Below are 115,343 nucleotides of genomic sequence, written 5' to 3' on the forward strand. Positions count from 1 at the left end.
GGAAGGTTCACAGCGTCCTCGCTGATGTTTTCTTCAAAGGAACCTCGTCCCAGCTGATGCTGGAGACGGGGTATCAACATATCTGGCGTTGATTTCTGGCACGCTGTTGAGTTCTCAAGGAACGGACGCTTCCTTTGTACTCACCCTCTCGGGCTTTCCTCCGGGCGCTTCCCTTCGGTCTTGCGTTCCAAACTCTACCAGTGATTTTCCGTCTCCCTGACCGCCGGACCCCGGACATGGGGAACGCATCCCGAGATAGGATCTGACGAGTTTGGATGCTGCCGGGCAAGGACACGCGTTCGCATCGCTCAGCCCCAAGCAGGAGTACGACTCTACCTCCGCCCCCCGAGTGGGTGCAAATCCGTTGGAGAGGTGGTCTAGACCTCTACTCGGGAGCTATCGTGCGGAAGCGGCAGTTCATATGACATACGCTGCTGAACAGTGCGCCGTCCGATACAGGGAGTGACGGCCCATTTGAATCTCCACCCCTGGGAGGCTTCCCATGACCACCGTGACGTCCCCTCTTGCAGGACGCGCCATCGGGCTCGCCGCAGTGCCGGACCCCGTCTTCTCCGGAGCCATGGTCGGCCCGGGTACGGCGATCGACCCCGTGCGTGAGGCCTCCGAGGCGGTGGCCCCCGTTGACGGAGTCATCGTCTCGCTCCACCCGCACGCCTTCGTCGTGGTCGACGACCAGGGCCACGGCGTGCTCACCCATCTCGGCATCGACACCGTGCAGCTCAACGGGGAGGGCTTCGAGCTCCTCGTGAACAAGGGCGACACCGTGGCCCGCGGCCAGTCCGTGATCCGCTGGAATCCGGCCGACGTGGAGGCCGCGGGCAAGTCCCCGGTGTGCCCGGTGGTGGCGCTCGAGGCCACCGCGGAGTCTCTCTCCGAAGTCCGCGAAGACGGCGACGTGAAGGCCGGCGACAGCCTCTTCGGCTGGCAGTGACGGCGGTGCCGTCACGGGACGGCACCGGGACAACCACCGCGGCGGCGGGACCCGCCGCACTATCGGAGACGGGTGAGATGGAGACAACGCTGCGAGGCGTCGGCGTGAGCCACGGTGTGGCGATCGGCGAGGTTCGGCACATGGGAACGGCGGTTCTCGAACCGCCGGCCAAGCAGATTCCCGCGGAGGACGCGGAGCGCGAACAGGGGCGCGCCCGCAAGGCCGTGGAAGCTGTGGCGGCCGATCTGACGGCACGCGGCAACCTGGCCGGTGGCGAGGCGCAGGCGGTGCTCGAGGCCCAGGCCATGATGGCCCAGGACCCCGAGCTGATGGCCGACGTCGAGCGGCGTATCGCCGTCGGCAGCACGGCGGAGCGAGCGGTCTACGACGCGTTCGCCGCGTACCGGGCGCTGCTGGCGGGTGCCGGTGAGTATCTGGCCGGACGCGTGGCCGACCTCGACGACGTACGGAACCGGATCGTGGCCCGGCTGCTCGGCGTGCCCATGCCGGGTGTGCCGGACAGCGACGAGCCGTACGTCCTCATCGCGCGTGATCTCGCCCCGGCGGACACCGCGCTGCTCGACCCGACTCTCGTCCTCGGTTTCGTCACCGAGGAGGGTGGCCCCACCAGCCACAGCGCGATCCTCGCGCGGGCGCTGGGTGTTCCCGCCGTGGTCGCGCTTCCCGGCGCGGGCGAGCTCGCCGAGGGCACGATGATCGCGGTGGACGGCAGCACCGGTGAGATCTTCGTCGAGCCGAGCGCCGAGAAGAAGGCTCAGCTGGAGGCCGCGGCAGCCGCGCGCAGGGCCGCGCTGTCGGCCTCGACCGGTCCCGGCGCCACCTCCGACGGGCACAAGATGCCGCTGCTCGCCAACGTGGGCGGTCCTTCGGACGTGCCGGCCGCTGTCGAGGCGGGTGCCGAGGGCGTAGGACTGTTCCGTACCGAGTTCCTCTTCCTGGACGACAGCAAGAACGCGCCGTCCGAGGAGAAGCAGGTGGAGGCGTACCGCCAGGTGCTCGAGGCGTTCCCCGAGGGCCGTGTCGTCGTGCGGGTGCTCGACGCCGGTGCGGACAAGCCGCTCGACTTCCTGACTCCGGCGGACGAGCCCAACCCCGCCCTGGGTGTGCGCGGGCTGCGCTCACTGCTCGATCACCCGGACGTGCTGCGTACCCAGCTGACCGCTCTGGCGAAGGCCGCGGAGGGACTGCCGGTCCATCTCGAGGTCATGGCGCCGATGGTGGCGGACCGCACCGACGCGAAGGCGTTCGCCGACGCGTGCCGGGAGGCCGGGCTGCGGGCGAAGTTCGGCGCGATGGTGGAGATCCCGTCGGCCGCGCTGCGGGCGCGCTCGATCCTTCAGGAGGTCGAGTTCCTGTCGCTGGGGACGAACGACCTCGCGCAGTACACGTTCGCCGCGGACCGGCAGGTGGGTGCGGTTTCCCGGTTGCAGGATCCCTGGCAGCCCGCGCTGCTGGACCTGGTGGCGCTGTCCGCCGAGGCGGCGAAGGCCGAGGGCAAGAGCTGTGGTGTCTGCGGTGAGGCCGCGTCGGACCCGCTGCTCGCCTGTGTGCTGACGGGTCTCGGGGTCACCTCCCTGTCGATGGGCGCCGCGTCGATTCCGTATGTGCGGTCGACGCTGGCGAAGTACACGCTGGCGCAGTGCGAGCGTGCCGCCGCCGCCGCGCGTGCCGCGGACACCGCCGAGGAGGCGCGGAGCGCGGCTCAGGCGGTGTTGTCCGGCGAGTAGGCGGGACACGTCGCCGGGCGACCGGCTGTGGTGAGGGGCGCTCCGCCTGCGGGTGGGGCGCCCCTCCTGTGTTCAGTGCCTGTGCCCTCCGTCCCGTCCGTCCTCTCCCAGGTCGGGTGGCGCGCAGTAGTCGACACCGGACTCCGGGGAGACGAGGTCTCCGGAGTCGAGGTCGGTGCAGTACGCGTCGAAGACCTCGGCCGCGGTGAGGGGCTGGAGGTTCTCGCCGCGCAGGCGCCAGCCGTGGACCCGGTCGGTCGTGCCGGGGGCGCTGGTGCGCATGACCAGTCCGGCCGGTGTCCCGGTGGCGATGCCGAGGGCGAGGACCGTGGCGAATTCGAGGGCCTCGGTCTCGTCCGGGCTCGTGGAGTCCTCGGCGGCTTCGGTGTGGAGTACGGCCATGAGCGCTTCGGGCGTTGTGGAGACGCTCAGTACGAGGTGGTGTTCGCCGGGGCCGGCGGTGTCGAGGATGCGGGTGAGCAGGTGTGTGGCCCGGGTGAACGCGGCGCGTCCGATGTCCTCCCCGCAGGACGCGCAGTCGCCGATGCGGGCCAGGAGTGTGGTCGCGTACTCCCAGGTGGCCTGTCGGACGGCTTCGTCCACGAGGTCCGGGACGAGTTCGGTGAGGGGCTGTCCCTCGTACGGGAGGGTGGGGCCCGTCGCGGCCAGCTCGGCCGTGAAGCGGGTGCGGCTGGACGGGGCGTCGGGGTCCAGGCCGCTGTGGGTGCAGAACTCGGCATACTCCTCGGGGTCGAAGAGGGCCACGGTGGTGTGGCTGCCCTCCGCGGCGAGGGTCGTGAGGAGGGCTTCCACCTGTCGGAGGTAGGTGCGGTGGTCGTCGAAGGTGAAGGTCCGGTAGCGCCGCATCGCCGCGAAGTCCTCTTCGTCGGTGAGCAGGCCGATGGTGCCGGCGATCTCGCGGCGCACAACGCGCCGCATGGTCCGGTCCTGGGTGTGCGCCATGTTTCCCCCTGTGCGCGGTCGATCAATGGTCACTCACAGTAATCGACGGCACTGACAATGCCTCCCCGTGGATGCGGTCACGGACGAGGCGGTGCTGGATTCCGCAGGTCAGCGCGATGACACCGCCGAAGACCGGTCCAGCCGAGGGGGCCGGCGGCGATGGCCGCGGTGACGGCCAGTGGTCCCACGCTGCGCTGGTCGGACGGGGCGAGCGCGTGGACGCCGAGGCCGCCACCCTCTCCGGGGGCTGATCAGGAGCGCTCGCGGGCCAGGTCCTCGTAGAAGCGGAGCAGTTCGACGTTGTCCACGGAGCCGACGTTGACCGCCTTTTCGAGGGAGGCGCCCTGGAGAAGGCGTTTCACGGGGACCTCGATGCGCTTGCCCGTGAGGGTGTGCGGGATGCCGGGCACCTCGATGACCTCGTCGGGGACGTGGCGCGGCGAGAGGTGTTCGCGGATGGTCCGCCTGATGCGGTCCAGGAGGGCGTCGTCGAGTTCGGCTCCGGGGGCGAGATGCACGAAGAGGGGCATCCAGTAGCCGCCGTCGGGTTGTTCGACACCGATGACCAGGGATTCCCTGATCTCGGGGAGCCGCTCGACGGCCTCGTAGATGTCGGCGGATCCCATCCGTACGCCCTGGCGGTTCAGGGTGGAGTCGGAGCGGCCGTGGATGACGACGGAGCCGCGCGAGGTCACGGTGATCCAGTCTCCGTGCCGCCACACTCCGGGGTACGTGTCGAAGTAACTGCCGTGGTAGCGGCTGCCGTCGGGGTCGTTCCAGAAGCTGACGGGCATGGACGGCATCGGGTTGGTGACCACGAGTTCGCCGACCTCGTCGACGACGGGCTTCCCGCCCGGGTCCCAGGACTGGAGATCGGTGCCGAGGCCCGGGGCCTGGAGTTCGCCGATGTACACCGGGAGCGTCGGTACGGCGCCCGCGAAGCAGGAGCACACGTCCGTGCCGCCGCTGACCGAGGCGATCCACAGGTCGTCGCGGACCTCGTCGTGCAGCCAGCGGAATCCGTCGGGCGGCAGGGGCGAGCCGGTGGTGGCCACGCACTGGACACGTGAGAGGTCGAAGTCCCGCGAGGGGTGCACGCCTGCTTTGCGGCACGCCATGACGTAGGCGGCGGAGGTGCCGTAGAGGGTGGCTCCGGTGCGCTCGGCGATACGCCACTGCGCTCCGGTGTCCGGGTAGCCGGGGCTGCCGTCGTACAGGACGATCGTGGTGCCGGTGAGCAGGCCGGAGACGAGGAAGTTCCACATCATCCAGCCGGTGGACGTGTACCAGAAGAACCGGTCCCGCGGGCCGAGGTCGCAGTGCAGGCCGAGCTGCTTGAGGTGTTCGACGAGGATGCCGCCCTGGGACTGGACGATCGCCTTCGGCAGGCCCGTCGTGCCCGAGGAGTACAGCACCCACAGGGGATGGCCGAAGGGCACCGGCTCGAAGACGGGCTCCACGTCGCCGGCCGTCAGCTCGGACCACTCCAGGGCGCCCTCGGGGGCGGCGGTGCCGAGCAGCGGGATGTGCACGACGGCGCGCAGGGTGGGCAGTTCGCGGCGCAGCTCGGCGACGGTGTCGCGGCGGTCGTGCTCCTTGCCGCCGTAGCGGTAGCCGTCGACGGTGAACAGGACGACGGGTTCGACCTGCTGGAAGCGGTCCAGGACGCTGCGGGCGCCGAAGTCGGGGGCGCAGGACGTCCACACGCCGCCGACGGCGGCCGTGGCGAGCAGGGCCACCACGGCCTGCGGGATGTTGGGGAGGTAGCCGCTGACCCGGTCTCCGGGGCGCACTCCGAGGGCGCGCAGCTCGGCGGTCAGGGAGCCGACCTGGCGGCGCAGCTCGGACCAGCTCACGGGGCTCGGCTCGTGGGTCTCGTCGACGTACAGCAGGGCGGGCTCGTCCGCGCGGGTGTCCGCGGCGCGCAGGGCGTGCTCCGCGTAGTTCAGCGTGGCCCCGGGGAACCACTCGGCGCCCGGCATCGAGCGGTCGCCCAGCACGCGCGCGAAGGGAGCGGAGAACCGTACGTCGAACCATTCGGTGACGGCTTTCCAGAACGTGTCCAGCTCGTCGACGGACCAGCGGTGCAGCGCCGCGTAGCCGCCCGAGGCCGGGGCTCCGTGGTGCTCGGCCGCCCAGGCCTGGAACCTGGTGACCTGGGCGCGGTCGATACGTGCCTGGTCGGGCTGCCAGAGCGGCGAGGCGTTCGCTGAGGACATGGGGCGGCTCCCGGACTGTGCGCGTCGTGTGCGTCTGGCGCGCACGGGCAGGGGTGTGCGCGTCACGCGGCTGACACGGACGATGCCATGTGATCGACTTCTACACCAGGGCGCGCCGCACATAGTCCGTGTCGTGAAGATGTGCCCTCGCCATGGGTGAACGGCAGTTGAACGGCTCACCCCCGAGGCACCGTGAATGGCAGGCTGCACAGCATGGACGGTCGTGACCTGGTGCGTTCGGTGAAGGCGATCGGTTCGGGGGGTGCCGCCCGGGGGCTGCGCACCGTGCGAGCCGCATGGCGCAGGAGGCGGCTGGACGCCGCCGGTCTGCCGCAGCGGGACGGCGAGCGGGCGCGGGTGCCGGGACCGGTGCTGGGGGCGGAGCCGGGACCCGGTGGCGGGGTCGTCACGTTCACGCGGTCACAGCTGCGGATCAGCGTGGCGGTGAACGGATCGGTGTTCTGGGGCTGGGACGGTGCGGGACCGGTGCCGTCCCACGCGCTGTCCGGCCGCTGCCCCGAACCGGATCCGCGGGCCGTTCTGGAACCCGACAAGGACGGCGGCTGGCGGATCGTCGCGGAGCGCGTCACGGTCGCCGTGTCGCGGCACGGAGCGGTCGAGGTGCGTACGCCCGGCGGGGTGACCCTGCGGCGCGATCTGCCGCCCCGGTGGTGGGAGACGCCGGAGGGCGGCGCGGCGCGCTGGATGCAGCGTTCCGAAGTGGCGGCGGACGCGCGCTTCTTCGGTCTGGGGGGACGGGCCGCCGGGGTACGGCTGCGCGACGGCACCTACCGGCTGTGGAACACGGATCCCGGCCGCGCGGCCGGGCCCGGCGACGACCCGCTGCACATCACCATGCCGGTGCAGCTGGTGGTGGCCGAAGCGGCGACGCATCTGGTGTTCCACGACACCTCGTGGGACGGCACGGTGACGCTGCGGGAGGGCGAGGAGGGGGCCGGCTCCGGACACGACCGGGTGGGCACGTGCCGGCTGAGGATGGACGGCGGTCCGCTGCGCTGCTGGGTGCTGGTGGGCACCCCCGCGCGCGTGCTGCACGCCTGGGCGGCGCTCACCGGGGCGCCCGCGCTGCCGCCCGCCTGGGCGCTCGGGCACCATCACGTGCGCTCGGAGCTCGACGGCGAGGACGAGGTGCGGCGGATGGTGGCGGGCTATCAGGAACGCGACCTCCCGCTCGACGCGGTCCATCTGGACGCCGGCCACCATGAAGCGCACCAGGCATTCACGGTGGACCGGGAACGCTTCCCCAAGCTGCCGGTGCTCGCCGACGAACTGCGGCGGGACGGGATCCGGCTGGTGTCGGTCGTGGAACCCGCGGTCGGGTCCGTGCCGGGCAACGCCGTCCGCGACAGCGGGACGGCCGAGGACGTCTTCGTGCGCGACGCCGGGGGCCGGCTCGTGGAGGCGGTGGGCCGCCCCGGGGAGTCGCTCTTCCCCGACTTCACCGACGCGCGGGTGCGGCGCTGGTGGGGACGGCTCTACGAGGAACGGATCGGCCAGGGCTTCGCGGGGTTCTGGCACGACATGGACGAGCCGACGTCGTTCACGGCGTTCGGTGAGAACACGTTGCCGCGTTCGGCCCGGCACTTCCTGGAGGGCGCCGGCGGGGACCACCGCGAGGCGCACAACGTCTACGCCCTGTGCATGGCCCGGGCGGGGTACGAGGGGCTGCGCGAGATATCACCCCGGGAGCGGCCGTTCGTCCTCTCGCGATCCGGGTGGGCCGGGATGCAGCGTTACGGCGGGGCCTGGTCGGGCGGCGTGTCGGCGGGGTGGCCCGGGCTGCGGGCCTCGCTGTCGCTGGTGCTGGGGCTCGGCCTGAGCGGGGTGCCGTACTCGGGGCCCGACGTGGGCGGTCGCGACGGGCGCCTGTCTCCCGAGCTGTATCTGCGGTGGCTGCAGCTGGGGGCGTACCTGCCGCTGTTCCGTACGCACGCCGGCCCGCGGGCGGGGCGTGGGGAGCCCTGGGAGTTCGGCGACGACGTGCTGGCGCACGCGCGGGTGGCGCTCGTCGAGCGGCGCCGCCTGCTGCCGTACTTCATGACTCTGGCGCATCTCGCGCGGCGCACCGGAGCGCCGTACGTACGTCCCCTGTGGTGGGGCGCGACCGAGGACCGGGCGTTGCGTGACTGCGAGGACGCCTTCCTGCTCGGTGACTGTCTTCTGGTGGCGCCCGTGCTGCATCCGGGAGCGGACCGGCGCGCGGTGCGGCTGCCGCGCGGACGCTGGTACGACACCGCGACCGGGAGGGCGTACGAGGGTCCTGCCCAGGTGCTGATCGACGCCCCCCTGTCCCGGATTCCGGTCCTCGCGCGGGCGGGTGCCGTGGTGCCCGTGCGGGGTGACGACGGCAGCCTGGAGCTGGACGTGTGGGCGCCCGCGCGTGGCCGCACCGGAGGCGGTCTGGTGGTGCAGGACGCGGGTGACGGGTGGAGTGAGGCGCGGATCGAACGCTATGTGACGCGTTGGGAGGGCCGGCGGCTGGTGGTCGAGCGGCACGGCGAGGACGGTCCCGGCGAGCCGCCGCACCGGGTGCGGCGGCGGGGGCCCGGAGCGGACTGAGTGAGCGCCGGGCGGACCCGCGCCGCCGGGAGGTGCTCAGATGTAGCGTCCCTCGAACCAGGCCCGGACGGCCAGCGTGTGCAGCGGGAAGGCGAGTTCCGTCGGCCTGCGGAGCAGGTGCCAGCCGTCCGTCTCGTCCGTGGCGGCGGATTCCGGAAGGTCGGCGGCGGGGCGTTCGGGGAGCAGACCGAAGAGCAGGAGGTGCCCGTCGGGGGAGCTCATCGCGTCGGCGAGCCGCACCTCGCGGCCCGCCGCGTCGATGCCCGTCTCCTCCTGGAGTTCCCGCACCACGGCGTGACGCCAGTCCTCCCGGTGGTCGACGAACCCGCCGGGCAGGGCGAGGCCGCCGAGCGCGGGGGCGATGGTCCGGGTGATGACCACCAGTGCGGTGCCCCGGGTGTCGTACACGGGTTGCAGGGCCACCGCGACCGGCAGGGGATTGCGGTAGGTGACCGTGCCGCACGCGGCGCAGGTGCGGGGCCAGCCGGAGACGCTCTCTCCGTAGGGCGCCCCGCAGCTGGAGCAGTGCGAGCCGGGTGCGGCGCCGGCGGTCGGCGTGTGGTGGGTTGCGGACACGCGGCGGACTGTATCCGATCATGCGGGGGGCGTCTGCGGGGAGGCCGACAGGACGCCGCGGAGCCGTCCGGCGCCGGCCCCCACGGCGGCGCTCAGTGCGCCGGTGTCAGCGACCTCCTGCTCACCGGGAAGTCGAAGTAGGTGTCCGGGTAGGGCTCCGGCTTGTACGTGTAGTGCCACCACTCCTCGGCGAGGTTGACGAAACCGAGTCCTTCGAGGGTCCCCTTCAGGAGCAGCCGGTGCGCGCGCTGTTCGCCCTGGACGCGCGGGTCCAGGGTGTGCGCGAGCGGGTCGAAGCAGTCGTAACCCGTCCCCATGTCCACGGAGTTGTCGGGGAAGCGCTCGCTCCGAGGGGCGTAGCAGGGCACGAGCGGCTGCCCGGGGACGTACGGCCGCGTCGGCCGGGCCGGCAGCTCGACGATCGTCAGGTCCAGGGTGGAGCCGCGGCTGTGTCCGGACTTCTCGGCGATGTAACCGTCCTCGAACAGGCGGGACTTGTCGACCTGCGGATAGAACTCGGGCTTCATCCGCTGGTCGTCGAGATCCTTGGCCCAGCGCACGAAGTGGTCCACCGCGCGCTGCGGCCGGTAGCAGTCGTAGACCTTGAGGCTGTAGCCCTTGCGCAGCAGTTCCGTCTGGGCCTTGTGCAGGGCCTCGGCGGCGGGCCTGGTCAGGATGCAGAGCGGCTGCCGGTAGCCGTCGATGCGCTCGCCCACGAAGTTGTGCGGGGTGAAGTAGCGCATGTCCTGGCGGATCGTGTGGTCGACGGATCTCAGGGCCACGAAGTCGTCGGGGGCCCTCGGCCCGGGCTCGGCGCGGGCGGTGGCGGAGGCTGCGGCCACGGACAGCAGGGCCGCGAGCGTGGTCACCAGGCCCCGGACGGCGGCGGAGAGTCGTGTCATGCCCCTGCGTCTACCAGGCCGGGGTCGCGTCTGGGAAGGGTGCGCGGGCGCGCCGCGTCTCCACGCCGAGTGACGGGATCATGTACGGACGGCGCGCCGCGTCCCGCCGGCTGACGGGGATCACGTACGGACTCCGGTGCCCTGCCCAGTTCCCGTCACCCGTGACACACTTCTGACGTACCGTCAGATCTGGGGCTCTGGAGGGACCGTGGCGCGCACACGCACACCGGTGGTGGCCGGATGGTTCGCCGGGGACGGGGACGGTTTCCGTCTGCTCGGCACGCGCTGCTCGGCGTGCGCCTCGGTCTTCTTTCCCCGCGAGGACGTCTTCTGCCGCAACCCCGGGTGTGCCGGGGGCGCGTTGACGGAGGTGCCCCTGTCCCGGCGCGGACACGTCTGGTCGTACACGGACAGCCGGTACCGGCCCCCGTCACCGTACGTGTCCGACCCGGAACTCGCCTGGCGCCCGTACACGTTGATCGCGGTGGAGCTGGCCGCCGAGCGCGTCGTCGTGCTCGGACAGGCCGTTCCCGGGGTCACCGTCGCCGACCTGGCGGTGGGCATGGAGGTGGAGCTCGTCCCCGGGGTGCTGAACGAGGACGCGGAGACGACGTGGACGACCTGGCACTGGCGGCCCGTGGGGGCGTCCGGCGACGGAGGGTGACGGCATGACGGGTGACGTGGCAGTGATCGGCGCGGGCATGCACCCCTGGGGCAAGTGGGGGCGCGGCTTCGTGGAGTACGGGACGGTGGCCGCCCGGGCCGCGCTCGCCGACGCGGGGCTCGACTGGCGCGACGTCGGCTCGATCGTGGGCGCGGTCACCGTGCGGGGCGGCTATCCGGGGTATGTGGCGGGCGCGACGTTCGCCGGGGCGCTGGGCTGGCAGGGGGCCCGGGTGACGAGTGTCTACGCGGCCTGCGCCTCCGGGGCCCAGGCCGTCGACGCGGCCCGGGCGCAGATCCTCTCGGGACTCGCGGACGTGGTGCTCGTGGTCGGCGCGGACGCGGCGCCCAAGGGATTCTTCCGGCCGGCGGGCGGGGACCGGCCCGAGGACCCGGACTGGCTGCGTTTCCGGGTCCTCGGGGCGACCAATCCGGCCTACTTCGGGCTCTACGCGCGGCGGCGAATGGCCGTGCACGGGGACACCCCCGAGGATTTCGCGCTGGTCAAGGTGAAGAACGCGGCGGCCGGCGCGCTGAATCCGCACGCGCGCTACCGCAGACGGGTCACCGCCGAGGAGGTGGCCGCCTCGGCGGTCGTCGCGGATCCGCTGCGGCTGCTCGACATCTGCGCGACCTCGGACGGCGGCGCGGCGCTCGTGCTGTCCAGCCTGGAGTTCGCGCGGCGGCACGGCGCGGCCGACGCCGTGCGCATCCGGGCCGTGTCCACGGTGACGCCGCGCTACCCCAGGACCTTGCTGGATCTGCCGGACATCGCCACGGACTCCGCGGTGACGGTGACCGCCGCCGACGGGACGTTCCGTTCGTCCATCGTCCGCGCCGCGTACGAGGAAGCGGGGGTCGGCCCCGGGGATCTCTCCCTCGCCGAGGTGTACGACCTGTCCACGGCAATGGAGTTGCAGTGGTACGAGGATCTGGGGCTGTGCGGCGAGGGCGAGGCGGCGAAGCTCCTCCGGGAAGGTGCGACGGCGCTGGGCGGGCGCATACCGGTGAACGTCAGTGGCGGGCTCGCCTCGTTCGGGGAGGCGGTCCCGGCACAGGCCATCGCGCAGGTGTGCGAACTGACCTGGCAGTTGCGGGGGGACGCGGGCGACCGGCAGGTGACGGGCGCGCGGGTGGGGATCACCGCCAATCAGGGCCTGTTCGGGCACGGTTCGTCCGTGGTCGCCGTGCGGTGACACCGACGGACCCGGGAGACGCCCCGGAAGAGGGACACCGGTACGCGGACGAACGAACAGGAGTACACGGACGGGGTGTACGGACGGCCGCGTCCGGACAGGTGTGCGCACGGAGTGTGACCACCCGGGAATCCTGCATGAACAGCGCGTGAATCGCGCCCGGTCGCGCGTGAGCGGCGCCATCATGCTTCCGTGCACTCCTGGACGGAAACTCTGCGCTTCGCCTTCCAGCCGGTGGTCAACCTGGCGACCGGAGGGGTCGCCGCGCTGGAGATACTCGCGCGTCCGGAGGCCGGCGACATCCTCGCGGAGGCCCGTCGCGACCCGGAACTCGACGGGAGGGTGGCCGCGTTGGCCATCCGTGCGGCGGCTCGCAAGGAGACGCTGCTGCCGCTGCACGTCAACGTCTTCGCCGGGACACTGGCCGACCTCGGAGGCCTGGCCGCACTGCGCGACGCGGTACGGGACGCGGGGCGGATGACGTGGGAGGTGACCGTCGACGTCGGGCCGCCGTACACGCACGTGCCCCGGCAGGTGCTGCTGGAGGCGGTCGCCGGGCTGCGGGCGGACGGCTTCCGGATCTGTGCGGACGGTGTCGGGGACGGCGACGTACCCCTGCGGCTGCTCACCGACCTCGCTCCTGAGCTGATCAAACTCGACGCGTCCCTGCTGTGCCGTCCGGCGGCGGTGCGGGCGATGCGGACGCTGTGCGAGCAGTCGGGCGCCCTGCTGTCCGTCGAGGGCGTGGAGACGGAGGCGCAGTGCGCGGCGGCGGTGGCCGCGGGTGCGCAACTGGCACAGGGTCAGCTGTTCGCACCGCCGGCGCGACTGCCCGCCGCGGACGTGTACGTCCCGGCGGTGGCACCCGCCGTGACGGCCGTGCCCCGTTCGGGGCCCTCGGTGCGGCAGTTCGTGCGGCCCGCCGCGCTGCTGCCCGCGACGGCATCCGCGGGGCGGGTGCGTGCGCTGCTCACGGGGGCCGCCGACGTGTCGGGAGTACTGCTCGTGGACGCCTTCGGTGTGCCCGTGCGTTCGGTGCACCGGTCCCGCTTCCTGCTGTCGATGTCGGGGCGGTACGGGCATGCCCTGTACGCCGACCGGCCGGCCGTCAGGCTCGGGGACCCACCGCGCACGGTCGGCGTCGACGCGACGGCGTGGGAGGTGCTCGACGTGGTCGCGGGCGGAGACCGGGACCGTACGTCCGACGACGTCGCCGTGGTCGACGGGCGCGGGCGGTGCGTGGGCGTCGTGCGGCTCGCCGACCTCGTACGGGCATTGGCGGAGACCCGGGTCGAGGAGGCGGCGGGGCTCAACCCGCTGACCCGGCTGCCCGGTTCGGACGCCATCACCGAGGAGGTGGACCGGCGGATCGCGGACGGCCGGACGTTCGCGCTGAGCTGGCTGGACGTGGACCACTTCAAGCGGGTGAACGACGGGGCCGGGTTCGCGGCCGGGGACGAGCTGATCCGGGCGGTGGGGCGGGCGTTGCAGCTCGCCGCGTCCGAGGACGTGCGTGTGGGGCACATCGGCGGCGACGACTTCCTGGTCCTCGCGGACCCGGACGGGCTCGACCGGGTGGCCGCCTCGGTGCTCGACACGCCGTGGTCGGCGGGCGGGCTCGCCGTGACGCTCTCCCTCGCCACCGTCCTGTGCCCACCCGGAAGTGTGAGCGGTCACCGGCAGGCCGCCGCCTGTCTCGCACCGCTCAAGCAGGCGGCGAAGGCCCTGCCGGGGGCGAGCTGGATCCTCGGGCGGGCGGGGCTGCCGGGCCACGAGGTGCGCCGGGGGCCCCTGGCCGGGCCGACGCCTCACGCTGCCTGCGCCGCCGGCACTCACCCCAGGTGAGCCGGGGGCCGCGGTGGCGAGCGACTGCCCTCTGTGGACGGCGCGTCAGCCTTCGTAGCTGCAACAAGCGGTCTGCATTGGGGCGTTGACGACGTAGGGCGGACCGACCGTCCTTCACCGGACGAGGCGTCAGCCTTTACGGCATCAACGGGCGTCCCTCGCACGAATGTTGCCGACGCACGGTGGCGGGGACGACCGCCCTCCCCCGGGCGGCGCGTCCACTCGCGTGCGGCGTCAACGGGGCGCCCTTGCAAGGGCGTTGACAGCGCGGGACGGCAGGACCGCCGGTGTCGGGGCTCTCTCCGCTCCCCGGACGCCGCACCCGCGTGGTGCGCGGCCCGTGGTCGCGAACCGTTCCGGTCGGCGACCTTGACGCCCCCTGAGTGCCGGTGAACACTTCCCGGTGTCAGTCGGCATCGCCGCATTCGGGCGTCTTCAGGCGCTGTACCGCAAGGGTTCCCGCCTGCACGAAGGGCCATCCCCCACGGGCGATTCCGCTGCTACGGCACGCTCGTCACGGACGCCGGGCGGGGCGCGGGACTCTCCCTGCCCTCGGCTGAAGTAGCCATGGGAAACGCACCCTGCACGGTGGACCGGGGCCCCCGCCCCGGGCGAGGGCCTAGGAGCCGCCATGAGCAACGGAGACATATTCGTCGGTGAGGTCATCGGTACCGCGATCCTCATCCTGTTCGGTGCCGGAGTGTGCGCCGCCGTCACCCTCAGATTCTCGAAGGCGCGGGCCTCCGGCTGGATCGTCATCGCGTTCGGCTGGGGCTTCGCCGTACTGGCCGGCGCCTACACCGCCGCGCCCCTGTCCGGCGGTCACCTCAACCCCGCCGTCACCATCGGCGTCGCCGTCGACACCGGCGTGTGGGACAAGGTCTGGGTCTATGTGCTGGGCCAGATGGTGGGCGCCATGCTCGGCGCCGTCCTCGCGTACCTGGTCTACCTCGCGCAGTTCCAGGCCAACGTCCGCAAGACGGGAACCACGGAGGGGACGGTGGACGAGCCGACGCCGACCCTGGGCATCTTCTCCACCATCCCCGAGATCCGGAACCCGGTCGCCAACCTGATCACCGAGGTCATCGCGACGATCGGCCTGGTGCTTCCGATCCTCGCCTTCGGCAAGAACGTCGGCATCGGCATCGGCCCGGTCCCCGGCGAACAGGGCATCTACGGTTCCGGCATCTCCGTCCTGCTGGTGTCCCTGCTCGTCGTCGGCATCGGACTCTCCCTCGGCGGACCCACCGGGTACGCCATCAACCCGGCGCGGGACCTGGGCCCGCGCATCGTGCACACGTTCCTGCCCATTCCGAACAAGGGCACCTCCGACTGGGGCTACTCCTGGGTCCCGGTCGTCGGCCCGCTGATCGGCGGGGCGCTCGCCGGCCTCATCTACAACGCAGCCTTCTGACCCGAGCTGACCCGAGCTGACCCGAGCGACCAAGGGGTATCCATGCCGGACAACGCCGAGAAGTACGTCGCCGCAATCGACCAGGGCACCACCTCCAGCCGCTGCATCGTCTTCGACCGGGCCGGCGCGATCGTCGCCGTCGACCAGCGCGAGCACCGGCAGATCTTTCCCAAGCCCGGCTGGGTGGAGCACGACGCGACCGAGATCTGGTCCAAGGTGCAGGCGGTGGTCGCGGGAGCGGTCGCCAAGGCCGGGCTGCGCGCCGACCAGCTCAGCGCGCTGGGCATCACCAACCAGCGTGAGACGACGGTCCTGTGGGACCGCGCCACCGGCAAGCCCGTGCACAACGCCATCGTCTGGCAGGACACCCGGACCTCCGCCCTCTGCGGCGAACTGGGCGGCACGGACGGGCAGGACCGCTTCCGCGAGCAGACCGGACTGCCGCTGGCCAGCTACTTCTCCGGGCCCAAGGCGGCCTGGCTGCTGGACAACGTACCGGGCCTGCGCGCCCGGGCCGAGCGCGGCGAGATCGCCTTCGGCACGATCGACTCCTGGCTGATCTGGAACCTCACCGGCGGCACGGCGGGCGGGCGGCACGTCACCGACGTGACGAACGCCGGGCGCACCATGCTGATGAACCTGGAGACACTCCAGTGGGACCCGTCCATCCTCTCCGCGATGAACATCCCCGAGGTGATGCTGCCCGAGATCAGGTCCTCCTCCGAGGTGTACGGGACGGCCGTGGGCCAACTCGGGGGCGTCCCGGTCGCGTCGGCGCTCGGCGACCAGCAGGCGGCCGTGTTCGGGCAGGCCTGCTACGACGTGGGCACGGCCAAGAACACCTACGGCACCGGCAGCTTCCTGCTGCTCAACACCGGCAGCCGGCCCGTTCCCTCGAAGAACGGCCTGCTGACCACGATGGGCTACAAGATCGGGGACGAGGCGCCCGTCTACTGCCTGGAGGGCTCGATCGCGATCACGGGGGCCCTGGTCCAGTGGTTCCGCGACCAACTCGGGATCATCCGCAACGCCGACGAGATCGAGACGCTGGCCGCGAGCGTCGAGGACAACGGCGGGGCGTACATCGTGCCGGCCTTCTCCGGCCTGTACGCGCCCTACTGGCGCTCCGACGCCCGCGGTGTCGTCACCGGCCTCACCCGTTACGTCACGAAGGCACACCTGGCCCGGGCGGTTCTGGAGGCCACGAGCTGGCAGACCCGCGAGGTCGTGGACGCCATGTACCAGGACTCCGGGGTCCGAATCACCACCCTGAAGGTCGACGGCGGCATGACCGGGAACAACCTCCTGATGCAGCACCAGGCGGACGTCCTCGGGGTGCCCGTCATCCGTCCGAAGGTGTCCGAGACGACGTGTCTGGGCGCCGCGTACGCGGCCGGGCTCGCGACGGGTGTCTGGAGCGGCCTCGACGAACTGAAGACGCACTGGCGGAAGGACGTCGAGTGGACGCCGGCCATGGAGGCCGCCGAGCGGGACCGCGAGTACCACAACTGGCGCAAGGCGGTCGAGAAGAGCTTCGGCTGGCACGAGGAGGACGTGTGAGCCGACCTGGGTCCACGCGCGCGTGAGCGTCCCGTGAACCACGCGCGCGTGCGAAGTGCGGCTCGTACCCCGGTCGGCGGGGGTACGGGCCGTACGCACGGGCCCGGCCCGCGGTCAGGTGGTGACGGACTCGCGGCGCCCTGCGGCCTGTTGCATCGCGTGCTGGACGACCCGGATGAGGACTTCCTTGGCCGATCCCCGGTCCCGCGCGTCGCAGAGCACCACGGGGACACCGTCGTCCAGGTCGAGCGCCCTGCGGACGTCCTCGGCGGGGTGCCGGGCGGCGCCCTCGAAGCAGTTGACGGCCATCACGAAGGGGATGGAACGCCGCTCGAAGTAGTCGACCGCGGCGAAGCAGTCCTCCAGGCGGCGGGTGTCCGCCAGGACGATCGCGCCCAGGGCCCCGGTGGCGAGTTCGTCCCACAGGAACCAGAAGCGATCCTGTCCGGGCGTCCCGAAGAGGTACAGCACCAGGTCCTCGCGGAGGGTGATGCGCCCGAAGTCCATCGCGACGGTCGTCGTCCTCTTGCCCTCCACGCCGCTGACGTCGTCGACCGGGCGCCCCGCCTCGGTGAGCATCTCCTCCGTCCGCAGCGGCCTGATCTCGCTGACCGCGCCGACGAGGGTCGTCTTCCCCACGCCGAAACCGCCGGCCACGAGGATCTTGAGCGTGACGGGCTCGACCGGAGGCTTGCCGCGCTCAGTACGCCCGAAGATCATCGATCTCTTCTCCTGCTTCGCTGGTGTCGGACGGGGCGGACCGTGGCCGCCACCGCCGGGGTTCGCTGACGGGTACGTCTGGGGAGCGGGCTTCTGCCGTAGCACTTCCGCCACATCGCGTGCCGGTCCCGCCGGCGTACCGACCCGGCCCGCGCCGAGCTCTCCCGGCTCATCCCGTGCCGTACGCCGCCGTCGCCGCGCCGGACCGCGAACCCGTGGGGCAGGCACGTCGTCACCGTGATCCCGTGCCGCTCAGAGCGCCCGGAGGCCGCTGATCACGTCGCGGAGGATGCTCTCGTCCGGCAGCTCCGCGGGCGGTACGGGACGGGTCACGTGGACCAGTTCCTCGTCCACGAGGTCGCCGATCAGGACGCGTACCACCCCGATGGGAAGGTCGAGCTCCGCGGCGAGTTCGGCGACCGACTGCGGTGCGTCGCGGCAGAGTTCGACGATGTCCACGTGCTCCGGGGACAGCGCCTGGTCCGCCTCGGGATCGTCCGCGTGGGTCTCCGTGACGACCACCGCGATCAGGTCCAGCCGGTGCTGGCCCGGGCTGGTGGTGCGGCCCCGCGTCATGGCGTACGGACGAACCACCGGTCCGGCGTCGTCGTCGAACCAGTGGCGTGTTGCGTGACCGTCTCCGCTCATGCCATCCCACTACCCGTCGGCGGGCAGGTCGGTGCGCGGAGCGGCGCCCAGATGTACACCGACCCGCTTGACCAGGAGCGTCATCTCGTAGGCGACCTGTCCGATGTCCGACTCGGCCTCGGAGAGGACGGCGAGGCAGCTGCCGTCGCCCGCGGCCGTGACGAACAGGAAGGCGTCGTCGAGTTCCACGATCGTCTGCCGGACACTGCCCGCCTCGAAGTGCCGGCCCACCCCCTTGGCGAGGCTGTGGAATCCCGAGGCGACGGCGGCCAGGTGCTCGCTGTCCTCCCGGGTCAGGTCCTTGGAGACTCCCGTGGGCAGTCCGTCGCCGGAGAGCACGATCGCCTTGCGGATACTGGCGACCCGGTCCACCAGGTCGTCGAGGAGCCAGTTCAGCTCCCCCGACGTCGCGCTGCTCACGGGGTGCCCTGCGGCCTTCGGTGCGGTCATCGACCGTCTCCCTCTGTCGTTCCTTGTGCTGAGCCGTCATGGGCATCGTCGCCCCCGGCGTTCTCCTCGCGGCCGCGCTGCCAGCCCCGCTGGAGCGAGGCCATCCGGCTGCGCACGTCGTCGGCGTCGCGCTCGGCGGGTTCCGCGCCGCCGCTCCCCGATCCGTCGCGCTCGGTGCGCCGCGCGGGTCCGTCCTTCAGCTGCGGCGCGAGGCTGGCCTGCCGTACGCGGCGGGGCAGCGGGCCCGCGTCCGGTGAAGCGGTCGCGGGACCGGGGTGCGCGCCCGTCTCCTCCGTACCGGCCGGGCGGCCCGGGCGGCGTGCGCCCGACGGCCGGGCGGGAGCCCCGGGGGCCGTGCCGTCGAGGCGTCCGGGGGTGTCGGGGTGTTCGGCGGGGGCCGGCGGGACGGGGTCGCCGCCGGAGCGGCCCGGCGCCTCGCCGCGTCCGGCGCCGGACCGGCTCGCCGAACCGGCCGGCTCGGTGCCGGAGTGTGCGGGTGCCGCGCCACGGGAGCCGCGGCGCGCCGCGGACGGCCGGGTGTCCTCGAACTCCGCGCGTCCCGGGGCCGGGGGTTGCAGGCCCAGCGGTTTTGTCCCGTCGGGATCCCCGCGCCGGGTCCGGACGTCCGACACCGGGCGTCCGTGGGAGCTGACGAGCTTGGGTGCCCTGCGACGCTGCGGCAGCGGGACGGGGGCGTCCGGACGGTCGGGCCCAGCGGGGCGCGCGGTCTCCCCCTGGCCCTCGCGGGCCTGCTGGTGCTGTTCGCCGAGGACACCGGTGAGGGAGCGGCGCGGCCAGAAGAGGCCGTCGCGTTCGCCGTCGTCCTCGCCGAGGGTTCCCGGAAGGCCGTCCAGGCCGTCGAGACCGACCGGAGCCTCCAGCTCGACGGGACCGTCCAGGATCGAGGCGGGCAGTCCGGGCAGGCGCACCGGGACCTCGGACAGGGCCGCGGTGCGGTCCTGCCCGGTCTCGGCCTCCTTCGTGGCCGCCGCGCGGTCGAGGCGGAAGCCGATGCCGTTCGTGTCCGGGACGTCGTCCGTGAGCAGCGCGTCGGGGATGAAGACGACCGCGGTGGTGCCGCCGTACGGGGACGGCTGCAGGGAGACCCGGACGTTCTGCCGCTGCGCGAGCCGGCTGACCACGAAGAGGCCGAGCCGGTCGGTGTCGGACAGTTCGAACTCGGGGGTCTCGGCGAGCCGGAGGTTGGCGTCGAGCAGGGCCTCGGCCGCCATGCCGAGACCGCGGTCGTGGATCTCCAGCGTGAAGCCGTTGGCGACGCGTTCGCCGAGGACCTGGACGGCCGTGTGCGGGGGTGAGAACACCGTGGCGTTCTCCAGGAGTTCGGCCACGAGATGGGTGAGGTCGGCGACCGCGGGGCCGGTGACCGCGACGCGCGGCAGACGGCGTACCTCGATGCGCTCGTAGTCCTCGACCTCGGCGACGGCGGCGCGGACGATGTCCATGAGCTGGATGGGCTTGCGCCACTGCCGGGAGGGGGCGGCTCCGGAGAGGATGACCAGGCCCTCGGCGTGGCGGCGCATGCGCGTCGTGAGGTGGTCCAGGCGGAACAGGTCGGCGAGTTCGTCGGTGTCCTCGGTCCTGCGTTCCATGGTGTCGAGCAGGGTGAGCTGCTTGTGCAGCAGGACCTGGCTGCGGCGGGCGAGGTTGACGAAGACATCGGAGACGCCTTCGCGCAGCTCGGACTGCTTGACGGCGGCCTCGACGGCGGCCCGCTGCAGGGTGTTGAGCGCCTGGCCGACCTCGCCGATCTCGTTCCTGTCGTACTCAAGGCGCGGCACTTCCGTCTCCACGTCGACCTGTTCACCCGCGGAGAGGCGGCGCATGACGCTGGGCAGCCGGACGCCGGACGCCTCGTGGGCCTCCAGGCGCAGCCTGCGCAGGTCACGGATCAGGCTGCTGCCGATGCGTACGGACATGAACAGGGAGACGAGCAGGGCGGCCAGGCCGAGGACGCCGGCGATGGCCGCCTTGACGATGACGTTGACGGCCAGGGGGTGGACCCGGTCCTGGTAGCGGTCCCCCGCCTCGTCACCGAGCCGGTCCAGTTCGGCGAGTGCCCGTCCGGCCGTCTCGTCCCAGCTCTTCGCGGTGACTCCGCGGGGGGCGCCGGGGGCGGAGCCGATGACGGACTGTTCGGCGTTGCGGAGCGGGGCGGTGACGGCGTTCTTCCAGTAGCGCTCGAAGCGGACGCGCTCGGCGGCGGGCAGCAGCGGCAGGCTGGTGTCGTACAGGAGGCCGCGCTGGGCCACGAGGTCGGAGACGTCGCGGATCTCGTCGTCGGTGAGCCGGCCCGCCACGAGCGCGGATCCGAGGAGCGCGTCCTCACGGGAGAGCAGTTCCCGGGCGCGGGCGACGTTGGCGAGGGCGCGCCCCTGCTTGTCCATCTCGACGTCGTCGAGCACGTGGAGGTTGGCCAGGAGGACGTAGCAGGGGTCGACGAGTTGGTTGTAGAGGCCGAGGGCCTGGGTCCGGTCGACGGTGCCCTCGTCGATGCCGCCCCGCAGCGAGTCGAGTCCGCCGAGGGCGTCGAGGATCGAGGTGACACGTTCGCCGGTGCCCTCGCTCATCTCCGCCCGTACGTCGTGGTCCTGGGCGTTCCGGCGGACCTTCGCGACGGCCTTGTCGGTGGCGGCCCGGCTGCGTCCGAGTGCCGCCCGGGCGTCCGAGGCGCGGGGGTCGGCGAGGTACACGAGGCTCTGACGGCGTTCCTGCTGGAGGACGGCGATGGTGTCCTCGGTGGGGAAGGCGACCTTCTCCACGACGTCCGACACGTCGAACAGGTGGAGCGCCTCGCGTCCGGTGAGCACCGTGGCGAAGCCCCAGATCGCGGTCAGGGACACCAGCGGCACGAGCAGCAGCGCCACGATCTTCCGGCGGATGGACTTCCCGCGAAAGCGCATGGCCTCCCCCAGCTCGACCCCCGCTGGTCCGGGGGCACACATGTGCGTCAACAAACGGCGTGAGCCTACTACCGACGCACAGGTATCTCGAAGGGCTGTCCGAACCCGCATCTGCCGTGAACTGAACGGGACATCAGTAGTTGTCGGTGCATTGCGGGAGATTGCCTCCCCCGTTCCGGCACCCGTGCCCACCTCGCAAGCCGCCGGCGCGGGTTGCTGGTTGGCCGGAATTCTTCGGTGGTCGGGAATCTTCGCGGGAGGTCGTTCGTCTTTCTGTACGGGAATGAGTGGCGGAATCGGCCACAAGGCGTCGCATGCCGCGCCCGGGCCGCGTAGAACAGCGCAAACCGGGCAGCCACTGGGAAGCGGGAGTCTTCGGAGGTCTCGGGGGTACCAGGGCAAGCGGTCTGCTGGGGATGGGGAGTGACGTGTTGATGGGCACGGTGGAGCGCGAGGCGCTCAGGAGCGGCGTCGCGGCGCCGGTGACGGCACGGCGGGGTCCGCAGACACCCGAGCCCGGCGCCCCGGTGAGCGAACGCCGTGCGACGACGGCCGGGGGGCAGGCTCCGCACGCCGCGGTCGAGTTCACGGACCCGCGCGGGTCGACCTCGCGGGGAGACGCCGCCGCCGCCGGCCGGGTCACCTCGGAGGACGGCTCCCCGGCCGGGCGCCGGTCCGCCCCGGCGACGGACCGCTCGGGCGCGCGTCGAGTCGCCGCGGACGGCGGGACCGCCACCCGGGAGGATGAAGAGCGTTACTACCGGCCGTTGTGGGTCGAGGAGCCCGCGCGCAGGCGGCGGTTGCCGGATCCCGTGCGTACGGCGGCGGTGCGCGCGGTGATCATCATCGCGGTGACGCTCACGCAGGCCGTGATCGCCTTCCTGTGCACTCTGGCCGGCTCCTGGCTGGCGTTCCCGATGGTGCTCAGCAGCGTGGCCTGCACGGTGGTCGCCACCTGGGCCGCCCTCGACGTCTGGGTGACCCGCCAGGTGTGGAATCAGCGCCATGGAGTGGTGTCCGTACCGAGCAGCACGGCACGCGCGCTCAGGCGCGAGCGCCGCGTGGCCCGGCGGCACGCCCGGGCCACGGAGCGGCCCGAGGGGCGGATACGCCGCCGGGGCGGAGCACGCCGGCTGTCGCACTCGTAGGACGAGACGGGCGACGGACGAGACGGGCGACGCGGACGGCGAGGCTCCCGGACCGGCCCGCGGCGAAGCCGGCGCCGGACACTACGACGCGCTGGGCGCCGGACGCCTGTACATGCGAGTCGCGGTGATCTCGCTGTGCCCCGGCTCCCCGGCGGCGGCCTCCCGCGGCAGTCCCGGCCGCAGGTGCTCCTCCACGCTGATGTACTTCAGCCCCGCGCGCAGGTCGGCGTCGTTGCGCAGCCGGATGACGAGCGGGAACTCGGCGAGCGCGGTCGTGTCGAACAGGCCGGTGGTGTACAGCAGTTGCACGCCCAGCGCGTCGGACACGGCGCGCTGGAGCTCCAGCAGATACGTCGCGTTGGCACGCCCGATGGGGTTGTCGAGGAAGAGCGTGCCGGCGTGCCGGTGCTTGTCGCGGCCCCGGTCGTTGCTGCGCAGCGCCGCCATCGTGCAGTACAGGGCAATGGCGGCGGTGAGCAGCTGACCACCGGAGAAGACGTCGCCCATCTGTCCGACGGGGACGCGCTCGGCACGCAGCACGGCGTCCGGCTTGAGGATCTCGACGGCGACGCCCTTCGGCTGGAGGGCGGCGCTGACGCCCCGCAGCAGCAGGGACATGCCGTCGCGGCGCATGTCCGAGTTCTTCTTGACGGCGGCGCGGGTGGCCTCGTCGACGACCTCGCCGAGCCGCTCGGTGAGCGTGGCCTGGTCGGGCTCCTCGAAGCGGATCCGCAGGAACTCCTGCCCGGACCACTCGCCGAGCCCTTCGGGCAGCCGGGAGAGCCGCTGCGCGGACCGCAGCGTGGCCAGCGAGGACTCCACGAGTCCCCGCAGCCGGTCGACGATCGAGTCCCGGTTCCGCTCCAGCTGTGCCAACTCGTCGGTGAGCACCCGCAGTCGGGGGGCGAACGCGTCCGCCCACTTCTGCGCGTGCTCGGGCAGCGCGGCGGCGGGCAGCTCGCGGATCTGCTGCCGGGCCGGGGTGCGCACCTGCTCGTAGCGCGTGGAATTGGCGTGCCGTACGAGAATGTCGCTCGCCTCGCGCACGGCGGCCTCGGCCGCGGACAGGTCGGCGCCGCAGCCGCGCAGCGAGCGGCGGGTCTCGGTGGCTGCGTGCCGGGCCTCCTCCAGCGTGCCGGGGTACGGCTCGGTCTCCTCCTGCTCCTCCTCGGAGGTCTCGCGCAGCAGGTCCCGGAGCAGGGCCGCCGTCTCCTCGAAGCCGCCGGCGGCGTCCTCCGCCGCGCGGTGCGCGTCGAGCAGCTCGGCGTGAGTCTCGCGCGCCCGGCTCACCGCCTCGGTGCGCGCGGCGAGTTCACCGGTCGCGGTGCGCAGCAGCGCCTGGGCGTGCTCGGCGTCCCGGGGGGTCAGCTCCTCGGGCAGTGCGGTGTGGGCCTCGCCCTCCTGGGGGGCGTGCCGCTCGGTCTCGCCGCGCAGCCGGCCGAGCTGTTCGCTCGCGGTCGACATCCGGGTCTCCAGGAGCTGGACGAGCTCCTCGGCGCGGGCCGCGGCGGCCTGCCGGGACGGGCCGTCGGAGCCGTCCGGCGACTCCAGGAGCTGTGCGGCGCGGGTCCGCACCTTGTTGCTGAGCCGTTCGAACTCGGCGATCGCCGCGCTCTCGTCGCTCTCGGCGCGTGCCTGCTCGGCGCGCAGATCGGCGCCGACACCGACCTTCTCGTAGAGCTGGGAGGCGGCCCGGTAGGCCTCCCGGAGGGCGGGCAGGGAGGACTTGGGCGTGCTGTCGCCGGCTCCGGGCGCCCTGTCGTCCTCGTCCTTGTCCTTCACGTCGTCGGGTACGCCCGCGATCTCGGCGCGCTCGGCGCGCAGCGCCCGGGCCGTGCGGCGGGCGTCGTCGGCGGCGCGCTGGGCGGCGCGGCGGTCCTCGTCGGCGGCGCGTGCGCGCTCCAGGCAGACCTGGGCGCGGGTCTGCGACTCCGCCGCCTCGTCGGCGAGTTCACGGAGTTTGACCTGCCAGCCGGCGCGCTCGCGCAGCCGGAAGGCGAGCCCCGCGAGGGCGTCGGCGGCACGGCGGGCCCGCTGGGCGGTCTCCTGCCGCTCGTCCCGGACGAGGGCCGCCTCGGCGGCCTCTTCGTCGGCCTCGGCGCGGACGGCGCGCGCCTCGGTGAGTTCGGCCTCCGTCTCCTCGGCGAACGCGCGTGCGTCACGGGCCGCGGCGGCGAGCTCGACGAGCCGCCCCGCCGGGCACCCGGCGCGCCAGGACGCCAGCCGGGCGGCCAGTTCCCGGTCCTTGCCGAGCCGGGCCGCGAGCGTGCGGATCTCCTCGTCCCGGCGGGTCGCGCGGCCGCGCAGTGCCTGCCGCTCCTCGTCGGCGGCGTGCTCGTCGTGCATGGCCGGGTTCGGCGGTACGAGGAAGACGTCTCCGCTGTCGTCTCCCGGGGCCGGGGTGGGGGCGAGCAGCGCGGCGGCGGTGCCCACGGCGACGGCGGAGCGCGGCAGCAGCGCGGCCTCGCCGAGCGCCTGACGGGCCCGGGCGTGGGTGTCGGGATCGGTGATGATCACACCGTCGACCAGCTCGGGGCGGGCGGTCAGCACGCGCGCGTGGTCGGCGGGGTCGACGGCCTGCGCGAGGTAGCGCCAGCCGGGCAGCGCCGGGATGCCGTGCTCGCCGAGGAACTCGACGGTGGCCAGCACGTCCGGGCCGGGCGGCAGCAGGCCGCCGTCGCCGAGCGCGCCGAGGATGCGCGCGTCGTCGGCGGCGGCCGTCCGCAGTTCGAAGAGCTGGCGCTCCGCGGAGGCGACGCCCTCGTCGAGCAGTTCCCGCAGTTCGTCGGCGTACCGGTCCAGTTGTTCAGGGGTGAGCGGGGTTCCGCCCGCGGGGCCCGCTTCGCCGGCGCTCTCGTCGCGCCGGGGCTGCGGAACGCCCGTCCGTGCGGGAGCGCCCGGCAGGCCGAGCAGTTCCGTGAGCCGTTCCTCGCCCGCCAGCGCCTGTGCCGTGCGCCGCTCCGCGTCGTGGGCGCGCTCCGCCGCCGTGGCCGCGTCCGCCGCGCGCGCCGCCGTCAGCTCGGCGCGGGACTCGGCGGAGGCCGCCTCCCGGGCATGCTCCGCGGCACGGCGCGCGGCGTCCCGGGCGGTGTCCCAGGCCGCCACGGCGGACTTCTCGGCGTCGCTGGCGGCCAGCGCGGCCCGCGCCGGATCGGCGTCCGGGGCGCTGTCGTCCAGCCAGCCCGCGCGCACCGCCTCGGCGGTCTCCTGCTCGACCTCGGCCAGCCGCTGGCGCAGGTGCCCGACCTCGCTGCGGGCGCGCTGGGCCTCGGTCGCGGCGGCCGTCGCGTCGCGGTGCGCGGCCTCGCCGACCTCCTGGAGGGCGGCGGACCGCTCCTCCTCCTCGTTGGCAAGCGCCTCGGCTCCTTCGGCGGCGCCGTGCAGAGCGCGTACGAGGTCGACGGCGGCCTTCGCCCGGGCGGCGAGCGCCGGCGCCGCGTCCCGCTCGGCCTCCCGGATCGCCGCGGCGACGCGGGCGGAGCGGTCGGCGGCGGAGCGGTGCCGCAGGACGAGTTCGGCGGCCTGCCAGGCGGCGTGCAGCGTCCGTGCGTCGGCCAGTTCCCGCTTCTGGGCGGCGGCGGACCTCTCGGCTCCGGCGAGCGCCAACGAGGCGTGCCGGTAGGCCAGTTCGGCGGAGATCAGCGCACTGTGGGAGCGGGCGTCCTCGGCTTCGGTGACCGTGTGCGCGGCGGCCGTGACCCCCCGGGCGAGGTCGCCCACGCGGTGCCGCTCCCGGACCGACCGGGCGGACAGGCGCCGGGCCAGGGTCCGGGTGCGCCGCTCGGCCGCCGTGTGGATGTCCCGTGCCCGGCCGCGGGCCTCGGCCGCGTCGACGATCCGTGTGAGGAGGTCCACCGACCCCGCCGTGAAGTCCCGTTCGGCGATCAGTTCGGCGCGCCGCCCCAGCTTGTTGCCGAAGCCGCTGACCAGGTCGGCAAGCCCGTCCGTGTCCCGGGTGTCGGTGACGGCACGCAGCAGCAGGTCGGTGAAGTCGGAGTCCTTCTTGACCGCGAAGAGACCGGCGGCCTCGCCCTCGTCGGCGTTCATCTCGCGCTGGTAGCGGAAGAGTTCGGGGTCGAGTCCCAGGTCGCCGAGGTGCTCGATCCAGCGGTCGTGGATCTCCTCCCAGTGCACTTCGAGGTGCGGGTAGGCCTTGCCGGCCTCGGTGATCGCGTCCCGGAAGCCCTTCATGGTGCGCCGCCGCCCCTGCGCACCGGAGACGCCCTCGACGGACGGGCGGACGGCGGTGGCCTCGGCGACGGGCAGGTTGTCCAGGCTCAGCCCGGGGCCGGGGCGGAAGGAGTACCAGGCCTCGGCGAACTTGCGCGGGTCGTTGGAGACCTGCCGGCCCCGCCACTCGCTCACCTTGCCGACGACGACGCACTCCCCGGTCAGCGTGTGCTGCCACTCCAGCGCGACGTGCCCGCAGTCGTCCGCGAGCAGGAACTTGCGCAGGACGCCGGAGCTGGCGCCGCCCAGCGTGTTCCGGTGGCCCGGCAGCATCACCGAGAAGATCAGCTTGAGCAGGACCGACTTCCCGCCGCCGTTCTCCAGGAAGAGCACGCCCGCGGGTGCGGGGCGGCGCGGCGGGCCGACCGGCTCCTCCTGGAAGAACTCCGCCTGGGTGGGCGCGGGGTCGGGCACGGGCTCGCCCACGCCCCTCAGGTCCAGGACGGTGTCGGCGTAGCGCGCACCGGCGGGCCCGATGGAGTAGAGGCGGACCCGGGACAGCTCGTACATGGCGGCGGACTCTCGTGATCGTGTGGGGGGGAGCGGTCAGGAATGGAACGGCAGTCCGGCGTCTGCGACGAGTTCCAGGTCGTCGGTGTCCTCGGCGGGCAGCAGGGTCGCCGTGCCGTCGGTCACGGGGACCACGCCCAGCTCGAGGAGTTCGGCCATGGCTGCGCTGCCCGCCATGTCACGGACCTGGAGCTGGTAGCGGGCGGTGGTCCGGTACGTCCCTCCGGAGTCGTCGCCGGTGCGCTGGAGGAAGCCGGAGTCGGTGAGGAACGCGACGGCCTTGCCGACGATGCCCGTGGTGGAACCGGCCAGTCTGCGCGCGTCCTTGGTGGCGCCGGCCGCGCTGCGCCGCGCCCAGATCCGCCAGGCGGCTTCGAGTCCCGGCGCGTCGGTCGCCGGGTCGGTGTTCTGCCCCTGCTCGTCGGCCCGCTCCTCCAGGCGGCGGCAGGCCTGCCGGACGAAGGCGTCGACGCCGTTGACCGTGACGCGTCCGATGTAGCCGTCGTCGGCGAGGTCCTCGGGGCGCGGGAACGCCATGGCGGCGACGGCGAGATGTGCGAGGCCGTGCAGGAACCGGTCGCCGGAGTCCGCGGACGTCCGGCGCGCGTAGTCGCCCATGCGGACGGCGAACACCGAGTCCTCGGCGGCGGTCACGGCCATGCCCGCGCGCGGGGACACCTCCAGGACGATCAGCCCCAGCCCCGTCGCCACGGCGTCGGCGAGCCGGGCGAACGGCGGGTCCTCGCGGTAGCGGCGCAGCAGTTCCGCGTATTCCTGGTCACGGGCGGGCTGCAGCTTCGGCTGGAGCCCGAAGGCGACGAGGCGCGCCGCGTCGGCGGCGTCGGCGGGGGTGACGGCGGCGCTCGCCGGAGTGGCGGCGGCCTCCGGTTCACTCCACTCGACGTGCTCGGTCACGGCTCAGGCTCCTTGATTCGGCGTTACGGGGGTGACGGCGCCCCGGCGAGGGGCGCGCGGTACGGCATCGGACGGACTCGGACACGGACCCGGCACACGGGCCGACAGACCGCGTTCACGGGGCCCCCGGGTCATGACCACTGCCACGGTGGACAGGCCCTGGCGGGGGTGGAACCCCGGTGAGGGACGGGCGGTGCGCCGTCGGGCGGCCACGTCACACGGGCGCGTGCCACCGTGACGGGGTCCCGGCCGGACCGGTCTCCCCCACAGCCCGGCCCGGACTCACGGTGGAAGGCAGCGGACGGGCCGTCGGACAGGCGGGCGGGGCGACCGCGGACGGACGGCACGCGACCGGCCGACGTGCGCGCCACCGCCGTACGAACGGCCGATGTGCAGCCCACCGGCGCGCGGACGCCCGACATGCAGCCCACCGGCGGGCGGACGGCCGCCGGTTCGGGCATGGCGTTCACGCCGCCTCCGTACGGCCGGCCGCCATCCCGGCGGCGTCCAGCAGGGCCGTCCCGACGATGAGGTCCGCGCCACCGAACTCGGGATCGTCCAGCTCGGTCCCGTCGTCCACCGCGAACAGCAGCTTCTCCTCGCCCTGCCGGTAGGCGGTGCCGACCGGCGGGCTGGCCGCGTGCACGGCCAGCAGGGCGACCAGATACGGCAGTTCGGGGTCCTTGTCGCGGGCCTCGGCGAGCAGCCCGGACAGCCGTCGGGGTGCGTCGGCGGGGAGTTCGAGCAGTTGCATGGCGGCGGTCAGCTGCTCCTCGCTGAAGCGGCTGTCGTCCGGAGTGGCGATCAGGTCGGGTTCGGGCATCTCGGCGCCGAGGTGCTCGCGCTCCACGGGCGGCGTCAGCAGTATGTCGACGAGGTCCCCGACCCGCACCGAGACGGGCGTGCGCAGCCCCGTCCCGTGCGCGAAGAAGGCGTCCGTCACGCGCGTCGCCTGCTCCACGGGCAGCGGCAGAACCGGGGCGACCAGGTGACCGTAGAGGTCGATTCCCGCGGTGGTCATCGGGGTGGCGAAGGCCTGCCTGTCCTGCTCGGCGCGGAACAGCGGCCCCGCCTCCAGCAGCCGGGACTGCAACTGCGTGTGCCGCCGGATGCAGTCCTTGACGATGTCCACGAGTTCCGCGGCGCGCCGCTTCTGCTCGGGGTCCTCGGACTCGTCGCGGGCCTTGCGGATGTTGGTGAGGATCGCGTTCTCGTGGCGGTAGCGGTCGGCGACGTGGTCCAGGGCCTCCGCGATCATGTCGGGGACGGCCTGGAGCCAGTCGACCGCGCGCACGTTGCGCCGGGTCGCGTCGAGGGCCCTGCGCAGCGTCTCCGAGTACTGCACGGTGCGGTACCGGGCCTGCTCGGCGGCCAGCTGGGCGTCGGCGAGCCTGCCCCGGCTGATCAGCACCTCCAGCTTGACCTCGGCGGCGATCTGCGCGCTGGTGACGTCCGTGTCGAGGGCACCGACGAGGACGTTGACCGCCTCGTCCGTCGTACGGAGGTAGACACTTCCCCCGTAGCCGGGCACCTCCTCGATCAGCTTGAAGTCGTAGTCACGCCGGACGTACGAACCGTCGGACGCGAACGTGCCGTACACGGCCCGGAAGCCGCGGTCGACACTGCCGACGTTGATCAGGTTCTCCAGGACCCAGCGGGCCACGCGCTCGTGCTCGGCGACGGGCCGCTGCGGGGCCTGCGCCGCGATGCGGGGGACGAGGCGGGCCACTATCTGGTCGTGGTCGGCGCCCGTGTCGAAGTCCATGTTCAGCGTGATGAGATCGATGGCGGCGAGGGCCACTTCCGCCATCCCGTACACCGAGTACTCGCCCGCGAGGTTGGCCTTGCGTGCGTCGAGGTCGTGCAGCGGCGCGGTGCAGGCGAGCGCGCGCAGCCGCCGCGCCAGGCCCTCGTCGGCGGCCGGACCCGGTGCGGGGCGCGGCCCCGCGCTGAGCTGGGGCGGAACACGGTCCGTCGATGCAGGCGAAGTCACGGTGCACAGACTAGGTCCTCGGTCTGACAACGGTCGAAACGGCGCAGAAGCGCCCACGCGGCCGGACGGCCGAACCCGCCCCGTCGGGGCCCGCGGCCCTCTCCGGGACCTGGACCGCCGCCCGCTCAGCCGACGCCCCCGCCCCCGTCAGACACCCGGCGCCCGTACACCTCGACCAACCCCGCGAGGGAGTCGTCGAGGTAGTCGGCGAGCAGCTTCTCCGCCTCCTCGCGCCGGCCCGCGCGGAGGGTCTGGAGGATCTCGCCGTTGCGGGCCAGATAGGGCTCGTGGAGCCGGCGCGGGTCGTCCACGACGTGGAAGGCGAGCCGCAGTTCGGCGAAGACACTGCGCATGACCTCGTCCGTGCGGGCGCTCCCGGCGAGCGCCACGAGTTCCCGGTGGAAGTGGATGTTGGCCGTGGAGACGCTCTTCCAGTCACCTTCGCCCGCCGCCCGCCGCCCCTCCGCGACGGCTGCCGCGAGTCCCTCCACGGCGTACGGAGGCTCACCGAGGCTCCTGACGACGGCGCACTCGACGAGGCCGCGGGTGCGGTAGATGTCCGTCACGTCGTCGACGGTCAGCACCCGCACGAAGACACCGCGGTTGAGCTCGTGCACGAGCAGCCGTTCGTGGGTGAGCAGCCGGAACGCCTCGCGCAGGGTGTTTCGGGAGACGCCGAGCGCGCCGCCGATGCTGTCCTCGGACAGCCGCGTCCCGGGCGGGAAGAAGCCGTCGGCGATGCGGCTCCTGAGGATGTCCGAGACCCGCTCGGCGGTGCTGGTACGCCCCAGCAGGGCGCGGTCGTCGGCCAGTCCGGTCAGCTCTGCCATGCCCGGAATTGAATCGTAGATACGAGGACGGAACAACGCGGGTATTGAAGGATCGTTCAACGATCCTCTACGTTGACCGGACGACGCCGACCGCATCAGCCCGACGCTTCGGCGCGGCACGGCGCGGCACGGCACGGCACGGCACGGCACGGCACGGCACGGAGCTTCGGCATGGCACGGAACCACTACGGAACAGCACGGAACGGCGCAACACGGCACGGAACGGCTCAGCCCCTCAAGCACCCTTCGTCCCGCACTGCGAGGTGCCCATGAGCACGACTCCTCCCCCGCACGCCCTGAAGCCCGACCCCGGGGCCGCCGCGAGTGAACTCCCTTCCGGCGACGGCCCGTTCGGCTGGCTGCACGCGCTCGGACCACGCGGCCGCCGCGCCTTCGCCGGCGCGTTCGGCGGCTATGCCCTGGACTCGTACGACTACTTCACGCTGCCGTTGAGCATGGTGGCGCTGGCCGCCCACTTCGGCCTGGACAGCGGCCGGACCGGGCTGTTCACCACGGTCACGCTGGTCGTCTCGGCGGTCGGCGGCGCGGTCGCCGGTGTGGTCGCCGACCGGATCGGCCGCGTCAAGGCACTGATGATCACCGTGATCACGTACGCGGTCTTCACGGTGGCCTGCGGCTTCGCACCCAACTACGAGACCCTGCTGGTGTTCCGGGCGTTGCAGGGCCTCGGTTTCGGCGGGGAGTGGGCGGTCGGCGCGATCCTCGTCGCCGAGTACGCGGGCTCCCGGCACCGCGGGCGCACCCTCGGCGCGGTCCAGAGTTCCTGGGCGGTGGGCTGGGGGCTGGCCGTCGTCGTCTACACGCTGGTCTTCCAGTTCGTCGGCGACGACCTCGCGTGGCGGGTGATGTTCTGGACGGGCGCGCTGCCCGCGCTGCTCGTCGTGTGGGTGCGCCGCCGGGTGCAGGACGCCCCGGAGGCCGCCGCCGAACGGAGGAGGAACCCACAGAAGGGCTCCTTCGCGGCCATCTTCCGGCCCGGGACCGCCGACGGCCCCGGCCTGCTGCGCACGACCGTCTTCGCGGGGCTGCTCTCCACCGGCGTCCAGGGCGGCTACTACACGCTGGCCACCTGGGTGCCCACCTACCTGAAGACCGAACGCGGTCTGTCCGTCGTCGGTACGGGCGGCTACCTCACGCTGCTGATCTCCGGAGCCTTCCTCGGCTACCTCACCGGCGGCCATCTGACGGACCGGCTGGGCCGCAAGCGCAACATCCTGCTCTTCGCGGTCCTGTCCGCCCTCGGCATCCTCGTCTACGCGAACATCCCCCGCGGCGCCGACACCCTTCTGCTGGTGCTCGGTTTCCCGCTCGGCTTCTGCATGTCGGCGATCTTCAGCGGCTTCGGCTCGTTCCTCAGCGAGCTGTACCCGACGGCGGTCCGGGGCACCGGGCAGGGCTTCACCTACAACACGGGCCGCGCGGTGGGTGCCGTCTTTCCCACCCTGGTCGGCTTCCTGGCCGGAAGCTGGGGCGTCGGCGGTGCGCTGGTCTTCGGCGCGATCGGCTACGGCCTGGCGGCGCTGGCACTCCTCGGACTTCCCGAGACCCGCGGGAGGGAACTCCGGTGAACCCGCACCGCTCGGAAAGCGGTACCGCGTAGCCTGAACAGGAGAACGGAAGAGCCATGACCCTGATCGATCTGAACGCCGACCTCGGCGAGGGCTTCGGCCGCTGGCGGCTGACCGACGACGAGCAGCTGCTGTCCGTCGTCACCAGCGCCAATGTGGCCTGCGGCTTCCACGCCGGGGACCCGATCACCATGCGGCGGGTGTGCGAACTCGCGGCCGGTCGCGGCGTGCGGATCGGCGCGCAGGTCTCCTACCGGGACCTGGCGGGGTTCGGGCGGCGCGCGATGGACGTTCCGTCCGACGAACTCGCGGCCGAAGTGGCGTATCAGATCGGCGCCCTGGAAGTCTTCGCCCGGGCGGCCGGCACGCGCGTGTCGTACGTGAAACCGCACGGGGCGCTCTACAACCGCGTGGTGCACGACGAGGAGCAGGCGGGCGCGGTCGTCGCCGGCGTCCTGCTCGCGGACCCCGCCCTCCCCGTCCTCGGCCTGCCGTCCTCCCGCCTGCTCGATCTGGCGCGGAAGGCGGGGCTGCCCGCCGTCACCGAGGCGTTCGCCGACCGCGCGTACACGTCGGAGGGCACCCTGGTCCCCCGTACCGAGGACGGCGCCGTGATCACGGACCGGGACGCGGTCGTCGCACGGTCGGTGGAGCTGGCCCGCTCCGGTGCGGTCGTGTCCCGTTCCGGGGAGCGGATCGCGGTCCGGGCCCGCTCCCTGTGCCTGCACGGCGACACCCCGGGCGCGGTGGACCTCGCCCGCCGGGTCCGCGCCCGCCTGGAGGCGTCCGGTGTCCGTGTGGAGGCGTTCACGTGAGGGCGCTCGCGGTGGGCGGCCACGCCCTGCTCGTCGAGGTCTCCTCGGGCGAGGCGGTCCAGGCCCTGCACGCCGAACTGCTGCGCCGCCGCGCGGACGGTGATCTGAGCGCGGAGGAGATCGTGCCCGCGGCTCGCACGGTCCTCCTGGACGGCGTGCCGGACCCCGTCCGGCTCGCGGAGCGGCTCGCCGCCTGGAAGATCCCGCCGCTGCCCGCCCGCACGGAGCAGGCCGTGGAGATCCCCGTACGGTACGACGGTCCCGACCTGGCCGAGGTCGCGGCCCGGTGGGGGGTGCCGCCCCGGGAGGTCGCGGAGATCCACGCGGCCACCGAGTTCCGCGTCGCCTTCTGCGGATTCGCGCCCGGCTTCGGCTATCTCACGGGGCTCCCCTCCCGGTACGACGTCCCCCGGCGCGCGACCCCGCGGACGGCGGTCCCCGCGGGATCCGTGGGCCTCGCGGGTCACTACACGGGCGTGTACCCGCGCTCGTCGCCCGGGGGCTGGCAGCTGATCGGCACCACGGACGCGGTCCTGTGGGACCACCGCAGGGAGCCGGCGGCGCTGTTGGCCCCGGGCACACGCGTCCGCTTCGTACCCGCGGGGCGCTCATGACGGACCGCGCCCTCGCCGTCGTCCGCGCCGGCGCCCTGACCACGGTGCAGGACCGGGGGCGCCCCGGCCACGCCCATCTCGGCGTACCGCGCTCCGGAGCGCTCGACGCGCCTGCCGCCGCCCTGGTGAACCGGCTCGTCGGGAACCCGCCCGGCGCGGCCGTCCTGGAGACCACGCTCGACGGCTGTGCCGTGCGGCCGCGCTGCGCGGTCACCGTGGCGGTGGGCGGCGCGCCCTGTCCGGTCACGGTGGACGGCCGGCCGGTCCCCTGGGGCGCGCCCGTCAGGGTCCCCGGCGGGGCGCTGCTGGCCATCGGCTCCGCGCGCGCGGGCGTCCGCGCCTACCTGGCCGTGTCCGGCGGAGTGGCCGTCGAGCCGGTGCTCGGCAGCCGGTCCACCGACCTGCTCTCGGGACTCGGCCCTCCTCCCCTCACGGACGGCACGGTGCTTCCGCTCGGGCCCGTCAGCGGTCTCCCCGCGCGCGTGGACGTCGTCCCCCAGCCGGCGCCGCCCCGCGAACTGGTGCTGCGCGTGACGCCGGGGCCGCGCGACGACTGGTTCGCCGCGGCGGCCCTGCGCACGCTCACGGCGGGGTCCTACCGGGTGTCCTCCGCGAGCAACCGCATCGGACTGCGTACGGAGGGACCCGCCCTGGAGCGGGCCGTGTCCGGGGAACTGCCCAGCGAGGGCATGGTCCTCGGCGCGGTCCAGGTCCCGCCGGACGGCAGGCCGGTGGTGTTCCTCGCGGACCACCCGACCACCGGCGGCTACCCGGTGATCGCGGTCGTCCACCCGCCCGACCTCCCCGCGGCAGCCCAGGCCACGCCCGGAACACCAGTCCGATTCCTGACGAGCCGCCACCACCCCTGACGCGCCGAAACCCCGGCCGATACCACCGGCAACCGTCGAACGGGCGCACCCGGCACGATCACCGTCGAACGCGCGCACCCGGCACGATCACCGGTGGACGGGCGCACCCGGCTCCGTTCCGGTCGCCGTCACAGCCGGTCCCGCCGCCGGGGCGCCCGCGCCGTCCTCCACCGAGCCGAGCACCCGGGGCGCCGCGTCGTGCGCGGCGAGAAACGCCTCCACCGCGGCGCCCCATCCGAAGCACTCGGCACGCGCGCGTGCGCCGTTCCTCCGCTCGGCCTCGGGCCGCGCGAGGAGCGAGTCCACCGCGTCCGCGAAGGACTCCCCGTCGTCCGCGGCGGTCGCACCGGCGGACCCGACGACCTCGGGGAGCGCGGACGACGCGCTGGCCACCACGGGCGTACCACAGGCCAGCGCCTCCAGGGCGGCGGGCCCGAAGGTCTCCGCGGGCCCCGGCGCGAGACACACGTCGGCGGACGCCTGGAGCGCGCCTAGAGCCGCCCGGTCGGCGACGTGTCCGAGAAACGTCACGGGCAGCCCCCGCTCCCTGGCCCGCAGTGCGAGCCGACCGCGCAGGGGTCCGTCCCCGGCCACGACGAGCACCGTCTGCCGTCCGCGCCGCAGCAGCGCCTCCAGGGTGTCGAGCGCGGTGCCGGGCCGCTTCTCGACCGAGAGCCGCGAGCACATCACCAGCAGAATCTGCCCCGCACGCGCGTGCCGTGCCCGCACCCCCGGATCCCGCAGCGCGGGGTGCCGCCCGGCCAGGTCGACGCCCAGGGGAGCCCGTACGACGTTGCGGGCGCCGATCCGCACGAACTCCCGCTCGGCGAACTCCGTGGTGCACACCACGCGCGCGTAGGTGTGTGCCGTACGGGTGTTGAGGGAGTCGGCGGTACGCCGGGCCAGCCCCTCGGGCAGCCCCCAGGTCCGCAGCATGCCGTCGGCGCTCTCGTGGGAGACCATCACGGCCGGCACCCGGGCCCGCCGCGCCCACACCCCGGTCCAGCGCAGCGTGGTCCGGTCGGAGACCTCCAGCCGGTCGGGCGCGAGCGACTCCAGCAGGGCGGCCACCCGCCGCCGGTCCGTGAGCACCCGGTAGCCGCCGGTGCCGGGCAGCAGCGGCCCGGGAAGGGTGATCACCCGGCCCTGGCCGGTCTCCCGGTCGGTGGCGCGCTCGCCGGGGACGATCAGAACGGGCTCGTGCCCGGCCGCCCGGTACCCGGCGCCCAGCTCCCGCAGCGCGGTCCGCAGACCGCCCGAGGCGGGGGTGACGAAGTTCGCCAGCCGTACGATCCGCAAGCCGGTCCGCCCGCCCGTACGGCCCGTGACGGTGCGCGCGGTCATGCCGCCACCGCCGTCCGTGCCGCGAGCACGTCCGCGTAGTGCCCGATCAGCTCGTCGCCGACGGCGGCCCAGGTGCGGCCCTCCACGGCGGCCCGCCCGGTGCTCCCGTAGGCCGTGCGCAGCGCGGGGTCGGCGGCGAGCGACCACACCGCGTCCCGCACCGCGGCCGGGTCGCGCGGCGGGACGAGGAGGCCCGTGCGTCCGTGCTCCACCAGGTCGAGCGGCCCGCCCGCCGCGGGCGCGACGACCGGTACTCCGCTCGCCATCGCCTCCTGCACGGTCTGGCAGAACGTCTCGAAGGGCCCGGTGTGCACGAAGAGGTCCAGCGAGGCGAAGATCCGGGCGAGGTCGTCGCCGGTGCGGCGGCCGAGGAAGACGGCGCCGGGGAGCGCCTCGTCGAGCGCCGGCCGGCTCGGCCCGTCACCCACGACCACGACCCGCACGCCCGCGATCCCGCAGACCCCGGCCAGCAGTTCGACCTGCTTCTCCGGGGCGAGGCGGCCGACGTATCCGACGATCAGCTCGCCGTCGGGCGCCAGCTCCCGGCGGAGTGCCTCGTCGCGCCGCCCGGGGTGGAAGCGGTCCGTGTCGACTCCGCGCGGCCACAGCCGCACCCGGGGCACCCCGTGCGTCCGCAGGTCGTGCAGGGCCGCGGTGGAGGGGGCCAGCGTGCGGTGGGCGGCCGCGTGGACGGAGCGGATGCGCCGCCAGGCGGCGGCCTCCCCGGCCCCCATGTACGTACGGGCGTAGCCGGCGAGGTCGGTCTGATAGACGGCCACGGCGGGGACGCCGAGCCGGGTGGCGGCGGCCATGCCGCGCACGCCCAGCACGAAGGGGCCCGCCAGGTGGACGAGGTCGGCACGGTGTTCGGTGATCGCCGCGGCGACGCGTCGGCTGGGGAGGGCGACCCGGACCTGGGCGTAGCCGGGCAGCGGCAGGGAGGGGACCCGGACGACGGGGCACGGCGCGAGCGCGTCGGGCCCGCTCCCGGCCGCGGTGGCCGGGGCTACGACGAGGGGGGTGTGCCCGCGGTCGGCGAGATGCCGGGCGGTCTGCAGGGCGCAGTGGGCCACGCCGTTGACGTCGGGGGAAAAGGATTCGGTCACGATGACGACACGCACACCGGTGTTGTCGTCGCGCCGGACGTGGTCACGTCAACGTCGATCTTTCCTGGCGAGAAACGTCCCGTGAGCGTTGCGCTGCGCACCCGGGCGGTCGGCCGACGGCCACGAACGCCCGGCCGCCGGGTCATCCGGTGTTCACACGGCGGGCATGTCGGGCCCGATCCGACTGCGTACGGCCGTCTGCACCTCGGCCTCCTCGGCCGGGTCCGCGGCGAGCCGGCGCAACTGGTCGACGACCCGGGTGTCGCCGGTCTCGGCGTGCCGTGCGGCGACCTCGCGGGTGGATTCCTCGCAGTCCCAGAGGCATTCGACGGCGAAGCCGGCGGGGAAGGAGGGGTCGGTGGCGGCCAGGGCGCGGGCGGCCCGTCCGCGCAGCTGGGAGGAGGCGGTCTCGCGGTAGACGTGGCGCAGGACGGGGCCGGCGGAGGCGATGCCGAGGCGTCCGGCGCCGTCGACGAGCGTCCACAGGGTCGGTGCGTCGGGCCCCTCACCCCGTACCGCTTCCCGCAGCGCCCCGAGGACCAGGTCGCTGTCCTGTGCGCCGCCCCGGCAGGCGAGCATCCGTCCGGCGGCGGCTCCCAGGGCGTCGGGGCGGTGCGCCCAACTTCGTGCCCGGTCGACGGCGGCGGCACTGCGCATCCGCTCGAAGGCGTCCACGGCGGCGTCCACGACGAGTGCCGTGCCGGCGGCCGCGGCACCTTCGATCAGATCGAGGGCGCCGGGATCATCGCTGTCGGCGAGGTAGCGCAGGGCGGTGCAGCGGGCGCCGTCGCCGCCGGTGCGGGCGGCCTCGACGATCCCGGGACGGTCCTCCGGTCCCGCGACGGCGGACAGGCAGCGGGCGGCGGGCACGTGAAGCGCGGCTCCGCGTTCGAGGCCCTCCTGGGCCCAGTGGAAGACGGCCTGCACGCTCCAGCCGGGCCGTGGCCCGGCCGGTCGCATCTGGCGTTGCCAGCGGTCGAAGGAGCCCTGTTCCTGAGCGGCACGCACGCGTGCGCCGATCGAGGCGCGCGGATCCTCGGCCCACAGCCGCCAGGGCCGGGGCTCGAAGGCGTCGCGCACATGCGCGGCGAGTTCGGCCTCGCCGGCCGCGTCGGCGGGGAAACGGGCCAGTACGGGGGCGGCGAGGCCGCGCAGGCCCGAGTCGTCGTCGCGCAGGGCCAGCTCGTCGAGGGCCCAGGCCCAGTTGGCGCCTACGGCCGCGTACCTGCGGAGCAGCTCCAGCGCGTCGCGCCTGCCGTACGAGGCGAGGTGGCCGAGGACCGCGAGGGCGAGCCCCGTGCGTGACTCGCAGGGGTCGAGGACGTCCTCGGTGTCGAAGAGGTGCCGCTCGATCGTGTCGAGCTCACCGCTCAGGTCGAGGTAGAGCCGGGCGTAGTAGAGGGAGCGGTTTTCCACCTGCCAGTCGTGGCGGGGGTCGCGCAGCACACAGTGGTCGAGCGCCGCGAGCGCTTCGGCGCGCGGTGCGGTGAGCGCGTGCAGCGTGCCGTCGCCGCGGCCCCTCTGGAGCAGGCCGAGCAGCGTACCGCTGGGCGCTATGACCGGATCGAACATGGGAAACAGCCTCACATCAAGCGTCGACGCAACCGGGGATCGTGCTTTACCTGGCCGCGTGACAACACGTCGGGGCGCCCGCCGTTTCGTGCTTGCTGTAGACCATCTTCCTCTGCCTCTCGTCGGTGGCCCGTGCGGGCCGCGTCACGGCCCGCGCGGTGCGGCAACACCTGCCCGGCCATCGCGTCCGTGAATCACGACGTCATGATGACCCAGCGGTTCTTCCTGCCGCGACCGCATTTCCGGCGGCCCCGTACCGCCTCCCCCGTTTTTTGTTTTCTGCCTGGTCAGAGCGTAGAGATCAGTGCGCGCCGAACAACTGGAGCAGTTCAGTCCGGGCGAACATCCGGGCGGTGTCGACCGCCGACGGCGTGCCCGCGGCGGGATCGGCGCCGGCGTCGAGGAGCACCCGGATCACGGCTTCCTCGCCCTTGAAGACGGCTCCGGCGAGGGGGGTCTGTCCCCGGTCGTTGATCCGGTCGGCCTCCGCCCCGCGCTCAAGCAGGGCGCGCACCGCGTCCGCGTGGCCGTGATAGGCGGCGAGCATCACGAGGGTGTCGCCGCGGTCGTTGGTGAGGTCGGCGGGGACGCCCGCGTCGACGTACGACACGAGCGCCTCGGTCTCGCCGCGGCGCGCCAGATCGAAGATCTTGGTCGCCAGCTCCACGACCTCGGGGTCGGGGGCTTCACTCATCGGCCGGACCGCCTCTCACTACGACTGTTTCGGGACTGCGGGAGCTTACGGCAGCGCGCGCCGCCGTCGTGCCGGGAGGGTACGACGGCGGGCGGCGCGGCCGTACGGGTGAATCGCCAGCGTACTGGCTCCGGCAGCACATGAGCGGTGCCGTCCGAGGCAAAGATCACCCCGGACACCGCCGGACGCGTCAGCGCACCTCGGGTGGCTCCGGCGGCTCGGCCGTCCGGGGGAAATCTGGGGAATTTCACTCAGTTGCACCTTTTATCGTATGGATACATGCTGTGAGCCTGGAAGAACTCATGGTGACTGTCCCCACAACCAGGAGCCAAAAATGATTTTGTCCATCTCCGGTGTCGTCCTCCTCGGGATCATCGTCTTCCTCTTCTTCCGCAAGGACGGCCTCAAGGCGTCGCACGCCATGGTCTCCGCGCTCTTCGGCTTCTACCTCGCCAGCACGGCCCTCGCGCCGAGCATCAAGGCGGGCGGCGAGAGCCTGGCGGGCCTCCTCGGCGGCATCAGGTTCTGACGCCCCTCCCCTACGCACGCACGATCAGGAGACAGCAGTGGCGCGGCGCCCTCTTCCCCGCATTCTGAGCAACGGCAGCGCACAGATCGCCCGGAGCCGGGAGCTGGCCCGGACGGCGGCCGACAGCGCCACCGACGTCCTCCACCCGCTGATCACGATCACTCGTGGACTGCGCCGGCTGGCGGGAGCCGGGCGGCGCAGGTGGGCCGAGACACCGAAGGACCGGCGCGGGCCGCTCCTGTTCCTGGTCGCCTCGGTGGTCCTGGTCGTGGCTCTCGTGCCGTACGGGCCGCTGCTGGCCGTCGCCACGGTGATGGCGGCAGCGGCCTGGAAGGGCCGCGAACCGCGGTCGTCGGAGCCCGACGGCCCCGACGAACCGCAGACCAAGCGCCTTCAGTCGCTGTACGAGGCGCTCGTCCCGTACTTCTCCGCGGCGGAGGACCCCGCTCCCCTGTACGCCCACGGCGGCGAGTGGGAGCAGGCCTTCCCGTCGTACGAGTTCGACGGCACCGGCCGCGTCTCGCGGCTGCTCGTCCGCTATCCGGCGTACTTCACCGACGGTGAGGCGGAGTCCCGCGCCCGCATCGAGCAGCTGCTGCACACCAAGTCGGGCCGCGGCCGCGAGTACCACTTCGTCTGGGACGAGGAGGGCAACGAACTGTCGGTCTCGGTACTGTCCCCGCTGCCCACCGACATCGCCGCCCAGCGCTTCGTCACGGCACCCGGCGAGACCGTCCTCGGTTTCACCGACCCGGGCGACGTCCCCCGTACGCTCCCCCTCACCCACGGCGAGGAGCAGCGCGACGTTCCCCCCGTCGTGTGGCGCACGGGCGTCCGCTCGACGGAGCCGCACCTGCTGGTCGTGGGCGAGCCGGGGAGCGGCACGACCACGCTGCTGCGTTCGATCGCGCTGCAGGCGCTCCAGCACGGCGACGTCCTGATCGTCGAGGGCGGCGGGACCGGCGAGTTCGCCTGCCTGGCCGGCCGCAACGGCGTGCTGGCCGTCGAGTGCGGCCTGACCGGCGCGTGCACCAGCCTGGAATGGGCGGCGCACGAGACGGAGCGCCGGCTCGCCGCCGCGAACCGTGCGCGGCAGGCCGGCCGTCCCGCGCCGGACGACATCAGGCGTCCGCTCTGGATCCTCGTGGACCGTCCCAGCACGCTCGGTCCGCCGGCCGCCGCCGACGGCCGCGAGGATCCCCAGTCGCTGCTCCAGGTTCCGCTCCGGCACGGGCGCGCGGCCAATGTCACGGTCGTGGTGGCCGACCAGTTCGACAGCCTCGACGCCCTCTCCGACGCGGTGCGCCGGCACACCCGGGCGCGCGTGGTCCTCGGCCCGGCGTCCGCCTCGCAGCTCCAGGCGGTCCTGGGGGTGCCCCCGCACACCACGCCCACTCCGGACACGCCGGCCGGGCGGGGTTACGCCCGGCTGGGTTCTGGACCGGTCCACCGCCTCCAGGTCCCGGCCACCCCGGACCCGTACGACGACGCGACGAGCGAGGCCCATCGCCGCGCGGTGCTCGACCTGCTCCCGGAACACACGTCTCCGGTCGGTCCCGAGCACGTGGTTCCGGTGGAGGCGGAGGTGGAGATGGACAAGGAGCTGCAGAAGGACCTGGAGAAGAAGCCCGTGGGGAAGGCGGAGCCCCGCTCCGTCCCGGTGCGGGAGCCCATGACGACCGAGGTCGCCGCCGCGGAGAGCTGAAGGTCCCGGACCGGAGCACACGTCCGGGGCGCACTCCGGAGCACACGCCGGAGTCGGCCGTGCGCCGGCCGGCCCGGGACGGACGTCCCGGGCCGGGACTACGCCACGAAGGTGCGCGGTGCGTCCGACCCGGTGCTCGCGCCCGTCTCCACCAGCCGGGCCGCCGCGGCCAGCCGCGCCGCCGCCTCTTCGGCGACCGCGCCCGCCACCGTGAACGGCAGCCGCACATACCCCTCGAAGGCACCGTCCACCCCGAAGCGCGGCCCCGAGGGGACCCGCACCCCGACCCGCTCCCCCGCCTCGGCGATCCGCGAGCCCGACAGGCCTCCGGTGCGCACCCACAGTGTGAGTCCCCCGCGGGGGACGGAGAACTCCCATTCGGGCAGCTCCCGGCGGACGGCGGAGACCAGCGCGTCGCGGTTCTCCCTGGCCTGCTGCCGGCGCACCTCCACGGCCTGCTCCCAGCCGCCGGTGCTGAGCAGCCAGTTCACCGCGAGCTGCTCCACGACGGGTGTCCCCAGATCGGCGTACGCGCGCGCGGAGACCAGGCTGCGGATGACGTCGGGGGCCGCCCGCACCCAGCCGATGCGCATGCCGGCCCAGAACGCCTTGCTGGCCGATCCGACCGTGATCACCGTCGACCCGGCCGGGTCGAACCCGCAGACGGGGCGCGGCATGTCGACGTCCGCGTCCAGGTGCAGTTCGTTCATCGTCTCGTCGACGACGAGCACGGTCCCCGCGGAACGCGCCGCGTCCACCAGCCGGCGCCGCTGGTCCTCGTCGGCCAGGGCACCGGTCGGATTGTGGAAGTCGGCGACCACGTACGCCAGCCGGGGCGCGGCCTCCCGCAGCACCTGCCGCCAGCGGTCCAGGTCCCACCCCGCGAGCCCCTCGGCCATGGCGACCGGCACCAGCCGGGCGCCGGCCTCCCGCATCAGCTGCAGGATGTTGGCGTACGAGGGCGACTCGACGGCGATACGTTCACCGCGTCCCGCGAACAGATGGCAGATCGCGTCGATGGCACCCATCGCGCCGGTGGTCACCATGATCTGTTCGGGCATGGTGGGGATGCCGCGCGCCGTGTACCGCTCGGCGAGCATCGAGCGCAGCGCGGGCAGCCCCGCCGGATAGTCGCCGTGGGTGTGCGCGTACGGCGGCAACTCCTCCAGGGCGCCCTGCACGGCGCGGGTCAGCCACGGTTCGGGCGCGGGCAGTGCCGCCGTGCCGAGGTCGATCATGGAGCCCAGCGCCTCGGGCGGCAGCGGCTCGAGGCCGCGGGCGGGCAGCGGGTTCCCCGCCGGCACCGAGGTCCAGCTGCCCGCGCCCCGCCGGGACTCCAGGAACCCTTCGCCGCGCAGCGCCTCGTACGCGGCGGCGACCGTGGTACGGCTGACCGACAGGGCCAGCGCGAGCTCGCGCTCGGCGGGCAGCCGGGCGGCGACCGGCACCCGGCCCTCTAGCACGAGCAGCCGGATGCCGTCGGCGAGCGCGCGGTAGGCCGGGGGGCGGCGGGTGCCGGGTCCGGCGGGGCGCTCCTGCTGGGAGGTGAGCAGCCGGGCGAGCTGTGCCGCCCCCACCGCCGAAGTCCACTGCGCCATGATTCCAGTCCACCTTCCCCGAATTGGCCATGGATGACGTCTGTTACCAAGCCACAGAGTGTCATGCGTCAGGCCACTGCGACCACACGGGAGTTCCGTTGTCCATGCGTTCCGAGGCGGGGCGACGGCTCCCGGGCCGACTCGTCCGGCTGTACGCCGGCCTCGCGCTGTACGGCGCCAGCTCCGCGCTGCTCGTGAAGTCGGGTCTCGGGCTGGAGCCGTGGAACGTGCTGCACCAGGGCCTGGCCGAGCTGACCGGGCTGACCATCGGGGTGGTGTCGATCGTCGTCGGGGCGGGCGTCCTGCTGCTGTGGATACCGCTGCGCCAGCGGCCCGGGCTCGGCACGGTCTCCAACGTCTTCGTGGTCGGCATCGCCATGGACGGCACCCTCGCCCTGGTACCCGACGCGCACGGTACGGCCGTCCGGATCGCGCTCCTCGGCGCGGGCATCGTGCTCAACGGGACGGCGACGGGCCTGTACATCACGGCGGGCTTCGGCGCCGGTCCGCGGGACGGCCTGATGACGGGCCTGCACCGGCGCACCGGCCGCTCGATCCGCCTGATGCGCACCGGCGTCGAGGTGACCGTTGTCGCCACCGGCTTCGCCCTCGGGGGAACCGTCGGCGTCGGCACCGTCCTGTACGCGCTGGCCATCGGCCCGCTCGCCCAGCTCTTCCTGCGCGTCTTCGCCGCCGCGCCCACGCCGCCCGCCGGCACGGTCGTTGCCGCGGGTGGACCGGAGGGCGCGGCACTGCCCCGGTGAGCACGCGCCCACGTCACCCCTGCCGCCACTGAGGACGAGGCCGACCAGGGACGGTGCGCGATCCGGCCCGGCCCGTCGGTCAGCGCCGACCCTGGCGCCTTCTTCGTCGTCGGGTTCGTGCTGCTCGCACGGGTCGCGTTACGACGGGCCGTACGCGACGCGGGCAACCCCGAACCCCCAGGATTTAGCGCGCAACGCCAAAGGCCGGTAGTGTACGCCTTTGGCCTGCCTGGCGTACCGTTACTGCGCGTCAAAGACGACGAAACGCGGGGTCACATCTGTTGATAGATGTGACAAACCGGGTGCTGGTGGGTACAACAAGGGGCGGCTACGACGGCGACGCATGACCCCCAACGGGAATCTTTACCGCCGACCGGACGTTGACCGGATGACGACGACAGCGACACCTGTCCTGTGGGCGACAAGCCCGGGAGGCACGATTCATGAGTGAGCGAGCTCTTCGCGGCACGCGCCTCGTGGTGACCAGCTACGAGACGGACCGCGGCATCGACCTGGCCCCGCGCCAGGCCGTGGAGTACGCATGCGAGAAGGGGCACCGGTTTGAGATGCCCTTCTCGGTCGAGGCGGAGATCCCGCCCGAGTGGGAGTGCAAGGTCTGCGGGGCCCAGGCACTCCTGGTGGACGGCGACGGCCCTGAGGAAAAGAAGGCCAAGCCCGCGCGTACGCACTGGGACATGCTGATGGAGCGGCGTACCCGAGAGGAACTCGAAGAGGTCCTCGAGGAGCGCCTGGCCGTTCTGCGCTCAGGCGCGATGAACATCGCGGTACATCCGCGGGACAGCCGCAAGTCCGCGTAATCCCTCCGGGGTTGGGCGGCATACCGACACACACGCACGACGACCGCGGGCACCGTACGTTCTGTACGGTGCCCGCGGTCGTCGCGCGCTCCGCACTCGCCCGTGCGCTCCGGCCGGGCAGCGAGGCCCGGCCGGAGCGTACGGGGCGCTGCTCAGCGGCCGAGCGGCGGCGTCGGTCCCTGTTCCCGCGGGCCCTCGTCCCTGATGACCTCGCCCTGGACGACTTTTCCGTCGGGGCGGTGCATCCGGGACTGCTGGAAGGCGTCCTGGAAATTACCCGGGACGGTCGCGCGGATCCTGCGGTCGACGGCGCGCTCGGTGTGGGCGCTGACGGCCTTCTGGACCGGAGGGAGCAGCAGGAGGAGTCCCAGGACGTCGGAGACCAGGCCCGGGAGCATCAGCAGCAGACCGCCGAGCATCATCGGGCCGTTGCCCCGGGTGCTGCCGCCGGTGGGCGGCACACCACTCTGCTGCTGTTGCAGCGTCTCGCTGAGATTACGGAAGGCCCGGCGCCCGGCCCGCTTGATCACCACACCACCGAGCACGAACCCGGCGACGACCAGCAGCAGGACCGCGCCGCCGCCCGCCACGCCCGCGACCACGGTCAGCAGCCAGATCTCCAGCACCAGCCAGGCGGCGAGGCCGAGCGGCAGGAACGTACGCAGCCGGGAGCGCCGGGGCCGGACGGGGTGCGCGGGGGTCGGAACGCCAGTCGTCATGCACCCAGTGTGCCCGGGCCCGGCTCAGCACGGGATAAGGGAAGGATCAGCCGAACCTGTGCGCCGGTGCCGCTCAGAGGGCCTTGCGGCCCAGGACCTTGCCGACGCGCTCCCGCACGCCCCAGCTGGTGACCCGCCACAGGGCCTCCACGAGGATGTCGCGGCTCATCTTGGAGTCGCCCAGTTCCCGCTCGACGAAGGTGATGGGCACCTCGACGACGTGATAGCCGGCCTTCACGGCGCGACGGGCGAGGTCGACCTGGAAGCAGTAACCCTGCGAGGCCACTTCGCCCAGACCGAGGCCCTTCAGGGTCCCGGCCCGGAAGGCGCGGTAGCCACCGGTGACGTCCCGGATCGGCACGTCGAGCAGGACCCGGGAGTAGAGGCTGCCGCCGCGCGAGATGAACTCACGGGACTTGGGCCAGTTCACGACCCGGCCGCCCGGCACCCAGCGGGAGCCGAGCACGAGGTCGGCCCCCTTGAGGGCGGTCAGCAGCCGGGGCAGTTCCTCGGGCTGGTGAGAGCCGTCGGCGTCCATCTCGATGAGTACGTCGTAGCCGTGCTCCATGCCCCAGCGAAAGCCCGCGAGGTAGGCGGCGCCGAGGCCCTCCTTGCCCTTGCGGTGCAGCACCTGGACGCGCTCGTCGCCCACGGCCAGCTCGTCGGCGAGTTTGCCCGTGCCGTCGGGGCTGTTGTCGTCGGCCACGAGAACGTGCGCATCGGGCACGGCGGTCCGCACCCGGTCGACGATCTTCTTGATGTTCTCCGCCTCGTTGTAGGTCGGAATGATCACCAAGGCCTTCCCGAGGGGGCCGAACTGTCTCCCCTGGGCTCCTGCCGCGAGGGTCCCGTCGCCGTCGTTCACCACTGCCCCTTCATGTCCGTACGCAGGGGACCACCATAGTGGCCGCGGCCTGCGTTGCCGTGTCGGCACGTACGCGTACGGGGTGTCCGTCCCCGCCCGAGCCGTGCGGGCGCGGCGCCGGCCCGCTGCCGGACGGCGAACCCTGCGGATCGGGGCCCGGCGCCCTTCGGGCCGACCAGGGACCCGCTGGCTGCGGGTCGACCGAAAGCCGTTGTCTACTGAACGTCCGGGCCCCACCCGGGTCGCACCTTCCCCCGCGCTCCTGCGGAGCGGGGAGGGACCCATCCGGCCGGAACGTTCCCCCGCCCCGTGGCGCGGGCGCTGGACCTGGCACCCGGTGGTGGTGTGCCGGTGCGGCACACCATCCCTGACCCAGCGGCGCTGCGGCGACTGAGTGAAGTTCCCCGGTCGGACGTCCGGTGGTGGACCCGGCCGAACCTACCCGCCCTTCGCCGCCGACTGTCAACACCCCTCTGACCTGCGACTATTCGGCCAACGGCCTGTTCAGTGCCGAGGATGCGCAGGTCGCGCCGCGCGGCGGCCCGCACCGGCCGGGGCGGCGCCGTCCCGGGACATCACTCGTCCGGCCGTACGAATACCGTCCGGCCGCCGACCACCGTGCGCAGGCAGACCGGGAGGTCCGCGCCGGGGGTCAGGTCCGGCAGCCCCGGCGTGCCGGAGCGGGGGTCGGTGGACCAGCGCGCGACGCGGTCGTCGGGGGCCTGGACGATCAGGTCCTCGGTGCGCCACACGGCGTAGTCCGCGGGAGCCCCGGGGACCAGGACACCCGCGTCGTCCCGTCCGACGGCCCGCCACCCGCCGCGTGTGTGCGCCGTGAACGCGGCGCGTACCGAGATCCGGTGCGCGGGGGTCCGGTGGAAGGCGGCGGCACGGACGGTGCCCCACGGGTCGAGGGGGGTCACCGGGCTGTCGGACCCGAAGGCGAGCGGGACGCCGGCCCGCAGCAGGGCCGCGTACGGATTGAGCGTGCGGGCCCGTTCGGCGCCGAGGCGCCGGGCGTACATGCCGTCCTCGCCGCCCCACAGCGCGTCGAAGGCCGGCTGCACCGAGGCGGTGAGCCCGAGCTCGGCGAAGGCGGCGATGGTGTGCGGAGTGAGCATCTCGGCGTGTTCGACCCGGTGGCGGGCTGCGCGCACGCGGGAGAGGCCGACCTTCTCGGCGGCGGCGCGCACCCCGTCGACGACGGCGGTCACGGCGGCGTCCCCGATGGCGTGGAAACCGGCCTGGAGGCCCGCCTCGGTGCACGCGATCACGTGGGCGGCGACGGCACCGGCATCGAGGTAGGCCGTGCCGGTGTGCCCGGCGTCGGCGTACGGCCGGTGCAGACAGGCGGTGTGCGAGCCGAGCGCCCCGTCGACGAAGAGGTCGCCGGCGGCGCCGACCGCGCCCAGGGCACGCGCCCTGGCGATGCCCTCCTCGCCCGCCTCGGCCCAGTAGCCCACGACGCGGGGGCCCGCCTCCGCGCCGGCGAGACGCAGCAGCCCGGTGAGGTCTTCCTCGGAGGAGATCTCGGGTCCCGCGCACTCGTGCACGGAGCCGATGCCGAGGGAGGCGGCGTGGGCGAGCGCGGCGCGCTGCGCCTCGGTGCGCTGGGCGGCGGTCACGGCAGCGAACGCGGCGGCGCGCACGGCGTGATGGGCGTCGCGGGTGAGCGGGCCGTCCGCGTACCCGGCGCGTCCGGTGATGCCCGGCACGAGGTCGAGGAGGGCGGTGCTGACGACGGCGGAGTGGACGTCGATGCGGGAGAGGTAGAGCGGGCGTCCGCCGCTCGCCTCGTCGAGTTCGGCGCGGGCCGGGGGCCGTCCGTCGGGCCAGCGGGCCGCGTCCCAGCCGTGGCCGAGCAGGACCCGGTCGGCGGGTCGGGCGGCTGCGAACTCGCGGACGAGGGCGAGGGCCGCGTCCAGGGAGGGGGCGCCGGACAGGTCGAGGCCGGTGAGGGCGAGCCCGGTGGCGGTGGTGTGGACGTGCGCGTCGGTGAACGCGGGCGTCACGAGGGCACCTTGGAGGTCCACGACCTCGTCGACCCCGCTCGCGAAGGCGTCGGCCGCGCCCTCGGAGCCGACCCAGGCGATCTGCCCGCGTTCGACGACCATCGCGGTGGCGAAGGGATCGGCGGGGCTGTGGACTTCGCCACCGCGCAGCAGCACGGTGTCCGTCGGGGCGGTGCTCTCACTCATGAGGGACAGTCTCGCTGCTTCGGGCAGCCGGTCCGCGCGCGGGGGCGGGGACAAGGAGCGGGCGCCGTCAGATCCGGGGCGGCCTTGCCTCGTACGGCGTCGAGAGCACCACCGTGGTGCGGGTGGAGACGCCCGCGAGGGAGCGCACGCGGGCGAGCAGCTCCTCCAGCTCGTGCGGGGTCGGGACGCGCACCTTGAGGATGTAGTTCTCGTCGCCGGCGACGCTGTGGCAGGCCTCGATCTCGGGGACGTCGGCGAGCCGTTCCGCGATGTCGTCCGGGGCGCTGGGGTCGAACGGTTTCACCGAGATGAAGGCGGTGATGGGCAGCCCGACGGCTTCGGGGTCGACGACGGCCGCGTAGCCGCGGATCACACCGCGCTGCTCCAGCCGGCGCACCCTCTGGTGCACGGCCGACGTGGACAGGCCCGTGGCCTTGCCCAGGTCGGTGTAGCTCATCCGCCCGTCCTCGACGAGCAGCTGCACGATCCGTCGATCCAGGTCCTCCATGCCGCAGAACCTACAGGGCCCTTGATCCCGGCGGATACCTCAGCGGCCCAGGTCATTCCCGGTTCGTGATGTGACCGGTGCGGCCGGTGCGCCGCCCGAAAGGAACCCGCCGGGCCGGGCATCCGTGAAGGGCGTGTGACGAACGCCACAGATCCGCGGCAGGGTCCGTGATGTTCTCGTGATTACCTCGCAGGCCTGGCGGGAAGTGCTTGCTGTGGTCGAGGTCGCAGCGCCTTGTCGGCCCACCCGAGGGGGAGAAACCCATGCAGAGTCTCAAGCGCCCTGGACGTACCACGCCCAAGAGGCAGCAGCAGGTCCTGGAACCCGAGCCGGAGGGCGTCGAACCGGACGTCCTGGACGGCGAGGAGTTCGACGCGTACGACACCTTCGAGATGTACCGGGTGATCTGCCCGGACTGCGCACAGCCCATCGCGCTCCTGGCGGACGAGGAGATCCTGCCGGAGCACGCGCTGTGCGCCTCTCCGTGGAACCCCTTCGGGCTCACGGCCTGTGCCGGTACGGGCCGGGCGGCTGCCGACGCGCGGCCCGCCGACGAGTCGACGGAGCCCCAGGAGCAGGACACCGCACTGCTGCTGACGCTCCCCCAGGGACTCGACTGGCGCAAGCAGCCGTTCTCGCACGTCGGCGGACCGGGCTCGCGCCCCATGAGGGTCCCCGGCATGCGGCGTCACGCCGCCTGAGCCGCTTCTCGTAGTCGTCCCGCACCACGGCCCGCGGGGTCGGGCCGTGGTGCGGGTTCGGTGTGTCCGGTGCCCGGTGCCGCCTGAGGCGGGACCCGCCGGCACCCCCGTACGGGCTCAGCGCGAACTCAAGCCCGAATTCCCGTGCCGGTTACCTGTGCGCCCGTGCGCGCGTTGCCCTGGTATGACCCCTACTTTCCCGGCCACCGGGCGTCGGCGCCGCATCTACGTCCCGCCGCCGGCGGCACCGGTGCCCCCGGGGCCTTCCCAGTACCAGGACCCGCCCATCTACCGTGCGCTGATCCGGACCTGGGCCGACCGCGGCCGTACGCTGCCGGGGCAGCACGACCCGGAGTGGGCGCGGCTGGCGGCGCCCCCGGCGGGCCTGAGCCAGTTCGGTACGGGCCGGGATCCGTTCAGCGTGACTCCGGACCCGCGAGGTGACGGGCGATGACCATGCGCTGGATCTGATTGGTGCCCTCGACGATCTGGAGCACCTTGGCCTCGCGCATGTAGCGCTCGGCCGGGAAGTCGGCGGTGTAGCCGTACCCGCCGAGGACCTGCACGGCGTCCGTGGTGACCTTCATCGCGGCGTCCGTGCAGAGCAGTTTGGCCATGGCCGCCTGCTTGGCGAACGGCCGACCGGCGTCGCGCAGGCGGGCGGCGGCCAGGTAGAGCGCCCGGCCCGCCTCGATCTGGGTCGCCATGTCGGCGAGCATGAAGCGCAGCCCCTGGAAGTCCGAGACCGGCCGTCCGAACTGCTGCCGCCCGGTGGCGTACGCGACGGCCTCGTCCAGTGCCGCCTGGGCCACGCCGACGGCGCAGGCCGCGATGCCGAGCCGACCGGAGTCGAGCGCGGAGAGGGCGATCGCGAAGCCCTGTCCCTCGTCGCCGATGCGCCGGTCGTCGCCGACCCGGACGCCGTCGAAGTGGACCTGGGCGGTGGGCGAGCCCTTCATGCCCATCTTCTTCTCGGGCAGCGCGGCACTCAGCCCCTCGGCGTCGCCGGGCACGAGGAACGCGGAGATGCCCCGGGCGCCCTCGCCGCCGGTGCGCGCCAGCACGGTGTAGAAGTCGGCGATCCCGCCGTGCGTGATCCAGGCCTTGGTGCCCGTGATCACCCAGTCGTCGCCGTCCCGGACGGCCTTGGTCCGCAGGGAAGCGGCGTCGGACCCGGAGGAGGGTTCGGAGAGGCAGTAGGCGCCGAGGAGGCCGCCGCCGAGCATGGCGGGCAGATGCTCGGTCCGCTGCTCCTTGGTGCCGTAGTTCGCGAGCGCGTGGCAGGCGAGGGTGTGGACGCTGACGCCGAGGCCGACGGTGAGGCGGGCCGCGGCGAGCTCCTCGAGGATCTGGAGGTAGACCTCGTACGGCTGGTCGCCCCCGCCGTGCTCGGCGTCGTAGGGCAGTCCGAGCAGGCCCGATTCCGAGAGGAGTCCGAACACGTGGCGCGGGAACCGGCCGGCGTCCTCCTCCTCGGCCGCCCCGGGCGCGATCTCACGGTGCGCGATGTCGCGGACGAGCGAGATCAGATCCCGGGCCTCGTCCGTGGGCAGTTGCCGGTCCACCGGCTGCGGGGCGCGGTCGGGCATGTCGACGCTCTCCTCCCTGTCGGGCACAGCGGCGGACGCACGCCTGGGATGGGGCGGATCCACCGGGTCTCACAGTGCCCAGCCGATGCTGCCCGTCCGGGTCGCGGAAGGTGCTGATCAGCGGCTGTGGCGCTGTGAGTATGCCCGATCGGAGGCACCGAGTCACCAGTTAACGACCGCTTACTAAAAGACAGGGGAATTGGTCCGAACCATTGACGCACTGGTCTAGTCCTCCTACTGTTCCCGCAACGCGTTACCGCGTTCATGCCAAACGGTACGAGGAGGTCGGCGACCGGACGTCCCCGCGGCGGCCCAGGCCCGCCCGCAGGTCCGGCAGCACGGCCCCCACACGTTCCCCTCCCCCACGAGGAGCAACGATGTTCAGACCGCACCGCACCCGCGCCCGCTTCCGGGCGCTTCTGTCCGCCGCGTGTTGCGCCGCCCTCGGCGCCGGACTGCTCGCCGGCGCGGGCGCCGCGGCCGCCGGCGAGTCCGCTACCGCCACGACCGCCGGGCAGAGCACCGCCGCGGCGGCCGGCTCCAAGGTCGTCGGCTACTTCACCGAATGGGGCGTGTACGACCGGAACTACCACGTCAAGAACATCGAGACGTCCGGCTCGGCCGCCAAGCTGACCCACATCAACTACGCGTTCGGCAACGTCACCGGCGGCAAGTGCGCCATGGGCGACGCGTACGCGGCGACGGACAAGGCGTACACCGCCGCCCAGTCCGTCGACGGCGTCGCCGACACCTGGGACCAGCCGCTGCGCGGCAACTTCAACCAGCTGCGCAAGCTCAAGAAGCTGCACCCGAACCTCAAGGTCCTGTGGTCCTTCGGCGGCTGGACCTGGTCGGGCGGCTTCACCGAGGCCGCCAGGAACCCGGCCGCCTTCGCGCAGTCCTGCTACGACCTGGTCGAGAACTCCAAGTGGGCCGATGTCTTCGACGGCATCGACATCGACTGGGAGTACCCCAACGCCTGCGGCCTCAGCTGCGACACCAGCGGCAGGGCGGCCTACAAGAACCTGATGGCGGCGCTGCGCGCGAAGTTCGGCAGCGGCAGCCTCCTCACCTCGGCGATCCCGGCCGACGCCACCAGCGGCGGCAAGATCGACGCGGCCGACTACGCGGGCGCCGCCCAGTACGTCGACTGGTACAACCCGATGACGTACGACTTCTTCGGCGCCTGGGACGCGACCGGTCCCACGGCTCCGCACTCCCCGCTCACCTCCTACCCCGGGATCCCGAAGGCGGGCTATCACACCTCCGCGACGATCGCGAAGCTCAAGGGCCTCGGCGTCCCGGCCGCCAAGCTGCTGCTCGGCATCGGCTTCTACGGACGCGGCTGGACCGGAGTCACCCAGTCGGCCCCGGGCGGCTCGGCCACCGGCCCGGCGGCGGGGACGTACGAGCAGGGCATCGACGACTACAAGGTGCTCAAGGCGAAGTGCCCGGCGACCGGCACGGTCGGCGGCACGGCGTACGCGAAGTGCGGCAGCAACTGGTGGAGTTACGACACCCCGTCGACCATCGCCGGGAAGATGAACTACAAGAACGCGCAGGGACTCGGAGGCACCTTCTTCTGGGAGCTGAGCGGAGACACCTCGAACGGTGAGCTGATCAGGGCGATCAACTGACCGGTCGGGCACAGAACTCGGGGCGGGGGTCCGGCGGCTCCCGCCCCTTGGTCAGCCGTCCCGGCGGGCGGCGGCGGGTGCCACGTACGAGGGGTCGAGTTCCTCGACGGCCCGCAACGCCCCGCCCAGCATCTTCACCAGCAGTTCGCGCATGGTGTCGCGGGTCAGGTCCTGCCGGTCGATCCAGTCCAGGGTGGCCCCCTCGACGCTGCACAGCCAGGCGAGCAGCGCCGCCCGGGGCAGGGGCCGGACCCGCTGCCGGCCTGCACCGCTCCCGGCCCGGTCCGTGCGGGCGGGGCCCCAGGCTCCCTCGGCGATCGTCGTGATGATCGCCTCGCGGACACCGTCCCGGATGGCCTGCACCTCGGAGTCGAAACCGACCCCGCCGCTGATGATCGTGCGGTACGCGGCCTGGTGGTGCTCGGCGAAGCGGAGGTAGCCGTCGACCGTGCGGTGCACGCGTTGCTCGGGTGGCAGGCCGAGACCGTCGGCCGCGCGCGCTGTCAGATCGGCCACCGCGTCCTCGACGATCGCCAGGTAGTAGCCGCGCTTGGACTGGAAGTAGTAGTAGATCAGCCCTTTCGCGACCTGCGCCTGCTTGGCGATGTCGTCCATCGACAGCGCGTCGTAGGACCGGTCGGCGAACAACTTCCGGCCGACGGCGATGAGTTCGGCGCGACGTGCCACGGAACGGTCGGTGCCGCGCGTGCGTGGGCGGTCGAGGCCGCGCTGTCCGCTGCTGTTCAATGTCGGCCCCTGGTCTCCAACTGCCGGCGGGACATCGGCAGTATGGCAGACCCCTGTCACCTGCCTGTTCGACTCGGATCGACAACTCCATCGCCCTGCGCGGGCGTTGGGCTCAGCGCTGCACGACAGGCGTGGACCGGCTCGGCTCAGCGCCGGCCGGCCCGGGTCACAGCAGGCCGAGCTGGGCGACCAGCATGGCCAGGACCACGACGAGGGTCCAGCCGAGGGCGTGCTCGAGGATCTTCGGCCCGTCTTCCCCGGGGCCGCCGGTGCGGGCGCGGACAGGGGCCGTGGTGGCGGAGGTCGCGGTCATGGCTTCTCGCTCACGTAGTGCTGAGTGGATCCCCGCCCCGCCGGCTCCCCGCCGACCCGACCACCTTGCCACCGGACCGGCTCCTCGCGGTAGAGAGCTTGGTCACGCGAACGCACCGGCGAGGTCCGAAAGGCCCGGGATTCCACCACGGCGCGCGGGGCTGTGCTTCTCCTCACACCACCACGGCCGACCCGTCCGGGCAGCAACGACGGCGGGGGGCCGCCGTCGAGCGGGCGGCCCCCACGGTGGTCAAGGGGGCCGCCGCAGGCGCTAGCGGACGCCCACCGCCGCCAGTGCCTTGCGCTGACGCGCGGAGGGGTGCGCCGGGAAGTACAGGTAGCAGACGCCGCCGGTGCCGGAAACCACCTTCCCGGACGCGTTGTAGCGCTTCGTACGGAGCCAGATGTTCTCGAACTCCCTCCGGTCGTAGACGCGGCGCACCGCGTCGTCGCTCGGCGAGGCGGGATCGTTGGCGATCACGTCGCCGTCGGCGGTGAAGCCGATGACCGTCATCAGATGGCCCGAGGTTCCGTAGCCCGCGCCGGTCAGCTCCGTCTTGAGGAACGACTGGGACGTTATGGCCGGGATGCCGGCGGCGATCAGCGTCTCCAGGTCGGTGAGGGAGCCGAGGCGGGTCACCACACCCTGGAGGTCCTTGTACGTCGCCGCGTAGGCGGCGTTGAAGGGCCAGTTGCCGCAACCGTCGTACTGGTAGTCGAACGTGAAGCGGGCCGCGTGGCACACCTGCGGGTCCGCGTAGGACGGGTCCACCCAGGCGAGCTGCTCCGCCGTGGGCCCGCGTCCCCAGTACTCGATGATCATCTGCGAGGACGTGGGGCTGCACCAGGCCTCGCCGCCGTTGTCGTACTGCGGGTACTGGCCCGCGTGGATCTCCTGCGAGTACCGCGGGACCCGCAGCTCCCGGGCGACGCCGGGCGTGGAGGCCGGGACGGTGAAGCGGTCGGGGACGTCGGAGCCCATCGCGCCGGCCCGCCAGACGGTGGGCGTGTGCTGCGTGCCGGGGGTCCGGTACAGCGTCAGCCGCAGCCGGTAGGAGACCAGGCGCAGGCCGGAGGCGGTGTCGTCGACGGCGAACGTGTCCGTCCAGATGCTGCTCCTGCCGTCGCTCTGGCCGTCGACCGAGGTCCGCCTGATGTCCTGGTCGCCGGCGGCCCAGCGGCCCATCACGTACCAGGGGGTGTCCGTGCCGTCGGAGTACGTCCCCGTCAGCTCGATCTGGAGCCAGGTGCCGGCCGGGGTGTGCGCGTTCCAGGACGCGATGACCTCGGTGGCCGGGACGGTGAGCCGGTGGACCGGGGAGGTCCAGGTCGCGTACTCCCAGGCGGCGGTCCTCCCGGTGTGCGGGTCGGTGTAGTCGGTGGTGCCGGCCGGGGTGGCGATCACCAGCCCCGGACGGGCGCCGGCGACCGCACGGGTGCCCCGGGCGGCGCCCGAGCGCCAGTCGGGGTACGAGGTCCAGGCGTGGAGGTCCACGAGGCTGTTCGGGGCTTTCGCTGAGCGCGGCGGAGCGGCGGCGGCCGCCGGTCCCGCTGCCCCGGCGGCCGCCGCTGCGACGGCTGCGGCGAGGACGGTTCTGCGGGACGGTTCGGAAGCTCTGGTCATGGGTGGGTGACCCCCAGTTGTCCGGAACGGGCGGTTCAACAGCACGGCTGTGGCCCAACTATGGATGCCGGGGGCCGGCTTCTGCCAGCACTTCGGGCCTCGCCGCGCCCACCAATATTGGTCGGGACCACTGGCACGACCTGCGCGTCCCCGAGCCGGTGACCCCGGACGTGCCGAACGTGCCGAACGGGCCGGACGGGCCGGGCTTGCCGGACGGGCCGGACGGGCCGGGGCCCCGGCGCACAGGAGTGCTGTGCAGCGGGGCCCCGGACGGGTGGGTCAGATGAGGTCCATGGCTGCGACCTCGTCGGGGCGGCCGTAGCTGACCGGCCCCTGGAAGCGGCGGCGCGCGGTGGCGAACCACCACACCGTGGCGATCGCCAGCACCACGGCCAGGGCGATCGAGGCGTAGTTGAAGGTGTCGACGGTGATCGGGGAGGCCTGGGGCAGCATGAACAGCACGCTGCTGAGCAGGATCCAGACCACGGCGAGGATGCCGACGGGCCTGCTCCAGCGGCCGAGGTTCCAGGGGCCGGGCCGGAACTCGTCGCCGAGCCGCAGCCGCAGGAAGATCGGCACGGCGTAGGCGAGGTACAGCCCCACCACGTTGACACTGACGATCGCGGTGAACGCGGTGTGGGACCACCAGCCGGGCAGCACCAGGGCGAGCGAGCAGCCGACCGCCAGCCAGACGGCCTTCACGGGGGTACGGGTGCGCGGCGAGACCGAGTGCCACCAGCGCGAGCCGGGCATCGCGCCGTCCCGGGAGAAGGCGAAGATCTGCCGGGTGTTGCTGGTCAGATTGGCCAGACCGCAGAAGAGCATGGCACCGATCACGATCAGCAGGATCACCTTCGCGGCACCCGCACCGAGGCCGTCCAGGAGGATCTGCACGGGCGGCGCCGAGGAGCCGGCGACCCGGTCGTAATCCTGGACGCTGTACACGAGCGCGAGCATGAGGACGAGACCGGTGATCGCCGAATAGCCGATCGCCCGCATGATCCCCTTTGGCGCGTTGACCGTGGCCCGGACCGTTTCCTCGGACATGTGGAAGCTGCCGTCGAAGCCGGTGAAGGTCCAACTGGTGACCAGCAGACCGAGCATGCCCCCGTAAAACCCGTTGGTGAAACCGGTGTTGTTCGCGAAATGAGTGACGAAAGACGCCGACTGATGATCGTCGGGCATCACGACGAGTGTGCTCACGATCACCACGAGTCCGATCAGCAGCCACCACACGGAGATGCGGTTGAGCAGCGCGACGACCTGGACCGTGTAGGTGTTGGCCAGCCCCTGGAGCACGATGATCAGCGCCGTGATCAGGACCGTCTGGTGGGCGGTCGGCTCGTACGAGGACCACTGCAGTGCGATGAACGCCTGGATGAAGGTGGCGGCCGCGTATCCGGTGGCGGCCGTTCCGCCGACCTGGCCGACGAAGTTCAGCCAGCCCGTGTACCAGGACCAGGCGCCCTTGTGCCGTTTGGCGAGTTTACCCGCGGAGAAATACAGGGCACCGCTCGTGGGATAGGCGGAGGCGACCTCGGCCATGGCGGCGCCGATGAAGAGCACCATGACGGACACCCCGATCCAGCCGAATACGAGAATGCGCGGGCCGCCCGCGTTCATTCCGAATCCGAAAGCCGAGAAAATACCCGAGATGATGTTGATGATGGTGAACGAGATAGCGAAATTGTCGAACGCCTGGAATCGACGCGTGAGCTTTCTCGGATAACCCATCGCATGCAGCGTCGCGTCGTCGTCGAGCTCCGCGGGGACCTCACGGCCGCGTGCTCTCGTGCGAGGGGCCGTTATCCGTTCTGACACAACCGGACCTTTCCTGGGGGAAGAGAGATCTGCCGGGTGGACGGGGAAGGGCGGGTCAGGCGGCTCCGGGCACGGGCAGCCCACAGGACCGCCGGGCGCGGGACAGCTGCTCCTCGGGGTCGCCGAACACGCACCAGGGCATCCGTGACGCGTACGGGCCCATGGCCGTGAAGACGGCGCGGGCCTCGAACTCGCGCTGCGCCATGAAGAGCGCGTGCGCCAGGTACGCCAGGTCGATCACCGGCGTGAACTGGTAACCCGTCACGTGCGGAAGCCAGTTCTGGTAGATGCCGAGCGCCGTGGACCGCCATTGGGGCTGCTCCCAGACCCGGTCGGCCAGCAGCTGCGAGGGGTCGTAGCTCTCGACCAGGGCGACCAGCGGCAGCAGTCGCAGCGGAGAGGAGGCGGGCGCCCGCTGGCTCAAAAAGGCCGCGACGTCCCAGGCCGCGTTCACCGAGCCGCCGTGGCGGGTGAAGAAGAACGCCAGGAAGCGGTGGTGACCCTCACGGTTCCAGGGGTCGAGCCGCAGGATGTGCGAGAAGAGCTGCCAGGGGCCGGGCGGCGCGGTCAGCAGTCCCTGCGGGGCTGGTTCGCGGATCTCGTGCAGCCGGGCCATGGCCAGCTTCGCCACCGCCGGTGTCGGGTCGTACGGCGTCATCGCGGAGGCCCGGTCGCAGGCGGTCACGGCGATGCGCTCCAGCGCCTCGGCCCGCTCGTCCCGGGCGTCGGCGGCGCGCAGTGCCCGCAGGACGGCGACCCGCGCCCACAGCAGGGCGGCTTCCGGGGTCGGCTCCTCGGCCAGCCAGCGTTCCGCGAGATCGGAGTCGGCGGCCTCGGACGCCAGCACCAGAGAGCGATGGGCGCGCAGTCCGAAGTCCCGGCGCGACTCGGCCAGTACCTCGTGCGCACTCAGATAGCGGCCGGCCCGCACGTCCGTGCACACACTCGCGAGCCTGCGGTCGTCGGCCGCCGGGTGCCACACGTACTGCCCCTCGAATAACCCCGTGGTCATGTTCCCCTGTCCGTCCCCGTACTACACCACAGCGGTGCGCCTGTGCCGCCCGCGCTGAAATTCGGTCAGGGCCCGGCCAGGCCCGCACGGACAGCAAACCGAACACTACTCAGCATCACCCAGGACAGGAACGCCACTTCCGAAAAGGCAGGTTGTACCCGTCCTGTCACGAAGGGCCCACGGGAATGGACGGACGCTGATTCGTTCAATTCGACACCATCCCCCTTCCTCCGGATTCAACCGGTATCGACGGCTGTAGAATGTGCAGCCGGAATATGCCACCCCTCGATCCGCCCCGGGAACCGCCATCGACGACCTCGCGTCCCGCATCCGCCTGCTGCCGCCCTCCTGCGGTCCCGTGCGCCTGCTCGGCGTCGACGGACACGCGGGCTCCGGGAAGACGACCTTCGCCGGGCGGCTGGCGGCGGCGCTCGGCGACGCACCCGTCCTGCACCTCGACGACATCGCCACCCACGAGGAACTCTTCGCCTGGACCGGCCGGCTGGACCGTGAGGTGATCGGGCCCCTGAGCCGCGGCGAGGCGGCGCACTACCGCCCCTACGACTGGCACGCGCGGCACTTCGGCCCCGCCCGGACGCTCCCGCCCGCGCCCGTCGTCCTGCTGGAGGGGGTCGGCGCCGGGCGCCGGGCGCTGCGCACCCGTCTGGCGGGGCTGCTGTGGATGGAGTTGCCTCCCGAGGAGGCCTGGGCCCGTGGGCGAGTACGGGACGGGGAGGCACAGGAGGCGTTCTGGGACGGATGGGTCCCGGCGGAACGCCGGCACTTCGCCGAGGACCCCGCACGGCCGTTCGCGGATCTCCTGGTACGGCAGTGCCGGCAGGGATACGAGGTGCTTCCGGGGCCTGCCGGGACCGACGGATCCACCCGAATCCTCACTCACGGTGACGGACCGTCCGCTGTGTGCTGAACTTGTGAAGACCCCTACGGGCGAACCTGTTCGAGTGCCCCAACTCGGCTTGACCCAGGGGCCGTACAGGTCTTACGTTCTGAATGTGCGGCCTTTCGGGGCTGCCCCTCAGACGCGAAGCCCCCGGTTGTTCCCCCGTGATCGGGGGCTTCGTTCTGCCCCGAGCCGGGTTTCGGCACGCCGCTGGCCCCTGTTTGCTCACCCTGGGTCACCGACAGCGAGTGCGCCCCGTCCGCTCCCGCCTCGCAGAACGGGCCGTGCGGCACCCTACGGCCCACCACTCCCCCGCAGGTACGATGCCTTCCGGTGCGACCATCGGACGGCTGCTCTGCGCACCGAGTCAACTCCCGTCCGCAGCACAGCGGTTCGACGCAGGCTGTCGGCGGGTACCGGCCCGTCGGCACACCCATCGGGGGCACGGTTTGTGGGGGACGTGATGGACTTCGGCACGCAGGGCCCACCGGCCCCGGCCGACCTCGCCTGGCTGCGAGGCGTCGACGCCTACACGATGGGCGCCTATCCGCAGGCGGAGGAGGAGTTCCGCGCCGCGGTCCGGATCGATCCCGGGATGGCCGACGGCTGGCTCGGGCTGCACGCGCTGCGGGTGGACACGACCACCGCGCTGCTGCGCATGTTCCGCCACCGGGACCGCTTCGGCGAACAGCGCTCCCGTCACCGGCGCACCCTCAACTCCTGGTACTGGCTCGGCTGGTGGGTGCAGCCGGTGCTGGAGAGCCCGCGCGATTTGCTGCTGGCGCACGCCTCGCACTGGCTCGACGGCCGCCATGTCCCCGAGCTGGACCGGGCGCTGGCGAGCCTGCCTCCCGTCGACGCCGACCCGCAGGTGCGCTTCCTGCACGCCTGCCGCGCCTATCTGGTCAAGGACTGGGAGCAGTTGGTCCGGCACACGGATCCACTGGTCGACGACCCCATGCTGGGCATCGAGGCGGGCCTGTTCGGCGGGATGGCCCGGGTCCGGCTCGAGATGTACGGGCACGCGGAGCCGCTCCTGTCGTCCGCGCTGATGCGTTGCCGCAGCGAGCAGCCGCAGCGCAAGGAACTGCGTTACTGGCTGGCCCGGGCGCACGAGGGCACCGGACGGTCCGCCGCGGCTCTGCCGCTGTACCGGGCGGTGCACCGGGTGGACCCCGCCTTCATGGACACCTCGGCACGGCTGGCGGCGATCTCCGAGGGCGACGGGTACGACGACGCGGCCGACTTCGCGGCGGTCACCCTCTCCGGTGCCGGACAGGACGTGCTGGAGGGGCCGGACGGTGCGGACCCCCTCTTCGGCACGGAGGGACGGGAGTTGAAGCTCTCGGAGCCGGATCCGCCGCCCTCGGGGGGGCTGCCTCCCGAGCGGGACGCGGTACGGGAGAAGGCCGTGATCCCGGTGCAGCCGCCGCCGACCGGGCCGACCGATCCGGCACTCCTGGAGGAGGCGCTCGCCGAGCTCGAGGGAATGGTCGGCCTCGAACCGGTCAAGCGCCAGGTGAAGGCGCTGTCCGCGCAGCTGAAAATGGCCCGGCTCAGGGCCGGCCAGGGATTGCCCGTGCAGCCGCCCAAGCGCCACTTCGTCTTCTCCGGCCCGTCCGGCACCGGCAAGACCACGGTGGCCCGCATCCTGGGCCGGGTCTTCTACGCCCTCGGACTGCTCGGCGGCGACCATCTGGTGGAGGCCCAGCGCGCCGACCTGGTCGGCGAGTACCTCGGCCAGACGGCCGTCAAGGCCAACGAACTGATCGACTCGGCGATCGGCGGCGTCCTGTTCGTGGACGAGGCGTACTCGCTCTCCAACTCGGGCTACGGCAAGGGCGACGCGTACGGCGACGAGGCCCTTCAGGTGCTGCTGAAGCGTGCCGAGGACAACCGCGACCACCTCGTCGTCATCCTCGCGGGCTACCCGGAGGGCATGGACCGCCTGCTCGCCGCGAACCCGGGCCTGTCCTCGCGCTTCACGACCCGCGTCGACTTCCCTTCGTACCGCCCCCTCGAACTGACCGCCATCGGCGAGGTGCTGGCCGCCGACAACGGCGACGTCTGGGACGAGGAGGCGCTGGACGAACTGCGCTCCATCAGCGGGCACGTGGTCGACCAGGGCTGGATCGACGAGCTGGGCAACGGACGGTTCCTGCGCACGCTGTACGAGAAGAGCTGCGCGTACCGCGATCTGCGGCTCACGGGGTATCCCGGGAGTCTGTCGCGCGACGACCTGTCGACCCTGCGGCTGCCGGACCTGATGCAGGCGTACGGGGAGGTGCTGTCCGGGCGGGGGCCGCAGGATCCCTCAGCCCCGTGACGCCCCGGGCCCGGCTTCCACTCACGCTTCTTCGGCCCTCGCCCCTTTCCGTCCCGACTCGGGGCTCCGCCCCGGACCCCGCTCCTCAAACGCCGGAGGGGCTGAATCACATACCTCCAGCCCCTCCAACCTTCGCGTGGGTCAGCTCGCCAGCGCTTCCTCCTGGGGCGCGCTCAGGCGTGGGTCCGTGACGCGGGCGGGCTGCGGCGCGTCGCGGTGGGCGGGGTCGCGGACCTCTCCCACCAGGAGCTCCAGGACGTCCTCCAGGGCGACCAGGCCGAGCACCCTGCCGGAGGCGTCGGCGACCTGGGCGAGGTGCGTCGCGGCGCGGCGCATCACCGTCAGGGCGTCGTCCAGCGGGAGTTCCGCCCGCAGCGTCGTCATGGGACGCCACACGTGCTGCGGCACCGCCCGCTGGGACTCCTCGAGGTCGAGTACGTCCTTCACGTGCAGATAGCCCATGAAGGCGCCGTTCTCCGCGGCCACCGGGAAACGGGAGTAGCCCGTGCGGGCGGTGAGCGCGACGACCTGGCCGGGGGTGACCGAGGGGCCCACCTTCACCAGGGAGCCGGCGTCCAGCAGGACGTCCGTGACCGGGCGGGAGCCCAGCTCCAGCGCGTCCTCCAGGCGCTCCTGCTCCTCGGGTTCCAGCAGTCCGGCCTGGCCCGAGTCCTCGACCAGACGGTTGAGCTGTTCGCTCGTGAAGACCGCCTCGACCTCGTCCTTGGGCTCGACCCGGAACAGCCGGAGGATCACGCGCGCGCAGGCGCCGAGGGCCACGGTCACCGGCCGGCACAGGCGCGCGAAGGCGACCAGTCCCGGGCTCAGCCACAGCGCGGTCTTCTCGGGCGCCGCCATCGCCAGGTTCTTCGGAACCATCTCGCCGATGACGAGGTGGAAGAAGACGACGAGGGCGAGCGCGATGACGTAACCGAGGGGGTGGATCATCCCCTCGGGCAGCCGGGCCGCCTCGAAGGCGGGCTCCAGCAGGTGGGCGACGGTCGGCTCGGCGACCGCGCCGAGGGTCAGCGAGCAGACGGTGATGCCGAACTGAGCGGCAGCCATCATCTGCGGCAGGCGCTCCAGGCCGTACAGGACCTGGCGGGCGCGCGCGGTGCCCAGTGGCTCGATCTGGCTGCGCCGCACGGAGACGAGCGCGAACTCGGCGCCGACGAAGAAGCCGTTGGCGAGGACGAGCAGTACGGCGAACAGGAGTTGGAGCAGGATCATCGGACACCCTCCGCGGCGACCGCGGCATCCGCGGTCCTCACCAGCCGGACGCGCTCGGCGCGGTAGTGGCCGACCTGACGGACCGACAGACGCCAGCCGTCGAGTTCCGCCTTGTCGCCGGGGGCCGGGATACGGCCGAGCAGGTCGGCGACCAGTCCGGCCACGGTCTCGTAGGGTCCCTCGGGCACGACGAGGCCTGTGCGCTGGAGCACGTCGACCCGGCAGCTGCCGTCGACGTCCCACGCGGGCCGTCCGTCCTCCGACGGCGCCACCGCGAGTTCCGGCAGGTCCTTGGCGTCGTGCTCGTCACGGACCTCGCCGACGAGTTCCTCGACGATGTCCTCCAATGTGACCACGCCCGCCGTACCGCCGTACTCGTCGACGACGACGGCGATCGGCTGCTGACTGCGCAGCTGCTTGAGGAGGGGTTGCACGGGCAGGGTCTCCGGGACGAGCAGCGGGGCCTGGGCGATCCGGCCGACGGGGGTGCGCAGCCGGTCGTGCGCGGGCACCGCGAGGGCGTCCTTGAGGTGCACCATGCCGACGATCTCGTCGATCCGCTCCCGGTAGACGGGGAAGCGGGACAGGCCGGTGGCCCGGGTGAGGTTGACGACGTCCTCGGCGGTCGCCGAGGACTGGAGCGCGCTGACCTTCACGCGCGGGGTCATGACGTGCTGCGCGGTCAGCTCGCCCAGCGACAGGGTGCGCACGAAGAGGTCGGCGGTGTTCTGTTCCAGGGCGCCGGCCCGGGCCGAGTGCCGGGCCAGCGAGACGAGCTCGCCGGGGGTGCGGGCGGAGGCCAGTTCGTCGGCGGGTTCGACGCCGAGGGCGCGGACCAGCCGGTTGGCCACCGTGTTCAGCGCGGCGATCACGGGACGGAACAGACTGGAGAAGACGTGCTGCGGGCGCGCGACGAAACGTGCGACCTGCAGTGGACGGGACACCGCCCAGTTCTTGGGCACGAGTTCGCCGATCACCATCTGCACCGCCGAGGCGAACAGCATGCCGACGACCACCGCGACGCCGGGAACGGCGCCTTCGGGGACGCCGATCGCGGTGAACGGCCCGTGCAACAGGTCGGCGAGCGCCGGTTCGGCGAGCATGCCGACGACCAGGGAGGTGATGGTGATGCCGAGCTGGGTGCCGGAGAGCTGGAAGGACAGCTCCTTGAGCGAGTCCACGACCGTACGGGCCCGTCGGTCGCCGGCGGCCGCGGCGCGCTCGGCGTCGGGGCGGTCCACGGTGACGAGGCCGAACTCGGCCGCGACGAAGAAGCCGTTGGCGAGAATGAGCAGGAACGCCGCCCCGAGGAGCAGCAGGGGGATGGTCATGATGCCGCCGCCTCGCTGTGTCGGGAGGGGGCGGCGCAGGTACTACAGGACGATCCGTCCATCGCTGGAGGGAGTCACTCCTCGGGTAGCAGGAGCCCCTGGGAACCGGTCGGCACCACAGGGGCGGAGGCGCAACGAAAACGCCTCCGTCACCAGATTAATCAAGACACGGGCCGGTACGTCAGGGGAGGATCCCCGAGTCGGCCCCGATTGCCTGTGAGACGGCTCTCGGGCTACCCCTCCGGCTGCCCGGCATCGTGGACCGAGCGGGTCTCGGCGAGCGCGCGCAGGGCGCGGGCGTCCTCGACGGCCCGCTGCCTGGCGATGCCGGGCTGGATGCCGAGGGCGGGCAGGCTGGTGCCGTCGCTGAGGTCGAGGAACACCCAGGGGTCGCCGGAACGGAGATTGACCTGGATGATCTCCGGCCAGGACAGGCGCCGCCTGCTGACGATGTTGACGACGGTGACCCCGCTCTCGTCGGCGACCACCTTGGGCCGGGCGAGCAGGACGAGCACGGCACACAGCAGTGCTCCGGTCAGGACGAAGCTGACGCGCTCGCCCGGGCTGAGCTGTTCCAGGAGCATCGCGACGGTGGTGATCACCACGAGGATCGCGACGCCCGCGGTGAGCAGCACGGCCCGGGTGCGGGACGGCCGGAAGGTGACGGGGAGGACGGGCAAATCCGTCATGGGTGTGGTCCGTCCTCCGGTCAGAGCCGGCAGGCGTGGATGGCGGTGGTCAGGATGGCCCGCGCACCCAGCTCGTACAGGTCGTCCATGATCCGCTGGGCCTCCTTGGCGGGGACCATGGCGCGGACGGCGACCCAGCCCTCGTTGTGGAGCGGCGAGATGGTGGGCGACTCCAGACCCGGGGTGAGCGCGACGGCCCGCTCCAGGTGTTCGGCACGGCAGTCGTAGTCCATCATCACGTAGGTCCGGGCGACCAGGACGCCCTGGAGGCGGCGCAGGAACTGCTGGACCTTCGGTTCGGCGTTCTCGTCCACGTCGCCGCCGACGCGGCGGACGACGACGGCCTCCGACTTCATGATCGGCTCGCCGAAGACCTCGAGGCCCGCGTTGCGCAGCGAGGTGCCGGTCTCCACGACGTCCGCGATGACCTCGGCGACGCCGAGTTCGATGGCGGTCTCGACGGCTCCGTCGAGGTGGACCACGGAGGCGTCGACGCCCTTGTCGGCGAGGTACTTGTCGACGATGCCCTCGTACGAGGTGGCGACGGTCATGCCGGTCAGGTCCTCGACCGTGGTGGCCGTGCCGGGCTTGGTGGCGAAGCGGAAGGTGGAGCGGGCGAAACCGAGCGGGAGGATCTCCTCCGCGTTGGCCCCGGAGTCGATGAGCAGGTCGCGGCCGGTGATGCCGATGTCGAGGCGCCCGGAGGAGACGTAGATCGCGATGTCGCGGGGGCGGAGGTAGAAGAACTCGACCTCGTTGACCGGGTCGACGATGCGCAGTTCCTTGGACTCCCGGCGCTGCTGGTAGCCGGCCTCATGCAGCATCTCCGCCGCAGGGCCTGACAGGGAACCCTTGTTGGGGACGGCGATGCGCAGCATGAGGTCGGCTTCCTTCGTTCGTTCGTTCGTGCGTACGGAGCGGGAGCGGGGTACGGCTCAGAGGTGGGCGTAGACGTCGTCGAGGGTGATGCCGCGGGCGACCATCATCACCTGGACGTGGTAGAGCAGCTGCGAGATCTCCTCGGCGGCTGCTTCCTTGCCCTCGTACTCGGCGGCCATCCACACTTCGGCGGCCTCTTCGACGACCTTCTTGCCGATGGCATGAACCCCCTTCCCGACCAGTTCGGCGGTGCGGGAGGTGGCGGGGTCGCCACTGGCGGCCTTGTGCTGGAGCTCGGTGAAGAGCTCCTCGAAAGTCTTCTTGGACATGGTGCTGCCTACCCTACGCGCAAGCGTCCGTGCCTCAGCGCCAGGGTTCGGACACCGAGCGCAGCGTGGCCGCGGTCGCCACGGCGGCGGTGACGGCCTCGTGCCCCTTGTCCTCGCGGGAGCCCTCGATGCCCGCGCGGTCGAGCGCCTGCTCCTCGGTGTCACAGGTCAGCACGCCGAAGCCGACGGGGACGCCGGTCTCGATGGAGACCTGGGTCAGTCCCTGGGTGACGCCCTGGCACACGTACTCGAAGTGCGGGGTGCCGCCGCGGATGACGACGCCGAGCGCGACGATCGCGTCGTAGCCGCGGCCCGCGAGGACCTTCGCGACGACCGGGAGCTCGAAGCTGCCGGGGACCCGCAGGAGGGTCGGCTCGTCGATCCCGAGCTCGTGCAGGGCGCGCAGCGCGCCGTCCACCAGGCCGTCCATCACCTTTTCGTGCCACTGTGCCGCGATGACCGCGACGCGCAGGTCCCCGCAGTTGCGTACGGACAGTTCGGGTGCACCCTTGCCGCTCACGTCTCTCCTCAGCGTTCTCTTCGTGCTCTTGTGCTTCTCGTGCTGTTACTGCTGTTACTGCTTACTGGCTGTTGCAGGCGGACACGGCGGCCGTGTCCAGCCAGGGCAGGTCGTGCCCCATCCGGTCCCGCTTGGTGCGCAGGTAGCGGAGGTTGTGCTCGCCCGCCTGTACGGGCATCGGCTCCCGGCGGACGACGTCGAGTCCGTGCCGGACGAGTGCCTCGCTCTTCTCGGGGTTGTTGGTCATCAGGCGCAGGCTGCGGACGCCGAGGTCCTGGAGGATCTGCGCGCCTGCGGCGTAGTCCCGGGCGTCCGCGGGCAGGCCCAGTTCCAGGTTGGCGTCGAGGGTGTCCCGGCCGCGCTCCTGGAGTTCGTAGGCGCGCAGCTTGGACAGCAGGCCGATGCCGCGGCCCTCGTGCCCGCGCAGGTAGACGACGACTCCGCGGCCCTCGGTCCGGATGGCGCGCAGGGACGTCTCCAGCTGCGGGCCGCAGTCGCAGCGCAGCGAGTGGAAGACGTCGCCGGTGAGGCACTCGGAGTGGATGCGGACGAGGACGTCCTCGCCCTCGCCGATCTCGCCGTGGACGAGGGCGACGTGCTCGACGCCGTCCACGGTGGAGCGGTAGCCGTACGCGGTGAACTCGCCGAAGGCGGTGGGCAGCTGGACCTCGGCCTCACGGCGCACGGTCGGCTCGGCGGTGCGGCGGTAGGCGATCAGGTCCTCGATGGAGATGATCGTCAGGCCGTGCTTGCGGGCGAAGGGGATCAGTTCGGGCAGGCGCAGCATGTGGCCGTCCTCGCCGGCGATCTCGACGATCGCGCCGGCGGGGCGCAGGCCGGCGAGGCGGGCGAGGTCGACGGCGGCCTCGGTGTGGCCGTTGCGGACCAGGACGCCGCCGGACCGGGCGCGCAGCGGGAAGACGTGGCCGGGGCGCACGAAGTCGCCGGCCTCGGACCGGCCCTCCGCGAGCAGTCGGAGGGTGGTGGCGCGGTCGGCCGCGGAGATGCCGGTGGTCACGCCGTGGGCGCCGCTCGCGTCGACGGAGACCGTGAAGGCCGTCTTCATCGACTCGGTGTTGTCGTCGACCATCTGCGGGAGCCGGAGGCGGTCCAGTTCGTCGCCCTCCATGGGCGCGCAGATCAGTCCGCGGCATTCGCTCATCATGAAGGCGATGATCTCGGGGGTCGCCTTCTCGGCGGCGATGACGAGGTCGCCCTCGTTCTCGCGGTCCTCGTCGTCGACGACGACGACCGGGCGGCCGGCCGCGATGTCGGCGATGGCGCGCTCGACGGGGTCGAGCGCGAAGTCCTCGATGTTGTCGGTGCTGTACCAGACGGGCGCCGTGGTCATGCCGGGGCTCCTTCGAGAGTGGGCTGCGGGCTCCGGCGGGAGCGCAGCCACCAGTCGCGCATGCCCCACAGGACGAGCGCGCCGTAGACGACGTAGACGAAACCGGAGAAGGCGAAGCCGTTGGCGAAGTTGAGCGGGACGCCCACCAGGTCGACCAGCAGCCAGGCGAACCAGAACTCGACCATGCCGCGCGCCTGGGCGTACATGGCGACGACGGTGCCGACGAAGATGTACGCGTCGGGCCAGGGGTCCCACGACAGCGTCGGGTAGGCGGTGAACAGGCCGCCGACCGCGAGCGTGCCGACCGCGGCGCCGCCCGCCAGGTACGCGCGCTCGCGCCAGGTGGCGAAGCGTACGGCGATGGAGCCGTCCTGTGCCTGTCCCCGGCCGCGGTTCCACTGCCACCAGCCCCACAGGGCGACGGCCATCACCACGAGCTGCTTTCCGGCGCTGCCGGAGAGGTGGGCCGTGGCGAAGGCGGCGAGGAGGACGACGCCGGACAGGAACTGGACGGGCCAGGTCCATATCGAGCGGCGCCAGCCGAGTGCGAGGGCGATCAGACCGATCGTGTTGCCGATCATGTCGGACCACTTGATGTGCTGGCCGAAGAGCGTGAAGGCCTCGGAGTTGAGCCAGTTCACGATGCCGCCCCCTGGACGCCGGGCCGTGCGGCCGGCTGGTCCGCCCGCGCGCCGAGCAGCCGCTCGACGTACTTGGCGATGACGTCGACCTCCAGGTTGACCGGGTCGCCGGTCTGCTTGAGGCCGAGCGTGGTCAGCGCGAGGGTGGTGGGGATGAGGCTGACGGTGAAGTGGTCGGGGGCGGCGTCGACCACGGTGAGGCTGATGCCGTCGACCGTGATGGAGCCCTTCTCGACCACGTAGCGGGAGAGGTCCGCGGGGAGGGAGATCTTGACGATCTCCCAGTTCTCGGAGGGACTGCGCTCCAGGACCGCGCCGGTGCCGTCGACATGGCCCTGCACGATGTGCCCGCCGAGACGCGCGCCCACGGCGGTGGGGCGTTCGAGGTTGACGCGGGAGCCGACGGACAGGGCGCCGAGACTGGAGCGGTCCAGGGTCTCCGCCATCACGTCGGCGGTGAACTCGTCGCCCTCGTGGTCCACGACCGTCAGACAGACGCCGTTGACCGCGATGGAGTCGCCGTGCTTGGCGTCCTGGGTGACTACTGGTCCGCGGAGCCTGAAGCGGGAGGCGTCGCCGAGGTTCTCGACGGCGGTGATCTCACCCAGCTCTTCGACGATTCCGGTGAACACTTCCCGGGTCCTCCCTGCCTCTTGGGGCACGGACTCCGGGGCCTGTCGATGACGACAGAATCAACGGACGACAACATCAGGGGCGACGCCGGACGGAGGCCCGGCCGCTCGGAAGCGGAACAGACCTACTACGGCGACGTGCGTGATGCCCGCCCGCCGCGCACTGCCTCCCATCCGGACTTTCACCGTCGGTCCAGGAATTTCACCTGGTCAACCGGCCACTGGATGCGGCCGGGTCGCGGACTGTAACCGCCGGTTCGGAATTACACCGACCCCGGAGTGCGCTGCTTCTGGTACAGGGCCAGTGTGCCACGCCTGATCGGCACTCAGACGGGCGAGTCCCTGTGGGCTGGCTCACAGGAGGTTTCCCTGGACACGTCTGCGTGTACCCGGGGAGGTGAACGGCTGTACGGCGAGGTCGGCCCGCAATGGTCCATACCTATTGACGCTTTGGTCTAGTCCTCTTAGGGTCGGCGATCACGACCTCGTCGAGCCCGCCCCACAGCGACCCGGCGGCGGTGACGGAGGCCCTTGCCCCGCCGCCGGGTCTCCCCACCCGGGCCGCCCCCGGGCCCGCCGCGGCGTCGGCGGGCCCGGGGGCGAGCGCCTCAGTGCGGCAGCGGGCCGGGGCGAGCGCCCTGGGCGAACACCTCGTCCTGCGCGCCGTCGCGGGCCGTCAGCAGCGCCCCGCGCAGAACCGCTCCGCCGCCCAGCTTCCCGGCCCGCACCTCGGTCGGCAGCGGCGACATCCGGACGAGCCGCCGCGCGACCCGCGAGGCCAGCGCGTCCCCGCCCGCCTGCCCGGTCTCACCGCCGAGGACCACGCAGCCGGGGTCCAGCACGGCGATGACGGACGCGGCGCCGATGGCGATCCGGTCGGCGAGGACGTCCAGGAAGCGCGCGGACTCCGCGGCCTTCGAGGTGGCCACGGCCCGGCGGACGAGCGCCGCCGCGTGCGGCTCGTACGCCGCGGCGTCCGCCGTGATGCCGTGCCCGGCCGCGAGCGCCGCGACGGCCGCGGACCCCGCAAGGGAGTGGAATCCGCCCTCGCAGTCCGTCGCCGAGGGGAGGACCCGGGTGCCGGGGACCGGGAGGAAGCCGATCTCCCCGGTGCCGCCGGAGGCGCCGCGGCGCAGGGCCCCGTCGAGGACGACGGCGGCGCCGGTGCCGAGGCCGAGCCAGAGCAGGACGAAGGTCCGCCGGTCGCGCGCCGCGCCGTCGCGCTGCTCCGCCAGGGCCGCCAGGTTGGTCTCGTTCTCCACCAGGACGCGGGCGGGCAGGCGTTCCTGGAGGGCCGCGACCAGGCGGCGGTGCCACTCGGGCAGTCCGGAGGAGTCGCGCAGTTCACCGGTGGCCGGGTCGATCAGGCCGGGCGCGCCGATGCCGACCGTGTGCAGCCGTTCCGCGCCCGCCTCCTTGGCCGTCCGCTCGACCAGCGCGACCGCCTGCTCCACGGCGGCCCCCGTCCCCGCGTCGCCGGCGATCGGGACCGACGCCCGGCCGAGTTCCACGCCGAGCAGGTCGGCGACCACGACCGTCACCCCCTCGGTGCGCACGTCCAGTGCCGCCAGGTGGGCCCGGTCGGCGACGATCCCGTACACCCGTGCGTTCGGGCCGCGCCGCTGCTCCCCGGACTCCCCCACGACCGCGACCAGTCCGGCGGCGGTGAGCCGTTCGACCAGGTCGGCGACGGACGGCCGGGACAGTCCCGTGAGCTGCTTCAGCCGGTTCGCCGTCAGGGGCCCCTCCTGCTGGAGGAGGCGCAGGGCGAGCCGGTCGTTCATGGCCCGGGCGGTGCTCGGAGATGCGGGCATGCCGGGATCCTTCCAGATCGGGAGGGCACACGGCCCCGGGCCACCGGGCCCTGAATCGACTATTTATCAGGCAGGCTTCCTGATAGTTTACGGCGACAGCGCGGGAGGACGTCCGGGAGGGGCGGCGGCAGGATGAGTGCAGTGGTCTACAGCAAGCGCGAGTTGAAGCGGGCACGGTATGCCGTGGCCGCCGTCTTCGCGGTGCACGGCGCGGTCGTCGGCTCCTTCGCGACACGGGTGCCGTGGATCCAGGACCACGCCTCGATCGGCGCGGGCCAGCTCGGCATCGCGCTCGCCTTCCCGGCCGTCGGCGCGTCCGTCGCGATGCCGCTCGCCGGCCGGATCAGCCACACCTTCGGTGCCCGTACGGCGCTGCGCGGCCTGCTCGCCCTGTGGACGCTGTCCCTGGTCCTGCCGGCTCTCGCGCCGAACCTGCTCACCCTGTGCCTGGCCCTCTTCACGTACGGCGCCACGGCCGGCATGGCGGACGTCGCCATGAACGCCCTCGGGGTCGAGGTCGAGAACCGCATGAACCAGTCGATCATGTCGGGGCTGCACGGCATGTGGAGCGCCGGTGCCCTGATCGGCTCGGCGGCCGGCACCCTCGCCGCGCACCTGGGTTCGGACGCGCGTGCGCACCACGTGCTGGCGTCGGCGGTGCTGACCGTGCTGGGCCTCGTCGCCTGCCAATGGGTGCTCGACCTGAAGCCCACGGAGGACGAGGAACCGCCGCCGCGCTTCGCACTGCCGCCCAGGTCGGCGCTGCTCATCGGCGCGGTCGGCTTCTGCGCGGTGTTCGCCGAGGGCGCGAGTCTGGACTGGTCGGCCGTCTACCTGCGGGACCAGCTGGGCACCTCGGCGGGGCTCGCCGCCGCGTCCACCACCGGATTCACGCTCACCATGGCGATCGCGCGCCTCGCGGGCGACGCGGTCGTGGACCGCTTCGGCGCCGTGCGCACCGTGCGCGTGGGGGGCGTCCTCGCCACGCTCGGCGGGCTGCTGGTGGTCTTCGCGGGGAACCCGGCGGCGGCGATGGGCGGGTTCGCCCTGATGGGCCTCGGCATCGCGGTCGTCGTGCCGCTGGCGTTCGCGGCGGCGGGGCGCAGCGGCCCCAACCCCAGCCTGGCCATCGCGGGTGTCGCCACCATCACGTACACCTCGGGACTGGTCGCGCCGAGCGCCATCGGCACGCTGGCCCAGGCGACCAGCCTGATGGTGTCCTTCGGTCTGGTCACGGTGCTGGCCCTGGCGCTCGTCGTGTTCGCGGGCGTGCTGCGCGCCGGCGACCGCAGGACGGCGCAGGTCAGTCCCGCGAGCGAAGCAGTTCCCGGCCCGCGGCCCTGAACCGCTCGCTCCACGGGGTCGGACGCAGCGTGCCGGCGTCGAGCCGGACGAGGACCCGGCTGCCGTGCGCGTAGGTCACGGCCCCGTCGGCCGAGCAGAAGCGGAAGCCGTACGTCAGGCCGGTGGTGCCGAGCCGTTCGAGCCAGAGGTGGACGGCGTACGCGCCGGGCCGGTTCACCGGGGCGTCGTAACTGATGCGCAGTTCTCTGACCGCGTTGCAGAAGTCGCCCGCCGCCTCCCAGTCGCCGTCGAAGCCGAAGCCGCGCTCCTGCCACAGCGCGGTCCAGGCGCGCTCGACCATGACCGGGTAACGGGCGTTGTGGAGCAGTCCGAGCGCGTCCAGGTCGTCGAAGTGGACGGTGACGGGGACGAGCCGGCCGTCGGTGGCTGCGGGCGTTGCGGGTGGTGCTTCGACGGTCACGTGCGGGGCTCCTGAGGGTGCCGGTCGGGGCGGTGGGACCGTTCCATACTAAGCAACCGCTCAGGACCGTCCTCCGGTGCGGTGCAGGTCAGCCCGCCGTCGAGTCCGGTCGCAGGGCCTCGGCGGGCCGTGGGACCGGGTGACCGTGGACCGCCGGACAGCCGTGACAATGGTCCGGACACGTTCACGGACGAAGAAAGCGAAGCTGCATCATGGATCTCGGCGTGCGCTGGAAACTGCACGGTGACGGGCGCTCGCCCGCACCCGGAGCGGTGGTCCGCCCCGACGAACGCCTGTCGTGGCCCCGCACGGCCGGGCTAGGCGCCCAGCACGTGGTCGCCATGTTCGGGGCGTCCTTCGTCGCACCTGTGCTGATGGGGCTCGACCCCAATCTCGCGATCATGATGTCCGGCGTCGCGACGGTGATCTTCCTGCTCGCGACCCGTGGCCGGGTGCCCAGTTACCTCGGCTGTTCCCTGTCCTTCGTGGGCGTCGCCGCGGTGATCCGCGCGCAGGGCGGCACCAGCGCCACGGTGACCGGCGCGGTGTTCGTGGTCGGCGCAGCGCTGTTCCTGGTCGGCCTCGCGGTGCAGCGGTTCGGGGCCCGGATCATCCACGCGGCCATGCCGCCGATCGTCACCGGCGCGGTCGTCATGCTGATCGGCCTCAACCTGGCACCCGTGACGGCGACCACGTACTGGCCGCAGGACCAGTGGACGGCGCTTGTGGTCATGCTGTTCACCGGGCTGGCCGTGGTGTGCCTGCGCGGCTTCTGGTCCCGCGTGGCGATCTTCCTGGGCCTGGTCTTCGGCTACGCGGTCTCGTGGGTCTTCGACCGCGTCTTCGGGCGGATCCACTCGGCGGACGCGAGCGGGAAGATCACCGACCACTGGCGCCTGGACCTCTCCGGCGTCGGCCGGGCGGACTGGGTCGGCCTGCCGTCCTTCCACGGCCCGAGTTTCCAGTGGTCGGCGATCCTGGTCGCCCTGCCGGTGGTGATCGCGCTGGTCGCCGAGAACGCCGGCCATGTGAAGGCGGTCGGCGAGATGACCGGCGACCCGCTGGACGACAGGCTGGGCACCGCGATCTCCGCGGACGGTGTCGCCTCGATGCTCTCCACGGCGGTCGGCGGCCCGCCGAACACCACCTACTCGGAGAACATCGGCGTGATGGCCGCGACCCGTGTCTACTCGACGGCCGCCTACTGGGCCGCCGCCGGTTTCGCGCTCCTGTTCGGCCTCTGCCCCAAGTTCGGCGCGGTCGTCGCCGCGATCCCCGGCGGCGTCCTCGGCGGCATCACGGTCATCCTGTACGGCATGATCGGCCTGCTCGGCGCCCAGATCTGGCTCAACGCGGGCGTGGACCTGCGCAATCCGCTCAACCTGGTGCCGGCCGCCGCGGGCATCATCATCGGCGTCGGCAACGTCACCCTGACGTTCACCGACACCTTCTCACTGAGCGGCATCGCGCTCGGCACCCTCGTCGTGATCACCGGCTACCACGCCCTGCGGGCAATGGCACCGGCCCACCTCAAGACCCAGGAGCCGCTGCTCGACTCCGGCACCTCGTCGTACGACGAGGGCTCCGCGGCGGACGCCGGGGCCCGGCACGCCGACTCCTAGCCGTCCCCACGCGGGAAGGGTCCCGGTGCGCGTCGTTCCCCCGTTCCGGGGAAGCGCCCGGCCCGGCGGCACTCCGCCGGGCCCGGGACTGGCACCCTGCCCCCATGGCGCAGTCGCAGCAGCTCACCGGGACCGTCGACGCGGTCGTCCTTCGTATGCGCGCCCTCGACGCGGACCTGCCCGAGCGGGACGGTGTCGCCGTCTTCAACCGCGTCTACCTCGCCGTCACCGAGGAGGTCGCCCGGCGTCTGGCGGTCGGTCACTTCTCCGACCCGGCGGCCGCCGTCACCCTGGACGTGCGGTTCGCGCAGCGCTATCTGGCGGTCGCCGAGGAGGAGCACCGGCCCGCCTGCTGGCGGCCGCTGTTCCAGTTCCGCCGCCATCCCGGCGTACGGCCGCTGCAGTTCGCCCTCGCGGGCATCAACGCCCACATCGGGCACGACCTGGCGCTCGCCGTCGTGGACGCCTGTCGCGCGCTCGGCTGCGAACCGGCCGATCTGGAGGACGAGTTCGAGCGGGTGGGCGACCTCCTCGTCTCGCTGGAGGAACGCATCCGCGAGGATCTGATGCCCGGCCCCGATCTGCTCCAGGTCGCCGACCCGCTCACCCATCTGCTCGGCTCCTGGAGCCTCGAACGGGCCCGCGACGCCACCTGGTCGGCGGCCCGGGCGCTGTGGGCGCTGCGCGGACTCCCGGAACTGGCCGAGGAGTTCGGCCGGCGCCTCGACGCCGCGGTCGGCCTCACCGGCCGGATGCTGCTCACGCCGCTGCCGTACCGGCCGGGCGGACTCCGGGCCGGGGTGTGAACGGCCGGAGCGGGGAGCCGGCGGGCTCCCCGCTCCCCCGCGTCCGTCAGTCCTCGGGCAGTTCCACCGGGGCGATCTCGTCGTAGACGTCGCCGGGCCCGGGGTTGGTCGGGTCGGTGGCGCCGCCGAGCTGGCGCATGACGCCCCACACCGCGTTCAGCGCCGTCTGCACGGCACCCTCGGCCCAGCCGGCCGTCCAGGAGATGTCGTCGCCCGCGAGGAAGATGCCGCGCTTGTCCTCGTCGAGCCGGTCCTGCATGAAGTGGGTGAACAGCCGCCGCTGGTAGCGGTAGTGGCCCGGCAGGTTGGCCTTGAACGCGCCCATGAAGTAGGGCTCGTTCTCCCAGGACACGGTCACCGGGTTGCCGATGATGTGCTTCCGGATGTCGACCTTCGGGTAGATCTCGCCGAGCGACTTGAGCATGACCTCCATGCGCTCGTTCGCGGACAGCGGCAGCCACTTCAGGCTGTCGTCGCACCAGGTGTACGACAGGCAGATGACCGCCGGCCTGTCCGGACCGTCGTCGAGGAGGTAAGTCCCGCGCGTCATACGGTCGGTGAGCGTCATCGACATGACGTCCCGCCCGGTCTCCTCGTCCTTGTCCAGCCAGAACGGCCGGTCCACGGGGACGAAGAGCTTGCTCGACTCCATGTAGTGCGTGCGCTCGATCGCCGTCCAGTGGTCGATCGGGAAGAGCGAGTCGTCGCAGGCGATCTTGGAGAGCAGCATCCAGGACTGGGCGGTGAAGATGGCCGCCCGGTACGTACGGATGTCGCCGTTCGCGTCCGTGACGGTGATCCGGTTGCCGGCGGTGCGGCCGAGCCGGGTCACGGCCGGGCGCGGGGTCCCGTCGTGCAGCGTCGACAGCGACGTGCCGTACGGCCAGTGCACGATCTTCTCCGGCTCGCGCTCCCACAGGCGCAGCGGCAGCTGCTGGGAGCCGCCGACGATGCCGCGGTGGTGGTCGTCGGCCTCGGTGTAGACGACGCGCAGGATCTCCAGGATGGAGTTCGGGAAGTCGGTGTCCCAGCCGCCGGTGCCGAAGCCGACCTGGCCGAAGATCTCGCGGTGCCGGAAGGACTTGAAGGCCTCGGAGTCGCAGAGGAAGCCGTAGAAGGTCTGGTTGTCGAGCTTCTCGACGAGCTTCGACCAGATCTCGCGGATGCGCGGTACGTCGCGCTCGCGCATGGCCTGGTTCATGTCGGAGAAGTCGGCGCCGTCCTGGAGGCAGGCGTTCCACGCGGCCGCCACCTGCCGGTAGACCTCGGGGAGGTCCTCGACGGTCTCGGCGTAGTGCGACTCGCCCTTGAGGTCGACGACGGTCGACGGCGTGCTCTCGGCCAGCGGGTTCGGGAACGGCCGGGTCTCCAGGCCCACCAGGTCGATGTAGTGCTGGAGAGCGGTGGAGGACGGCGGGAAGCGCATCGCGCCCATCTCGGCGGTGAGGGAGGGGTCGCAGCCCTCGAAGCCGACGGTGCGCAGCCGGCCGCCGATCTGGTCGGCCTCGTAGACGACGGGCTTGAGACCCATCTTCATCAGCTCGTAGGCGGCCACGATGCCGGACAGTCCGCCGCCGATGACCGCGACCTCGGTGCCGTGCTCGGTCGCGGGTATCTGGCCGAGGCCCGCGGGGTGCGCGAGGAAGTCGTCGTACGCGTACGGGAAGTCCGGGCCGAACATGGTGATCGGCGGCTGCTGCGCGTCGGCGTGCGGGACGGCGGTGGGCACCGTGGACGTCATGGGGTACGGACTCCTTGCGGGGAAAGCTGGGTGCGGGGAGAGGGCGGCCGGGTTCAGACCAGCGACCCGTAGAGACCGGGGTGGCGGTCCTTCAGGTACGGGTTCGCCTCGCGCGAGGCCGCCAGCAGGACGGGGTCGGCGTCGGCGAGGACCAGTTCCTCGCCGCGGCCCGCGCGGCCGCGGGCGACTCCGTCGGGCCCGGCGAGCGTGGAGAGCCCGACGAACTCGAACTCCCCTTCCCGGCCGGTGCGGTTGACGTACGCGACGTACATCTGGTTCTCGAAGGCGCGCACCGGGACGACGGACTCGGCGACGAACTGGAAGGGGTGCATCTGGGCGGTCGGCACCAGGAGGAGGTCGGTGCCGGCGAGGGCGTGCGCCCGGACGTTCTCCGGGAACTCGACGTCGTAGCAGATCATCAGGCCGACGCGCAGTCCGCCGAGGTCGGCCTGGACGACCGGCTGGTCGCCGGGGGTGAAGTGCTCGCGCTCGAAGCAGCCGAAGAGGTGGGTCTTGCGGTAGTTCGCGAGGGGGCCGTCGGCGGAGATCAGCCGGACGGAGTTGTAGACCCGCCCGCCGTCGCGCTCGGGGTAGCCGTAGGCGACGGCGACACCGTGCCGGGCGGCGAGTTCCGCGATCGCGTCCGCCGCGGGGCCGTCGGCGGGCTCGGCGAGGCGGGCGATGTCGTCGCCGATCGCGTATCCGGTCAGGAACATCTCCGGCGCGACGACCAGTCCGGCGCCCGCGGCGGCGGCACGGCCCGCGGCGTCGTCGAGAACCTTGATGTTCTCGGCGACGGAGCCGGGGCGGCCGGAGCTCTGGAGCAGGGCTGTGCGCATGCGTGTTCCTCACCGGGGCGGAGGGGGTTCGGGGGCCGGGTGACCAGCGTGGTCTCCCGGATAGACGGTACGGTCGCCGCGCTCGGCGGGACAAGGAGCAGCCGTTGCGCGCCGGTGAACGATTCGTTGCGTGCGGGCGGGGGCGTGCGGTGATTCGTTGCGCACCCTGAGGCGTACCTCCCCTCCCCCTCGGGGTGCAGGCCGTGCGCGCGTCCCCGCCGGACGGCGGAGGCACGGTGACGTCGCCGGCACGATGTGCGTTCCCGGTCCCGGCGGCAGAGTGATGACTGTCCACCTGACCTGCGGAAAGGACCGTCATGAACCGCTCTGACCGGCGCACCGGGCTCGCCGCGCTCGGCACCGTCCTGCTCCTCATCGCCGGAGTGGCGGAATCCGCCGCCGCGTCCGGCACCGAACGGTCCGGAACCCGGCACGCCGTCGCGAGCGGCGCCGGTGATCGGGAGAAGCGCGAGGCCGCCGCGCTGACCGGCACCGCCAAGCTGTACCGGTCGGCCGGCGACGACATCACGTTCACCTTCGACGCCCATCTCGCCGCGAAGGACGACGCCGACCCGACGAAGGCCACCGGCACCTTCGAGTTCAGCCACTACGTGAACGGCGTCGGCGCCCGGGCGAAGGCGGAGGTCGACTGCCTGCTCACCGGGGGCAGGGTCGCCGTGGTCTCCGGGGTGATCACCGACTCCGACCTGCCCGGCGCCGAGGGCAGGCGGGTGGGCATCACGGTCCACGACCTCGGCTCCCACGACCGGCTGGGCTACAGCTGGGCGTCGGTCGGCAGTCCCGCGGAGACCGGGGCTCTGCCCGCGTGCGTCGGGTCGGCGCCCTTCGAGAAGGTGCGGCGGGGCACCGGCGACTACCGGGTCGTGCCGTGGCGGCCGAAGCTCTGAACCCGGTCGTGGGGCCGGCCGGGCGGCGCCAACGGTCCTACGTGGGTGAGCCGGCCGAGAAGCGCCTGAGCAGCGGCGAGAGGACGAGCACGGACTTGGTCCGCTCGACGAACGACTCCCCCGCGATGCGCTCCAGGACCCGTTCGAAGTGCCGCATGTCCGAGGCGAAGACCTGGACGACCGCGTCCGCCTCACCGGTGACGGTGGAGGCGGCCACGACCTCCTGGTAGCGCTCCAGGCCGCGCTGGATGGTCTCCGGCGAGGTGTTGCGCCGGCAGTAGATCTCGACGAACCCCTCGGTCTCCCAGCCGAGCGCCGCCGGGTCCACCCGGACGGTGAATCCGGTGATGGCGCCGGTGGCCCGCAGCCGGTCCACGCGCCGCTTCACGGCGGGCGCGGACAGGCCGACGAGTTGCCCGATGTCGGCGTAGGAGCGGCGGGCGTCCTCGGCGAGGGCGTGCACGATGCGTTCGTCGAGATCGTTCAGCAAGGCGGGTGGTTCACTTTTCTGCGATGGCTGCGGAGTCTGCGGCCGGAGTACCGGCGGCGGCCAGCTTGGAGCGGCGGTGGCCGTAACTGAAGTAGAACACGAGCCCGAGGGCCATCCAGACCCCGAAGACCACCCAGGTGACGGCCGACAGGCTGCCCATCATCCAGAGGCAGAAGGCGAGGCCGAGCGCCGGCAGCACCGGCGACAGCGGCACCCGGAACGTGCGGTGCATCTCCGGGCGCGTACGGCGCAGGACGACGACCGCGACATTGACCAGCGCGAAGGCGAAGAGCGTGCCGATGCTGGTCGCGTCGGCGAGCTGGCCGAGCGGGATCGCGGCGGCGAGGACACCGCAGAACAGCGAGACGATCACGGTGTTGGCGCGGGGCGCGCCGCTCTTCGGGTGGACGCGGGAGAACACCTTCGGCACCAGTCCGTCGCGCGACATGGCGAAGAGGATGCGCGTCTGGCCGTAGAGCACGGTGAGCACGACGCTGGCGATGGCGATGACCGCGCCGGCCGCGAGCAGGGTGCCCCAGACGGTCTGCCCGGTGACGTCCTTCATGATCCCGGAGAGCGCGGCCTCCGAGTCGCCGAACCCCTGCCAGGGCATGGCGCCGACGGCGACGGCCGCGACGACGACGTACAGCGCCGTCACGATGACGAGCGAGAGCATGATCGCGCGCGGCAGGTCGCGCTGCGCGTTCTTCGCCTCCTCGCCGGCCGTGGACGCGGCGTCGAAGCCGATGTAGGAGAAGAAGAGCGTGGCACCGGCGGCGCTGACGCCCGCCATGCCGAGCGGCATGAAGTGCTCGTAGTTGCCGGACCGGAAGCCCTGGACGCCGATCGCGCAGAACATCAGCAGCGCCGCGATCTTCACGACCACCATGATCGTGTTGGCGCGGGCCGACTCCTTGGCGCCGCCCAGCAGGAAGGCCATCGCCAGCAGGACGACGATGAGCGCGGGCAGGTTGAAGATGCCGCCGTCGCCGGGCGGCGCGGACAGCGCGTCCGGGATGGTGACGCCGATCGTGCCGTCGAGCAGCTCGTTCAGGTATTCGCCCCAGCCGACCGCGACGGCCGCGACCGAGACGCCGTACTCCAGGACGAGACACCAGCCGCAGATCCAGGCGATCAGCTCGCCCATCGTTGCGTACGCATACGAGTAGGAGGACCCGGAGACGGGGATCGTGCCCGCCAGCTCGGCGTAGGAGAGGGCCGAGAAGAGAGCGGTGAGACCGGCGATCACGAAGGACAGCGTGACCGCGGGACCGGCCTTCGGGACGGCCTCGCCGAGGACGACGAAGATGCCGGTGCCGAGGGTGGCACCGATGCTGATCATGGTCAGCTGCCAGAGGCCGAGGGAGCGGCGCAGGCTGCCACCCTCGCCCTGGCCGCCCTCGGCGACCAGGCGTTCCACGGGCTTGCGCCGCATGAGGCGTGCGCCGAGGCCGGGGGACGGTGGGGTGGAGGAGGTGCGGGACTGCGGGGGTGCGCCTTGGTCGAGCACGCGCTGGCTCCTTCATCGCTGCCGGTCGAAAAGGGCGGGGACCGGCGGCACCCCTGACAGCAGGGACCCACCGAGCGGGGTCCCCGCCACACCACGTACAGCGCTTGACCCTACGAGTCCGGGCTTCACGGGCGTAATGCAGCAACCTTGCGCGTCTCCGCAAGATCGTTGCGTTCATCGCACCCGGGCGCACGTTCGTTGCGCGGCGTCTTTCGACCGTTGCACGGAGCCCCGCGGGGGCCGCGCCGAAGGGGCCGGGGCCGGTGCGTGCGGGTACGCCGACGGCCCCCGTGGTCGTACCGCGGGGGCCGTCCGGGTCGGTGGCGCGTCAGCTCCAGCTGGCGTGCAGCGCCTTGCCCTCCGCGTAGCCGGCGGCGCTCTGGATGCCGACGATGGCCCTCTCGGCGAACTCCTCGAGGGAGTTGGCGCCCGCGTAGGTGCAGGAGGACCGGACGCCCGCGATGATCGAGTCGATCAGGTCCTCCACGCCCGGCCGGGACGGGTCGAGGAACATGCGCGAGGTGGAGATGCCCTCCTCGAACAGCGCCTTGCGGGCGCGGTCGTACGCGGACTCCTCACTGGTGCGGTTCTTGACGGCGCGGGCCGACGCCATGCCGAACGACTCCTTGTACAGACGCCCGTCGGCGTCCTGCTGGAGGTCGCCCGGGGACTCGTACGTGCCCGCGAACCAGGAACCGATCATGACGTTGGAGGCACCGGCGGCCAGCGCCATCGCGACGTCGCGCGGGTGGCGGACACCGCCGTCGGCCCACACGTGCTTGCCGTACTTCCTCGCCTCGGCGGCGCACTCCTTGACCGCGGAGAACTGCGGGCGGCCGACACCGGTCATCATCCGGGTGGTGCACATGGCGCCGGGGCCCACACCGACCTTGATGATGTCCGCGCCCGCCTCGACGAGGTCCTTGACGCCCTCGGCGGCGACGATGTTGCCCGCGGCGATCGGGACCTGCGGGTCCAGCGCGCGCACCGTCCTGATCGCGGCGATCATCGACTCCTGGTGGCCGTGCGCGGTGTCGATGACGAGGGTGTCGACCCCCGCGTCGAGCAGCTGCTTGGCCTTGCCCGCGACATCGCCGTTGATGCCGACGGCGGCGGCGATCCGCAGCCGGCCCCGCGCGTCGGTGGCGGGCGTGTAGAGCGTGGCGCGCAGGGCGCCCTTGCGGGTCAGGATGCCGGCGAGCCTGCCGTCCCGGTCGACGGCCGGGGCGTACCGGCGGTTGGCGGCGTCGAGGCGGTTGAATGCCTCGCGCGGTTCGATGTCCGCGTCGAGCAGCAGGAGGTCCTTCGACATGACCTCGGACAGCTGCGTGAAGCGGTCGACGCCGGAGAGGTCGGTGTCGGTGACCACACCGACCGGGCGCGCGTCCTCGTCGACGACGACACCCGCGTTGTGCGCCCGCTTGGGCAGCAGGGCCAGCGCGTCGGCGACGGTCTGGTGGGGGGCCAGGATGATCGGGGTGTCCAGCACGAGGTGGCGTCCCTTGACCCAGGACACGACCTCGGTGACGACCTCGATCGGAATGTCCTGCGGGATGACGACGAGGCCACCGCGACGGGCTACGGTCTCGGCCATCCGGCGCCCGGCGATCGCCGTCATGTTGGCGACGACGAGCGGGATGGTGGTGCCCGAGCCGTCCGGCGAGGTGAGGTCCACGGCCTGGCGGGATCCGACCGCGGAGCGGCTCGGCACCATGAAGACGTCGTCGTACGTCAGGTCGTACGGGGGCTGGATGTCGTTGAGGAAACGCACGTGCTGCACATCCCAGTCGATCAGAGGTGGCCCCCGGACAGGTCAGCCAGGGGGAAGAGCACGTACTTCATTGTCCCATGTCGACGGGTGTGAGCGGCCCGGACAGATCATCCAGGCCCGCCGCAAGGGGTTGGTCGGATCCTCCAAGCGCGAGGACGACGGACGCCGGCTCGACTGCGTCCCGCCGCCTCAGGAGGGGTGACCCGGTCGCCGCGGAAGGGGTGACCCGGCTGCCGGCCTGAGCGGCCACCGCGGTCACCGTGGTTACGCCGGTCACGCCGGTCACGCCGGTCACGCCGGTCACGGCCTGAACGACGACCCCGTCACCGCCGGAGCCGCCGCCGTCACCGCCGGAGCGAGCGTCCCGTCAACACCCGAGCGGCCTCCCCGTCGACACCGGAGCTGTCGGGGAGGCCGCTTCACCGCCGGGAAGGGCCGCCTACCGCCCGTACGGCCGCCCCGTCGTCACCGGCCGCTCAGGGCCCGTCCGGGTCCGCCCGGTTGAGGGCGGGACGCGGCGTCGGGCCCGCCGTCATCAGGTAGTCCGCGGCCGACGTGTCCGTCACCAGGCTGGTGACGAGACCCGAACGCAGCACCGCGTCGATCGCGGCCGCCTTGCGCTGCCCGCCCGCGATCGCGACGACCTCGGGGATACGGCGCAACTGGTCCGCCTTGACGGTGATGCACCGCTCGCCGAGGTCCCGGCCGACCCGGCGCCCCTCCGCGTCGAAGAGGTGCGCGGACATCTCGGCTGCGACGCCGAGGGACGCGTAGTGCCCGCGTTCCTCGTCGCTGAGCATGTCGTGCACCGTCGAGATGCCGGGCTCCCAGGAGCCGATGGAGACGCAGGCGACCGTGACCTTGTCGAAGTACTCGAAGGCACGGGCGAGCCCGGTCTGGTTGCGCAGCGCGGCCGCCGTGGCCGCGTCGGGCAGCAGCATCGGCGCGTAGATGGGGTGGGCGTCCCCGCCCGACACCTGGGCGGCCCGCCGCACCGCCTCCACCGATCCGCGCTCGGCGGTCCCGGCGTCGTACACCCCCGTCAGCTGCACCACCGTGCAGGGAGGCAGCCGGGAGAGTTCGGCCGCCATGTGGATGGTGGAGCGGCCCCACGCCAGGCCGAGGATGTCGCCCTCGTTGACCAGCTCGGCGAGCAGGTCCGCGGCGACCTCCCCGAGGTTCTCGGGGTCGGGCGACTCCTCGGCGTCGGCGGGGGACTCGACCACGACGGCGTGCCTGAGGCCGTAGCGGGCGCGCAGCGCGTCGGAGCGCTCCGCGTCCAGCTCGGCAGGGACGCGGATCTCGATCCTCACGAGATCCCGTTCGAGAGCGGTCTCCAGGACCCGGGCCACCTTGAAGCGGCTGACGCCGAACTCCTCGGCGATCTGGATCTTGGATTTGCCCTCGAGGTAGAAGCGGCGGGCCATGGCCGCCGCCTGGACCAGCTCAGCGGGCCCCATCCGCATGGCTGACCGGCCCGCCGACATACCCGACACGGCGATCTCCTCACTGCTGTTCACACTCTGGATTCGCCGTTCATCCTTGCAGATCCGGCGCACTTGATTTGCCCCGATGGGACGGCGTTCACGTTCCCTTGGTTCAGTGGTCGCACGCCCAGGAGGCACCGGCGGTCGCCGCCGCCGCCTGCGTGCGCAGGGCACGTACCGCCTCGGCCGGGTCGGACGCCCCGTAGACCGCCGATCCGGCGACGAAGACATCGGCGCCTGCCTCGGCGCACCGCTCGATGGTGGTGGCCGAGACGCCGCCGTCCACCTGAAGCCACAGCTCCAGGCCGTGCTTGCTGATCAACTCGCGGGTGCGGCGGATCTTCGGCAGCATGATGTCGAGGAACGACTGGCCGCCGAATCCCGGTTCGACGGTCATGATCAGCAGCATGTCCAGTTCGGGGAGCAGGTCCTCGTACGGCTCGATCGGCGTCGCGGGCTTGAGCGCCATGGAGGCCCGGGCGCCCTTGGCCCGGATCTCGCGGGCGAGCCGCACCGGCGCGGCGGCCGCCTCCACGTGGAAGGTGACCGAACCGGCTCCCGCTTCCACGTACTGCGGCGCCCACCGATCGACGTCCTCGATCATCAGATGGCAGTCCAGCGGCGTGTCCGTCGCCCGGGCCAGGGACTCTACGACCGGCACACCAAGCGTGAGGTTCGGTACGAAATGGTTGTCCATCACGTCGACGTGGAGCCAGTCGGCGCCTTCCACCGCCTTTGCCTCCTGGGCAAGGCGGGCGAAGTCGGCGGACAGGATGCTGGGGTTGATCTGCGGGGCCATGCCCCAAGACTGCCATGCCCGGCGCCGGTTGCTCCCCCCGGTCCGTACCCGGACCGGTCCGCGGGGGTCCGGGTCCGTCGTGCCGATGTCGCGCCATGGCCGGACATGCCGTGCCGGGCGGCCCACCGGCCCGGGACACGACTGCGGGGGTGGCCGTGACGGCGGGGAGGGAACGCCGGGTGCGCAGGGGAGCCATCGGGTTCGTGTGCGGACGGCGCAGCAAGTGGCTGATCGTCGGACTGTGGCTGGTGCTGCTCGTGGTCGCGGCGCCGCTCGCGACGAAACTGACCGGCGCCCAGGACAACGACGCGGCTTCCTGGCTGCCCGGCACCGCCGAGTCCACCCAGGTCCTGGACGCCTCGGAGGGCTTCAGGCCCGAGCAGATCCCCGCCGTCGTCGTGTACGCGCGCGACGGCGGCCTCACCGCGCAGGACAAGCAGCGGATCACCGAGGACGTCCGCGACATCAAGGCGCTCACCGCCCACGGCGTGCGCGGCGCCGAGACCCGCGGCCCCCTCTACAACGACCGGGCGGCGCCCGCTGCCGCCGAGATCTTCGTGCCGATCACCATGGACGAGAAGGGATGGGAGCGCATCGCGCCGGCCGTCGACTCGATCCGGGCCGAGACCGGCGAGGGCGGCGACGGACTGGCCGTGCACATCACCGGGCCCGGCGGCACCTCCGCCGACTTCTCCGCGGCCTTCGAGGGCATCGACTCGACCCTGCTGTTCTCCGCGATGGCGGTCGTGATCGTGATGCTGCTGCTCACGTACCGCAGCCTCACGCTGATCTTCGTCCCGCTGATCGCGGTGGTCGTCGCGCTGTTCACCTCCCAGGCGCTGATCTACCTGCTGGCCGAGCACGCCGGTCTCACCGTGAACGGGCAGAGCGCCGGAATCCTCACGGTCCTCGTCTTCGGAGCGGGCACGGACTACGCGCTGCTGCTGGTCGCCCGCTACCGGGAGGAGCTGCGCCGCCACGAGGACCGCCACGAGGCGATGGCCCTGGCCCTGAACCGGGCGGGTCCCGCGGTGCTCGCCTCGGGTGCCACGGTCGTCCTCGGCATGCTGGTGCTGCTGGCCGCCGAGATGAACTCGACCCGCGGTCTCGGCCCGGTGGCCGCGATCGGCGTCGCCGTCGCCCTCCTCGCCATGATCACGCTGTTCCCCGCCCTGCTGCTGGTCTTCGGCCGCTGGGTCTTCTGGCCGTCCGTCCCGCACTTCGGTTCCGCCGACCCGACGTCGCACGGCGTCTGGGCCCGCATGGGCCGCCGTATCTCCCGCGGTCCGCGCGCCGTCTGGGCCGGCACCGCCCTCGCGCTCGCGGTGCTCTCCCTCGGTCTGCTGCAGCTGCGCGCCGAGGGCATCGGCAACGCGGACGCCTTCACCGGGAAACCGGACTCGATCGCCGGCCAGGAGGTGTCCGCGCGGTACTTCCCGGCAGGGAGCGGCGACCCCCTGGTGATCGTGGCGGACGAGACCAGGAACGCCGAGGTGCGCGGCGCGGTCGCGCGCACGGAGGGGGTGGTGCCCGGCAGCATCACCGTGCCCGCCGGGACCGCGGCGTCGCACGACGGCAGGGTCCTCTTCGAGGCGACGATGTCCGCCCCGTCCGACAGCGAGGCGGCGAAGCAGACGGTCGAACGGGTACGGGACGCCGTGCACGCCGTACCGGGCGCCGACGCGCAGGTGGGAGGCGGCACCGCGGCCCTGCTCGACATGGACGCGGCCACGACCCACGACAACCTGGTGATCATCCCGGCGGTCCTGCTGGTCGTCCTGCTGATCCTGATGCTGCTGCTGCGCGCGGTGGTGGCGCCCCTGCTGCTGATCGGGACCGTCGTGCTGTCCTTCGCGGCGGCGCTCGGGGCCAGCGCGCTCGCCTTCCGCCACCTCTTCGACTACGCGGGCGAGTCGACGGACTTCCCGCTGTTCGTCTTCGTCTTCCTCGTGGCTCTCGGCATCGACTACAACATCTTCCTGAGCACCCGCATCCGCGAGGAGGCGGCCCGCCTGGGCACCCGCGCGGGCGTCGTGACCGGACTCGCCGCGACCGGCGCGGTCATCACCTCGGCGGGCCTGGTCCTCGCGGGCACGTTCGCCGCGCTCGGCACCCTGCCGATGGTCGCCTTCGCCGAGATCGGCTTCGCGGTCGCCCTGGGCGTCCTGCTGGACACCTTCATCGTCCGCTCGGTCCTGGTGACGTCCCTGTTCCTGGACGTCGGCCCGAAGGTGTGGTGGCCGCACCGCCTGGCCCGGGAGGACCCCGGGAACCCTCCGCCGCCGGCTCCCGGGGAACCGGCGTCACGACCGGACGGCTGACCGCACGGGAGGGGGCACGGGAAAGGGGCTGCCGGTCACGCCGTCCGGCGGATCAGGGCCAGATACATGGCGTCCGTCCCGTGCAGATGCGGCCACAGCTGTACGTCGGGGCCGTCGCCGAGCGCAGGTACGTCCGGCAGGAGCGGGCGGGCGTCGAGCAGCTCGGCGGAGCCGTCGTAGTGCTTGAGCACGTCGTCGACGACCGCGCGGGTCTCGGCGAGGTGCGGCGAGCAGGTCGCGTAGCCGACGACGCCACCGATCCGTACGGAGTCGAGCGCCGTGCGCAGCAGCCCGCGCTGCAGCGGCGCGAAGCCCTCCAGGTCCGCGGGGCGGCGCCGCCAGCGGGCCTCGGGACGGCGGCGCAGGGCACCGAGCCCCGTACAGGGCACGTCCATCAGTACGCGGTCGAAGGTGCCGGGGCGCCACGGCGGGCGGGTGCCGTCGGCCGTGACGACCTGGTACGGCCCGGGGTTGCCGGCGAGTGCCCTGGCGACGAGACCGGCCCGGTGCGGCTGCTTCTCGGCGGCGAGCAGCACGGCCCCGCGTTGGGCGGCGAGCCCGGCGAGCATGGCCGCCTTGCCGCCGGGACCGGCGCAGCCGTCGAGCCACTTCTCGTCGGGCCCGTCGAGCGGCGCGTTCGCCAGGGCGAGTGCCACCAGCTGGCTGCCCTCGTCCTGGACGCCGGCGCGCCCCTCGCGCACGGCGTCGATGGCCCCGGGCTCGCCGCCCTCGGTGAGCCGCACGGCGTACGGCGACCAGCGGCCCGGCAGCGCGTTCTCCTCGCCGAGCGCGTCGAGGAGTTCACCGGCGCTGGAACGGCCGGGCCGGGCGACGAGGGTGACCTCGGGCCGTTCGTTGTCGGCCTCCAGCAGGTCCTCGATGCCTGCGCGGCCACCCCCGAGGGCGTCCCACAGGGCGGAGACGATCCAGCGGGGATGCGAGTGCACCACCGCGAGGTGGGCCTCCGCGTCGTCGTCGTAGGGCGGCGCGACCCGCTCGAGCCAGGCGTCGAGATCGTCCTGGGCGATCTTGCGCAGCACGGCGTTGACGAACTTCGCCCGCCCGTCGCCGAGCACGACCCGGGCCAGCTCCACGGAGGCGGAGACGGCGGCGTGCGTCGGGATCCGGGTGCCGAGCAGCTGGTGGGCTCCGAGGCTGAGCACGTCGAGGACCGGGGGGTCGACCTCCCGCAGCGGCCGGTCGACGCAGGCCGCGATGACGGCGTCGTACGTGCCCTGCCGGCGCAGCGTCCCGTACACCAGCTCGGTCGCGAGCGCCGCGTCCCGCCCGTCGAAGCCGCCCTTCTCCCGGGCCTTGCGCAGCAGCGGCGGCAGGACGAGGTTCGCGTACGCGTCCCGCTCGTCCACCGCGCGCAGCGCCTCGAAGGCGAGGATGCGCACGGGGTCCTTCTGAGGACGACGGTAGGGCTTGCCCGGCCTGCTCGGCCGACGGGACTGCTCACTCACGGGAAAGGTGCTCCGGATCCGGGAAAAGGTGCGCCTCTCAGCGTACGCCGCACGAAGCACCGGGACTTCGGCCGCCTCCCCCGGCCGCCCGCCTCGCGTCAGGACCCGAGCCGCTCCCCGGAGGGGATGCGGACCCCGCGGGCCCAGTCCGCGGCGCGCATCGGCTTCTTGCCCTGCGCCTGGACCCAGAGCAGTTCGACGGCGTACGAGCCGGTGCCGACGTGCACGTTGTTCTTGCCCACGGCGAGCTCACCGGGGGCCAGGTCCGTGCGCTCCAGGGCCGGCGCCACCTGGATCAGCTTGAGGCGCTCGCCGCGGAACAGGGTCCACGCGCCGGGTGCGGGAGTGCAGCCACGGACGACCCGGTCGACGCGCAGAGCCGGTGCGGACCAGTCGACGTGCGCGTTCTCGACGGTGATCTTCGGGGCCACGGTGACGCCGTCGGCGGGCTGCGGTACGGCCTTGAGGGCGCCGTCCTCGATCCCGTCCATGGTCGCGGCGAGCAGCCCGGACCCGGCGAAGGCGAGCCGCGTGAGCAGGTCCCCGCTGGTGTCGGTGGGGCGGATCTCCTCGGTGACGGTGCCGTAGACGGGTCCGGAGTCCAGCCCCTCCTCGATCAGGAAGGTGGACGCGCCGGTGATCTCGTCACCGGCCATGATGGCGTGCTGCACGGGGGCGGCACCCCGCCAGGCCGGCAGCAGCGAGAAGTGCAGGTTGACCCAGCCGTGTGCCGGGATGTCCAGCGCGACCCGGGGCAACAGGGCGCCGTACGCCACCACGGGGCAGCAGTCGGGCGCGATCTCCCTGAGGCGCGCCAGGAACTCCTCGTCCCGCGGCTTCGCCGGCTTGAGCACCTCGATGCCGGCGTCCGCCGCTCGCTCGGCGACGGGGCTCGCGACGAGCCTGCGGCCCCGCCCGGCCGGCGCGTCGGGCCGCGTCACGACGGCGGCGACCTCGTGCCGCCCGGAGGCGAGCAGGGCGTCCAGGGCGGGAACGGCGACCTCGGGGGTACCTGCGAAGACGAGCTTCATGGGTGGCGGCTGGCCTCTCGGGCGGAAGTTCGGAACGGCCCGCACGTTGCCGGCGAAAGCGGTGCGGTGCGGGGCGGCGCACCAGTCTATGAGCCCGGCCGCCACCGGGTGCGGCGAACCCCCGTCCGCCGGTCGCACGGCCCCGCGGGGCGGGGGCGAACCCCCGTCCGCCGGTCGTACGGCCCCGCGGGGCGGCGGGCCCCGGAGGCGGTACCCCGCCCCAGGGGGCGTGCGTCGCGGTGCGCGCCCCGTGCATATGCCCCTACGCCCCTACAGCGTGACCACTCACCCCGTAACGCGTTGTCAAGAAAGAGTTGACCCCAGGGGCCGCGGTCGTGGCCCTCTTCCTTTTCTGCTCCGCCGGTTCGAGAGGCTTGTTCATGGCCGACCACGCAACCCACGACGCCCAGGCTCGGGCCAGCCTGCACTTGCTGGTGCGGGACATCGAGCGGGTCCGCCGGCAGGTGGACGCACTGCGCACGCTCACCGCCCAGCTGGGCAACGTCTACCGTCCGCGCCGCTCCGGCCCGTCCACGGGCTTCGTCGTCTACGGACGCGCCCCCGCACCGACCGTCCGGCTCGCCCAGGAGCTGCGGGACAGCGTCGAGACGCTGGTGACGGCCGCCGTGGACTTCGACCGCTCGCTGGGCTTCTCGTGGGACGCGGTGGGCTCCGCGCTCGGCGTCACCAAGCAGGCGGTGCACCGGCGGTACGGTGCCCGGCGCGCCGCGGCCCAGGCAGCGGCGGAGGCCGAGCGCGCGACCGAGCCGTCGACCGCCCGCACGGTCGCCGTCACCACCGGCATCCCCTCCGTGCCCACGGTGCCCGCGGCCCGCTCGATGCCGACCCAGCCGACGGCGGGCAGCTCCACCCTCCGCGAAGAGGTCAGGCCGACGGCCTTCCCGAGCCCGCGCAACGGCTGACCCCGCCGCCTCCCGGCCCGCTCCCGGGAGGCACCCCCGCCTCCGGACACGTGCCCGGACCGAGCGCCCGGCCACGGGAGCACCGGCCCCTCCCGCCCGCCGCGGGACTGCCGGCCCCGGACTCCCCGGTGGCCGACCCACTCCGCCACCCGTGCGCTGTCCCGACCACCGACCTGGCGGTACCCGCCCTCCGGTCCGTGCGCCGGCCGCCCGTCAGCCCTCGCCCGCGACGCCCGGCCGCTGTCGGCCCGGCAGCGGCGCGACGCCGGCGGCGCTCGCCAGGAAGGTTGCCGCAGACGCCCGCGGCCGGCACGGCGACCAGCCCCGGCGGTCGGTGTCGCGTCCCGCAGACGGCCCTTGCGCCAACGCCGCACAGCGGTCGACGGAGACACGGACAAAACGGCACCGGCACCGACACCGACACCCACAGACCGCCTCGGCGTCGGCGTTCAGCCGATGTCCAGCGGGTCGATCCGGATCCGTACGGGCTCGCTGCCGCCACGAGCCATCCGTGCCGCCTGCGCGGTCTTCAGCGCGGTGGCCAGCGCCGCACCACTGCCCGGGGGGACCCGGATCAGCACCCGCTCCCAGTGCTCGCCGGGAGGCGGCCCCCCGACCCGCCGCGGACGCCCCGCCTGGGTGAAGGGCACCGGAACGGGCCCCAACACCTCGGCGTCACCCGGGAGTCGCACACCGGCGAGAAAGCCGGCCAGGCCCTCGGCCGTCCCGGAGACCGCGGCCATCCGGGACACCGGCGGAAAGCCGAGCTCGGCCCGCTCGGCGAGTTCACGCACCGCGTGCCCCACGGGGTCCCACCGGACAAGTGCCTGCACGGGCCGCAGCGTCGGCTCGGCCACGACGACCACCGTCCCGCCGTCCCCCTGGGGCCGGACGAGGGCCGCCGCTCCTGTCCACCGCCGGAGTGCGTCCTCACCGGCCCGCAGGTCGGGCCGGCCGAGCATGGCCCACCCGTCGAGCAGCAGCGCGGCCGCGTACCCGCCCTCGGCGACGGGCTCGGCGCCGGGCGTGCTCACCACGAGCGCGGGCGCCCCGGACACCGTGTCGAGGACCTGCTCCCGCCCCGACGTCCGGACCGGAACGGCCGGAAACGCCCGCCCCAGCTCCTCGGCCGTCCGCCGCGCCCCCACCACCTGAGCCCGCAGCCGGAACCCCCCGCACTCGGGACAGTGCCACGCGGCCTCCTCCCGGCCGCACCACCCGCACCGCAGGGCCGCGGCCTCCTGAGCCTCCAGCGGCCCGGCGCAGTGCCGGCACCGCGCGGGCGCCCGGCACTGCGCGCAGGCCATCCGCGGCACGTACCCGCGGCGCGGCACCTGCACGAGGACGGGGCCGTGCCGCAGCCCCTCGCGGGCGACCTGCCAGGCGAGGGTGGGCAGCCGTGCGGCCCGCGCGGCCTCGTCACGGGCGAGGTCCCCGTCCCCCACCGTGCGCACGAGGGGCGCGCTCGCCCGTACCTGGTCCCGCTCGGCGGCCAGCGGCAGCGCCCAGCCGCTCTCGACGAGCTGCGCGGCCTCCACCGTGCAGCTCCAGCTCCCCAGCAGGAAGCCGCACCTGTCGCGGGCGGCCCGCAGCTCCAGCACCTCCCGCACGTGCGGGAAGGGCGCGTTGTCGTCGCCGTGCGCCGCATCACCGTCGTCCCAGACGACCACGAGCCCGAGATCCCGTACGGGCGCGAACATGGCGGCCCGGGTCCCCACCACGGCACGCACCGCCCCCCGTCGGACGGCGAGCCACTCCCGGTACCGCCGCTCCTGGCCGGCGTCGGCGGTCAGCACCGCGTGCTGCCCCTCCCCCAGCAGGGCGGTCAGCGCCGCGTCCACCCGCGCGGCGGGCCGCCCGGCCGGTACGACGACCAGGGCCCCCCGTCCGGAGGCGAGCGTCGCCCCCACCGCCCGCGCGATCTCGTCGGCCCACTGCGGCCCGGGCAGCGCGGTCCACACGGCGCGAGGTGCCCCGCCCGCGGCGAGGGCACCGAGGAACTCCGCACCCCGCCCGTACCGCGTCCAGGTCCCCGGGTCCGGGGCGGCAGGCGGGGGCGGTGGCTCGGGCAGTACGGCCGCCTCCGCGCGGGCGTGCCGGGGCGGCACCGCCAGCTGCAGCACGTCCGCGAGACTGCCCGCGTAGCGGTCGGCGACGGCCCGGGCGAGGCCGAGCAGGTCGGGCCCGAGGACCGGCTCCGGCGACACCACCTGGGCCAGCGCGGCGAGCGGGCCCGAGTAGTCCGACTCGGCGACCCGCTCGACGAGGAACCCGTCGATCAGACTGCCGCCCTCGCGCCGCCCGCCGCGCACCTGGCGCCCCCCGGCGCCGAACCGGACCCGCACCCGCACCCCGGGCCGGGCGATCTCGTCAAGCTCCTTCGGCACGGCATAGTCGAAGTACCGGTCCAGGTGCAGCACGCCCTTGTCGACGACGACGCGTGCGACGGGAAGCTCCTCCGCCAGGGCGGCCCCCCGCCAGGTCCGCGGCTTCGCCTTCGGCACCTCGGCCTTGCGCACGGCGTCCCGGACCAGCGCAAGCTGCTCGGGCGGCGCTCCGTCCGCCACCCCGTCCGCCCGCCCGTTCTCGCTGCTCACGCCTGCATTCCTACCAGACCCCACCGACACCGCCGCCACGTCCCGGACACCCCCCGGACCCGTCCGGCGCCGCGCCCGTGACACACGAAGGCCCGGCCTCCCGAAGGAAACCGGGCCTCGTGACCGTGCGGGTGCGGGCTACAGCCCCGCGGCCTTGCGCAGCGCGTCCACCCGGTCCGTGCGCTCCCACGTGAAGTCGGGCAGCTCGCGGCCGAAGTGGCCGTACGCGGCGGTCTGGGAGTAGATCGGGCGCAGCAGGTCGAGGTCGCGGATGATGGCCGCCGGGCGGAGGTCGAAGACCTCGGTGATGGCGGTCTCGATGCGCTCGGCGTCGACCTTGGCGGTGCCGAAGGTCTCGACGAAGAGGCCGACGGGCTCGGCCTTGCCGATGGCGTAGGCGACCTGGACCTCGCAGCGGGTGGCCAGACCCGCGGCGACCACGTTCTTCGCGACCCAGCGCATCGCGTACGCGGCGGAACGGTCGACCTTGGACGGGTCCTTGCCGGAGAAGGCGCCGCCGCCGTGGCGGGCCATGCCGCCGTACGTGTCGATGATGATCTTTCGGCCGGTGAGGCCGGCGTCGCCCATCGGGCCGCCGATCTCGAAACGGCCGGTCGGGTTCACCAGGAGGCGGTAGCCCTCGGTGTCCAGCTTGATGCCGTCGTCCAGGAGTGCCTTGAGCTCCGGCTCCACGACGAACTCGCGGATGTCGGGGGCGAGCAGCGAGTCCAGGTCGATGTCCGAGGCGTGCTGGGAGGAGACCACGACGGTGTCCAGGCGGACCGCCTTGTCGCCGTCGTACTCGATGGTGACCTGGGTCTTGCCGTCGGGGCGGAGGTAGGGGATCGTCCCGTTCTTGCGCACCTCGGACAGCCGCCGGGAGAGGCGGTGCGCGAGGTGGATGGGGAGCGGCATCAGGTTCGGCGTCTCGTCCGTCGCGTAACCGAACATCAGGCCCTGGTCGCCCGCGCCCTGCCGGTCCAGCTCGTCGTCGTCGCCCTCGACCCGGTTCTCGTACGCCGTGTCGACGCCCTGCGCGATGTCGGGGGACTGCGAGCCGATGGACACGGAGACGCCGCAGGACGCGCCGTCGAAGCCCTTCTTGGAGGAGTCGTAACCGATCTCGAGGATCTTGTCGCGGACCAGCTGGGCGATCGGCGCGTACGCCTTGGTCGTGACCTCCCCGGCCACGTGCACCAGGCCGGTCGTGATCAGCGTCTCCACGGCGACCCGGGACTTCGGGTCCTCCCGCAGAAGGGCATCGAGAATGGTGTCGCTGATCTGGTCAGCGATCTTGTCGGGGTGACCCTCGGTGACGGACTCCGAGGTGAACAGGCGACGGGACACAACGCTCCCTGTGGTTGCAGCGGCTGCTGGCTGATCATTGTTGGACGGGACGGGGGCTGCGCCCGGCGTCGTCCGAGAACAGTTTATCGGTCGCGCTCGTCCGCGGGCCCACCCGTCTCGCCTCTCGGGAGCGCTGTGACCTGCGGCACGGGCATTCTGCCCGCTGTGGATCGCTCTCCGCCAGGGTCGCCACGCCGAATTCGGGGTGGCGTGCGGTACCGGAGGGAGCTATTGAGACAGTCGGCCGAGTCGTTCGGCCGCCAGGTCCCACACGGTATCGGCCAGGGCCTCTTTGGGCCCGTGGGGCACCGGGGTCTCACTGCCGTCCGCGCCGAGCACCACGGCCTCGTTCTCCTCGGAGCCGAAGGTCTTGCGCTCCCCCACCTCGTTCACCACGAGGAGGTCGCAGCCCTTGCGCTCCAGCTTCCTCCGGCCGTTGGCGAGGACGTCGTCCGTCTCGGCCGCGAAGCCCACAACCACCTGGCCCGCGCGGGCGCGGTCGGCGGAGATCTCGGCGAGGACGTCCGGGTTGCGGACCAGGACGACCGGTTCGGGCTCCTGTCCGTCCTTCTTCTTGATCTTCCCGGCCGCGTAGGCCGCGGGGCGGAAGTCGGCCACCGCCGCGGCCATCACCACGACGTCGGCGTCGGCGGCCGCCTTCAGCACGGCCTCGCGCAGCTGCACGGCGGTCCCCACCTGGACGACGTCCACTCCCGCGGGGTCCGGCAGCCCGGTGTTCGCGGAGACGAGCGTGACCCTGGCGCCGCGCGCCGCCGCGGTGCGGGCGAGGGCGTACCCCTGCTTGCCCGAGGAGCGGTTGCCGAGGAAGCGGACGGGGTCGAGCGGCTCGCGCGTGCCGCCCGCGCTCACGACGACGTGCCGGCCGGCGAGGTCGGGCTCGGTCACACCGCGGGCGAGGACCCGACGGCAGACCTCGAAGATCTCCGTCGGGTCGGGCAGCCGGCCCTTGCCGGTGTCGACGCCGGTGAGGCGGCCGACGGCCGGCTCGATCACGACGGCTCCCCGGCGGCGCAGCGTGGCCACGTTCTCCCGGGTGGCCGGGTGCTCCCACATCTCGGTGTGCATGGCGGGGGCGAGGACGACCGGGCAGCGGGCGGTGAGCAGGGTGTTCGTGAGGAGGTCGTCGGCGAGGCCGTGGGCGGCCCTGGCGAGCATGTCGGCGGTGGCGGGCGCGACGACCACCAGGTCGGCGTCCTGTCCGATGCGGACGTGCGGGACCTCGTGGACGTCGGACCAGACCTCGGTCGAGACGGGGTGGCCGGAGAGCGCGGACCAGGTGGCGGCGCCGACGAAGTGCAGGGCGGACGCGGTCGGCACGACCCGCACGTCGTGGCCCGACTCCGTCAGCCTGCGCAGCAGCTCGCAGGCCTTGTACGCGGCGATGCCGCCGCTGACGCCCAGAACGACCTTCGGCTTGCCCACCAGGGTCTCCCCGCACTCGGAAAACGTTCGACGCACTCGGAGGAGTACGACTCCATGCTGCATCACCGCGCGGGGACGGCTGAGGCGCCCCCGACACACCTCAGGCCCGGCAGTCGCGCTGCCGGGCCTGGGATGAGCGAACGGACGGTCAGGTCGCGGGGCCCTCGACGGCCTCGGACGTGAGAAGACCCGCGTTGATCTCGCGCAGGGCGATCGAGAGCGGCTTCTCGTGGACGTGGGTGTCCACGAGGGGACCGACGTACTCGAGGAGACCCTCGCCGAGCTGCGAGTAGTAAGCGTTGATCTGACGGGCGCGCTTGGCGGCGTAGATCACCAGGCTGTACTTCGAGTCGGTGGCCTCGAGGAGCTCGTCGATCGGAGGGTTGATGATGCCCTCGGGAGCGGTGATGGAAGAGGACACGCTCTGCCTTCCGAAAGGTGGGATGAGATCAGTGAAGATCACACAACGTTCATCAAGGCTAGCAGCTCGCGCGCCACGTCCTCGACGGAGGTGTTGACCAGGGTGACGTCGAACTCGGACTCGGCCGCCAGTTCGATCTTCGCCGCGGCCAGGCGGCGCTCGATCACCTCGGGCGGTTCGGTGCCGCGTCCGGTGAGCCTGCGCACCAGCTCCTCCCAGGAGGGCGGGGCCAGGAACACCAGTTGGGCGTCCGGCATGGACTCGCGGACCTGTCGGGCTCCCTGGAGGTCGATCTCCAGGAGGACCGCCTCGCCCGCCTCCAGCCTCTCCAGCACGGCGGCCCGCGGAGTGCCGTAGCGGTTGCCGGCGAACTCGGCCCACTCGAGCAGCTCGCCGTTGGCGATCAGCTTGTCCATCTCGTCGTCGGTGACGAAGAAGTAATGGACCCCGTGCTTCTCACCGGGGCGGGGCTTGCGGGTCGTCGCCGACACCGAGAGCCAGACTCCGGGGTGTGCCTTGCGCATATGAGCGACGACCGTGCTCTTGCCGACCCCGGAGGGGCCGGAGAGCACGGTCAGCCGCGAACGTTCACTCATGCAGCGATTATCCAGGTTCTCAGGAGTGCCTGAGAACGTCAGCCGGCAGTGCTGCCGAACTCGCGCTCCAGGGAGGCGATCTGGTTGGAGCCGAGACCCCGCACTCGGCGGCTCTCGGAGATGCCGAGCCGCTCCATGATCTGCTTGGCGCGGACCTTGCCCACGCCCGGCAGGGACTCCAGGAGAGCGGAGACCTTCATCTTGCCGATGACATCGTTCTCCTGACCCTGCTTGATGACCTCGTGGAGCGAGGCGCCGGAGTGCTTGAGTCGATTCTTGACCTCGGCCCGCTCCCGGCGAGCCGCGGCGGCCTTTTCGAGCGCGGCTGCGCGCTGTTCAGGGGTAAGGGGCGGAAGAGCCACGCCTACGTCACCTCGGATGTCAACTGTCGGATACGGACCGGTGCGGAACCTAGTGCCCCACACCTGGGGAGTTATGGGCAACACGCTCGCCCGATCTCCCCCGCCTGCCTTTGTGGAATGCGGGAGGAGCTCCCACTCGACGGAGACTAGCGGGCAAGTCCGCCGGAGTCAGCGAGAACAGCGGAAAAGTCCTGGTCAGCCTCCGTCGGGCCCGGCATTCCCGACATTACGCCCCGAATTTGAGGATGCATCCAGACGCGGGACCCCCCTCGAGCCGCTCAGACGGTCGCCACGGCCGCCCTGATCTCCTCGGCGAAGCGCTCCGCGGACCCCCGCAGGGCGCTCACATCGGGACCGTGGCGCAGCACACCCCGGCTCACGTTCGGCACGACCTGACGCACGGCCGCGCCGAAGACGCCCGGGAGACCGGCCGGCGTGGCCCCCTGGGCGCCGATGCCGGGCGCGAGGAGCGGGCCGTTGATGTCCAGGTCGTACGAGGACAGATCACCGAGCGTGGCACCGACGACCGCCCCGAAGGATCCCAGCGGCGTCTCTCCCGCGTTCTCGGCGGCGAGGTGGGCCAGCATGGTCGCGCCGACGTCCCGGCCGTCGGTACGGACCGCGTGCTGCACCTCGCCGCCCTCCGGGTTGGAGGTGAGGGCCAGGACGAACAGCCCGGCACCGTTCTCGCGCGCCAGCTCCACGGCCGGCTGCAGCGAGCCGTAGCCGAGGTACGGGGACACGGTGAGGGCGTCGGAGAAGAGCGGGGCGTCCTTGCGCAGGAAGGTCTCCGCGTACGCGGCCATGGTCGAGCCGATGTCGCCGCGCTTGGCGTCCATCACGACCAGGGCCCCGGCGGCCCGCGCCTCCTCGACCGACTTCTCCAGGACGGCGACGCCGCGCGACCCGAAGCGCTCGAAGAACGCGCTCTGCGGCTTCAGGACGGCGACCCGGTCGGCCAGGGCCTCCACGACGGTGCGGCTGAACCGCTCCAGGCCCGCGACGTCGTCGTTCAGTCCCCAGTCGGTGAGCAGCGAGACGTGCGGGTCGATACCGACGCACAGGGGGCCACGGTCGTCCATGGCCCGGCGCAGACGTGCGCCGAAGGGCTCCAGGGTCATGCGGACTTCCTCACGTCGGCGCCGACGGCGTCGGCGAGGGTGGCGTACGGGCTCGTCCGCAGCCGCGCGGCGAGACCCTTGTGGACGGCGCGCCCCCAGAAGGGGCCCTCGTAGATGAAGGCGCTGTATCCCTGGACCAGGGTGGCGCCGGCCAGGATGCGCTGCCAGGCGTCCTCGGCGCTCTCGATGCCGCCGACGCCCACCAGGGTGATCCGGTCGCCCACGCGCGCGTAGAGGCGGCGCAGCACCTCCAGGGAGCGTTCCTTCAGCGGGGCGCCGGACAGTCCGCCGGTCTCCTCGACGAGGGCGGGGCCGGACCGCAGGCCGAGTCCCTCGCGCGCGATGGTGGTGTTCGTGGCGATGATGCCGTCCAGACCGAGTTCGACGGCGAGGTCGGCGACGGCGTCGACGTCCTCGTCCGCCAGGTCCGGCGCGATCTTGACCAGGAGCGGCACGCGGCGGTCGGTGACCGTCCGGTCGGCGGCCTCGCGGACGGCGGTCAGCAGCGGGCGCAGCGCCTCGGTGGCCTGGAGGTTGCGCAGGCCGGGCGTGTTCGGCGACGAGACGTTGACGACCAGGTAGTCGGCGTGCCGGGCGAGCCGCTCGGCCGACTTCACGTAGTCGCCGACGGCCTCGGCCTCGGGGACGGCCTTGGTCTTGCCGATGTTGACGCCCACGACGGTCCGGAAGACGGGCGTGCGGCGGGCCAGTCGCTTGGCGACGGCCGCCGAGCCGTCGTTGTTGAAGCCCATGCGGTTGATGAGCGCCCGGTCCGGCACGAGCCGGAACAGACGCTTGCGCGGATTGCCGGGCTGCGGTTCGCCGGTGACCGTGCCGATCTCGACGTGGTCGAAGCCGAGCATCGACATGCCGTCGACGGCCACCGCGTTCTTGTCGAAGCCGGCGGCCAGGCCGAAGGGCCCGTGCATGCGCAGGCCGAACGCCTCGGTGCGCAGTTCCTCGTACCGCGGGGCGAGCGCGGCGGCGACGAAGGTCCGCAGGCCGGGCACGCGGACGGCGAGACGGATCCAGCGGAAGGCCAGGTGGTGCGCCTGCTCCGGGTCCATGCGCCGGAAGACCAGACGGAAGAAGAGTTTGTACATGTGTCAGTGTCCTCATGAAGAGGGGGACACCGTTTCCGGTGTCCCCCTCGGGCTGCTAGTCGCGGGCCGCGATCAGATGCTCGGCGTGTTCCTGGAGTGAGCGCACGCCCACGTCGCCGCGGTTGAGCGCGTCGATGCCCTGGACGGCGGCGGCGAGGGCCTGGACCGTCGTCAGACACGGGACGGACCGTGCCACGGCCGCCGTACGGATCTCGTAGCCGTCGAGGCGGCCGCCGGTGCCGTACGGGGTGTTGACGATGAGGTCGACCTGGCCGTCGTGGATGAGCTGGACGATGGTCTTCTCGCCGTTCGGACCCTCGCCCTCGCTCTGCTTGCGCACGACGGTGGCGTTGAGGCCGTTGCGCTTCAGCACCTCGGCCGTGCCGGACGTGGCGAGCAGTTCGAAGCCGTGGGCGACGAGTTCACGCGCCGGGAAGATCATCGAGCGCTTGTCGCGGTTGGCCACCGAGATGAAGGCACGGCCCTTGGTGGGCAGCGGCCCGTACGCGCCGGCCTGGGACTTGGCGTACGCGGTGCCGAACACCGAGTCGATGCCCATGACCTCGCCGGTGGAGCGCATCTCCGGGCCGAGGACGGTGTCCACGCCCCGGCCGTGGATGTCGCGGAAGCGCGACCACGGCATGACGGCCTCCTTGACGGAGATCGGCGCGTCGAGCGGCAGGGTGCCGCCGTCGCCGTTCGCGGGCAGCAGCCCCTCCGCGCGCAGCTCGGCCACGGTCGCGCCGAGCGAGATGCGGGCGGCGGCCTTGGCCAGCGGCACGGCGGTCGCCTTCGAGGTGAAGGGGACCGTGCGGGAGGCGCGCGGGTTGGCTTCGAGGACGTAGAGGATGTCCCCGGCCATGGCGAACTGGATGTTGATCAGTCCGCGGACGCCGACGCCCTTGGCGATGGCCTCGGTGGAGGCGCGCAGCCGCTTGATGTCGAAGCCGCCGAGGGTGATCGGGGGCAGGGCGCACGCCGAGTCGCCGGAGTGGATGCCGGCCTCCTCGATGTGCTCCATGACGCCGCCGAGGTAGAGCTCCTCGCCGTCGTACAGGGCGTCGACGTCGATCTCGATGGCGTCGTCGAGGAAACGGTCGACGAGGACCGGCCGGGAGGGGCTGATCTCGGTGGACTCGGCGATGTACGACTCGAGGCGCGTCTCGTCGTACACGATCTCCATGCCGCGTCCGCCGAGGACGTACGACGGCCGGACGAGGACCGGGTAGCCGATCTCGTCGGCGATGGCCTTGGCGCCCGCGAAGGTGGTGGCGGTGCCGTGCTTGGGGGCCGGGAGGCCGGCCTCCGCGAGGACGCGGCCGAACGCGCCGCGGTCCTCGGCGGCGTGGATCGCCTCGGGCGAGGTGCCGACGACCGGTACCCCGTTGTCCTTGAGCGCCTGCGCGAGGCCGAGCGGGGTCTGGCCGCCGAGCTGCACCACCACACCGGCGATCGGGCCCGCGAGGGACTCCGCGTGGACGATCTCCAGCACGTCCTCGAGCGTCAGCGGCTCGAAGTACAGGCGGTCGGAGGTGTCGTAGTCGGTGGAGACGGTCTCGGGGTTGCAGTTGACCATCACGGTCTCGTAGCCGGCCTCGCTGAGGGCGAAGGAGGCGTGGACGCAGGAGTAGTCGAACTCGATGCCCTGGCCGATGCGGTTGGGCCCGGAGCCGAGGATGACGACCGCGGGCTTCTCGCGGGGCGCGACTTCGGTCTCCTCGTCGTAGGAGGAGTAGAAGTACGGCGTCTTCGCGGCGAACTCGGCGGCGCAGGTGTCGACCGTCTTGTAGACCGGGCGGACGCCGAGGGCGTGCCGGACCTCGCGGACGACGTCCTCGCGCAGGCCGCGGATCTCGGCGATCTGGACGTCGGAGAAGCCGTGGCGCTTGGCCTCGGCCAGCAGGTCCTGGTCGAGCCGGTCGGCGGCGGCCAGCTCGTCCGCGATCTCCTTGATCAGGAACATCTGGTCCACGAACCACGGGTCGATCTTCGTCGCGTCGAAGACCTCCTCCTGGGTGGCTCCGGCGCGGATGGCCTGCATGACGGTGTTGATGCGCCCGTCGGTCGGCCGGACGGCCTCTTCGAGGAGCTGCTTCTTGTCGCCGGGCTCGCCCACGAACGTGAACTGCGAGCCCTTCTTCTCCAGCGAGCGCAGCGCCTTCTGCAGGGCCTCGGTGAAGTTGCGGCCGATGGCCATGGCCTCACCGACGGACTTCATGGTGGTGGTGAGGGTCGAGTCCGCCGAGGGGAACTTCTCGAAGGCGAACCGGGGCGCCTTGACGACGACGTAGTCGAGCGTCGGCTCGAAGGAGGCCGGCGTCTTCTCGGTGATGTCGTTCGGGATCTCGTCGAGGGTGTAGCCGACGGCCAGCTTGGCGGCGATCTTGGCGATCGGGAAGCCGGTGGCCTTGGAGGCGAGGGCCGAGGAGCGCGACACCCGCGGGTTCATCTCGATGACGATGATGCGGCCGTCCTCGGGGTTGACCGCGAACTGGATGTTGCAGCCGCCGGTGTCGACGCCGACCTCGCGGATGATCGCGATGCCGATGTCGCGCAGCCGCTGGTACTCGCGGTCGGTCAGCGTCATCGAGGGCGCGACGGTGATCGAGTCACCGGTGTGGACGCCCATCGGGTCGAAGTTCTCGATGGAGCAGACGACCACGACGTTGTCGTTCTTGTCGCGCATCAGCTCCAGCTCGTACTCCTTCCAGCCGAGGATGGACTCCTCCAGGAGCACCTCGGTGGTCGGGGAGAGCGTGAGGCCCTGGCCGGCGATGCGGCGCAGCTCGTCCTCGTCGTGGGCGAAGCCGGAGCCGGCGCCGCCCATGGTGAAGGAGGGCCGCACGACGACGGGGTAGCCGCCGAGCGTCTCGACGCCCTTCAGCACGTCGTCCATGGAGTGGCAGATGACGGAGCGGGCGGACTCGCCGTGCCCGATCTTCTTGCGGACCTCCTCCACGACGTCCTTGAAGAGGTCGCGGTCCTCGCCCTTGTTGATGGCCTCGACGTTGGCGCCGATCAGCTCGACGCCGTACTTCTCCAGCACCCCCTGCTCGTGCATGGAGATCGCGGTGTTGAGAGCCGTCTGGCCGCCGAGCGTCGGCAGCAGAGCGTCGGGGCGCTCCTTGGCGATGATCTTCTCGACGAACTCGGGGGTGATCGGCTCGACGTAGGTCGCGTCGGCGATCTCCGGGTCGGTCATGATCGTCGCCGGGTTGGAGTTCACCAGGATGACGCGCAGGCCCTCGGCCTTGAGCACGCGGCACGCCTGGGTGCCGGAGTAGTCGAACTCGGCGGCCTGGCCGATGACGATCGGGCCGGAGCCGATGACCAGGACGGACTGGATATCGGTGCGCTTAGGCACGCTGGCCCTCCATCAGGGATACGAAGCGGTCGAACAGGTAGGCGGCGTCGTGGGGGCCCGCTGCCGCTTCGGGGTGGTACTGGACGCTGAAGGCCGGCTGGTCGAGGAGCTGAAGTCCCTCGACGACCTGGTCGTTCAGGCAGACGTGGGAGACCTCGGCGCGGCCGAAGGGGGTCTCGGAGACCCGGTCGAGCGGGGCGTCGACGGCGAAGCCGTGGTTGTGCGCGGTGACCTCGACCTTGCCCGTCGTACGGTCCTGCACGGGCTGGTTGATGCCGCGGTGGCCGTACTTCAGCTTGTAGGTGCCGAAGCCGAGGGCGCGGCCGAGGATCTGGTTGCCGAAGCAGATGCCGAAGAGCGGCGTCCGGCGGCCGAGGACCTCCCGCATCAGCGCGACGGGCTGGTCGGCCTTCTCGGGATCGCCGGGGCCGTTGGAGAAGAACACCCCGTCGGGGTTGACGGCGTACAGCTCCTCCGCGGTCGCGGTGGCCGGCAGCACGTGCACCTCGATGCCGCGCTCGGCCATGCGGTGGGGGGTCATGCCCTTGATGCCGAGGTCCACGGCGGCGACGGTGAACTTCTTCTCGCCGACGGCGGGGACGACGTAGGTCTCCTTGGTGGCGACCTCCTCGAAGAGGCTGGCGCCCTTCATCTCGGGGGCCCGGCGGACCTCGGTGATCATCGTGCCCTCGTCGGGCAGCGTGTCGCCGGAGAAGATGCCGACGCGCATGGCGCCGCGCTCACGCAGGTGCCGGGTGAGCGCGCGGGTGTCGATCCCGCTGATGCCGACGACGCCCTGGGCGCGCAGCTCGTCGTCGAGGGTCCGCCGGGAGCGCCAGCTGGAGGGCACGCGCGCGGGGTCGCGCACCACGTATCCGGCGACCCAGATCCGCTTGGACTCGGGGTCCTCGTCGTTGATGCCGGTGTTGCCGACGTGCGGGGCCGTCATGACGACGACCTGGCGGTGGTACGACGGGTCGGTGAGGGTCTCCTGGTAGCCGGTCATGCCGGTGGAGAACACCGCTTCGCCGAAGGTCTCCCCCACGGCCCCGTAGGCACGGCCGCGGAAGATCCGGCCGTCCTCCAGGACGAGTACGGCGGAAACCCTTCCGGTTTCCCTTGTGGAGGTCGTCATCGTGCGCCTTCCGTGTCGCTGCTCTTGTTGATCATTCGGTTCAGGGTCTCGACCCACTCGTGGTGCTCGGCCGCGCGGTCCGACCGGAATCCGGAGTCGATCAGTCTGTCGCCGTGGGCCCAGGTGACGACGAGCAGACCGCCCTCGGTGAGGACCTTGCCCGCGATGCCCTTGTCCAGCCGGGCCTCGCGCAGTGCTCCCACCGGGACGAAGAAGTCGGTGGCTCCGGGCCGTACGACGTCCAGTCCCGCGTCCGTCAGCGTGAGCTCGGCCCGGCTGCGGGTGCCCAGGCCGTGCGCCACGATGCGGTCGAGCCACTGCCCGGCGGTGGTGGAGCCGTGGTAGCGGCCGCTCATGCTCAGTCTCGCCGGACCCGGTCCTTCCGGCATTCCAGGCAGGGGCGGCCTGCCGTCTCCGTCCGGGGTGCCGGCGGGCGTCGGGCGGGCGGGCAGCTCCGGCAGGTCGCCCTGGAGGGTGCCGCGCCACTTCCAGCCCTCGCGCATCAGCCAGTAGAGGAGCGCGACGAAGAGGGCGAGGCCGACGAGCCAGCCGATGCGGGCGGCCCAGTCGGTCACCTCCGCCGACTTCTGTCCGGCGGCGAGGTAGGTCAGTTGCAGAGATGTCACGCGAGCTTCCCGTCGACGAGCGTGGCCCGGCCCCGCAGCCACGTGTGCGTGACACGGCCCGGCAGCTCGCGGCCCTCGTACGGAGTGTTGCGGCTGCGCGAGGCGAAGCCCGCGGGGTCCACGGTCCCACGGTATTCCGTGTCGACGAGGGTGAGGTTGGCGGGCTCACCTGCCGAGACGGGACGCCCGTGTCCGGTGGCCCGGCCGATCGCGGCGGGCTTGACGGACATGCGGTCGGCGACGCCGGCCCAGTCGAGCAGGCCGGTCTCCACCATCGTCTGCTGGACGACGGACAGCGCGGTCTCCAGGCCCACCATGCCCATGGCGGCGGCGGCCCACTCGCAGTCCTTGTCCTCGTGCGGGTGCGGGGCGTGGTCGGTGGCGACGATGTCGATGGTGCCGTCGGCGAGCGCCTCGCGCAGCGCCAGCACGTCACGTTCGGTGCGCAGCGGCGGGTTCACCTTGAAGACCGGGTTGTACGTGCGTGCCAGTTCGTCGGTGAGGAGGAGGTGGTGCGGGGTGACCTCGGCGGTGACGTCGATGCCGCGGGACTTGGCCCAGCGCACGATCTCGACGGAGCCGGCGGTCGACAGGTGGCAGATGTGCACGCGGGAGCCGACGTGCTCGGCGAGCAGGACGTCCCGGGCGATGATCGACTCCTCCGCGACCGCGGGCCAGCCGCCGAGCCCGAGCTCTGCGGAGACGACGCCCTCGTTCATCTGGGCGCCCTCGGTCAGCCGCGGCTCCTGGGCGTGCTGGGCGACAACCCCGCCGAAGGCCTTCACGTACTCCAGGGCCCGGCGCATGATCACCGCGTCGTCGACGCACTTGCCGTCGTCGGAGAAGACGGTGACGCCGGCCGCGGACTCGTGCATCGCGCCCAGCTCGGCGAGCTTCTTGCCCTCCAGGCCGACGGTGACGGCGCCGATGGGCTGCACGTCGCAGTAGCCGCCCTCCTGGCCGAGCCGGTAGACCTGCTCGACGACGCCTGCGGTGTCGGCGACCGGGAAGGTGTTGGCCATGGCGAACACGGAGGTGTAGCCACCGCTCGCCGCGGCCCTGGTGCCGGTCAGGACGGTCTCGGAGTCCTCCCGGCCCGGCTCGCGCAGATGGGTGTGCAGGTCGACGAGGCCCGGCAGCAGCACGCGGCCGTCGGCCTCGACGACCTCGGCGCCCTCGGCGCTCAGGCCGGTGCCGACCTCGGCGATGGTCTCGCCGTCGATGAGGACGTCCTGCGGCTCGCCGCCGAGCACCTTCGCACCGCGAATAAGGATCTTGCTCATGGTCCTACTTCTCCTCGTCCGCGGAAAGGGTGTGCGCGGAGCGCTCGCTGGAAGGGTGGGGGTGGGAGACGGGCGGGCGGGTGTGCGTGACGGCGGGTTCGTTGCCGCCCAGCAGGAGGTACAGGACCGCCATGCGGATGGACACGCCGTTCGTCACCTGCTCGATGGCCGTGCAGCGGTCGGAGTCGGCGACCGCTGCGGTGATCTCCATGCCGCGGACCATCGGGCCGGGGTGCATGACGATGGCGTGCTCCGGCATCTTCGCCATGCGGTCGCCGTCGAGGCCGTAGCGACGCGAGTACTCGCGCTCGGTCGGGAAGAACGCGGCGTTCATCCGCTCGCGCTGGACGCGCAGCATCATCACCGCGTCGGACTTGGACAGCGTGCTGTCGAGGTCGTAGGAGACCGCGCAGGGCCACGCCTCGACACCGATGGGGAGCAGCGTCGGCGGTGCGACGAGGGTGACCTCGGCGCCCAGGGTGTGCAGCAGGTCGACGTTGGAGCGGGCGACGCGGCTGTGCAGGATGTCGCCTACCAGCGTGATGCGCCGGCCCGCCAGGTCCTTGCCGAGTCCGGCGTCGCGGCCGACGAGCCGGCGCCGCATGGTGAACGCGTCGAGCAGGGCCTGCGTGGGGTGCTGGTGGGTGCCGTCGCCCGCGTTGATGACGGCGGCGTCGATCCAGCCGGAGGTGGCGAGGCGGTAGGGGGCGCCGGAGGCGCCGTGCCGGATGACGACGGCGTCGACGCCCATCGCCTCCAGGGTCTGGGCGGTGTCCTTGAGGGACTCGCCCTTGGAGACGCTGGATCCCTTGGCGGTGAAGTTGATGACGTCCGCCGAGAGCCGCTTCTCGGCCGCTTCGAAGGAGATCCGGGTACGGGTCGAGTCCTCGAAGAAGAGGTTGACGACGGTGCGGCCGCGCAGGGTCGGCAGCTTCTTGATCGGCCGGTCGGCGACCCGGGCCATTTCCTCGGCGGTGTCGAGGATGAGCACGGCGTCGTCGCGGGTGAGGTCGGCGGCCGAGATGAGATGACGCTGCATCTGTCAGGCTCCGTAGGGCAGTTCAGGCGTAATCGGGCATACGGGCGCGCGGCGGCGCACTCGGGGACGTGCGTCCGAGTGGGGCTACTGCTCGCCGGCCGGGGAGGTCCGCTTCGCGCCGAGCAGCACGGTGTCGCGACCGTCCTCCTCGGCGAGCTGGACCTTGACCGTCTCCCGCAACGACGTGGGGAGGTTCTTGCCGACGTAGTCGGCACGGATGGGCAGCTCGCGGTGGCCGCGGTCGACGAGGACGGCGAGCTGCACGGCGCGCGGTCGCCCGATGTCGTTCAGAGCGTCGAGGGCGGCGCGGATCGTGCGGCCCGAGAAGAGCACGTCGTCGACGAGGACGACCAGCCGGCCGTCGATGCCGTCACCGGGGATCTCGGTGCGGGCGAGCGCGCGCGGCGGGTGCATGCGCAGGTCGTCGCGGTACATGGTGATGTCGAGGGAGCCGACCGGGATGGTGCGGCCGGTGATCTCCGCGAGCTTGTCGCCCAGTCTGCGGGCGAGGAAGACGCCCCGGGTCGGAATGCCGAGGAGCACCACGTCGTCGGCGCCCTTGGCGCGCTCGACGATCTCGTGGGCGATGCGGGTCAGTACCCGCGCGATGTCGGGGCCTTCGAGAACGGGCCGCGCATCGGACTCGTACTGCTGTTTGTCCTGCTCTGAGTCCATAGGAAACGGACCTCCTTCTCCGCCTCACGGGACGGATCATTAAAGGACGTCGGATGTGCGCCTCCCACGCTACCAGCAAGGCAACGCGCCTGATCACCCCCTCGGAATCACCCGGACGGCGGCTGCGGGCGGGGGCGCGGGCGGACCGTTCGGCTTGACGGGGGAGAGTAACGCTGCGTAACCTCACAGTGAGTCACCAGCCGCGCGGCGGAGCCGCACGTTGATACAGCGTCCGGGGAGCTATATGTCCAGCGAATACGCCAAACAGCTCGGGGCCAAGCTCCGCGCCATCCGCACCCAGCAGGGCCTTTCCCTCCACGGCGTCGAGGAGAAGTCCCAGGGCCGCTGGAAGGCGGTCGTGGTCGGTTCGTACGAGCGCGGCGACCGCGCCGTGACCGTACAGCGCCTCGCCGAGCTGGCGGACTTCTACGGGGTCCCCGTACAGGAGCTGCTTCCGGGCACCACGCCGGGCGGGGCCGCCGAGCCGCCGCCGAAGCTCGTCCTGGACCTGGAGCGCCTGGCGCACGTCCCGGCCGAGAAGGCGGGCCCCCTGCAGAGGTACGCGGCCACGATCCAGTCCCAGCGCGGCGACTACAACGGCAAGGTGCTGTCGATCCGCCAGGACGACCTGCGCACACTCGCCGTCATCTACGACCAGTCGCCCTCGGTCCTCACCGAGCAGCTGATCAGCTGGGGCGTCCTGGACGCGGATGCCCGCCGCGCGGTCTCCCACGACGAGGGCTGATCCCTTCCCGCACTTGTGAAGAAACGTGCCGCCGGGGTGGCCGGAACACAACGTTCCGGCCACCCCGGCGGCTTTCTGCGCGCCTCGCGGGCCTCAGAGGCACCGGAGGGCGGGCCGGGCCGCCCCGGGGCGCGGGAGGGCGCACCGAACGCCGGAGGGCCCGCAGCGGGTGCGCTGCGGGCCCTCCGGCGTTTCGTACGTCGTCACGGCGTGCCGTACGACCAGGTCAAGCCCGGCGGAAGCCGGGCCTAGGCCTCGTCCCGGCGGAGCGACGGCTTCAGTTCCTTCAGACGGCCCAGCAGGCCGTTGACGAACGCGGGCGACTCGTCCGTGGAGAACTCCTTCGCCAGCTGGACCGCCTCGTCGAGCACCACGGCGTCCGGGGTCTCGTCGACCCAGATCAGCTCATAGGCGCCGAGGCGCAGGACGTTGCGGTCGACGACCGGCATCCTGTCGAGCGTCCAGCCGACGGAGTACTGCGCGAGGAGATCGTCGATCCGGGTGGCCTTCTCGGCGTACCCCTCGACCAACTGCATCGTGTACTCGCTGACCGGCGGCTGCCGGGTGTCGGACCGGGAGTGCCGGATCCAGTCCGCGAGGACCGTGAGGACGTCCACGTCGCGCTGGTCGCCCTCGAAGAGGATCTGGAAGGCGCGCTTGCGGGCCGTGTTGCGGGCAGCCACGGTTAGCTGTTCACCCGGCCGAGGTAGTCGCTCGTACGGGTGTCGACCTTGATCTTCTCACCGGTGGTGATGAAGAGCGGCACCTGGATCTGGTGGCCGGTCTCCAGGGTGGCGGGCTTGGTGCCACCGGTGGAGCGGTCACCCTGGACACCGGGCTCGGTCTCCTGGATGGTCAGCTCGACGGCGGCCGGCAGCTCGACGAAGAGCACCTCGCCCTCGTGCTGCGCGACGGTGGCGGTGAAGCCCTCGATCAGGAAGTTGGCGGCGTCGCCGACGGACTTGCGGTCGACCATGAGCTGGTCGTACGTGTCCATGTCCATGAAGACGAAGTACTCGCCGTCCATGTACGAGAACTGCATGTCACGCTTGTCGATCGTGGCCGTCTCGACCTTGACGCCGGCGTTGAACGTCTTGTCGACGACCTTGCCGGAGAGCACGTTCTTCAGCTTGGTGCGCACGAAGGCCGGGCCCTTGCCGGGCTTGACGTGCTGGAACTCGACGACGGACCAGAGCTGGCCGCCTTCGAGCTTGAGGACCAGGCCGTTCTTGAGGTCGTTCGTGGAAGCCACGGTTGCGGAATCTCCTGGACTGACGTGGACGACCAGAAGACACGCGCTACAGCGCGAGCAGCTCCTTGGTCGTAATGGTGAGTAGCTCGGGTCCGCCGTCCGCCTCGTGGCGCACGACGAGCGTGTCATCGATCCTGACACCGCCCCGGCCCGGGAGGTGAACCCCCGGTTCGACGGTGACCGGCACGCAAGCGTCCAGTTTACCCATGGCCGCGGGGGCCAACTGCGGGTCCTCGTCGATTTCGAGCCCGACACCGTGTCCGGTGAGCGCCGGAAGGCCCTCGGCATGCCCCGCGGAGTCCAGTACCTGACGGGCCGCCCGGTCCACGTCACGGTAGGCGGTACCCGGCACCAGAGCCTCACGCCCGGCGCGCTGAGCGGCGAAGACGAGGTCGTACAGCTCGATCTGCCAGTCCGCGGGCGAGGTCCCGACGACGAATGTGCGACCGATCTCGCAGCGGTAGCCGCGGTACACGGCGCCCAGACAGACCGAGAGGAAATCACCTTCCTCGACCCGGCGGTCGGTGGGCCGGTGTCCGCGGCGCCCCGAGTTCGGGCCGGTGCCGACGGAGGTCGGGAACGCCCGGCCGTCGGCGCCGTGGTCGACGAGCCGACGCTCCAGCTCGAGCGCGAGATGCCGTTCGGTGCGGCCCACGAGGATCGATTCCAGAAGCTCGCCCAGCGCCTGGTCGGCGATCTCGGCGGCGATGCGCAGGCAGGAGATCTCCTCCTCGTCCTTGACGACCCGCAACTGCTCCACCGCGCCGCCCAGGTCCGCCAGCCGCAGCCGGGGTGCCGCCGAGCCGATGGCGCGGTGCCGCCGCACTGTCAGGTGGTGCTCCTCCACGGCGAGGGACTCCGCACCCTGCGCGGCCGCGAGGTCGGCCGCGGCGACGGCCGCGTCACCGCCCGGCACACCCGTCAGCCGCACCCGCAGCGCCTCGTCGGGCCGTCCCTCGGCGGCGTCCCCGCCCGGCAGGGAGGCACAGAGCAGCAGGTCCTCGGACTTGCCGAGCAGCAGGACGGCGCCGTCCGGCGCCGTGCCCGCGAGATACCGCACGTTGGCCGGGCGGGTGACGAGCGCCGCGGGGCTGCCGCCCGCCGTGCTGCGTTCCCGGAGCCGCTCGCGGCGCGCCGCGTACACCTCTGACATGTTCCGAGCCTACGAGCGGTGGCCGGATGTCGCCGGTCCAGCGGGGCCGACCGGGCGTCGGGACGGCACCGCCCCGACGCCGCCGGGCCCGCGGCCGGAGCGCCGGCGATCTCAGTCTCGGCAGGTCACCACTGCGGCGGGCTGGCGATCGAGCGGGCGAGGACGTCGTCCAGGATCCGCGCGGTGGCCGGCACGTCGAGCTGCGAATTGTCGATGATGGGCAGCCCCGAGCCGTACCAGCCGGCCATCCGGCCGTGGATCCGGGCGACCTCCTCGTCCGTGAGCCGGCGGTTGCCGGAGCGCTCGGCATTGCGCTCGAGGACGATCTCCAGGCCCGGCAACAGGACCACCGGCAGCAGGCCGGGGCCCACGTGCCGCTTCCAGCCGCCGAGGCCGACGACCGGCCGGTCCGGGAACACGGCGTCGTCGAGGATGCACGAGATGCCGTTGGCCAGGAAGTTCCGGGCGGCGAATCCGCAGGTGCGGCGGGCGAGGCGGTACTGCGCCTCCGAGTGGTCGTTCCACCCGGCCTGGGGGTCCGCGAAGCCCGAGCGCACCCATTCGCGTACGTCGTCGAGGCTGATGTGCGCCGTGGGGACCCGGCGGTGCTCCGCCCAGTACTTGGCGACGCTGGTCTTGCCCGCTCCGGCCGGGCCGATGAGCAGCACCGCGAGCGTGGTGGCCGCCGGGTCCGGGGTGCCCACGGCGGGCGGCGGGGACGGCACGGCCACGGGGGCACCCGGGGGCAGCCGCACATGGCCCGTGGCGTCCGGCGCGGGGGCCTGGTGCGCCGACGGCACCGGAGCCTGCGCGGGCGGCGCGGGAGCCTGGTGGGCAGGGGGGTGGTGCGGGGCCTGGGCGGGCGGGACCCCAGGGGGAAGGGGGGGCCCGGCGAAGCCCGGGGCGGGCGGGGACGCGGGTACCGGACCCGGTCCCGGGTGCTGTCCGGCAGATGACCAGCCGACGGCCGGTCCGTGCCCCGGCTGATGGGGCGGCGGCAGCGGAGCCCCCACTGCGTGCTGCATCCGGTGCCACTCCGTCTCGTGATCTTTCGGCCCGGTCGCCTCCGGGACGCCTCTGTCGCTGCCGGGGGCCGGTCGCGCTCAACCCCTGCGGGCCTCCGCGCGCTCTCCCCCACGGCACCGACACGCCCCTGAAGCCCGGTCGCCGCAGGCTGTTGGCGCTGGGCGGCGGGGCCCGAGCCCCGCCGCCCACCGAACGGTACCGTCCCCGGCCGCCGTTGTGTGAACGGCCGGGAAGGGCCCGCAGTGCCCGGGGGCGCCGCGAAATCGGACCAAGCGGACCGAGTGGACCTACTCCCCCACCTCGCCGTAGGCGGCGAGGAGGACGGCCGGGTCGGGACCCTCCAGGACGGTCGGCCTGGCCAGCCCGTCGAGGACGATGAAGCGCAGGAGGTCACCGCGGGACTTCTTGTCGACCTTCATGTTCTGCAGGAGCTTGGGCCACTGGTCGTAGCGGTAGTGCAGCGGCAGGCCCACCGCCTCCAGGATCGTGCGGTGCCGGTCGGCGGTGGCGTCGTCGAGGCGGCCCGCCAGCCGGCCGAGCTCGGCGGCGAAGTGCATGCCGACCGCGACGGCCGCGCCGTGCCGCCACTGGTAGCGCTCGTTCTTCTCGATCGCGTGGGCCAGGGTGTGCCCGTAGTTGAGGATCTCCCGCTGCCCCGACTCCTTCAGGTCCCCGGAGACGACCTCCGCCTTCACCCTGATGGAGCGCTCGATGAGTTCGGCGGTGTGCGGCCCCGCCGGGGTGCGGGCCGCCTGCGGATCGGCCTCGATGAGGTCCAGGATCGCCGGGTCGGCGATGAAACCGGCCTTGATGATCTCCGCGAGACCCGACACGAAGTCGTTGACCGGCAGCGAGTCCAGCGCGGCGAGGTCGCAGAGCACCCCGGCGGGCGGGTGGAAGGCCCCGACCAGGTTCTTGCCCTCGGCGGTGTTGATGCCGGTCTTGCCGCCGACCGCCGCGTCCACCATCCCGAGCACGGTCGTCGGGACGGCGATCCAGCGCACCCCGCGCAGCCAGCTCGCCGCGACGAAACCGGCGAGGTCGGTGGTCGCGCCGCCGCCCACACCTACGATGACGTCGGTACGCGTGAAGCCGGAGGTGCCCAGCGCCTTCCAGCAGTACGCGGCGACCTCGGCGGTCTTGGCCTCCTCCGCGTTCGGCACCTGGACGGCGATGGCCTCGAAGCCCTGTCCGGCCAGGTCGGCACGGAGCGCCTCGCCGGTGTCGGCCAGTGCCTCGGGGTGGATGACCGCGACGCGCTTGGTCCCCTCGCCGATCAACGCGCCCAGTTCGCCGAGGAGCTGACGGCCGACCAGGACCTCGTAGGGATCGGTGCCCGCCGTACCGCCGACGGGGATCCGGGTCACAGCCTCGCTCATGCTTCCTTCAACTCCAGTGCGTCGAGGACCGCCTGGGCGACCTCTTCGGGGGTGCGGCCGTCGGTGGCGACCACCGCGCGGGCCACTTCGGTGTACAGGTGGCGGCGGGCCTCCATCAGCTCGCGCCACTGCCGGCGGGGGTTGACCGCGAGCAGCGGCCGCGCCGCGTTCAGACCGGTGCGCTGGACCGCCTCCTCGACGTCCATCGAGAGGTAGACGACCCGGTGTGCGGCGAGCAGCGAGCGCGTCTCGTCGTCGAGGACCGCGCCGCCGCCCAGTGCCAGCACACCGTCGTGCTCGGCGAGCGCCCGGTGCACCGCACGCTTCTCGATCGCGCGGAAGGCGGGCTCGCCCTCGTCGACGAAGATGTCGGCGACCGTGCGGCCCTCGCCGGCCACGATGTCGTCGTCCGTGTCCCGGTAGGCGCAGCCCAGCCGCTCGGCGAGCAGCGCGCCCACCGTGGACTTGCCGACGCCCATCGGGCCCACCAGCACGACCAGGGGCGCGGGGCTCACCGGATGGCCAGGTTCTCGAGGTACGACTCGACGTTGCGGCGGGTCTCGGGGACGCTGTCGCCGCCGAACTTCTCGGCCACGGCGTCCGCCAGGACCAGCGCCACCATGGCCTCGGCGACGATGCCGGCGGCCGGGACCGCGCACACGTCGGAGCGCTGGTGATGGGCCTTGGCGGCCTCGCCGGTGGCCACGTCGATGGTGGCCAGGGCGCGCGGCACGGTCGCGATCGGCTTCATCGCGGCCCGCACGCGCAGGAGTTCACCGGTCGTCAGACCGCCCTCGGTGCCGCCGGAGCGTCCGGTGGAGCGTTTGATGCCCTGGTCGGTGTGGACGATCTCGTCGTGCGCCTGGGAGCCGGGCACCCGGGCCAGGTCGAAGCCGTCGCCGACCTCCACGCCCTTGATGGCCTGGATGCCCATGAGCGCCGCGGCGAGCCGGGCGTCGAGCCGCCGGTCCCAGTGCACGTGCGAGCCGAGGCCGACCGGGACGCCGTAGGCCAGCACCTCGACCACACCGCCCAGGGTGTCGCCGTCCTTGTGGGCCTGGTCGATCTCCGCGACCATCGCCTTCGACGCGTCGGCGTCCAGGCAGCGCACCGGATCGGCGTCGAGCCTCGCCACGTCCGAGGGCTTGGGGTACACCCCGTACGGCGCCTTGGCGCCCGCCAGCTCGGTCACATGGCTGACGATCTCGATGCCGGCCGTCTCCTTCAGGTAGGAGCGGGCCACCGCGCCGAGCGCCACCCGGGCCGCGGTCTCCCGCGCCGAGGCGCGCTCCAGGATCGGCCGGGCCTCGTCGAAGCCGTACTTCTGCATGCCCGCGAGGTCCGCGTGGCCGGGGCGGGGCCGGGTCAGCGGCGCGTTGCGGGCCAGGTCGGCGAGGATCTCCGGGGCGATGGGGTCGGCCGCCATGACCTGTTCCCACTTCGGCCACTCGGTGTTGCCCACCATGACCGCGACCGGGGAGCCGAGGGTGAGGCCGTGCCGGACGCCCCCGAGGAAGGTGACCTCGTCCCGCTCGAACTTCATCCGCGCACCGCGCCCGTAGCCGAGGCGCCGGCGGGCCAGGTGGTCCGCCACCATGTCCGTGGTGATCGGCACGCCGGCGGGAAGTCCCTCCAGCGTCGCGACAAGTGCGGGACCGTGGGACTCCCCCGCGGTCAGCCAGCGCAACCTGCTCAACGGTGCTCCTCCTGCTAGCGCCCTGGTACTGCTGCTGCGTACGCGCGTCCTCGCGTACGGCGAAGGCGGGACCGGGTGCGCGGCCCTGGCCCGCCGCCTCCGATCCTCCCACGTCCGGCGGCGGG

The 115,343-nt window shown here is 72.5% G+C and carries 97 protein-coding genes, 1 pseudogene and 1 riboswitch; of the genes and pseudogenes, 30 read left to right on the top strand and 68 right to left on the bottom strand.

Features of this window, described 5'->3' with window-relative positions; translation table 11 throughout:
- Positions 1–502 precede the first annotated feature (502 nt).
- Together ACFYP4_RS31090 and ptsP are read left to right on the top strand one after the other, a co-directional pair.
- Positions 503–952 (top strand): PTS glucose transporter subunit IIA, encoded by a 450-nt coding sequence (locus ACFYP4_RS31090; RefSeq protein WP_358855343.1) that lies wholly within the window; start codon positions 503–505, stop codon positions 950–952.
- A gap of 77 nt (positions 953–1,029) precedes the next feature.
- Positions 1,030–2,700 carry a phosphoenolpyruvate--protein phosphotransferase gene (gene ptsP, locus ACFYP4_RS31095; RefSeq protein ID WP_358855344.1) on the top strand — a complete coding sequence of 557 codons (1,671 nt, stop codon included), beginning with the start codon at positions 1,030–1,032 and terminating at the stop codon, positions 2,698–2,700.
- Between the two features lie 72 nt (positions 2,701–2,772).
- Here ptsP and ACFYP4_RS31100 read toward each other — a convergent pair whose 3' ends face one another.
- Both ACFYP4_RS31100 and ACFYP4_RS31105 read right to left on the bottom strand, forming a co-directional pair.
- Positions 2,773–3,663: a hypothetical protein gene (locus ACFYP4_RS31100; protein WP_388789981.1), complete on the bottom strand. Its 891-nt coding sequence runs from the start codon at positions 3,661–3,663 to the stop codon at positions 2,773–2,775.
- Positions 3,664–3,914: 251 nt separating this feature from the next.
- Positions 3,915–5,882 (bottom strand): acetoacetate--CoA ligase, encoded by a 1,968-nt coding sequence (locus ACFYP4_RS31105; RefSeq protein WP_388789984.1) that lies wholly within the window; start codon positions 5,880–5,882, stop codon positions 3,915–3,917.
- 213 nt (positions 5,883–6,095) lie between these two features.
- Between ACFYP4_RS31105 and ACFYP4_RS31110 the strand changes: the two genes are divergently transcribed.
- Complete coding sequence (locus ACFYP4_RS31110) at positions 6,096–8,462, top strand: glycoside hydrolase family 31 protein (RefSeq protein WP_388789987.1); 2,367 nt, start codon at positions 6,096–6,098, stop codon at positions 8,460–8,462.
- 36 nt (positions 8,463–8,498) lie between these two features.
- Here ACFYP4_RS31110 and ACFYP4_RS31115 read toward each other — a convergent pair whose 3' ends face one another.
- Entirely contained in the window at positions 8,499–9,038 is a 540-nt protein-coding gene (locus tag ACFYP4_RS31115; protein WP_388789990.1) for an NUDIX domain-containing protein, read from the bottom strand.
- A gap of 92 nt (positions 9,039–9,130) precedes the next feature.
- On the bottom strand, positions 9,131–9,940 hold the full coding sequence (locus ACFYP4_RS31120) for a M15 family metallopeptidase (protein ID WP_358855349.1): 810 nt from the start codon (positions 9,938–9,940) through the stop codon (positions 9,131–9,133).
- A gap of 229 nt (positions 9,941–10,169) precedes the next feature.
- Between ACFYP4_RS31120 and ACFYP4_RS31125 the strand changes: the two genes are divergently transcribed.
- The 5 genes from ACFYP4_RS31125 (at position 10,170) to glpK (ending at position 16,618) form a co-directional block, all read left to right on the top strand.
- Entirely contained in the window at positions 10,170–10,604 is a 435-nt protein-coding gene (locus ACFYP4_RS31125) for a Zn-ribbon domain-containing OB-fold protein (RefSeq protein WP_388790155.1), read from the top strand.
- Between the two features lie 4 nt (positions 10,605–10,608).
- Positions 10,609–11,799 (top strand): lipid-transfer protein, encoded by a 1,191-nt coding sequence (locus ACFYP4_RS31130; RefSeq protein ID WP_358855350.1) that lies wholly within the window; start codon positions 10,609–10,611, stop codon positions 11,797–11,799.
- A gap of 192 nt (positions 11,800–11,991) precedes the next feature.
- Positions 11,992–13,644 (top strand): EAL domain-containing protein, encoded by a 1,653-nt coding sequence (locus tag ACFYP4_RS31135; RefSeq protein ID WP_388789993.1) that lies wholly within the window; start codon positions 11,992–11,994, stop codon positions 13,642–13,644.
- A 631-nt stretch (positions 13,645–14,275) separates the two neighbouring features.
- On the top strand, positions 14,276–15,058 hold the full coding sequence (locus ACFYP4_RS31140) for an MIP/aquaporin family protein (protein WP_358855351.1): 783 nt from the start codon (positions 14,276–14,278) through the stop codon (positions 15,056–15,058).
- A gap of 42 nt (positions 15,059–15,100) precedes the next feature.
- Entirely contained in the window at positions 15,101–16,618 is a 1,518-nt protein-coding gene (gene glpK, locus ACFYP4_RS31145; protein WP_388789996.1) for a glycerol kinase GlpK, read from the top strand.
- Between the two features lie 114 nt (positions 16,619–16,732).
- Here the strand turns inward: glpK and ACFYP4_RS31150 are convergent, their stop codons facing one another.
- From ACFYP4_RS31150 to ACFYP4_RS31165, 4 genes are all read right to left on the bottom strand, one after another.
- Positions 16,733–17,338 carry an ATP/GTP-binding protein gene (locus ACFYP4_RS31150; protein ID WP_358855353.1) on the bottom strand — a complete coding sequence of 202 codons (606 nt, stop codon included), beginning with the start codon at positions 17,336–17,338 and terminating at the stop codon, positions 16,733–16,735.
- 252 nt (positions 17,339–17,590) lie between these two features.
- Complete coding sequence (locus tag ACFYP4_RS31155) at positions 17,591–17,986, bottom strand: DUF742 domain-containing protein (RefSeq protein ID WP_358855354.1); 396 nt, start codon at positions 17,984–17,986, stop codon at positions 17,591–17,593.
- A 9-nt stretch (positions 17,987–17,995) separates the two neighbouring features.
- Complete coding sequence (locus ACFYP4_RS31160) at positions 17,996–18,436, bottom strand: roadblock/LC7 domain-containing protein (protein ID WP_358855355.1); 441 nt, start codon at positions 18,434–18,436, stop codon at positions 17,996–17,998.
- On the bottom strand, positions 18,433–21,357 hold the full coding sequence (locus ACFYP4_RS31165; protein ID WP_358855356.1) for a nitrate- and nitrite sensing domain-containing protein: 2,925 nt from the start codon (positions 21,355–21,357) through the stop codon (positions 18,433–18,435). The genes ACFYP4_RS31160 and ACFYP4_RS31165 overlap by 4 nt, the downstream gene beginning before the upstream one ends.
- A 434-nt stretch (positions 21,358–21,791) precedes the next feature.
- On the opposite strand from ACFYP4_RS31165, the gene ACFYP4_RS31170 reads away from it, so the two are divergent.
- Complete coding sequence (locus ACFYP4_RS31170; protein ID WP_388790001.1) at positions 21,792–22,505, top strand: hypothetical protein; 714 nt, start codon at positions 21,792–21,794, stop codon at positions 22,503–22,505.
- Between the two features lie 81 nt (positions 22,506–22,586).
- On the opposite strand, the gene ACFYP4_RS31175 is transcribed toward ACFYP4_RS31170, so the two are convergent.
- The 4 genes from ACFYP4_RS31175 to ACFYP4_RS31190 all read right to left on the bottom strand — a co-directional run bounded on the left by ACFYP4_RS31175 (position 22,587) and on the right by ACFYP4_RS31190 (position 30,983).
- Positions 22,587–27,245, bottom strand: a complete 4,659-nt coding sequence (locus ACFYP4_RS31175) for a hypothetical protein (protein WP_388790004.1) — start codon at positions 27,243–27,245, stop codon at positions 22,587–22,589.
- A gap of 36 nt (positions 27,246–27,281) precedes the next feature.
- Positions 27,282–28,160 carry a hypothetical protein gene (locus ACFYP4_RS31180; protein WP_358852632.1) on the bottom strand — a complete coding sequence of 293 codons (879 nt, stop codon included), beginning with the start codon at positions 28,158–28,160 and terminating at the stop codon, positions 27,282–27,284.
- Positions 28,161–28,626: 466 nt separating this feature from the next.
- Complete coding sequence (locus ACFYP4_RS31185; protein ID WP_358852633.1) at positions 28,627–30,153, bottom strand: hypothetical protein; 1,527 nt, start codon at positions 30,151–30,153, stop codon at positions 28,627–28,629.
- A 125-nt stretch (positions 30,154–30,278) separates the two neighbouring features.
- Entirely contained in the window at positions 30,279–30,983 is a 705-nt protein-coding gene (locus ACFYP4_RS31190) for a GntR family transcriptional regulator (RefSeq protein WP_388790007.1), read from the bottom strand.
- A gap of 269 nt (positions 30,984–31,252) precedes the next feature.
- Between ACFYP4_RS31190 and ACFYP4_RS31195 the strand changes: the two genes are divergently transcribed.
- The 4 genes from ACFYP4_RS31195 to ACFYP4_RS31210 are packed head-to-tail and all read left to right on the top strand — an operon-like array spanning position 31,253 to position 34,870.
- Entirely contained in the window at positions 31,253–32,572 is a 1,320-nt protein-coding gene (locus ACFYP4_RS31195; RefSeq protein WP_358852635.1) for an MFS transporter, read from the top strand.
- A gap of 56 nt (positions 32,573–32,628) precedes the next feature.
- Positions 32,629–33,387, top strand: a complete 759-nt coding sequence (locus tag ACFYP4_RS31200) for a 5-oxoprolinase subunit PxpA (protein WP_358852636.1) — start codon at positions 32,629–32,631, stop codon at positions 33,385–33,387.
- Entirely contained in the window at positions 33,384–34,001 is a 618-nt protein-coding gene (gene pxpB / locus ACFYP4_RS31205; protein WP_388790011.1) for a 5-oxoprolinase subunit PxpB, read from the top strand. The genes ACFYP4_RS31200 and pxpB overlap by 4 nt, the downstream gene beginning before the upstream one ends.
- Complete coding sequence (locus tag ACFYP4_RS31210; protein WP_388790014.1) at positions 33,998–34,870, top strand: biotin-dependent carboxyltransferase family protein; 873 nt, start codon at positions 33,998–34,000, stop codon at positions 34,868–34,870. The genes pxpB and ACFYP4_RS31210 overlap by 4 nt, the downstream gene beginning before the upstream one ends.
- Positions 34,871–34,957: 87 nt before the next feature.
- On the opposite strand, the gene ACFYP4_RS31215 is transcribed toward ACFYP4_RS31210, so the two are convergent.
- The 4 genes from ACFYP4_RS31215 to ACFYP4_RS31230 all read right to left on the bottom strand — a co-directional run bounded on the left by ACFYP4_RS31215 (position 34,958) and on the right by ACFYP4_RS31230 (position 39,586).
- Complete coding sequence (locus ACFYP4_RS31215; protein WP_388790017.1) at positions 34,958–36,214, bottom strand: glycosyltransferase; 1,257 nt, start codon at positions 36,212–36,214, stop codon at positions 34,958–34,960.
- A complete protein-coding gene (locus ACFYP4_RS31220) occupies positions 36,211–37,335 on the bottom strand; it encodes a glycosyltransferase family 4 protein (RefSeq protein ID WP_388790020.1) in 1,125 nt (374 codons plus the stop codon). Before ACFYP4_RS31220 ends, ACFYP4_RS31215 begins: the two co-directional genes overlap by 4 nt.
- 138 nt (positions 37,336–37,473) lie before the next feature.
- Positions 37,474–38,892: a HEAT repeat domain-containing protein gene (locus ACFYP4_RS31225; RefSeq protein ID WP_358852641.1), complete on the bottom strand. Its 1,419-nt coding sequence runs from the start codon at positions 38,890–38,892 to the stop codon at positions 37,474–37,476.
- Between the two features lie 301 nt (positions 38,893–39,193).
- Complete coding sequence (locus ACFYP4_RS31230) at positions 39,194–39,586, bottom strand: ankyrin repeat domain-containing protein (RefSeq protein ID WP_358852642.1); 393 nt, start codon at positions 39,584–39,586, stop codon at positions 39,194–39,196.
- A gap of 334 nt (positions 39,587–39,920) precedes the next feature.
- Here ACFYP4_RS31230 and ACFYP4_RS31235 point away from each other — a divergent pair, with 334 nt between their 5' ends.
- Positions 39,921–40,115: a hypothetical protein gene (locus ACFYP4_RS31235; protein WP_358852643.1), complete on the top strand. Its 195-nt coding sequence runs from the start codon at positions 39,921–39,923 to the stop codon at positions 40,113–40,115.
- Between the two features lie 37 nt (positions 40,116–40,152).
- Entirely contained in the window at positions 40,153–41,820 is a 1,668-nt protein-coding gene (locus ACFYP4_RS31240) for a hypothetical protein (RefSeq protein ID WP_358852644.1), read from the top strand.
- A gap of 98 nt (positions 41,821–41,918) precedes the next feature.
- Here ACFYP4_RS31240 and ACFYP4_RS31245 read toward each other — a convergent pair whose 3' ends face one another.
- A complete protein-coding gene (locus ACFYP4_RS31245) occupies positions 41,919–43,418 on the bottom strand; it encodes a PLP-dependent aminotransferase family protein (protein ID WP_358852645.1) in 1,500 nt (499 codons plus the stop codon).
- 104 nt (positions 43,419–43,522) lie between these two features.
- Here ACFYP4_RS31245 and ACFYP4_RS31250 point away from each other — a divergent pair, with 104 nt between their 5' ends.
- The 3 genes and pseudogenes from ACFYP4_RS31250 (at position 43,523) to ACFYP4_RS31260 (ending at position 45,000) form a co-directional block, all read left to right on the top strand.
- On the top strand, positions 43,523–44,182 hold the full coding sequence (locus tag ACFYP4_RS31250) for a YitT family protein (RefSeq protein ID WP_388790025.1): 660 nt from the start codon (positions 43,523–43,525) through the stop codon (positions 44,180–44,182).
- A gap of 96 nt (positions 44,183–44,278) precedes the next feature.
- Positions 44,279–44,467 (top strand): annotated as a pseudogene (locus tag ACFYP4_RS31255) (MFS transporter); the annotation flags it as partial.
- 158 nt (positions 44,468–44,625) lie between these two features.
- Positions 44,626–45,000: an RNA polymerase-binding protein RbpA gene (locus ACFYP4_RS31260; protein ID WP_003977404.1), complete on the top strand. Its 375-nt coding sequence runs from the start codon at positions 44,626–44,628 to the stop codon at positions 44,998–45,000.
- 152 nt (positions 45,001–45,152) lie between these two features.
- On the opposite strand, the gene fxsA is transcribed toward ACFYP4_RS31260, so the two are convergent.
- The 4 genes from fxsA to ACFYP4_RS31280 form a co-directional block, all read right to left on the bottom strand.
- Positions 45,153–45,719 carry an FxsA family membrane protein gene (gene fxsA / locus ACFYP4_RS31265; RefSeq protein ID WP_388790028.1) on the bottom strand — a complete coding sequence of 189 codons (567 nt, stop codon included), beginning with the start codon at positions 45,717–45,719 and terminating at the stop codon, positions 45,153–45,155.
- A 73-nt stretch (positions 45,720–45,792) separates the two neighbouring features.
- Entirely contained in the window at positions 45,793–46,584 is a 792-nt protein-coding gene (locus ACFYP4_RS31270; protein ID WP_358852648.1) for a polyprenol monophosphomannose synthase, read from the bottom strand.
- A 575-nt stretch (positions 46,585–47,159) separates the two neighbouring features.
- Positions 47,160–48,782: an amidohydrolase gene (locus tag ACFYP4_RS31275; RefSeq protein ID WP_358852649.1), complete on the bottom strand. Its 1,623-nt coding sequence runs from the start codon at positions 48,780–48,782 to the stop codon at positions 47,160–47,162.
- A 67-nt stretch (positions 48,783–48,849) separates the two neighbouring features.
- A complete protein-coding gene (locus ACFYP4_RS31280) occupies positions 48,850–49,290 on the bottom strand; it encodes an Lrp/AsnC family transcriptional regulator (protein WP_358852650.1) in 441 nt (146 codons plus the stop codon).
- Positions 49,291–49,553: 263 nt separating this feature from the next.
- Here ACFYP4_RS31280 and ACFYP4_RS31285 point away from each other — a divergent pair, with 263 nt between their 5' ends.
- Positions 49,554–49,991, top strand: a complete 438-nt coding sequence (locus ACFYP4_RS31285) for a hypothetical protein (RefSeq protein WP_358852651.1) — start codon at positions 49,554–49,556, stop codon at positions 49,989–49,991.
- Positions 49,992–50,175: 184 nt separating this feature from the next.
- The gene (locus ACFYP4_RS31290; RefSeq protein WP_388790033.1) at positions 50,176–50,445 is read left to right on the top strand and encodes a hypothetical protein; all 270 of its coding nucleotides are present in this window, start codon (positions 50,176–50,178) and stop codon (positions 50,443–50,445) included.
- Here the strand turns inward: ACFYP4_RS31290 and ACFYP4_RS31295 are convergent.
- On the bottom strand, positions 50,408–51,580 hold the full coding sequence (locus ACFYP4_RS31295) for an acyl-CoA dehydrogenase family protein (RefSeq protein WP_388790036.1): 1,173 nt from the start codon (positions 51,578–51,580) through the stop codon (positions 50,408–50,410). The genes ACFYP4_RS31290 and ACFYP4_RS31295 overlap by 38 nt on opposite strands.
- A gap of 377 nt (positions 51,581–51,957) precedes the next feature.
- Between ACFYP4_RS31295 and ACFYP4_RS31300 the strand changes: the two genes are divergently transcribed.
- Complete coding sequence (locus tag ACFYP4_RS31300) at positions 51,958–53,217, top strand: glycoside hydrolase family 18 protein (protein WP_358852654.1); 1,260 nt, start codon at positions 51,958–51,960, stop codon at positions 53,215–53,217.
- A 51-nt stretch (positions 53,218–53,268) separates the two neighbouring features.
- Here the strand turns inward: ACFYP4_RS31300 and ACFYP4_RS31305 are convergent, their stop codons facing one another.
- From ACFYP4_RS31305 to ACFYP4_RS31325, 5 genes are all read right to left on the bottom strand, one after another.
- Complete coding sequence (locus ACFYP4_RS31305) at positions 53,269–53,964, bottom strand: helix-turn-helix domain-containing protein (protein ID WP_358852655.1); 696 nt, start codon at positions 53,962–53,964, stop codon at positions 53,269–53,271.
- 166 nt (positions 53,965–54,130) lie between these two features.
- Positions 54,131–54,277 carry an SCO1431 family membrane protein gene (locus ACFYP4_RS31310; RefSeq protein ID WP_358852656.1) on the bottom strand — a complete coding sequence of 49 codons (147 nt, stop codon included), beginning with the start codon at positions 54,275–54,277 and terminating at the stop codon, positions 54,131–54,133.
- Positions 54,278–54,547: 270 nt separating this feature from the next.
- A complete protein-coding gene (locus tag ACFYP4_RS31315) occupies positions 54,548–55,900 on the bottom strand; it encodes a peptidase C39 family protein (RefSeq protein ID WP_388790040.1) in 1,353 nt (450 codons plus the stop codon).
- A 279-nt stretch (positions 55,901–56,179) separates the two neighbouring features.
- Positions 56,180–57,721, bottom strand: coding sequence for an amino acid permease (locus ACFYP4_RS31320; protein ID WP_358852658.1), 1,542 nt, complete (start codon positions 57,719–57,721; stop codon positions 56,180–56,182).
- A gap of 55 nt (positions 57,722–57,776) precedes the next feature.
- Positions 57,777–58,733, bottom strand: coding sequence for a hypothetical protein (locus tag ACFYP4_RS31325; protein ID WP_358852659.1), 957 nt, complete (start codon positions 58,731–58,733; stop codon positions 57,777–57,779).
- Positions 58,734–58,995: 262 nt separating this feature from the next.
- Between ACFYP4_RS31325 and ACFYP4_RS31330 the strand changes: the two genes are divergently transcribed.
- Positions 58,996–59,661 (top strand): hypothetical protein, encoded by a 666-nt coding sequence (locus ACFYP4_RS31330; protein WP_358852660.1) that lies wholly within the window; start codon positions 58,996–58,998, stop codon positions 59,659–59,661.
- A gap of 436 nt (positions 59,662–60,097) precedes the next feature.
- Positions 60,098–61,960, top strand: a complete 1,863-nt coding sequence (locus tag ACFYP4_RS31335; RefSeq protein WP_388790044.1) for an AAA family ATPase — start codon at positions 60,098–60,100, stop codon at positions 61,958–61,960.
- 141 nt (positions 61,961–62,101) lie between these two features.
- Here the strand turns inward: ACFYP4_RS31335 and ACFYP4_RS31340 are convergent, their stop codons facing one another.
- From ACFYP4_RS31340 to ACFYP4_RS31385, 10 genes are all read right to left on the bottom strand, one after another.
- A complete protein-coding gene (locus tag ACFYP4_RS31340) occupies positions 62,102–63,190 on the bottom strand; it encodes a hemolysin family protein (protein ID WP_358852662.1) in 1,089 nt (362 codons plus the stop codon).
- A complete protein-coding gene (locus ACFYP4_RS31345) occupies positions 63,187–64,521 on the bottom strand; it encodes a hemolysin family protein (RefSeq protein WP_358852663.1) in 1,335 nt (444 codons plus the stop codon). Before ACFYP4_RS31345 ends, ACFYP4_RS31340 begins: the two co-directional genes overlap by 4 nt.
- A 233-nt stretch (positions 64,522–64,754) precedes the next feature.
- Positions 64,755–65,210 carry a PH domain-containing protein gene (locus tag ACFYP4_RS31350; RefSeq protein ID WP_358852664.1) on the bottom strand — a complete coding sequence of 152 codons (456 nt, stop codon included), beginning with the start codon at positions 65,208–65,210 and terminating at the stop codon, positions 64,755–64,757.
- A 20-nt stretch (positions 65,211–65,230) separates the two neighbouring features.
- The gene (hisG, locus tag ACFYP4_RS31355) at positions 65,231–66,088 is read right to left on the bottom strand and encodes an ATP phosphoribosyltransferase (RefSeq protein ID WP_358852665.1); all 858 of its coding nucleotides are present in this window, start codon (positions 66,086–66,088) and stop codon (positions 65,231–65,233) included.
- 57 nt (positions 66,089–66,145) lie between these two features.
- A complete protein-coding gene (locus ACFYP4_RS31360) occupies positions 66,146–66,418 on the bottom strand; it encodes a phosphoribosyl-ATP diphosphatase (RefSeq protein WP_121404457.1) in 273 nt (90 codons plus the stop codon).
- A 34-nt stretch (positions 66,419–66,452) separates the two neighbouring features.
- Positions 66,453–66,938, bottom strand: coding sequence for a 6,7-dimethyl-8-ribityllumazine synthase (gene ribH / locus ACFYP4_RS31365; protein ID WP_358852666.1), 486 nt, complete (start codon positions 66,936–66,938; stop codon positions 66,453–66,455).
- A gap of 61 nt (positions 66,939–66,999) precedes the next feature.
- Positions 67,000–68,289: a bifunctional 3,4-dihydroxy-2-butanone-4-phosphate synthase/GTP cyclohydrolase II gene (locus ACFYP4_RS31370; protein WP_358852667.1), complete on the bottom strand. Its 1,290-nt coding sequence runs from the start codon at positions 68,287–68,289 to the stop codon at positions 67,000–67,002.
- Positions 68,286–68,930, bottom strand: coding sequence for a nicotinamide mononucleotide transporter family protein (locus tag ACFYP4_RS31375; protein WP_358852668.1), 645 nt, complete (start codon positions 68,928–68,930; stop codon positions 68,286–68,288). The genes ACFYP4_RS31370 and ACFYP4_RS31375 overlap by 4 nt, the downstream gene beginning before the upstream one ends.
- The gene (locus tag ACFYP4_RS31380; protein WP_388790051.1) at positions 68,927–69,562 is read right to left on the bottom strand and encodes a riboflavin synthase; all 636 of its coding nucleotides are present in this window, start codon (positions 69,560–69,562) and stop codon (positions 68,927–68,929) included. Before ACFYP4_RS31380 ends, ACFYP4_RS31375 begins: the two co-directional genes overlap by 4 nt.
- Positions 69,563–69,718: 156 nt before the next feature.
- A riboswitch (FMN riboswitch) is annotated at positions 69,719–69,849 on the bottom strand.
- A gap of 321 nt (positions 69,850–70,170) precedes the next feature.
- On the bottom strand, positions 70,171–71,376 hold the full coding sequence (locus ACFYP4_RS31385; protein WP_388790053.1) for an ROK family transcriptional regulator: 1,206 nt from the start codon (positions 71,374–71,376) through the stop codon (positions 70,171–70,173).
- A 132-nt stretch (positions 71,377–71,508) separates the two neighbouring features.
- Here ACFYP4_RS31385 and ACFYP4_RS31390 point away from each other — a divergent pair, with 132 nt between their 5' ends.
- Positions 71,509–72,720: an MFS transporter gene (locus tag ACFYP4_RS31390; RefSeq protein ID WP_388790056.1), complete on the top strand. Its 1,212-nt coding sequence runs from the start codon at positions 71,509–71,511 to the stop codon at positions 72,718–72,720.
- On the opposite strand, the gene ACFYP4_RS31395 is transcribed toward ACFYP4_RS31390, so the two are convergent.
- Positions 72,680–73,141, bottom strand: a complete 462-nt coding sequence (locus tag ACFYP4_RS31395; RefSeq protein WP_358852672.1) for a thioesterase family protein — start codon at positions 73,139–73,141, stop codon at positions 72,680–72,682. The genes ACFYP4_RS31390 and ACFYP4_RS31395 overlap by 41 nt on opposite strands.
- Positions 73,142–73,353: 212 nt before the next feature.
- Between ACFYP4_RS31395 and ACFYP4_RS31400 the strand changes: the two genes are divergently transcribed.
- The gene (locus ACFYP4_RS31400; protein WP_358852673.1) at positions 73,354–74,763 is read left to right on the top strand and encodes a solute carrier family 23 protein; all 1,410 of its coding nucleotides are present in this window, start codon (positions 73,354–73,356) and stop codon (positions 74,761–74,763) included.
- 104 nt (positions 74,764–74,867) lie between these two features.
- On the top strand, positions 74,868–75,569 hold the full coding sequence (locus ACFYP4_RS31405) for a DUF5995 family protein (protein ID WP_388790060.1): 702 nt from the start codon (positions 74,868–74,870) through the stop codon (positions 75,567–75,569).
- Between the two features lie 46 nt (positions 75,570–75,615).
- On the opposite strand, the gene ACFYP4_RS31410 is transcribed toward ACFYP4_RS31405, so the two are convergent.
- Both ACFYP4_RS31410 and ACFYP4_RS31415 read right to left on the bottom strand, forming a co-directional pair.
- A complete protein-coding gene (locus ACFYP4_RS31410; RefSeq protein ID WP_388790062.1) occupies positions 75,616–77,310 on the bottom strand; it encodes a flavin monoamine oxidase family protein in 1,695 nt (564 codons plus the stop codon).
- 53 nt (positions 77,311–77,363) lie between these two features.
- Positions 77,364–78,149, bottom strand: a complete 786-nt coding sequence (locus tag ACFYP4_RS31415; RefSeq protein WP_358852676.1) for a carbon-nitrogen hydrolase family protein — start codon at positions 78,147–78,149, stop codon at positions 77,364–77,366.
- A gap of 317 nt (positions 78,150–78,466) precedes the next feature.
- Here ACFYP4_RS31415 and ACFYP4_RS31420 point away from each other — a divergent pair, with 317 nt between their 5' ends.
- A complete protein-coding gene (locus ACFYP4_RS31420; protein WP_388790065.1) occupies positions 78,467–79,057 on the top strand; it encodes a Repetin in 591 nt (196 codons plus the stop codon).
- A gap of 37 nt (positions 79,058–79,094) precedes the next feature.
- Here ACFYP4_RS31420 and ACFYP4_RS31425 read toward each other — a convergent pair whose 3' ends face one another.
- The 5 genes from ACFYP4_RS31425 to rpe form a co-directional block, all read right to left on the bottom strand.
- Entirely contained in the window at positions 79,095–79,547 is a 453-nt protein-coding gene (locus tag ACFYP4_RS31425; protein ID WP_358852678.1) for an Lrp/AsnC family transcriptional regulator, read from the bottom strand.
- Between the two features lie 10 nt (positions 79,548–79,557).
- Entirely contained in the window at positions 79,558–81,057 is a 1,500-nt protein-coding gene (locus ACFYP4_RS31430; protein ID WP_358852679.1) for an amino acid permease, read from the bottom strand.
- Positions 81,058–81,385: 328 nt separating this feature from the next.
- Positions 81,386–82,828: a GuaB1 family IMP dehydrogenase-related protein gene (locus ACFYP4_RS31435; RefSeq protein ID WP_358852697.1), complete on the bottom strand. Its 1,443-nt coding sequence runs from the start codon at positions 82,826–82,828 to the stop codon at positions 81,386–81,388.
- A gap of 476 nt (positions 82,829–83,304) precedes the next feature.
- On the bottom strand, positions 83,305–84,348 hold the full coding sequence (locus tag ACFYP4_RS31440; RefSeq protein WP_358852680.1) for a sugar-binding domain-containing protein: 1,044 nt from the start codon (positions 84,346–84,348) through the stop codon (positions 83,305–83,307).
- Positions 84,349–84,427: 79 nt separating this feature from the next.
- Entirely contained in the window at positions 84,428–85,114 is a 687-nt protein-coding gene (rpe, locus tag ACFYP4_RS31445; RefSeq protein ID WP_358852681.1) for a ribulose-phosphate 3-epimerase, read from the bottom strand.
- Between the two features lie 14 nt (positions 85,115–85,128).
- On the opposite strand from rpe, the gene ACFYP4_RS31450 reads away from it, so the two are divergent.
- Entirely contained in the window at positions 85,129–87,435 is a 2,307-nt protein-coding gene (locus ACFYP4_RS31450; RefSeq protein ID WP_388790070.1) for an MMPL family transporter, read from the top strand.
- A 35-nt stretch (positions 87,436–87,470) separates the two neighbouring features.
- On the opposite strand, the gene ACFYP4_RS31455 is transcribed toward ACFYP4_RS31450, so the two are convergent.
- Complete coding sequence (locus ACFYP4_RS31455; RefSeq protein WP_358852682.1) at positions 87,471–88,901, bottom strand: transcription antitermination factor NusB; 1,431 nt, start codon at positions 88,899–88,901, stop codon at positions 87,471–87,473.
- Positions 88,902–88,999: 98 nt separating this feature from the next.
- Complete coding sequence (gene fmt / locus ACFYP4_RS31460) at positions 89,000–89,932, bottom strand: methionyl-tRNA formyltransferase (RefSeq protein WP_388790073.1); 933 nt, start codon at positions 89,930–89,932, stop codon at positions 89,000–89,002.
- A 380-nt stretch (positions 89,933–90,312) separates the two neighbouring features.
- Here fmt and ACFYP4_RS31465 point away from each other — a divergent pair, with 380 nt between their 5' ends.
- Positions 90,313–90,855: a hypothetical protein gene (locus tag ACFYP4_RS31465; RefSeq protein WP_388790076.1), complete on the top strand. Its 543-nt coding sequence runs from the start codon at positions 90,313–90,315 to the stop codon at positions 90,853–90,855.
- A 449-nt stretch (positions 90,856–91,304) separates the two neighbouring features.
- On the opposite strand, the gene ACFYP4_RS31470 is transcribed toward ACFYP4_RS31465, so the two are convergent.
- The 14 genes from ACFYP4_RS31470 to pyrR form a co-directional block, all read right to left on the bottom strand.
- Positions 91,305–93,452: a primosomal protein N' gene (locus ACFYP4_RS31470; RefSeq protein WP_388790079.1), complete on the bottom strand. Its 2,148-nt coding sequence runs from the start codon at positions 93,450–93,452 to the stop codon at positions 91,305–91,307.
- 138 nt (positions 93,453–93,590) lie between these two features.
- On the bottom strand, positions 93,591–94,799 hold the full coding sequence (metK, locus tag ACFYP4_RS31475; RefSeq protein ID WP_358852686.1) for a methionine adenosyltransferase: 1,209 nt from the start codon (positions 94,797–94,799) through the stop codon (positions 93,591–93,593).
- A gap of 228 nt (positions 94,800–95,027) precedes the next feature.
- A complete protein-coding gene (gene coaBC / locus ACFYP4_RS31480) occupies positions 95,028–96,242 on the bottom strand; it encodes a bifunctional phosphopantothenoylcysteine decarboxylase/phosphopantothenate--cysteine ligase CoaBC (RefSeq protein WP_358852687.1) in 1,215 nt (404 codons plus the stop codon).
- A gap of 148 nt (positions 96,243–96,390) precedes the next feature.
- Entirely contained in the window at positions 96,391–96,663 is a 273-nt protein-coding gene (gene rpoZ, locus ACFYP4_RS31485) for a DNA-directed RNA polymerase subunit omega (RefSeq protein WP_019059732.1), read from the bottom strand.
- Positions 96,664–96,701: 38 nt separating this feature from the next.
- A complete protein-coding gene (gmk, locus tag ACFYP4_RS31490) occupies positions 96,702–97,259 on the bottom strand; it encodes a guanylate kinase (protein ID WP_388790084.1) in 558 nt (185 codons plus the stop codon).
- A gap of 38 nt (positions 97,260–97,297) precedes the next feature.
- The gene (locus ACFYP4_RS31495) at positions 97,298–97,621 is read right to left on the bottom strand and encodes an integration host factor (protein WP_010988268.1); all 324 of its coding nucleotides are present in this window, start codon (positions 97,619–97,621) and stop codon (positions 97,298–97,300) included.
- Positions 97,622–97,899: 278 nt separating this feature from the next.
- Complete coding sequence (pyrF, locus tag ACFYP4_RS31500; RefSeq protein WP_358852689.1) at positions 97,900–98,742, bottom strand: orotidine-5'-phosphate decarboxylase; 843 nt, start codon at positions 98,740–98,742, stop codon at positions 97,900–97,902.
- The gene (locus ACFYP4_RS31505; RefSeq protein WP_388790089.1) at positions 98,739–99,845 is read right to left on the bottom strand and encodes a quinone-dependent dihydroorotate dehydrogenase; all 1,107 of its coding nucleotides are present in this window, start codon (positions 99,843–99,845) and stop codon (positions 98,739–98,741) included. The genes pyrF and ACFYP4_RS31505 overlap by 4 nt, the downstream gene beginning before the upstream one ends.
- 55 nt (positions 99,846–99,900) lie before the next feature.
- Entirely contained in the window at positions 99,901–103,209 is a 3,309-nt protein-coding gene (carB, locus tag ACFYP4_RS31510; RefSeq protein ID WP_358852691.1) for a carbamoyl-phosphate synthase large subunit, read from the bottom strand.
- Positions 103,202–104,344: a glutamine-hydrolyzing carbamoyl-phosphate synthase small subunit gene (carA, locus tag ACFYP4_RS31515; protein WP_388790093.1), complete on the bottom strand. Its 1,143-nt coding sequence runs from the start codon at positions 104,342–104,344 to the stop codon at positions 103,202–103,204. Before carA ends, carB begins: the two co-directional genes overlap by 8 nt.
- Positions 104,341–104,970, bottom strand: a complete 630-nt coding sequence (locus ACFYP4_RS31520) for a hypothetical protein (protein ID WP_358852693.1) — start codon at positions 104,968–104,970, stop codon at positions 104,341–104,343. Before ACFYP4_RS31520 ends, carA begins: the two co-directional genes overlap by 4 nt.
- Positions 104,967–106,253, bottom strand: coding sequence for a dihydroorotase (locus ACFYP4_RS31525; RefSeq protein ID WP_358852694.1), 1,287 nt, complete (start codon positions 106,251–106,253; stop codon positions 104,967–104,969). The genes ACFYP4_RS31520 and ACFYP4_RS31525 overlap by 4 nt, the downstream gene beginning before the upstream one ends.
- A 4-nt stretch (positions 106,254–106,257) precedes the next feature.
- Positions 106,258–107,292: an aspartate carbamoyltransferase catalytic subunit gene (locus ACFYP4_RS31530; protein WP_358852695.1), complete on the bottom strand. Its 1,035-nt coding sequence runs from the start codon at positions 107,290–107,292 to the stop codon at positions 106,258–106,260.
- Between the two features lie 84 nt (positions 107,293–107,376).
- The gene (gene pyrR / locus ACFYP4_RS31535) at positions 107,377–107,967 is read right to left on the bottom strand and encodes a bifunctional pyr operon transcriptional regulator/uracil phosphoribosyltransferase PyrR (protein WP_358852696.1); all 591 of its coding nucleotides are present in this window, start codon (positions 107,965–107,967) and stop codon (positions 107,377–107,379) included.
- A gap of 244 nt (positions 107,968–108,211) precedes the next feature.
- Here pyrR and bldD point away from each other — a divergent pair, with 244 nt between their 5' ends.
- Positions 108,212–108,712: a transcriptional regulator BldD gene (gene bldD / locus ACFYP4_RS31540; RefSeq protein ID WP_067366005.1), complete on the top strand. Its 501-nt coding sequence runs from the start codon at positions 108,212–108,214 to the stop codon at positions 108,710–108,712.
- A gap of 248 nt (positions 108,713–108,960) precedes the next feature.
- Here the strand turns inward: bldD and nusB are convergent, their stop codons facing one another.
- From nusB to aroC, 7 genes are all read right to left on the bottom strand, one after another.
- Positions 108,961–109,395 (bottom strand): transcription antitermination factor NusB, encoded by a 435-nt coding sequence (nusB, locus tag ACFYP4_RS31545; RefSeq protein ID WP_358855542.1) that lies wholly within the window; start codon positions 109,393–109,395, stop codon positions 108,961–108,963.
- 2 nt (positions 109,396–109,397) lie between these two features.
- Positions 109,398–109,964 (bottom strand): elongation factor P, encoded by a 567-nt coding sequence (gene efp / locus ACFYP4_RS31550; RefSeq protein ID WP_121404421.1) that lies wholly within the window; start codon positions 109,962–109,964, stop codon positions 109,398–109,400.
- Between the two features lie 46 nt (positions 109,965–110,010).
- Entirely contained in the window at positions 110,011–111,117 is a 1,107-nt protein-coding gene (locus ACFYP4_RS31555; RefSeq protein WP_388790099.1) for a M24 family metallopeptidase, read from the bottom strand.
- Positions 111,118–111,242: 125 nt separating this feature from the next.
- Positions 111,243–112,142, bottom strand: coding sequence for a Pro-rich N-terminal domain-containing protein (locus tag ACFYP4_RS31560; protein ID WP_358855544.1), 900 nt, complete (start codon positions 112,140–112,142; stop codon positions 111,243–111,245).
- A 288-nt stretch (positions 112,143–112,430) separates the two neighbouring features.
- On the bottom strand, positions 112,431–113,522 hold the full coding sequence (gene aroB / locus ACFYP4_RS31565; protein ID WP_358855545.1) for a 3-dehydroquinate synthase: 1,092 nt from the start codon (positions 113,520–113,522) through the stop codon (positions 112,431–112,433).
- Positions 113,519–114,001, bottom strand: coding sequence for a shikimate kinase (locus ACFYP4_RS31570; RefSeq protein ID WP_388790158.1), 483 nt, complete (start codon positions 113,999–114,001; stop codon positions 113,519–113,521). Before ACFYP4_RS31570 ends, aroB begins: the two co-directional genes overlap by 4 nt.
- Before the next feature lie 32 nt (positions 114,002–114,033).
- Positions 114,034–115,218: a chorismate synthase gene (gene aroC / locus ACFYP4_RS31575; protein ID WP_358855547.1), complete on the bottom strand. Its 1,185-nt coding sequence runs from the start codon at positions 115,216–115,218 to the stop codon at positions 114,034–114,036.
- Positions 115,219–115,343 lie beyond the last annotated feature (125 nt).

The organism is Streptomyces sp. NPDC005551, assembly GCF_042871785.1.
Taxonomy (GTDB): Bacteria; Actinomycetota; Actinomycetes; order Streptomycetales; family Streptomycetaceae; genus Streptomyces.

Coding starts and splice junctions, on each gene's coding strand:
- ACFYP4_RS31390 (WP_388790056.1), top strand. CDS start 71,509: ATGAGTGCAGTGGTCTACAGCAAGCGCGAGTTGAAGCGGGCACGGTAT.
- ACFYP4_RS31155 (WP_358855354.1), bottom strand. CDS start 17,986: ATGAGCGGAGACGGTCACGCAACACGCCACTGGTTCGACGACGACGCC.
- ACFYP4_RS31300 (WP_358852654.1), top strand. CDS start 51,958: ATGTTCAGACCGCACCGCACCCGCGCCCGCTTCCGGGCGCTTCTGTCC.
- ACFYP4_RS31450 (WP_388790070.1), top strand. CDS start 85,129: ATGCCCGGCGCCGGTTGCTCCCCCCGGTCCGTACCCGGACCGGTCCGC.
- ACFYP4_RS31345 (WP_358852663.1), bottom strand. CDS start 64,521: ATGACCATCCCCCTGCTGCTCCTCGGGGCGGCGTTCCTGCTCATTCTC.
- ACFYP4_RS31260 (WP_003977404.1), top strand. CDS start 44,626: ATGAGTGAGCGAGCTCTTCGCGGCACGCGCCTCGTGGTGACCAGCTAC.
- ACFYP4_RS31100 (WP_388789981.1), bottom strand. CDS start 3,663: ATGGCGCACACCCAGGACCGGACCATGCGGCGCGTTGTGCGCCGCGAG.
- carA (WP_388790093.1), bottom strand. CDS start 104,344: ATGACGACCTCCACAAGGGAAACCGGAAGGGTTTCCGCCGTACTCGTC.
- ACFYP4_RS31130 (WP_358855350.1), top strand. CDS start 10,609: ATGACGGGTGACGTGGCAGTGATCGGCGCGGGCATGCACCCCTGGGGC.
- pyrR (WP_358852696.1), bottom strand. CDS start 107,967: ATGGACTCAGAGCAGGACAAACAGCAGTACGAGTCCGATGCGCGGCCC.
- ACFYP4_RS31465 (WP_388790076.1), top strand. CDS start 90,313: ATGGCCGACCACGCAACCCACGACGCCCAGGCTCGGGCCAGCCTGCAC.
- ACFYP4_RS31225 (WP_358852641.1), bottom strand. CDS start 38,892: ATGTTCGATCCGGTCATAGCGCCCAGCGGTACGCTGCTCGGCCTGCTC.
- ACFYP4_RS31190 (WP_388790007.1), bottom strand. CDS start 30,983: ATGGCAGAGCTGACCGGACTGGCCGACGACCGCGCCCTGCTGGGGCGT.
- ACFYP4_RS31310 (WP_358852656.1), bottom strand. CDS start 54,277: ATGACCGCGACCTCCGCCACCACGGCCCCTGTCCGCGCCCGCACCGGC.
- fmt (WP_388790073.1), bottom strand. CDS start 89,932: ATGAAGCTCGTCTTCGCAGGTACCCCCGAGGTCGCCGTTCCCGCCCTG.
- ACFYP4_RS31410 (WP_388790062.1), bottom strand. CDS start 77,310: ATGACGTCCACGGTGCCCACCGCCGTCCCGCACGCCGACGCGCAGCAG.
- ACFYP4_RS31560 (WP_358855544.1), bottom strand. CDS start 112,142: ATGCAGCACGCAGTGGGGGCTCCGCTGCCGCCGCCCCATCAGCCGGGG.
- ACFYP4_RS31120 (WP_358855349.1), bottom strand. CDS start 9,940: ATGACACGACTCTCCGCCGCCGTCCGGGGCCTGGTGACCACGCTCGCG.
- ACFYP4_RS31250 (WP_388790025.1), top strand. CDS start 43,523: ATGCGTTCCGAGGCGGGGCGACGGCTCCCGGGCCGACTCGTCCGGCTG.
- ACFYP4_RS31210 (WP_388790014.1), top strand. CDS start 33,998: ATGACGGACCGCGCCCTCGCCGTCGTCCGCGCCGGCGCCCTGACCACG.
- ACFYP4_RS31370 (WP_358852667.1), bottom strand. CDS start 68,289: ATGACCACGGCGCCCGTCTGGTACAGCACCGACAACATCGAGGACTTC.
- ACFYP4_RS31105 (WP_388789984.1), bottom strand. CDS start 5,882: ATGTCCTCAGCGAACGCCTCGCCGCTCTGGCAGCCCGACCAGGCACGT.
- ACFYP4_RS31405 (WP_388790060.1), top strand. CDS start 74,868: ATGGCGCAGTCGCAGCAGCTCACCGGGACCGTCGACGCGGTCGTCCTT.
- ACFYP4_RS31175 (WP_388790004.1), bottom strand. CDS start 27,245: ATGTACGAGCTGTCCCGGGTCCGCCTCTACTCCATCGGGCCCGCCGGT.
- ACFYP4_RS31280 (WP_358852650.1), bottom strand. CDS start 49,290: ATGGAGGACCTGGATCGACGGATCGTGCAGCTGCTCGTCGAGGACGGG.
- ACFYP4_RS31420 (WP_388790065.1), top strand. CDS start 78,467: ATGAACCGCTCTGACCGGCGCACCGGGCTCGCCGCGCTCGGCACCGTC.
- ACFYP4_RS31215 (WP_388790017.1), bottom strand. CDS start 36,214: ATGACCGCGCGCACCGTCACGGGCCGTACGGGCGGGCGGACCGGCTTG.
- ACFYP4_RS31340 (WP_358852662.1), bottom strand. CDS start 63,190: ATGATCCTGCTCCAACTCCTGTTCGCCGTACTGCTCGTCCTCGCCAAC.
- ACFYP4_RS31335 (WP_388790044.1), top strand. CDS start 60,098: ATGGACTTCGGCACGCAGGGCCCACCGGCCCCGGCCGACCTCGCCTGG.
- ACFYP4_RS31245 (WP_358852645.1), bottom strand. CDS start 43,418: ATGGCGCAGTGGACTTCGGCGGTGGGGGCGGCACAGCTCGCCCGGCTG.
- ACFYP4_RS31150 (WP_358855353.1), bottom strand. CDS start 17,338: ATGATCTTCGGGCGTACTGAGCGCGGCAAGCCTCCGGTCGAGCCCGTC.
- rpe (WP_358852681.1), bottom strand. CDS start 85,114: ATGGCCCCGCAGATCAACCCCAGCATCCTGTCCGCCGACTTCGCCCGC.
- ACFYP4_RS31140 (WP_358855351.1), top strand. CDS start 14,276: ATGAGCAACGGAGACATATTCGTCGGTGAGGTCATCGGTACCGCGATC.
- hisG (WP_358852665.1), bottom strand. CDS start 66,088: ATGCTGCGCATCGCCGTCCCCAACAAGGGTTCCCTGTCAGGCCCTGCG.
- aroB (WP_358855545.1), bottom strand. CDS start 113,522: ATGAGCGAGGCTGTGACCCGGATCCCCGTCGGCGGTACGGCGGGCACC.
- ptsP (WP_358855344.1), top strand. CDS start 1,030: ATGGAGACAACGCTGCGAGGCGTCGGCGTGAGCCACGGTGTGGCGATC.
- ACFYP4_RS31385 (WP_388790053.1), bottom strand. CDS start 71,376: ATGCCCGCATCTCCGAGCACCGCCCGGGCCATGAACGACCGGCTCGCC.
- ACFYP4_RS31165 (WP_358855356.1), bottom strand. CDS start 21,357: ATGCGCTTTCGCGGGAAGTCCATCCGCCGGAAGATCGTGGCGCTGCTG.
- ACFYP4_RS31400 (WP_358852673.1), top strand. CDS start 73,354: ATGGATCTCGGCGTGCGCTGGAAACTGCACGGTGACGGGCGCTCGCCC.
- ACFYP4_RS31290 (WP_388790033.1), top strand. CDS start 50,176: ATGACCCCTACTTTCCCGGCCACCGGGCGTCGGCGCCGCATCTACGTC.
- ACFYP4_RS31350 (WP_358852664.1), bottom strand. CDS start 65,210: ATGACGGATTTGCCCGTCCTCCCCGTCACCTTCCGGCCGTCCCGCACC.
- ACFYP4_RS31525 (WP_358852694.1), bottom strand. CDS start 106,253: ATGAGCAAGATCCTTATTCGCGGTGCGAAGGTGCTCGGCGGCGAGCCG.
- ACFYP4_RS31160 (WP_358855355.1), bottom strand. CDS start 18,436: ATGACCGCACCGAAGGCCGCAGGGCACCCCGTGAGCAGCGCGACGTCG.
- ACFYP4_RS31505 (WP_388790089.1), bottom strand. CDS start 99,845: ATGTACAAACTCTTCTTCCGTCTGGTCTTCCGGCGCATGGACCCGGAG.
- ACFYP4_RS31200 (WP_358852636.1), top strand. CDS start 32,629: ATGACCCTGATCGATCTGAACGCCGACCTCGGCGAGGGCTTCGGCCGC.
- ACFYP4_RS31275 (WP_358852649.1), bottom strand. CDS start 48,782: ATGAGTGAGAGCACCGCCCCGACGGACACCGTGCTGCTGCGCGGTGGC.
- pyrF (WP_358852689.1), bottom strand. CDS start 98,742: ATGACCCTGGAGCCCTTCGGCGCACGTCTGCGCCGGGCCATGGACGAC.
- ACFYP4_RS31415 (WP_358852676.1), bottom strand. CDS start 78,149: ATGCGCACAGCCCTGCTCCAGAGCTCCGGCCGCCCCGGCTCCGTCGCC.
- bldD (WP_067366005.1), top strand. CDS start 108,212: ATGTCCAGCGAATACGCCAAACAGCTCGGGGCCAAGCTCCGCGCCATC.
- ACFYP4_RS31555 (WP_388790099.1), bottom strand. CDS start 111,117: ATGTCAGAGGTGTACGCGGCGCGCCGCGAGCGGCTCCGGGAACGCAGC.
- ACFYP4_RS31360 (WP_121404457.1), bottom strand. CDS start 66,418: ATGTCCAAGAAGACTTTCGAGGAGCTCTTCACCGAGCTCCAGCACAAG.
- ACFYP4_RS31295 (WP_388790036.1), bottom strand. CDS start 51,580: ATGCCCGACCGCGCCCCGCAGCCGGTGGACCGGCAACTGCCCACGGAC.
- gmk (WP_388790084.1), bottom strand. CDS start 97,259: ATGAGTGAACGTTCGCGGCTGACCGTGCTCTCCGGCCCCTCCGGGGTC.
- ACFYP4_RS31315 (WP_388790040.1), bottom strand. CDS start 55,900: ATGACCAGAGCTTCCGAACCGTCCCGCAGAACCGTCCTCGCCGCAGCC.
- ACFYP4_RS31230 (WP_358852642.1), bottom strand. CDS start 39,586: ATGAGTGAAGCCCCCGACCCCGAGGTCGTGGAGCTGGCGACCAAGATC.
- ACFYP4_RS31570 (WP_388790158.1), bottom strand. CDS start 114,001: ATGGGCGTCGGCAAGTCCACGGTGGGCGCGCTGCTCGCCGAGCGGCTG.
- ACFYP4_RS31195 (WP_358852635.1), top strand. CDS start 31,253: ATGAGCACGACTCCTCCCCCGCACGCCCTGAAGCCCGACCCCGGGGCC.
- ACFYP4_RS31235 (WP_358852643.1), top strand. CDS start 39,921: ATGATTTTGTCCATCTCCGGTGTCGTCCTCCTCGGGATCATCGTCTTC.
- ACFYP4_RS31325 (WP_358852659.1), bottom strand. CDS start 58,733: ATGACCACGGGGTTATTCGAGGGGCAGTACGTGTGGCACCCGGCGGCC.
- fxsA (WP_388790028.1), bottom strand. CDS start 45,719: ATGACGACTGGCGTTCCGACCCCCGCGCACCCCGTCCGGCCCCGGCGC.
- ACFYP4_RS31285 (WP_358852651.1), top strand. CDS start 49,554: ATGCAGAGTCTCAAGCGCCCTGGACGTACCACGCCCAAGAGGCAGCAG.
- ACFYP4_RS31110 (WP_388789987.1), top strand. CDS start 6,096: ATGGACGGTCGTGACCTGGTGCGTTCGGTGAAGGCGATCGGTTCGGGG.
- glpK (WP_388789996.1), top strand. CDS start 15,101: ATGCCGGACAACGCCGAGAAGTACGTCGCCGCAATCGACCAGGGCACC.
- ACFYP4_RS31090 (WP_358855343.1), top strand. CDS start 503: ATGACCACCGTGACGTCCCCTCTTGCAGGACGCGCCATCGGGCTCGCC.
- ACFYP4_RS31530 (WP_358852695.1), bottom strand. CDS start 107,292: ATGCAGCGTCATCTCATCTCGGCCGCCGACCTCACCCGCGACGACGCC.
- ACFYP4_RS31170 (WP_388790001.1), top strand. CDS start 21,792: ATGGGCACGGTGGAGCGCGAGGCGCTCAGGAGCGGCGTCGCGGCGCCG.